This is a genomic window from Streptomyces dengpaensis (genome assembly GCF_002946835.1).
GTDB lineage: Bacteria > Actinomycetota > Actinomycetes > Streptomycetales > Streptomycetaceae > Streptomyces > Streptomyces dengpaensis.
Genome location: NZ_CP026652.1, coordinates 6,917,641 through 7,032,983, shown reverse-complemented (window position 1 = coordinate 7,032,983; position 115,343 = coordinate 6,917,641). Strand labels below are relative to the sequence as shown.

Genomic DNA, 115,343 nt, shown 5'->3' with positions numbered 1-115,343 from the left:
GATGCGCTCCGGCTCCAGCAGCTCCGCGATCTTGGCGCGGTCCTCCAGGTTGGGGCAGGCGCCGTAGCCGAGGGAGAAGCGGGCGCCGCGGTACTTGAGGTCGAACATGTCCTCGATGGCGGCCGGGTCCTCGCCGGCGAAGCCCAGCTCGGCACGCACGCGCGCGTGCCAGTACTCGGCCAGCGCCTCGGCCAACTGCACGGACAGGCCGTGCAGTTCGAGGTAGTCGCGGTAGGCGTTCGTCTCGAAGAGCTTGGCGGTCTCCTCGCCGATCCGGGAGCCGACGGTGACGACCTGGAGGCCGACGACGTCCGTCTCGCCGGACTCCTCGGAGCGGAAGTAGTCGGCCAGGCACAGCCGGCGGCCGCGGCGCTGGCGCGGGAAGGTGAAGCGGGTGCGCTCGTTGCCCTGCTCGTCCAGGAGGATCAGGTCGTCGTCCTTGGACACGCACGGGAAGTAGCCGTAGACCACGGCCGCCTCCAGCAGGTTCTCCGTCTGCAGCTTGTCCAGTAGTCCGCGCAGCCGGGGTCGCCCCTCGGTCTCGACCAGTTCCTCGTAACTGGGCCCGTCGCCGGTGCGGACCTGCTTCAGGCCCCACTGGCCCTTGAACAGGGCGCCCTCGTCCAGCCAGGAGGCATACTCCCTGAGCTGGATGCCCTTGATGACGCGGGTGCCCCAGAACGGCGGGGTGGGCACGAGGTTGTCGACGGCGGTATCGGAACGGACGTGGCCCTCCTCGGGGCGCTCCTCGACAGCCGTGGTGGCGGCGGAGGGGCGCACCCGGCGCTGCTTCAGCTCCGGCAGCGCCGCTCCCGGCACCCCGCGCTTGACCCCGATCAGCGCGTCCATCAGGCGCAGGCCCTCGAAGGCGTCCCGGGCGTAGCGGACTTCGCCCTGGTAGATCTCGTGCAGGTCCTGCTCGACGTACGCCCGGGTCAGGGCCGCACCGCCGAGGATGACGGGGTAGTCGGCCGACAGTCCGCGCTGGTTGAGCTCCTCCAGGTTCTCCTTCATGATCACCGTGGACTTGACCAGGAGCCCGGACATGCCGATGACGTCGGCCTTGTGTTCCTCGGCGGCTTCCAGGATCGCGGAGACCGGCTGCTTGATGCCGAGGTTGACGACGTTGTAGCCGTTGTTGGACAGGATGATGTCGACGAGGTTCTTGCCGATGTCGTGGACGTCGCCGCGCACGGTGGCGAGGACGATGGTGCCCTTGCCCTCGGCGTCCGACTTCTCCATGTGCGGTTCGAGGTAGGCGACGGCCGCCTTCATGACCTCGGCGGACTGGAGCACGAACGGCAGCTGCATCTGGCCGGAGCCGAAGAGCTCGCCGACGACCTTCATGCCGTCCAGCAGCGTCTCGTTGACGATGTCGAGGGCGGGGCGCTCGGCCAGGGCGTCGTCCAGGTCCTTTTCGAGCCCGTTCCGCTCGCCGTCGATGATCCGGCGCTTGAGCCGCTCGTCCAGCGGCAGGGCGGCCAGCTCCTCGGCCTTGCCCGCCCTGAGCGACTTGGTGGTGGCGCCCTCGAACAGGGCCATCAGCTTCTGGAGCGGGTCGTAGCCCTCGGAACGCCGGTCGTAGATCAGGTCGAGCGCGGTCTTGACCTGTTCCTCGTCGAAGCGGGCGATGGGCAGGATCTTGGAGGCGTGCACGATCGCCGAGTCCAGGCCCGCCTTGACGCACTCGTCGAGGAAGACCGAGTTGAGCAGGATGCGGGCGGCCGGGTTGAGGCCGAAGGAGATGTTCGACAGGCCCAGCGTGGTCTGTACGTCCGGGTGGCGGCGCTTGAGTTCGCGGATCGCCTCGATCGTCGCGATGCCGTCCCCCCGGGACTCCTCCTGACCGGTGCAGATGGTGAAGGTGAGGCAGTCGATGAGGATGTCCGCCTCGTGGATGCCCCAGTTCGTCGTCAGGTCCTCGATCAGCCGCTCGGCGATCGCGACCTTCGTCTCGACCGTGCGGGCCTGGCCCTCCTCGTCGATGGTCAGCGCGATCAGCGCGGCACCGTGCTCCCGTGCCAGCCGGGTGACCTTCGCGAAGCGGGACTCGGGGCCGTCCCCGTCCTCGTAGTTGACGGAGTTGATGACGGCGCGGCCGCCGAGCCTCTCAAGTCCTGCGCGGATGACGTCGACCTCGGTGGAGTCGAGGACGATCGGCAGGGTGGAGGCGGTGGCGAAGCGTCCGGCCAGCTCCTCCATGTCGGCGACGCCGTCGCGGCCCACGTAGTCGACGCACAGGTCGAGCATGTGCGCGCCCTCGCGGATCTGGTCGCGGGCCATCTCCACACAGTCGTCCCAGCGGCCGTCCAGCATGGCCTCACGGAACTTCTTCGACCCGTTGGCGTTCGTCCGCTCGCCGATCGCCATGTAGGCGGTGTCCTGGCGGAAGGGGACGGTCTGGTAGAGGGAGGCGGCGCCGGGCTCGGGGCGCGGGTCACGCGGCCGGGGCTCCAGCTTCCTGACGCGCTCCACGACCTGCCGCAGATGCTCGGGCGTGGTGCCGCAGCAGCCGCCGATCAGGGAGAGGCCGTACTCGCGTACGAAGGTCTCCTGGGCGTCGGCCAGCTCGGGCGCCGTGAGCGGGTAGTGGGCGCCGTCCTTGCCGAGGACCGGCAGGCCCGCGTTCGGCATGCAGGACAGCGAGATACGGGAGTGGCGGGCCAGATAGCGCAGGTGCTCGCTCATCTCGGCCGGACCCGTGGCGCAGTTCAGGCCGATCATGTCGATGCCGAGCGGCTCGAGGGCGGTGAGCGCGGCGCCGATCTCCGAGCCGAGCAGCATGGTGCCGGTGGTCTCGACGGTCACCGAGACGATCAGCGGGACGTTCAGTCCGAGGGCGTCCAGACCGCGGCGCGCGCCGAGGACGGCGGCCTTGGTCTGGAGCAGGTCCTGGGTGGTCTCGATGAGGAGCGCGTCGGCGCCGCCCGCGATCATGCCCTCGGCGTTGCGCTGGTAGGCGTCACGCAGCGTGGTGTACGGGGCGTGGCCGAGGGTCGGCAGCTTCGTACCGGGGCCCATGGAGCCCAGCACCCAGCGCTGCTGTCCGGTGTTCGCCGTGAACTCGTCGGCGACCTCGCGGGCGATCCGGGCGCCCGCCTCGGACAGCTCGTAGACGCGGTCGGGGATGTCGTACTCGCCGAGGGCGGAGTGGTTCGCCCCGAAGGTGTTCGTCTCGACGCAGTCGACGCCGACGGCGAAGTACGCCTCGTGGACGGAGCGGACGATGTCGGGGCGGGTGAGGTTCAGGATCTCGTTGCAGCCTTCGAGGTCCTCGAAGTCCTCGAGCGTCGGGTCCTGCGCCTGGAGCATCGTGCCCATCGCGCCGTCGGCCACCACGACACGGGTGGCGAGCGCTTCTCGAAGGGCGTCGGTTCGCCTGCGGCTCTCGGAGAGAGCGGACGAAAGGGACGGGTTCGGCGACGAGGCCATGAAGGTGCTCCCTGGAGTGCGACGGCTGTCGGCTTTGCGCTTCCCATGGAAGGCGCACGCCGTCAGGGTAGCCCGGAGCATCGGCGAAGGGTCAGGGGCGTCCACGGGGCGGACGGGTGAGGCGCGGGCGGCGGTCGCGCCGAGACGGACGAAACATGCGGCCACCACCCATTAGCGGGAGGTCGGCAACGAACGGTAGTGTTCGGCATTGCCGAACGGCGGCAGTGAATCGCACGCCGTCGGTCGAAGGGGACGGAGGCAGCACGGCGATGGCACGGAACATCCAGTCGCTCGAGCGGGCGGCGGCGATGCTGCGGCTGCTCGCGGGCGGCGAGCGGCAGCTCGGCCTGTCGGACATCGCCTCGTCGCTGGGCCTGGCCAAGGGTACCGCTCACGGCATATTGCGCACCCTTCAGCAGGAGGGGTTCGTCGAGCAGGACACCGCCTCCGGCCGCTATCAGCTGGGCGCCGAACTGCTGCGGCTCGGCACCACGTATCTGGATGTGCACGAACTGCGGGCGCGCGCCCTGGTGTGGACCGACGACCTGGCCCGTTCCAGCGGGGAGAGCGTCTATCTGGGCGTGCTGCACCAGCAGGGCGTGCTGATCGTGCACCACGTGTTCCGGCCGGACGACAGCCGCCAGGTCCTGGAGGTCGGGGCCATGCAGCCGCTGCACTCCACGGCGCTGGGCAAGGTCCTGTCGGCGTACGACCCGGTGGCGCACAGCGAGGTCCTGGAGACCGAGCGCAAGGTGTTCACGCCGCGCACGGTGAGCGAGCTGGACCGGTTCGAGGCCGTGCTGGACCTGACCCGCGCGCGCGGGTACGCGTCCGACGTCGAGGAGACCTGGACGGGTGTCGCCTCGGTGGCCGCGCCCATCCACAACCGGCGGCGGATGCCGGTCGGCGCGGTCGGCATCACCGGGGCCGTGGAGCGGGCCTGCACGGACGGCGACATCCGCCCGGAGCTGATCGCGGCGGTACGGGACTGCGCCCGCGCGGTGTCACGGGATCTGGGGGCCGGGCGGTTCTGAGCTACGGGGAAAGGGCCGGGAAGCCAGGCGCTTCCCGGCCCTTTCATGCCGTCTGTCATGCCGTGGCGGCCACGGGAAGTCGCCGGTCGCGCGCGGTGCGCTGCCGTCCCGGGACCGATAGTTCCCGGCGATCAATAACGATCGTGTTTTCGATAGCCGAGCCCTTGACGAGCTGGGAACGCGGGAGCAAGACTCCCGTCCATCGGTCGGCATTGCCGAACACCTACCGGCAATAAGCGCTAGGGTGTGGCAACGCCAAGGGCCGGCATCGCTCTCATCCCACGAGAGCACGGACCACCGGAGGGACCCGGGGTTCGGCTTCCCCTGGACGAAGGACAAAGGAGTCGCGGGTGTCCAGCTCCGACATCTTCATCGGCGAGACCATCGGTACCGCCGTACTCATCCTGCTGGGCGGTGGCGTCTGCGCCGCCGTCACGCTGAAGGCCTCCAAGGCGCGCAACGCCGGCTGGCTCGCCATCACCTTCGGGTGGGGCTTCGCGGTACTGACCGCGGTCTACATCTCGGCGCCCCTCTCCGGCGCGCACCTCAACCCGGCCGTCACGATCGCGCTCGCGATCAAGGACAACGACTTCAGCAACGTCGCCACCTACTGGGGCGGCCAGCTGCTCGGCGCCATGATCGGCGCGGCCCTGGTCTGGCTCGCGTACTACGGCCAGTTCCTCGCGCACCTCACCGACCGCGAGATCGTCGGCGGTCCGGGCGCGCAGGCCACCAAGACCAAGGCCGTCGAGGCGCAGGAGACCGGCGCGGGCCCCGTGCTCGGCATCTTCTCCACCGGCCCCGAGATCCGGAACGCGGTGCAGAACCTCACCACCGAGATCATCGGCACCGTCGTCCTCGTCCTCGCGGTCCTCACCCAGGGTCTGAACGACAGCGGCAAGGGCCTCGGCACCCTCGGCGCCCTGATCACCGCCCTCGTGGTGGTCAGCATCGGCCTCTCCCTCGGAGGCCCCACCGGCTACGCGATCAACCCGGCCCGTGACCTCGGTCCGCGCATCGTGCACGCCCTGCTCCCCCTGCCCAACAAGGGCGGTTCCGACTGGAGCTACGCCTGGATCCCGGTCGTCGGTCCGCTGATCGGCGGAGCGATCGCAGCGGGCATATACAACGTCGCCTTCGCTTAAGAGCACAGCTGACACCTGAGAGCACAGCCACTCCAGAGCACAGCTCGTCAATGCGCAGCTCGCCCAAGCACCGCGCTGTATATACAACAAGCCCCTCCCCCACGGAACTTACGGACTTTCAGGAGCACACCGTGACCGACGCACACACCGCCGGCATCGCCTCTCACGGCCATGGGCCGTTCATCGCCGCGATCGACCAGGGCACCACCTCGTCCCGCTGCATCGTCTTCGACCGCGACGGACGCATCGTCTCCGTCGACCAGAAGGAGCACGAGCAGATCTTCCCGAAGCCGGGCTGGGTCGAGCACGACGCCGCCGAGATCTGGACCAACGTCCAGGAGGTCGTCGCCGGAGCCATCGAGAAGGCGGGGATCACCCGCGACGACATCAAGGCCATCGGCATCACCAACCAGCGTGAGACCACGCTGCTGTGGGACAAGAACACCGGTGAGCCCGTCCACAACGCCATCGTGTGGCAGGACACCCGCACCGACGCGCTCTGCAAGGAGCTCGGCCGCAACGTCGGCCAGGACCGCTTCCGCCGCGAGACCGGTCTGCCGCTCGCCTCGTACTTCGCGGGGCCCAAGGCCCGCTGGCTGCTCGACAACGTCGAGGGCCTGCGCGAGCGCGCCGAGGCCGGGGACATCCTCTTCGGCACCATGGACACCTGGGTCATCTGGAACCTGACGGGCGGTGTGAACGGCGGTCACCACGTCACCGACGTCACCAACGCCTCCCGCACCATGCTGATGAACCTGCACTCCATGGAGTGGGACGAGCGGATCGCCGAGTCCATCGGGGTCCCGCTGGCGATGCTGCCGGAGATCCGCTCCTCCGCCGAGGTGTACGGCGAGGTCACCGGCGGCCCGCTCGGCGAGCTCCTCGGCGGCATCCCGGTCGCCTCCGCGCTCGGCGACCAGCAGGCGGCCCTGTTCGGCCAGACCTGTTTCGCCGAGGGCGAGGCCAAGTCCACGTACGGCACGGGCACGTTCATGCTGATGAACACCGGTGACAAGGTCATCAACTCGTACTCGGGCCTGCTGACCACGGTCGGCTACCGCATCGGCGACCAGGCTCCGGTCTACGCCCTCGAGGGTTCGATCGCCGTCACCGGTTCGCTCGTGCAGTGGATGCGCGACCAGATGGGCCTGATCAAGTCCGCCGCCGAGATCGAGACCCTCGCGTCGTCGGTCGAGGACAACGGCGGCGCCTACTTCGTGCCGGCCTTCTCCGGTCTGTTCGCCCCGTACTGGCGCTCCGACGCCCGCGGTGTGATCGCCGGTCTGACCCGGTACGTCACCAAGGCGCACATCGCGCGCGCCGTCCTGGAGGCCACGGCCTGGCAGACCCGTGAGATCACCGACGCCATGACGAAGGACTCCGGCGTCGAGCTCACGGCCCTCAAGGTCGACGGCGGCATGACCTCCAACAACCTGCTGATGCAGACCCTGGCCGACGTCCTGGACGCCCCCGTGGTGCGCCCGATGGTCGCCGAGACCACCTGCCTCGGCGCCGCCTACGCCGCCGGTCTCGCCGTCGGCTTCTGGTCCAACACCGAGGACCTGCGCGCCAACTGGCGCCGGGCCGCGGAGTGGACTCCGAACATGGACGCGGAGACCCGCGACCGTGAGTACAAGAGCTGGCTCAAGGCCGTCGAGCGGACCATGGGCTGGATCGAAGACGAAAACTGACGAGGAGTTAGACCCGCAATGACCAGCCAGCCCACCCTGCGGACCGTGGCTGCCCTCGGTACGCACCCGGCCTCCGGCTCCAACCCGAGCCGCTCCGAGACCCGGGAACAGCTCTCCAAGGCGACGTACGACCTTCTCGTGATCGGCGGCGGCATCCTGGGCATCTCCACCGCCTGGCACGCCGCGCAGTCCGGTCTGCGGGTGGCTCTGGTCGACGCCGGTGACTTCGCCGGCGCCACCTCCTCCGCCTCCTCCAAGCTGCTCCACGGCGGTCTGCGCTATCTGCAGACCGGCGCGGTGAAGCTGGTGGCGGAGAACCACTTCGAGCGCCGTGCGGTCTCCCGCCAGGTGGCTCCCCACCTGGCGAACCCGCTCACGTTCTACCTCCCCGTGTACAAGGGCGGGCCGCACGGCGCCGCGAAGCTCGGCGCGGGTGTCTTCGCGTACTCGGCCCTGTCGGCCTTCGGCGACGGCGTGGGCCACCTGCTCTCGCCGTCGAAGGCCGCTCAGGACGTGCCCGAGTTGCGCACCGCCAACCTGAAGGCCGTGGCCGTGTACGGCGACGACCAGATGAACGACTCCCGGATGGCTCTGATGACGGTCCGCGCGGCCGTCGAGTCCGGCGCCGTCGTCCTCAACCACGCCGAGGTCACCGGCCTGCGCTTCACCCGAGGCCGGGTGACCGGCGCGGAGCTGCGCGACCGTCTCGACGGCAGCGAGTTCGGTGTGTCCGCGCGGCTGGTGCTCAACGCGACCGGACCGTGGGTGGACCACGTGCGCCGGATGGAGGACCCGAACGCGGCGCCGTCCATCCGGCTGTCGAAGGGCGCGCACCTGGTCCTCAAGCGCACCTCCCCCTGGAAGGCCGCGCTCGCCACGCCGATCGACAAGTACCGCATCACCTTCGCCCTCCCGTGGGAGGACATGCTGCTGCTCGGCACGACCGACGAGGAGTACGAGGGCGACCCGGCCGACGTCGCGGTCAACGAGAAGGACATAGCCCAGATCCTGGACGAGGCCGCGTTCTCGATCCGGGACCAGCAGCTGTCCCGTGACCTGATCACCTACTCCTTCGCGGGTCTGCGGGTGCTGCCGGGCGGCCCCGGCGACACGTCGAAGGCCAAGCGCGAGACCGTCGTCACGGAGGGCCGTGGCGGCATGCTGTCCGTCGCGGGCGGCAAGTGGACCACCTTCCGGCACATCGGCCGTACGGTCATGAAGAAGCTGGAGTCGCTGCCGGGCCACCCGCTGGGCGAGGACTTCGAGCCGATCTCCCAGCTGCCGAAGAAGCTGCCGCTCCCCGGTGTCGCCAACCCGCGCGCCGTCGCCCACCGCCTGCTCGTCGACGGACCGGCGCCCGGCCCGCGCATGGCGGCCGACACCGCCAAGCACCTGGCCACGCACTACGGTTCGCTGGCCTTCGACATCGCCCGCCTGGCGAACGAGAACCCGGAGCTCGGCGAGCGCGTCCACCCCGACGCCCCGGAGATCTGGGCGCAGGTCGTCTACGCCCGGGACAACGAGTGGGCCCAGACGGCGGACGACGTACTGCGCCGCCGTACGACACTGACGATCCGCGGCCTGGCCACGGACGAGGTGCGGGGCAAGGTGCAGGACCTGCTCGACGAGAAGTAGGCGCCCGAACGCGCGGGAGGGGCAGCTTCCTGGGGGGAAGCTGCCCCTCCCGCGTCCCCTGCGAAGGGTGTTCACGCGCCCGCGGCGGGGCAGTGATCCGTTCACTCCCCCGTGCGAGGGGGCTGCGGAGGGCCCCTCGGCACGCCGTAAGGTTGGGACGTACGCGAGGGCACGTCGGAAGGAGGCGCTGGGTGATCGAGCTGGAGGGGGTTCCCGAGCTGATCGACCCAGTCATGGTGGCCGCGTTCGAGGGCTGGAACGACGCCGGCGACGCCGCCTCCACCGCGGTCGCGCACCTCGACAGGGAGTGGAAGGGCGAGGTGTTCGCGGCGCTCGACGCCGAGGACTACTACGACTTCCAGGTGAACCGCCCCACCGTGTGGCTGGACGGCGGCGTACGCAAGATCACCTGGCCGACCACGCGGCTGTCGGTGGTCCGGGTCGGCGGCGAGAAGCCGCGCGACCTGGTGCTGGTCCGGGGCATCGAGCCGTCGATGCGGTGGCGCTCGTTCTGCAACGAGCTCCTCGGCTTCGCGCACGAACTGGGCGTCGAGCTGGTGGTGATCCTGGGCGCGCTGCTCGGCGACACCCCGCACACACGTCCGGTGCCGGTCAGCGGGGTCACGTCCGATCCCGACCTGGCCCGCACGATGGACCTGGAGGAGACCAAGTACGAGGGCCCGACGGGCATCGTCGGCATCCTCCAGGAGGCGTGCACGCACGCGGGCGTACCGGCCGTGTCGCTGTGGGCGGCCGTACCGCACTACGTGTCGCAGCCGCCCAACCCGAAGGCGACGCTGGCCCTCCTGAACCGCCTGGAGGACCTGATCGACCTGCGCATTCCGCTGGGCGAGCTGCCCGAGGACGCGCGCGCCTGGCAGCTGGGCGTGGACCAGCTGGCCGCCGAGGACAGCGAGGTCGCCGAGTACGTGCAGACGCTGGAGGAGGCCCGCGACACCGCCGAGCTGCCGGAGGCGTCGGGCGAGGCGATCGCCCGCGAGTTCGAGCGCTATCTGCGCCGCAGGGACGGCGGCGGTCCGGCGGCACAGGCCGGAGGCCACGCGACGGAAAGCGGCGACTCCCCCTCGTACCTCCGCGACAGCCCCAGCGGCCGCGCCCGGCCGCCGAAGCCGCAGCGGCCTGAGACGGACGCCGGATCGGACACGGGAGCCGAGGCCGACGGCCGCCAGGACACCGGTTCCGGGGCCGACGGCCAGGACGCCGGACCCGAAGATTCCTCGGAGGACTGAACCGAACCGGCGGACTGAACCGGAGGACGATCCGAAGGACGATCCGAAGGAATGAACCGGAGGCCTGAACCAGCAGGGGCGGTGCGCACGACGCGCACCGCCCCTGAGTCGTCCCGGACCGGTCAGACCTGGTCCACGGCCACCACGTCGTACTCCGTGTCCGGCGCCGGCTCGACGTCGAAGCGGGCGTTCGGCAGATACAGCCGGCCGCCCCACGCCGCAACCGTCGTCGGGATCCGGAAGCGCGGGTCGGTGATCCGGGCGATCGCCGTGCCCTTGGTGCCGGAGGCGTTCAGGCGGAAGACGTCGATCAGATTCTGTGACTGCTGAACGGCGTACAGGGTGCGGCCGAGGAGCAACAGGCCGTCCCCGTTGGGGAGTCTGGACGGACCGAGGTCCACGGCGGTGGCCGCCCCGGTCTGCGGGTCGACCCGCATGAGTCCGCCGCCGCCCGCGACCGCGTTCACCACGAGCAGCGCGCGCCCGTCGGGCGTGCGCTCGATGCCGTTGGCGGTGAAGTCGGGGCCCTGCTCCCAGTCGCCGGTGAGCGGCACGGTCGTGACGGCTCCGGGCTCACCGCGGGTGCCGAGCGCGAGCCGGTAGAGCCGCGCCTGGAAGGAGTCGGTGAACCAGGCGGCGTCCGGCGTGAGGATCACGTCGTTCACGAAGGTGCCCCCGACGGCGTACACCTTCTCGATCTCGCCGCTGCGGGCGTCGACCGTCCGCAGCTCGCCGCTCACGCCGCCGGCGAGGAAGAGCCTGCCGTGGCGGTCGGTCTTCAGGCCCACGGTGGGGTGTTCGGCCCCGAGGCCCTTGCTGATCACACGGCCGCGCCCGGTGTGCAGGCTCGCGCGGTAGATGTCGCCGTTCGCGAGCGACCCGAAGTACGCGAACGGGGTGGGGCCGATGGTGATGCCTTCGGGCCGGAAGCCGTTGGGGAGCGGGAACCGGTCCGGCCGATGCCGTTCGGCCGCCTGGGCCGTGCCGCCCAGAAGTGCCGCTCCGCCCAGTGCGGCCGTCATCGTCAGAAGTCTTCGACGTGCGAAGGAACGGTCCATGTAACGTCCTTACGCGCGGGCCGGCCCGGGGCCGGCCGGGTGGTCAACAGACGCTGCCACCCCATCACATGACACGTACCCCCGCAGCCTTTGGCCGGATTGCTGCGTGACATCTGTTTCAGGACGGATTGCACAGGTTTCCCCATTCAACTTGTTTTCAAACCGAGTTGGCGAAAGCGGTCTGGACGAGTCGCCGTGGGAGTGCTTGGTTGTGCCCCGAGGCTCATCCGCAGTGACCGAAGGGAGCCGTTCGCGATGACCGACCAGGTACAGCCGGCGCAGGGCCCGGGAACGTCCGGGCCGGGGCCCGACGGAGCGGGATTCACCTACCGAGGAGCCGAGCAGGAGCTGATTGTCGTCGCACGCCCCGAGGCCCGGCTGCGCGCCCGGGCCGAGGGCGTTCGCTCGGCGGTGGGCGCCGATGTCTCCGCCCTCGACATGTTCCTCAGCGATGAACAGCTCGTCCTGGAACCGCTGTTCGGCAGCGAGGAGCGGCTGCAGCAGTCCGCGGTGGCGGCGGGCACCGAGAGCGGGCCCGACCTCGCGCTCTTCTACCGGGTGCGCGGCGGGGAGAGCCGCGCCCAGGAACTGCGATCACGGATCGCCGCCTTGCCGGAGATCGACACGGCGTACGTGAAGCCCGGCGCCGTTCCCGCCTCGCTGAGGTCGGCCGGGCGGACCGAGGAGAGCGCTGACGACACTCGGAGGGTGAAGGAAGGGGCGCCCGTCACCCCCGACTTCACCAGCCGTCAGGGCTATCTGCGTCCGGCGCCCGAGGGCATCGACGCGTACTGGGCCTGGCAGCGGCCGGGCGGTACGGGCCAGGGCGTGACGGTGATCGATGTGGAGGGGGCCTGGCAGCTCGGCCACGAGGACCTGGCCGCGAAGCTCGCGGGCGTCGTCGTCGGCACCCCGCTGACGGACCTCGCCTGGCGCAACCACGGCACCGCCGTCATCGGGGTGATCGGCGGCGACCGCAGCGAGCTCGGCATCACCGGCATCGTGCCGGACGCCGTGACCGCGGCCGCGTCCTTCCAGGGCATCGGCACGGCGGCCGCGATCCACGCGGCGGCCGACCGGCTGAGCCCCGGCGACATCCTTCTGATCGAACTGCACGCTCCAGGGCCGCGGTTCGACTTCGAACAGCGCGACGACCAGCGGGGCTACATCGCGATCGAGTGGTGGCCGGACAACTTCGCGGCCATCCGGTACGCGACCGCCAGGGGCATCCTCGTCGTGGCGGCCGCGGGCAACGGCGCCGAGTCGCTCGACGACGCGGTGTACGAGCGCCGCCCCGCCGAGTTCCCCGAGTGGTGGCGCAACCCCTTCAATCCGTCCAACCAGTCCTCCGGGGCGGTGCTGGTCGGCGCGGGCGCACCGCCGCCCGGCACGCACGGCCGCGACCACGGCCCGGACCGCTCGCGGCTCGCGTTCTCCAACTACGGGGCCCGCGTGGACGCGCAGGGCTGGGGACGCGAGGTCACGACCACCGGCGGCTTCTGGGACCGGCCCGGCGATCTGCAGGGCGGCGCCGAGGAGATCGGCTGGTACACGGACACGTTCTCCGGGACCTCCTCCGCCTCCCCGGTGGTGGTCGGCGCCCTGGCCGCACTGCAGGGCATGCTCAAGGCCGCGGGACAGGAACCGATGTCTCCGGAGCGTGCCCGCACGGTGCTGCGGGCCACGGGTTCCCCGCAGCAGGACGCGCCGGGCCGGCCCGCCTCGCAGCGGATCGGCAGCCGTCCGGACATCAAGGCGGCGGTCACCCATCTGCTGCCGGACGCGGTCGGCTCGGGGCAGGCGGAGCGGTACTGGGACGAGTTGCTGCCGTACCCGAGTGAACTCCCGCCCAGGCTACGGCTGTACGTCGCCGGCGCCTGGCGCAACCTCAACCATCCGTCCCCCGAGATCCGCCAGGCGGTGCACTCCGCCTTCGCGGGGGGACGGCCCGACGTACGTGTCTGGTTCTCGGACGACGAGATCGTCGGCCTGGTGGTCACGGGCTGACGGAACCCAGCGAACGCTCAGCCAAGAGCCCAACCAATGCTCAACCCATGAGGGAAGGTGGCACACGCATGAGCACCACCCCGCAGATGAGCCAACTGGGACAGCAGCAAGGACAGCACATGGGCCAGCAGGGCCCGAGCACGGCACCCCCGCAGCAGTTCGGGCCGCAGCAGCCGTACGGGCAGCAGATGCAGCAGCCGTACGGGCAACAGGGCATCGCCCAGCAGGGCTTGGGGCAGCAGGGCTTCGGGCAGCAGCAGATTCCGCAGCACCTGCAGCAGCAGCTCCAGCAGATCGGCCAGCAGCAGCCCTTCCAGCAGCTTCTCCAGCAGCTCGGTGGGCAGCAGCAACCGCAGATGGGCCAGCCGCTGGTCCTGCCGAGCGCCGTCGAGAGCCAGGCGCTGGTGAGCGGCATCGCCATGAAGTTCTGGGACGTCGTCACCCCGCTGCCGGGCCAGCCGTCGATCCTCTACCTGTTCGTCAACAACGCGTGGCGCTCCCTGGTGAACCCGAACCAGGTGACCCATGACGCGGTCCAGGAGGCCTTCGCCTTCGGGCAGCAGGTCATCGGGATCTACGACTCCGGCACCAACGCCGTCCAGGCCGTGATCGTGAACAAGCAGTAGCGGCGGACCGGACGGACCGGCACAGAGGGCGCCGGGCGGGTGAACACCCGTCCGGCGCCCGGTCGTTGCGACCTGGGTGCGGCTAGAGCGCCACTCCCAGGAGGGCGTCCACGGCGCGCGACACGACGCCGGGGGCGCCCTCGTCCGTACCGCCCTGTTCGTGCTGGAGCGCGGCCCAGCGGTCCACCGCGGCGAGTGCCGCCGGCGCGTCCAGGTCGTCGGCGAGAGCCTCGCGGATCTCGTCGACGAGCGTGTCGGCGGACGGGCCGTCGGGCCGTGACACCGCCGCCCGCCAGTTCTCCAGGCGCGCGAGGGCGTCGTCGAGGACGGAGTCCGTCCACTCCCAGTCGGCCCGGTAGTGGTGGGCGAGCAGCGCGAGCCGTATGGCGGCCGGGTCGACCCCGTCGCGCCGGAGCGCGGACACGAAGACGAGGTTGCCCTTGGACTTCGACATCTTCTCGCCGTCGAGAGCGACCATGCCGGCGTGGACGTACGCCTTGGCCATCGGGAACTCGCCGGTCAGCACCTGGGCGTGGGAGGCGCCCATCTCGTGGTGCGGGAAGGCGAGGTCGGAGCCGCCGCCCTGGACGTCGAAGCCCATGCCCAGGTGGTCGAGGGCGATGGCGACGCACTCGATGTGCCAGCCGGGCCGGCCGCGCCCGAGCGAGCCCCCGTCCCAGCGGGGCTCACCCTCTCTCGCGGCCATCCAGAGCATCGGGTCGAGCGGGTTCTTCTTGCCCGGACGGTCCGGGTCGCCACCGCGCTCGGCGGACAACAGGCGCATCGCGGCGGCGTCCAGGTTGGACACCTGCCCGAAGTGCGGGTCGGACTCGACCGAGAAGTACACGTCGCCTTCGAGCTCGTACGCCGCTCCCACGTCCCGCAGCCGTTCGACGAGGGGCACGATGCCGGGTATCGCCTCGACGGCGCCGATGTAGTGCTGCGGCGGCAGCATCCGCAGCGCCGTCATGTCCTCACGGAAGAGGGCGGTCTCCTTCTCGGCGAGTCCCACCCAGCCGATGCCGTCGCGCTCCGCCCGCTCCAGGAGCGGGTCGTCGACGTCGGTCACGTTCTGGACGTAGTGAACCTGCCGCTTGGTGTCGAGCCACACGCGCTGAACGAGGTCGAACGCGTTGTAGGTCGCCGCATGACCCATATGGGTCGCGTCGTACGGCGTAATGCCGCAGACGTAGATACGGGCGACGGGACCGGGGTCGAGACGTACGAGCCCACCGGTCGCGGTGTCGTGGATCCGGAGGTCGCGGCCCTCACCAGGCAGGGCGGGGACCTCAGAAGCGGGCCAGGCATGCATGTCATGAGCCTAACCGGACGGAACTTCCGTATACGAACCGGCCGGGAGCGGGTGGCCGGGAACACACTCTTGCGGGATGCCTGCGGTTGTGTATCTGTCCTAGCCGCGGGCCATCGTGCCTCACCCACTGCCTTAACGGCGTGGCGACCCCCAGGCGGCACCCGTCCCAACGCGAGCGGCAGCCGGCAGGCGCACCACCCCGACGGCAACCCCCACCCCCAGGCGGCACTCACACAGGCGGCCAGGGAATCGCAGGCCACTCCCCACTCGGCTCCGGATGCTTCCCGGCGGCGAGCATCGCCTCGACACGCGCACGCGTGGCATCCACCTCAGCCGGGGTGATCAGTTCGCCCAGCCGAGTGGCGAGCGGCGCCCCCGGCGCCAGCCCGTCCCGCAGGGAGGCGAGCACCGAGACCGCCTCCGGGGTCAGCGGCTCCCCCGCCCACCCCCACAGCAGCGTGCGCAGCTTGTTCTCGGCGCTGAAGGTCACCCCGTGGTCGATGCCGTACAGCCGACCCTCATCGGCGGGCAGCAGATGCCCGCCCTTGCGGTCGGCGTTGTTGATCACGGCGTCAAGGACGGCGAGCCGCCGCAGGCGCGGGTCGTCGGCGTGCACGAGCAGCGCCGTCTTCCCCTCGCCCACCTCGGCGAAGCCGATCGCCTTCCAGCCCTCCTCGGGCTCCTCACCGTCCACGAGGGCGAGCAGCTCGGCCTCGGGCGAGGCCTCGACCCACAGCTGGCACATGCCCTCGCCGTAGGGCCCGTCACGCAGCACGGTGGTCGGCACGAGCCCCCACCCGGTCGCCTCGGAGACCTCGTACGCCGCGACCTCGCGCTGCGCCAGCGTGCCGTCGGGAAAGTCCCACAGGGGCCGCTCCCCGGCTATGGGTTTGTAGACGCAGAACGCGTCCCGGTCCTCGTACGACACGGAGCAGTACAGCACCGCGTTCGAGGCCTCACGGATCCGTCCGCGCACCTTCAGCTCGCCCTTGGCGAGCAGCTCGGCGGTGGTCACGCTCCGCGGCGGTATCCGTTCTGGCGCGGACATACGTGTCCTTCCGGGTCGAGCGGGAGGCTGCACAGCGGACAGGGCGGCCGGCCCGCGTTGACGACGTCGAGTGCGCGCTTGGCGAAGGCCCGGGCCTGCGCGCCGGTGAGCCGGACCCGCAGCATCGGCGGGCCGTTCTCCTCGTCCTGGAGCAGCCTCTCCTCGGCCTCGGCGAGGTCCTCCTCGGAGTCCGCGTCGAGCTCCACGAGGGCCTGCGCCTCGACGATCATGCGCTGCTCCTCACCGTCCCAGGCCAGCGCCATGGTGCCGACCCGGAACTCCTCCTCGACGGGGGACTCGAGGGGCGCGGTGTCGGACACCTCGGCCGGTGCCATGGCCGGGACGGGGGCGCTGCCGCCGGTACGCCGTACGACCTCGTCGAGCAGTTCGTCCATGCGCTCGGCGAGAGCGGCGACCTGGGTCTTCTCCAGGGCCACGCTGGTCACCCGGGGTCCTGAGGAGGCCTGCAGGAAGAAGGTACGGCGCCCGGGCAACCCGACCGTACCGGCCACGAAGCGGTCCGGGGGGTCGTAGAGGAACACCTGACGGGACACGTCCTGTCTCCATTGAATCCGAATCGACATGTGGACCGGCTGACTGTGTCGGCCCGCATCGGCTGCTGACAGCCTGCTGACAACTGCTGCTGGAATCCTGCTGACAACTACTGTGCTGGTTCGACCGCTTCACCCTACTGCGGCCGACGATCACGGGGCGCCCGCACCGCCCCCGACCGGGGCGTCGCCGCCCGGGGGCTCCTCGCGCGGCGCCAGGGACGCGAAATCACCGGTGTCCCCGAGGCGCACGAGAAACGGCCTGATGCGTGTGTAGCGGATCGCGGTGATCGAACACGGTTCGACAGAGATCCTCTGGAAGAGGTCGAGGTGAAGTCCGAGTGCGTCCGCGACGAGGGATTTGATGATGTCACCGTGGGAGCACATGAGGTAAACGGCGTCGCCGCCGTGATCGCGCTCCACGCGCGCGTTCCACTCGCGCACCGCCTCGGCGGCCCGGGTCTGCATGGCCCGCATCGACTCGCCGCCGGGGAACGCGGCCGCGGACGGATGCGCCTGGACGACCTCCATCAGCGGCTCGTCCTTGAGCTCGGCGAGCTTGCGCCCCGACCAGTCGCCGTAGTGGGCCTCCCCGATGCGCTCGTCGATGTGCGCCCGCAGCTCGGGCCGGGCGTCGAGCAGCGGCTGAACGGTCTCCCGGCAGCGTTGCAGCGGGCTCGTGACGATTTCGGCGATCGGCAGGCCGGCGAGCCGCCCGGGCAGGGCCGCGGCCTGCTGGGCGCCGCGCTCGTCGAGGGCGACGCCGGGCGTCCAGCCGGCGAGCAGTCCCGCGGTGTTGGCGGTGGAGCGTCCGTGCCGGACGAGGATCAGGGTGGGCATGCCGCCCAGGGTAGGCGTACACCGGAGTGCGTCCCTGGGCGGGCGGCGGGAGAATACCCTCCGTGATCGTCGACTGCGCCATCTACCGTGAAAGGCTGCGGACGGAGGGTCCCGAGGACTTCTCCGACGCCCTGGCGCAGTGCCGCAGCCGAGGTGACGCATTCGTCTGGATCGGGCTGTACGAGCCCACGGAGAAGGAGTTCGAGCAGGTCACGGAGGAGTTCGCGCTGCACCCGCTGGCCGTCGAGGACGCCCTGAACGCGCATCAGCGGCCCAAGCTGGAGGTGTACGACGACTCGCTGTTCATGGTGCTCAAGCCCGTGGGGTACGACGCGCAGGCCGACGTCGTCTCCTCCGGCGAGATCATGACCTTCATCGGCGACTCGTTCGTGGTGACCGTGCGGCACGGCGAGGAGTCGCCCCTCGCGGCCGTGCGGCACCGGCTGGAGGCGGAACCCGAGATGCTGCGGCACGGTCCCACGGCGGTGCTGTACGCGATCGCCGACGCTGTGGTCGACCACTACGTGGACGTGGCGGCTGAACTGGCGACCGACCTGGAGGAACTGGAGTCGGAGGTGTTCTCGCCGGTCGGCGGGGGCTCGCGGTACGCGGCGTCGCGCGTCTACAACTTCAAGCGGCAGATCCTGGAGTTCCGCAGAGCCACCGGTCCGCTGGCGCAGCCGCTCACCCGGCTCGCGGGCGGCGGTCTCTTCGGCGTCCGGGTGCCCTTCGTCCACGAGAAGGCGCAGCCCTTCTTCCGGGACGTGAGCGACCACCTCACCCGTGTGAACGAGACGGTGGAGGGCCTGGACCGGCTGGTCTCCGACATCCTCTCGGCGCATCTGGCGCAGATGAGCGTGCGCCAGAACGACGACATGCGGAAGATCTCCGCGTGGGCGGCGATGGCCGCGATCCCCACGATGATCGCGGGGATCTACGGGATGAACTTCGACCACATGCCTGAGTTGCACTGGCTGTGGTCGTATCCGGTGCTGGTGCTGGTGCTGATCACGCTGGAGATCCTGCTGTACCGCCTGTTCAAGCGGCGGGGGTGGCTGTGACCGGGAAACGGCGGAGGTCACGGTGATCGGGAAACGGCGGGCGTGACAGTGATCGGGAAACGGCGGGGGTGACGGTGATCGGGAAACGGCGGGGGTGATCGGGCTGCACGCGCGCGTGGCGCGGGTTTACGCGAACTCGGGAGCCGTGGTCGAGGGGCCGCCGAGCGCGTCGCGGCGCTCGGGCATCTTCAGGGACACCATCCGGCGCCAGCCGAAGACGCGCTCGTACGCGTACACGGCGTGGATGCCCGCGGCGAGCACCGCCGCCTTGGCCCTGGACCAGCCGAGGATGCGCCCCATGTGGGCCATCACGGCGAGGCTGACGTCCCGGTAGATGCGGATCTCGGCCAGGGCGCATTCGCGCAGCGTCCGCTGGATGGCGCGACCATGTCCGGCGGTCGCGAAACGCAGCAGCTCCTCGTGGCAGTAGGCGAGGTGGTTGTCCTCGTCATTGGAGATCATCTTCACGGCGCGGCCGATGTCGGGGTGATCCGTGAAGTGCTCGCGCAGCAGCTCCATCTCCTCGGAGGCACGCTGCTCGGTGACCCGGCTGTGCGAGAGATAGACGACGATGTCCTGCACGGTGAGCGGCTGGTCGCCCTTGAGCTTCTCGTGCGCGAGGCCGATGCCGTGCCGCTCCAGGAGCATGGTGTAGTCGGTGTCGGGCGGGACCTCGACGGGTTCGAGGCCGCGCTTCTTCATGAGGGCGTTGAAGATCCGCCCGTGTTTGTCCTCGTCGGCGCCGTGCCGGGTGATCTTGGGCGCGAGGGCGCGCTCGCTCTGCGGGACGAGCGCGGCGATCCGGGCGTTCTCCCAGCCCCCTTGCGACTCCCCACTGGCGGCGATGGAGCAGAAGAGCCGGAAGGACTCGTCGTTGTCGAGGATCTCCTGAAACAGACTCTTGGCCGAAAGCATCACTGACACCTTTCTGCAGGGTTGCGCAGAAAACGAGTCAAATGGGATGTCAGGAGCGCGGCAAGAGATGTGTCGGACAAATCCGCCGAACGATGGATGACGAGAGGGCCCGAGACGCGTAACCAAGGGGGCGCCGAGGCGTTGATCCCCGTGACGGCCGTGGCGGGGAAGACCTCCGAGCCCCCACCACGGCCGCAGAAACCCTCCTCCGGCCCGCTGCTTCGTGTGTTAGGCGAGCCCGGCCCGCTCCAGGGCTTCGGAACCGGCCCGGAGCGAGGCGATGCGGTCGTCGAGGGTGAAGCCCGCGGGGGCCAGGGTCAGCGTGGTGACCCCGGCCTCGGCGTACGCCTTCATACGGTCGGCGATGCGGTCGACGGAGCCGAGCAGGGTCGTCTGGTCGATCAGTGCGTGAGGGACGGCGGCGGCCGCGCCCTCCTTGTCGCCGGACAGGTACTTGTCCTGGATCTCGGCGGCTTCCTTCTCGTAGCCCATGCGCTGGGCGAGCTGGTTGTAGAAGTTCTGCTTACGGCTGCCCATGCCGCCGACGTACAGCGCGGTGTAGGGCCGGAACATGTCGGCCAGCGCGGTCACGTCCTTGTCCTCGCCGAGCGCCAGCGGCAGCGTCGGGCAGACGTCGAAGCCCTCCATGGTCGTGCCGGCCTTCTCGCGGCCCGCGCGCAGATGCTTGATCGCGGTGTCCTCGAGGTGCTCGGCCGAGGGGAAGATGAGCAGCGCGCCGTCGGCGATCTCGCCGGTCTGCTCCAGGTTATTGGGGCCGATCGCGGCGATGTACAGCGGGATGTGCTCGCGCTCGGGGTGCACGGTGAGCTTGAGCGGCTTGCCCGGGCCGCCCGGCAGGGGCAGCGTCCAGTGCTCGCCCTCGTACGAGAGCCGCTCCCGCGTCATCGCCTTCCGTACGATCTCCACGTACTCGCGGGTGCGCGCCAGCGGCTTGTCGAACTTGACGCCGTACCAGCCCTCGGAGACCTGCGGCCCCGAGACGCCGAGGCCGAGACGGAACCGGCCGCCCGACAGGGAGTCCAGGGTCGCGGCGGTCATCGCGGTCATCGCGGGCTGACGGGCCGGGATCTGGAAGATGGCCGAGCCGACATCAATGCGCTCGGTCTGGGCGGCGACCCAGCTGAGCACGGTCGCCGCGTCCGAGCCGTAGGCCTCGGCGGCCCAGCAGACGGCGTATCCGAGCCGGTCGGCCTCCTGGGCGACGGCGAGATTGTCCGCGTCCATTCCGGCGCCCCAGTAACCGAGGTTGATCCCGAGCTGCATGGCCCATTCCCCTTACCGAGCAGTAACGTCCCTTGTGCGGAGACCTTAGCGCGGGGGTGCCGGATGCGGCAGGCCGTTCCCGGCGCGGCTGCGAGCAGGCGCTGCCCGCCATCGACGGGCAGGAAATCGGTTGTCCACAGGCAACCCACGGCACCAGCTCTGGCCAGTAATCTCGGCGTCCATGGAGCAGAGGCATCTCGGCCGTACCGGCCTGCGTGTGTCCCGGATCGGACTCGGCACCCTGACGTGGGGGCGGGACACCGACGAGCATGACGCCGCGGACCTCTTGAAGGTGTTCTGGGAGGCGGGCGGAAGCCTCGTCGACACCGCGGACGTGTACGGGGACGGGGAGGCCGAATATCTGCTGGGACGCCTCACAGAAGGGCTCGTGCCGCGCCGGGACCTGGTCATCTCGACGAAGGCGGGGAGCGTGCCCGACCCGGACCGCCGCTTCGACGGCTCGCGCGGCCATCTGCTGTCCGCCCTCGACGCCTCTCTCGCGCGCCTCGGCACGGACTACGTGGACCTGTGGCACGTCCACGCGTACGACCCCGACACGCCCCTCGACGAGACCCTCCAGGCGCTCGACCTGGCGGTCAGCAGCGGTCGCGCGCGCTACGCGGGCGTGTCCAACTTCTGCGGCTGGCAGCTCGCCAAGGCGGCCACCTGGCAGCTCGCGGTGCCGGGGATACGGGCGCGTCTGGCCAGTACGCAGATGGAGTACTCGCTGCTGCAGCGCGGCGTCGAACGGGAAGTGCTGCCCGCCGCCCTCGACCTGGGCGTGGGCCTGCTCCCCTCCTCGCCGCTCGGGCGGGGCGTGCTCACGGGCAAGTACCGCAACGGGACACCGTCCGACTCCCGGGGCGGCTCGGAGCACCTCGCGCCCTTCGTCGCGCCGTACCTCGACGACACGGCGAGCAGCATCGTGGACGCCGTGGCGACCGCGGCGGACGGCCTCGCGGTGACCCCGCTCCAGGTGGCTCTCGCCTGGGTCCGCGACCGGCCCGGCGTCACCGCCCCCATCGTCGGCGCGCGCACCGCGCAGCAGCTCACGGCCGCGTTGTCAGTGGAGGCGCTTAGTCTTCCTGACGAGATCTGCCGGGCGCTCGACGATGTGTCGGCACCGGTGCACCACTATCCCGATCACGACTGGAGCACGCTGTGAGCACGGAGTCCGAGACCACGGACGACGCGGAGCCGGGGGCGCCGGGCGCGGACACGACCGCCCAGGCCCCCGAGGCCGAGGGCGCCGACGCGGAAGCCGCCGAAGGGACCCAAGCGTCCGAAGGCGCCGCCCAGTTGTCCGAGGCCGAGGCCGAGCTGGCGGCCCAGCGGCTTGAGCGGGAGCGGATCGAGCAGCGGAAGGCGGAGAAGCAGGGGCCGATCGAGGCCGGTGCCAAGCTGAGCGGGAAGGCCGCGGACCTGCTGGCGGCGGTGCGGGTCGTGGAGAGCGGCGCGAAGCCCGTGGCCACGGCGTACCGCGAGCCCGAGCCCGCGCCGCGCAGGGTCGAGCAGGAGCCCGTGCGGCGGCCGCAGCCCGTGGTCGCCCCGGCCGCCGCGCCTTCGGTGCCGGCGTCGACCGTCGCGCCGGAGACCGTCGAGGCCGTACACGCCGTGCTGACCGAGGGCGGCGCCCCCGACGCACTCGCGCCGCAGGTCCTCGTGGCCCTGGGCGAGGGCGCCGACGGGCAACTGCGCGAAGACCCTTGGCAGTTGCTGCGGGTCGCCGGGGTGCGGCCGGAGCAGGCGGACGGCTTCGCGCGGGCGCTGCTCGGCGCGGCGTGCGGCCCGGACGACGAGCGGCGCGGCCGGGCACTCACCGTCTGGCTCCTGGAGCAGGCGGCCCTGGCCGGGCACACCGCCCTCGACGCCCCGGCGCTCACCGCCGCACTCGCCCAGCGCTCGGTGCCGGACCCGGACGCGGCCGTCCAGAGCACCCTCGCGGAGGGCGAGGCCCTGGTCTTCCAGGACGCGCTCGACACGGCCGCCCCCGCGCGCGAGGAGGGAGCCGAGGAGTCCGAGGAGCGCCCGGTCCGCGTCCTCATCGGTCTGGAGCGGTACGCGCTGGCCGAGGAGAGCCTCGCCGACGGACTGGCCCGCGTGATGAACTCCGTGCCGAAGGAGGAAGGTTCGGCCGCCGGCTGGGAGCAGGCCGCCTCTTCGGCCACCCGCTCCGCCGCGGAGCTGATCCGCGCGGTCGCGGGTGCCGGCCTGGTCCTGCACACCGGCGGCGAGGCGTCCCGCGCGGAACCGGCGGCGCTGGTCGCGACGGCCACGCGCCTGGGCCTGCGCGCCTACGCGGCCACCCATACGCCGGACGGCCGCCACCGCTTCGCCGCGCTGCTCGCCGCGGCGGACGGCACGGTGGACGGCGCTGCGGACGGCCCTTCGGTTGCGCGGGCGGACGGCTCGGGCGACGACCTGGCTCCGGGTGCCTCTCCGGTCACCGGCGTCCACGGGGGCGACGGGCACGGCCGGGCCGTGGTCACCGTCGCCGGTCTGCTCTCCGGCACCGAAGGGCCCGGCCGGGACGCGGACGGTGCCCTGGACCTCGACCTCCTCGTCCTCCTCGACGCGCCGCAGCTCGACGTCGAGACGGCGGCCGTGCTCGCCGAGTCGCTGCCGGACGGCGCGCGGCTGGTGCTGAGCGGCGACCTGGGGCTGCTGTGGTCGGCGGGCCCGGGGCGGGTCTTCGCGGACCTGCTCGCGGCCCGCGTGTGCCCGCAGGTGGCCTCGCGGACCCCGGACCCCGGGCCGGTCGGGGAGCTGGTCTCCGGGATCGGGATCGGCGAGTTGAACCAGGTCGAGGCGCCCGGCAAGGAAGTCGTTGTCGTCCCGGTGCGCGACGCCGGCGAGGCGGTGCACCGCACTGTGCAGCTGGTCGCGGACTCGGTGCCGCGCGCGATCGGCATCCCGGCCGAGCAGACGCAGGTGATCACGCCGGGGCACGGCGGCGCGGCCGGCACGCGCGCGCTGAACGCCGTGCTCAAGGAGCGGCTGAACCCCGGCCCCGGTCGCTTCGGCGGCTTCGACCCGGGCGACCGGATCGCGTACTCCGCCGCGCCCGGCCGTTCGGTGCCGGGGCACGTGGTGAAGGCCGACGCCGATGGGCTGCACCTGGAGTGCGCGGGTCTCCCCGTCGTCGTACCGAAGGAGCGGGTGGAGCAGTCCGTGCGGCACGGCTGGGCGCTCACGGCGCACCAGGCGGTGGGCACGCACTGGCCCGCCGCGGTCGTGGTGCTCCCCGGCGATGCCGCGCAGACCCTGACCAGACCCTGGGTGTACACCGCCTTCAGCCGGGCCGAGCGTCACCTCTCCGTGGTCCACGGGGTGGAGCAGGCCCTGCCGCGGGCGGTGGCGGAGGTCCCGCAGAAGCCGCGCACCACTCGCCTGCCGGCCCTGCTCAAGGCGCAGGTACCGGCCGCGGGCTGACCCCTGTCCCGTACGCCGCGTCGCGAACACCCCGTCCCGTAGACGCGGAGGTGGCGGCCACCGATCCCCCGGTGACCGCCACCTCGTACGCCCTCAGTGACCCACCGTACTCAGCGGTGCACTCGCTGTCCTCAGCGATCCGCGTCCAGCGGCTCCAGATCGCCGTCGGGATCGAGGTCGTCCTCCAGGTCCTCGTCGACGTCGTCCTCCGACTCCTCGTCGAAGACGGCGCTGACGTCGAAGCGGCAGACCACGCGCTGCGGGTCGACCGACTCGAACGGTGTCTCCAGCCAGTCACCTGGCTCGGCGGGTTCGTCCGCGGCGGTCACCCAGAGTGTGGAGTCGCCCTCCTCCAGGCCGAACTCCTTGTGCCGGGAGGCGATCTCGTCCGGTTCGAACTCGCCGAACAGGACTCCGAGGGCCCCGTGGACGGTGCCGGACGCCGCGTCGAAGCCCTCCGTGGCGGTGGCCCCGTCCTCGTCCACGGCCTCCACCCGCTGCGCCTGCGCCAGCAGCCGCTGCGGCTCCACCACCGCGTAGTCCCGGCGGATCAGCACGCTCAGCGCATGGGGCTCCTCGGGGCCCGTGTACGGCGGCAGCGTGTCTTCGACACCGGGGATGTCGAAGGGCGTGACCTCGTCGTAGCGGTCGAAGAGGAGCTCGTCGTACTCCTCGGCCGCGGCGGCCAGCTCGTTGAACGCCTCGTAGACGTCCGGGTCGTCTTCACCCGTCCTGCGCTCGACCGCGGCCAGGTGGCGGTCGAGCGCGGTCTTGACCGCCTCGGCGGCGGCACGTACCTCGGCAGCGGTGGGCTGCGCAGCATCAGACATAGTGCAGACGCTATCCGTACAGGGCACCAGCCCGCACAATAGATGCGATGCCGGAATACGAATTTGTCGACGTGTACGTACCGCGCGGGGTCTCCCGCAAGGACGCCACACGCCTGCTGACGGACCATGCCGAGTACGGACACTGGGAGTTGGACCGCCTGAGCCTGCTCCGCGACGGCAGCCGCCGGGTGCGGCTGCGGCGGCGGATCATCCGCCAGGTGCGCGCCACGTGGTGACGAAGGGTGACTGAAACGTAGCGGGCCCTGCACTGGCGGGGCCCGCTCCCGTACGCCACCGGGGAAGGGTGTGGCGTCGCTCTCCTGTTTCGTGCCGTTTCCCTTACGCCGCCGATCGCGCCCTGCGGTAGAGGACGGCGCCGGCCAGCAGCGCGCCCGCGCCCGCGGGGACGATCATCCCGAGCGGCAGGTCACCGCCGGTGTCGGCGAGCTGTGCGCTGCCGTCGGGCTGGGTCACGGACTGCGCCCCCGGGTGGTTGGGGTACGAGGAGTCGACCGGTGGCGTCTCGTCTCCCGGAGCGGGCGGCTGGCCGGGGTGACCCGGTTCACCTGGTTCACCTGGCTGACCCGGTTCACCCGGCTGACCTGGTTCACCCGGCTCGCCCGGCTGACCTGGTTCACCCGGCTCGCCCGGCTGACCTGGTTCACCCGGCTGACCCGGCTGACCTGGTTCACCCGGCTCGCCCGGCTGACCTGGTTCACCCGGCTGACCCGGTTCACCCGGCTCGCTTGGCTCGCTCGGCTCGCTCGGCTCGCTCGGCTCACCCGGCTCACCCGGTTCACCTGGCTCGCCCGGCTGTCCGGGTCCGCCCGGAGGCGGCGTCTCGTGACCGCCGCCGGGCGGAGTGGTGGAGTGACCGCCACCCGTCCCGTTCACGCAGTCGTTGCCCGCCGCCGCGTTGCCGATACCGATCACGTTGACGCTGTTGCCGCAGACGTTGACCGGCGCGTCGACCGGCACCTGGACGTGGTTGCCGGAGCCGACGCCCGGCGAGCCACTGGCGTGGCCACCGGCCTGCGAGCCGCCGGAGTGCGAGCCGCCGTCGTGGTTGACGCACGTGTTGCCCATCGCCGGATTGAGCACCCCGACGACGTTCACGGTGTTGCCGCAGACGTTCACCGGCGCGTGCACCGGCGCCTGCACCGTGTTGCCCGACAGCACGCCGGGCGAGTCCGAACTGAAGCCGTTCGCACCCGAGTCGGCGTGTGCGTAGCCGCCGGTCGCGGCGAGTACGCCTGTCGCGGCCGCCACGGTCATCAGGCCCTTGCGGGTGACCTGTCGCATTGCTGTATCCCTGCCTTAGCCCTTGGGACGTGGACCATCCGGAATGCACACGCACCCGACGGACGCGTGCGCGGAAAGCCGGTCGGCCCCGGAGCGCATGGCGCGCGCACCGAGGCCGACGGGCTCAGACCCTCACGGGGCTCAGCCCTCCGTGGGGCTCAGACCCTCACGGGGGTGAGGCACAACGTCAGTCGTTGATGCAGGTGTTGCCGAAGGCGGGGTTCAGCAGCCCGATCACCGAGATCGTGTTGCCGCAGACGTTCACCGGGACGTGAACGGGCACCTGGACGACGTTGCCGGAGAGGACGCCCGGGGAGTGCACCGCGGCACCCTGGGCACCACTGTCGGCGACGGCCAGGCCCGCACCCGCGAGAACCAGACCACCCGTGGCAGCCACAGCGGCGACGACCTTCTTGATCATTATTCCTCCTTGTTGGCAAAAGCGATCCCCAGCAGCGGACCGCATCACCTGTAACGAGGAGGGAGTAATGGAGCTACGAGCTTATGGTCGCATTCACTCTTCTCAGTCAGCCCAGCACACTCGGTCGAATACTGGAGTTTCGTTTCACTGGAGCAATTCAGGACGCTTCTTCAGGACGCTTCGATGAAACGGTCGAGGACGCGTACGCCGAACTTCAGCGCATCCACCGGCACGCGCTCGTCGACGCCGTGGAACATCCCCGCGAAGTCCAGCTCCGGCGGCAGCTTCAGCGGGGCGAAGCCGAAGCAGCGGATGCCGAGGTCGGCGAAGGACTTGGCGTCGGTGCCGGCCGAGAGCATGTAGGGCACGGCGCGGGCGATCGGGTCCTCGGCGGACAGCGCGGTCTGCATGGCGTCGACCAGGGCGCCGTCGAAGCTGGTCTCCAGCGCCTTGTCCGCGTGGACGTCCTCACGCTTCACGCGCGGGCCGAGAATCCGGTCCAGGTCGGCGAGGAATTCCTCCTCGTACCCCGGCAGATAGCGCCCGTCGACATGCGCGGTGGCCTGCCCCGGAATCACGTTGACCTTGTAACCGGCGCCCAGCTGGGTCGGATTGGCGGTGTTCTGCAGGGAGGCGCCGATGAGCTTGGCGATGCCGCCGAGTCTGGCGAGCGTCTCGTCCATGTTCTCCGGGTCGAGCTCGGTGCCGAGCGCGTCGCCGAGTTCGTCGAGGAAGTGCCGCAGCGTCTTGGTGACGCGCACCGGGAACTTGTGCCGGCCGAGCCGTCCGACGGCCTCGGACAGCTCGGTGATCGCGTTGTCCTTGTGGATCATCGAACCGTGACCGGCGGTGCCGTCCACGGTCAGCTTCATCCAGTGCATGCCCTTCTGGGCGGTCTCGACGAGATACAGCCGCAGCTTCTCGTTGACCGTGAAGGAGAACCCGCCGACCTCGCCGATCGCCTCGGTCACGCCCTCGAAGAGATCGGGGTGCCGGTCGACCAGGTGCCGCGCCCCCCACGTACCGCCGGCCTCCTCGTCGGCGAGGAACGCGAGGACGATGTCGCGCGGCGGCTTGCGCCCGCTGCGCAGCCGGTCGCGTACGACCGCCAGCGTCATGGCGTCCATGTCCTTCATGTCGACCGCGCCGCGCCCCCAGACGCATCCGTCCGCGATCTCGCCGGAGAACGGGTGGTGGGTCCAGTCCTGGGCATTGGCCGGTACGACGTCGGTGTGGCCGTGGATGAGCAGCGCGGGCCGCGAGGGGTCCTCGCCCTGGATGCGGGCCACGGTGGAGGCGCGGCCCCGGTGGGACTCGAAGATCTGCGGCTCGAGCCCGACCTCGGCGAGCTTCTCGGCCACGTACTCCGCGGCCTTGCGCTCGCCGGGCCCGGAGTGGTCCCCGTAGTTGCTGGTGTCGATCTGGATCAGCTCGCGACAGAGGTCGACGACCTCGTCCTCGCCAGAGACGCCCCTGGCCGTGTTCGACTCGCTCACGCTGCTTCCTCCCACTGTCGCTGCTGGTGGTCTCCCTCATCCTCTCTCCGACCCCCGCCGCGCCCCAAGACCGGACCCGGCCCGTCACAGGCCGTTCACGCGGCGACGGGGTGTGATCAGAGGCCCTCGAAAGCCTGGTAATGTTTTCTCTGTCGCCGCGAGGGAAACCCCGCACGACAGACACCTTGTCCGGGTGGCGGAATGGCAGACGCGCTAGCTTGAGGTGCTAGTGCCCTTTATCGGGCGTGGGGGTTCAAGTCCCCCCTCGGACACTGACTGGTAGCCCACGGGTTGTCGCAGAGTGCTGGTTGAGATCCATCTCGGCCAGCACTTTCTGTTTCCCGGAGTCGTAGGTGAGGCCGAGCCCGAGCTGGCGGTAGATCACTGCCTTGTCCGCGGCTTCCGTTTGGCGGACGACGGCGGCCAGTTCGCTGATGGAGCGTACGAGCCGATCGATCTCGTCACGGGGCATCTGTGAGCCGGGGCCTTGGGTCGTGGTGCGCAGTTCGGCTACGGCGCGGGCTTTGCGGGCCTGCGTCTCGGCGATCCATCGGGTGACGAGGGCGGGGCCGGCGCCGGCTTCCAGCGCTGCGCGGTGGGTGGTGAGCTTGGTGTCGCAGTCGGCGATCACTGTCCGGGCGGCTTCAGCGGTGCCTTTCTCATCGCTGGCGGGGGGTGCGGCACCGGCCATCAGGTGGATGGTGTCGTCGAGGCGGTGCGGCAGGAACACCGACTACGTCCTGCTCATGAACGAGGCCCACGCCCGGCAAGTCCTCGCCGACTTCGAACGGCACTACAACGGGCATCGACCTCACCGGGCCCGAGATCAACGACCCCCTCACGCCTCCGGGCAGCCCGCCACCGTCCACGACCTCGAGAGCCACAGACTCCTGCGTACCCGCATCCTCGGCGGCGCCATCAACGAGTACCGGTACGCCGCTTGACCTCGGGCGATGACTTTTCGAGCCCCACAGGAGCCTGGCCCACACCCCCAACAGGTTGACAATGCCCTTCAGACTCCCCGAAACCGGGGTCAGCTCACCGCCGCCACGCCTTGAACTCGGCGGTGTGACAACGTAGTTGGATTGGCTTCGAAGATGGTGCGGTACGGTGCGGCTGACCACCTGTCATGGTCCGGTTTCCGAAGGAGATTAAGGCGTGGTCGTCACTTTCGATTCCACCGGCCTCCAGCGCGTCGACGAGACGACCTGGCTGCACTCCGCCTACGGGGACCGAGTCGCTCTGACAGTCAACAACTCGCCGCTGACCGAGACCGCCTGGCTGGAGGACATCCCTGCCATGCGGCGTAACCTCACCGCCGCGTACGCGCAGATGGGATGTCTCATCGAGGCCGAGCCAGTGGTGCTTGGCGGTGTTCGCGGGGTGTGTCAGGTGGTAAAGGTACCGATACCGAACGCCCCGAGTGGGCAGGTGTTCATGGCGATGATCTTCCTGGCGAAGGCCAGTTGCCATGCCATGTTCAGCTGCTTCGCCGACGAGGGCGGGATCACCGGAGTGAGGGAGGCGGCGATCCTGGCCAAACTGGGTCTCGCACGCAGAGAGGACTGGGTCCTGCCGCATCCCTACGCACCCCAGATCCAGAGCGCCCTGCCGTACCACCGCGGTGACGACCCGACGTGGGACGCACAGTTCCCCGACCACCCGCTGTCACGGGTGCGGGCGTGGGTGCGATCGGTCGTGGCCACAGCGACGGTTGATCCCACGTTCGCCGCTCTGCCCGACTTCGTACCCAGCCGCCGGGCACCAGGCACCGACTTCAACCGTGAACATGGAAACTTCGACGGTCGGAAGGTCAGGGAGGGAAGCCCCGCCGTGTTGTTGCAGAAGGGCGCCAACATACCGGTGCCGACTAACAGGGTCCGGGTGGAGTTGGGTTGGCAAGGAGGGCCGGGGACACCTGATGTGGACGCGTCAGCGTTGTTGCTGACGACGGCCGGCAAGGTGCGGTCGGATGACGACTTCGTGTTCTACAACCAGCCTGTACATCCCAGTGGTGCGGTGCGTCTCGAGGGCAAGCGCCAGGACGGCACGGGCGCGCTCGAAACGATCGAGGTGGAGCTGTCCGCGGTGGAGCAGGCGATCGGGACCGTGGTAGTCGCGGCTTCCACCGACGGCACGTTCGGTCAGGTACCCGGCCTGTTCGTGCGCGTCCTGGACGCGGAGAGCGGCGTCGAGACGGCGCGGTTCGACGCCACGGGTGCCACTTCGGAGACGGCGTTCGTGCTCGGGGAGCTGTATCGGCGGAACGAGGCGTGGAAGTTCCGGGCAGTGGGCCAGGGATACTCCTCCGGCCTGGCAGGGCTCGCCACCGACTTCGGTATCACTGTCGACGAGCCCGCCTCGCCCCCGTCGGGGCAGCAGGCCGCGCCTCCGCCTCCTGCACCACCGACACAGCAGGCCGCGCCACCGCCGCCTGCGCCTGCGCAGCCGGTACAGCTGTCGAAGATCACGTTGACGAAAGCAGCGCCTGCGGTGTCGCTGACCAAGCAGGGCGCCACCTCGGGAGCCATGCGGGGCAATCTCTCGTGGAGCGCTCGCAAGCCATCGCGTGGCTGGTTGAAGAAGGGAAAGGACGCCGTCCCACTGGAGGACGTCGACTTGGACCTCTCCTGTCTGTGGGAGCTGCAGAACGGAATGAAGGGGATCGTCCACCCCATCGACAACCAGTTCGGCTCGTTCGACCAGCCGCCCTACATCCAGCTGGACCAGGACGACCGGACCGGCTCCAGTGCGGCCGGTGAGAACCTTGTAATCAATCTTGATCACGCGGCCGAGATCAAGCGCATTCTGGTGTTTGTGGTCATCCATGCCGGGGCGTCGAGCTTCGCGGGCTTGGACGGGGTCGCCACGCTGTATCCGCCGGCCGGTCCACCGATCGAGGTGCGCCTTGACGAGTGCACCGTTCCTTCGACGGCCGCTTCGATCGCACTGATCGAGAACGTGGACGGGGAACTGATCGTCCGGCGGGAGGCGAAGTACATCCTGGTGCCCCCCGGCGTCTTCAAGCAGCAGGCCGTGGATATCGAGTACGGCTGGGGAATGACCTGGCACGCGGCCAGTAAGGACTGACCCACCACGACCGCTCGACGCAGTGGCGGCTCCTGTACGTGCCGAAAATTACGTCCGCGCAGGCCAGCAGCCCTTTGGCTTACCGCTGAGCGGATGGAATCTGAACGGGTTCAACACGTGACGGCTGCGCACTCGAACGCGTTCAATTGGCCCCGATGTAGCGCCCGGTTGAACTGTCCGTCAGGGCGCTGACCTGTGCGGATGATGTATCGGCACCCGCAACTGCTCGCAGAGCGCGGTGAAGGCCAGAAGCGCAAGATCTATCCTCCCGAAGAGACGCAGCCTGCCGAATGGCAGCGGTCAACAAACTCGCACCGCGACACCAAGGAAGGGCATCGTGAGCACAGGGCCCTGTCGCGCGAGCCGGAAAGTCTCACAAGTCACCAGCTCACCGCGACTGACCAGCGACCTCCCCAGTTCCCATGTTCTGGGTCCCCGCCGGGGATTCGCACCTGCGCGGCCGCACGACCAACGCTTCCCCTCGCCCAGACTCCGGGCAGCTACGGCAGAGCCAGCTCCAATTCGGCGCTACGTGGCGCGATCCGTGGGCTCCCGGTACAAATCCCCCCTCGGACACCACGCGATGTAGCGATCAGGCCCTGGCCGGGAGCATTCCCGACCGGGGCCTGCTGTTGTGTTCGTGCCAGGCCGCGCGGTGGGCCCGTGCCTCGGTCCCGGCCCTGCGCAGGGCCGGGGCGGGCACCGGCAGGCGGCACAGAGCGTCGAGGGTGTCCAGCATCCGCCCGGCGAACCGCTGCCCGAGCGGGGTGAGCCGGCCGGAGTCCAGGAGGACGAGGACCGCCTCGCGGGTCGCCGAGCGCCAGCGGGCGAACCGTACGTGCGCCGCGGCGCGCAGGGCGGGGTCCGGCTCGGTCTCGCGGCGCCGGTTCCAGAACTGCGCCACCCCCAGATGCGCGTACGTCCCGTGGAAGAGGCCGAGCAGCGGGCGCGGGTCGGTGCGCCAGGGGGCGTAGTACAGCTCCTGGCCGCCCGGCTCGAACAGGTCGAAGAGGTGCAGCAGGGCCGCGAACTTGTTGTGCTGCATCTCGTGCGCCATCGTCACCGCGAACAGGGTCCCGGTCGGGGGCAGCGACAGGGCGACACAGCCGAAGGTCTCCGCGCTGCTGCCGCTGACGCTTCCGCGGGCGGTACCGGTCAGCGGGACCAGGAGCCGCGGGCCGGCGGCCAGTTCCGCGTAGGCCTCCGGGTGATCGGCGCGCAGCAGTCGGCAGGCGTCCCGCGCGACCGCCGTCCAACGGTGCACCTCGTCGGCGCCGAGGGCTCCGGGGCGCCCCACGGCGTACGGATAGCAGGTCGGGTCCAGGGGGTCGAGGAGCAGCGGGGAGCCGGTGTCGAGGGTGGCCAGCAGGCGCGGGCCGCGCCAGCGTCCCTTGGCCCGGTATGGATTCGTCGGCACCGTGACCGGGTCGGCGGCCAGGGCTGATCCGGGTACGGCGATCCTCGTGCGGCCGTCGTCGTCCACGCGTACCTCGACGATGTCGCCGGGGCGGGCGCCCGGGAAGTGGGCCCGGCCGAGCGAGGGCAGCGTCACCCAGGGACCCGCCATCGGCCACCGCACGCTCCCGGACAGCCCGGCGCGGACCGCCGCCGCGGCGGCGAGCGCGGTGAACCGGTGCACCGGTGGCTGTTCGCGCCCCTGGGGCAGGTGGGCGAGCAGGCCGAACAGCGCGGGACCGGCCGACGGATGGGTCAGGACGGCGGCCGCGGCGCCGGGCGCCGCGTTCCGGGCGGCGGCTAGCCGCTCCCACGCCCGTTCGGCCTCCTGGGCCACGCTGCCGCCGGTCTCGCGGGCGGCGGCCGTCACCGCGTACACGCAGGCGAGGCGTCGGCTGTGCTCGGCGCGGGCGAGGAGCCGCAGGGCCGCGGCGCCGCCGCATCCCGCGGCGACCTCGTCGAACAGCACGCCCGGCATGCGATGCGGCAACGGCGTCATGCCACCTCCGACGGCAACGAGGGCGCCGGCCGCGGGGGCGGCGGCCCCGCGGGCGGCGGGGGCGTCCACCCCATCGGGGGTGATGGGGTCCACGCCCTGGGCGGCGGGGTCGCCCTGCCGGTCGGCGGCGAAGTCGACCACCCAGCCGGAGTCGAAGGCGGCCCTGCGATTGTTTCGCCCCCTCCGCCCTTACCCGTCCCGTACCTGGGGCTCCGCCCCAGACCCCGCTCCTCAAACGCCGGAGGGGCTGAAATGTCGCCGGCCGGGGCTGATGGCGAAATGTCCTCCGCCAGTCGTCCTCGCACCCGCCCGATCAGCGCCGCCAGGTCCGCGCAGTACACGCTCGGGTTGGCGAATCCCGTGTCGTGGCGGTAGCGGTTGGCGTAGTGGCCGCCGCCGCACACCGGGTGGAGCGGGCAGGCGCGGCACGGGGCGGACAGTCCGTCGGCTCCCCATTGGCGGGCGGCGACGCCGGGGTGGCGCAGCAGGGCGTCGAAGGAGTGGCGCCAGATGTCGAGGCCGGTGCGTGCGGCGCCGTCGTAGGCGGTGCGCAGGCTGTCGTCCTGGGCCAGGGAGCCGTCGGTCTCCACCACCGCGTAGCGCACCGGGGCGAGTCCGAGGGCCTCCGTCCGCGGGGCGGCGCCGAGCAGGAGGGCCATGAGGTCGTCGAGGAGGCGTACGCGGGTCTCGCGCACGGCGGCCCCGTACCAGCGCTCGAAGACGGCCCCGAGCCAGTCCGCGTACGGGGTGCGCCGACCGGCGGGGTCGAGGCCGGGCGGTGGAGTGTGCCAATTGCCCAGCGGGAGAAGGAAGTCGACGGTGGGCGGGCGGTAGGAGAGCAACTGCTCGTAGGTGCGCACGGGGTCGTTGCGCAGGTCGATCGTGCACAGCAGGGCGGCGAACAGCGGCCGGTACGACTCGCTCGCCAGCGACCGCAGGGCCGCCTCGACCCGGGCGTGACTGCCGCGTCCGTCGGCGCCGCGGCGGTGCCGGTCGTGGGCGGCGCGTCCGCCGTCGATGCTCACCCCGATCCGGATGCCGAGTTCGCCGCAGAGATCGAGCCGCCGCTCGGTGAGGCGTACCCCGTTGGTCTGCAGGGACAGATGCAGCCGTACGCCGTCGCCGACGGCCGCGCGCAGCGTCCGGACCGTGCGGGCGAGCGCGGCGTCGCCGGCGAGCAGGGGTTCGCCCCCGTGCAGGACGACGCCCGCCTCGTCCAGCCCGTGTGCGGACAGATGCTCGGCGATCCGGTGGGCCGTGCGCTCGACGGTGGCCGGGGCCATGGCGCGCGGCTGCTTGCGCCAACTCTGGTCGTGCGAGCGGTACATGTAGCAGTAGTCGCAGGCCAGGTCGCAGCGGCTGTGCACCTTGAGGACGAAGGAGTGGAGGGGGTACGGAACCCAGCCGGCCGTCTCCCGTGCCATCACGTCGGCAGTCCTCGGCCAGGGCGGCTCCGCATGGCGCAGTGGCGGTCGACTCATCCGCTTCCCCCCGAAGACGTGCGCCGCCACCCTGTCGTACAGCGGAACGGGCGCACCCTGTTCGACCAGTATTCGTTCGGGGTGTGTCGAGCGTCAACATCACGAATGAGCCAACAGGTGCCGTGCCGCAGGCAGTTGAGCAAGCCGGGGGTTCACGAGAACTGCCGCGCGGACAGTGGAGGGCGTTACGCTGAAGTGGACACCGGTCACCCGTCCGCGCACTCGCGGGGCGGGCCGCGGCCGCACAGCGGTTCCACGAACACCATGGAGTGGACACCATGGCAGTTGCCGAGGGCGCGACGCCTGCCGAGCCGTGTCCGGGCGAGGGCGGAGGTCAGGCGCCCGAGGCCCGGCCCGTCGTCGTGGACACCCCCCTGCCCGTCGCCCTGGACGACCACCGGTCCGTCGCCCTGGACGACCCTCAGCCCGTCGTCGTGGACGACCTTCAGTCCGTCGTCGTGGACGACCCTCAGTCCGTCGTCCTGGATATCGCCGGACTGGCGCTCGAAGACGTCGCCGCCCTGCCGGACTCCGTGCTCGGCGCGCTGCTGCGCCGGGTGCACGACAGCTGCGCGGCGGGGGACCCCTTTGTCACCGGTCACACCGAGAGCGCGTGAGCGAAGTGGGCGGGATGCGGGCGAGCCGCGGTCCGGCCGGGCGCCGGGCGCGCACAGCCGGGCTCGAGTCGGCGACTGACCTTATACTGACACCCCCGCATGTCTGTTATGCCCGTTATCCACGGTTTCCCTTGTATGTCCACCTTCCCTTGCTGTGCCGCGCCGAGCGGAGAGGTCATGCCAGACGCCAACCCCCTTGACCGCGCTGGTTCGTTCGCCGTCTTCTTCACCACGTCGGAGAATCTCGGGCTGAGCACCACCCTGCGCAACGCGGCGGACATCCTCGCCGAGGGCAACCGCAGTGTGCTGCTCGTGGACGGCCGCTCCGGCGACCGCGCGGGCGGCACGGACCCGGGCGACGGCACGGACCCGGCCGTCGGCAGGTCCGTACCCGCCGTACCCGAGCCGGTGCCCGGGCAGGTCGCCGCCGTGGCGCTCACCGCCCCGGACGCGCTGCTCGGGCTCGCGGACGACCCCGTGGTGGCCCGCTACGACCACATCCTGGTCGAGGCGCCGGTGCCGGACGCCCCCGGTGCCGTGGAACCGGCCCGGCTGGTGGGGTTCGCCGACTCGGTCGTCGTCTGCTTCGCGCTGACCGCCTGGTCCATCGACGGTGCCGCCGCGCTCGCCGAGGACCTGTCCGGCGGGCCGGACGACCGGGCCGTTCGGCTGCTCACCCTCGGGCTCAAGAGCGACGTCGGCGTCCACGACCGGCTGCGCGACGCACGGGAGCGGGTGCGCCGCAAGTTCGGCCCGCTCGCCCAGGCCCACGACGACGGCGAGTTCCCGTTTCTGGAGATCCCGTACAACCCCCTCTACCTCGACAGCCGCAGCCTCGCCGTCGAGGCCGAGGGCGTCGGCACCGTCATGGGGCTGCGTCCGTACTACGAGCGGCTGGCCGACTGGCTGCGTGTGCGCCGTCCGGCCCGGTTCACCCAGGTCACCGTCGTCCACTCCGCGCGGCACGCCCTCTGGGCGGCCTGGCTGCAGGACCGGCTCGGCGACCGGGGCGTCCGGACCGAGCTGCGCAGGGACGACACCTACGCAGGTGAGCGCCCCGAGCACGGTACGGCCCTGCTCTTCCTCTCGCCGGGTGACGCGGACGACACCCTGCTCGCCCAGATCGGCGCCCTCTCCCACACCGACGTGCGGATCGTCCTGGTCGACGAGCCGTTCCCGCACACCGAGGCGGCCCACCACGAGCGGATCGACCTGCGCGACACCACCGAGGACGAGGCGCTGCGGCTGCTGTACACCGGCCTCGGCCTCGGTCCGGCCCAGCCCCGCGAGGGGGGCGCGCGGGGCGCCCGCTTCCCGCGGCTGCCCGAGACCACCAACATCGCGCCGCGCAACGGCGGTTTCATCGACCGCGACGCCCTGCTCGCGCGACTCGACGAGCAGCTGCGCGATGCCGGCCGCGACGGCAGCTGCGTGGTGCTGTACGGCCCCAGCGGGTGGGGCAAGAGCGAGACCGCGCGGGAGCTGTGCCACCGCTACGGCGCCCGGTACGACGTGGTGTGGTGGGTACGCGCCTGGGAGACGCAGCGGGCACGGCGCGGCCTGGCCCGGCTCGCCGGCCGGCTCGGCACCGCGGAGGACCAGCTCGGCGTCGTCGCCCCCGACGGGGGCGTCTCCCGGCTACTGACCCGCCTGTCGCGCCCCGACTCCGACTCGGGGAACTGGCTGATCGTCTACGACGGGGTGGTGGACCCCGCCGAACTGCACGGCCTGCTCCCCGTTCCCCATGAGCGGGGTCATGTGCTGATCACCAGCCGCGTCGCGCCGCAGGAGCAGCCGGACGCCCGCCCGCCTCACCTGGCGGGATGCGCCATCGGCCCGATGCGGCCCGCCGAGTGCCGCGCCCTGCTGGGCGAACGGCTGCCGGAGATCACCGACGATCAGGCCCAACAGGTGGGCAGCGTCGTGGACTTCGTCCCGCTCGCCTTGCACCTGGCCGCCCACTGCCTCGCCGAGCGGGCCGGCGCTCACCGGCGCGACGATCACATGGCGCCGGAGGCGGCGGCCCGCGCGGCCGTCGCGGACCTCATCGCCGAGCACCGCACCTGCAAGACCGATCTCCTCGGTGAGGCCGACGCCGTACCGCCCGTCGCCGTCATGGTGCGGGTGGCCCAGCACGTCGCGGGGACCACCCTGGGCTCCGCCGCGTGGCGCGCCGAGAGCCCCGCGCACGACGCCCTGGGCTGGCTGCTGGGCGCCGCCTCCCTGCTCACCGGGCGGGGTACCGGCCTGGACCTGCTGCGCTCGCGCCGCATCCTGTCCGAGCTGGCCCGCGACGACGCGGCCGAACCGCAGGAAGCCGCGGGCACCGTCCGCCCACGGCACCCCGACGACGTACAGCTGCCCGACGAGCACATGGTGAGCGTCGCCCTGTGGGCCCTGGCCCAAGTAGGCCTGCTCGACGTCGACTTCGACCGCAAGGAGCAGCCCCTCGTGCAGCACCACGCGCTGCGCGACCTGATCCGCGACGGCATGGATCCCGCCGAGCGGCAGCACGTCGAGTCGGTGCTGCGCAGCGTCCTCGCCGAGTACGTGCCGCACGAGGACCAGGACCTGCCCGCCGACTGGGCGCGCGAGGTGTACTCGCTGCGGCTGTGGGAGGACTCCCGGCCCCGGGTGCGCCGTTCGCTGCTGCGCCACCTCAACGCGCTCAGCCAGCGCGGCGAGAGCGCCGACCTCTCCCGCCTCCTCGACATCGCCGGCCGGGCCCGCGAGGTCTGGCGGGCCGACGGCGACGAGCAGACGCCCGAGTATCTGCGCCTGCTCAACCACACCGCCCGCGCCCACCGCCTGGGCGGCGAGTACGAACGCTCCCGCGAGCTTTCCCAGGAGGCCCTGCGCGGTCACCGCAGGCTGCTCGGCCTGATGCATCCCCGCACGCTGCTGTCGGCCGACTCACACGCCGCGACGCTGCGGGCGCTGGGCCGGTTCGAGGACGCCCTCATCCAGATCAGACCGGCCATGGACGGGCTGACCCTGCTGCTCGGCTGGAAGCATCCCGCCACGGTCCAGGTCGAGCACAACCTCGCGCTCACCGAGGCGCTCACGGGGCGTGTCACCGTCGCCCTGGGCCGGCTTCAGGAGCGCTTCCGCTACCGGCAGGCCGTCGGCGGCAAGGAGGACGCGATCGCCTGGCGCGCGGCCGATCTGCTCGCGTACCTGTACCGGATGGCGGGGCGCGACGGCGAGGCGCGGGATCTGCTGCGCCAGCGGCTGCGCCGGTACGGCGACACCTGGGACGGGGCGCGGCTGTGGACGGAGGTCGGTCTGGCCATCAGTGAGCGCCGGCTCGCCGACGGATTCCCCGCCGTCAAGGACCCCCGGTACGGCTTCGAGATGGCCCACGAGCGTGACCTGCGGGCCTTGCAGGAGTACGTCAGCCGCTTCGGCGCCGACCGCTTCGACACGCTGCGCTGCCAGTTCAGCTACGCCGCCGACCTGCACGCCCTCGGCAAGGTGGAGGAGGCCGAACAGCAGGCACGGCAGTGCGCGGAGGCGCTGGCGGCCCGGTTCGGCGTGGGGCACCCGTACACGGGGCTCAGCCAGGTCCGGCACGCGGTGTATCTGCGGTCGATGGGCGAGGTGCAGCGCGCGGAGGACGAGGGCCGCGCCGCGGTGAACCTGCTGGCCCACAAGGTCGGCCCGTCCCACCCGTGGGTCGCCGTCGCGGAGAACTCCCTCGCCGCCACGCTGGCCGCCGCCCACCGCACGGAGGACGCGGCCCAGCTCGCCCACAGTGCCCTGAACCGGCTGCGCGACCTCGGTATCGCCCACCGTCCCGACGGGCGCCGGGTGCGGGCCCACCACGCGCGGCTGACCGGTTCCGACACCTCGCGTCCGATGCCGCCGTCGGGCTACGACATCGACCTGGAGCTGCCCGAGCTGTAAGAAGAGGACGGACACACGAGGAAGGCACCGGCACGGGACGCCGGACCGCACGGGCGTCCCCGCAGTCCCCACCCGAAAGGCGAGCGCACGTGGCAGCCCCCGCACCGCACCGCACCGAGACCCTGACGGAGTACCACTGGTCCGCCGAACGCCACGGCCGGATAACGGAGTTGTGCGAGGATGCGGCTGAAGAGGCCCCCGAGATCCGGTCGTTGTCCCACTACAGCAACGGCATCCTCGACTTCGTGGTCTGCCACGCCGACCGGGCGCCCCTGAGCAGTCTGGTCACCGAGGCCGACGACGACCTGCACGACGAGTCGCTGCCGGGCAGCCGGCTGCTGCTGTGCGCCCAGGATCTCGGCGCTGTCCTGCGTCCGCTGGGCACCGGTGAGCTGATGCGCACCGTCGTCGCCAACGAGCGCGGCGGTCTGTGGGGCGGGCGGGTCAAGCCCGGCGAGTACCTGGCGGCGCTGACCGACGGCCCCAACTGCGTCCCTGCCATGGACGCGACCATGAACGCCCTGGTCACCCGGATCCGTACCGAAGTGCACCGGCTGCCCGACGAGTTGCCCGGTGGCACCCCGGACGCGAAGCCCCGGCTCGCCTCGACGGACGCCGGGGACGCGCCGCTGCGCGTCGACTTCGGCACGGCCGCCGCGCCCGTTCCCGCCTACGAGCAGCGGCTGCGCTCCCTGTGGCACAAGCATGTGAACATCACCGACCTCCAGTACGCGGGCTACTACCGCGACTGGACGCTGGTGTGCGTCGGCGACGTCTTCGACGCGCCCGACCTGGCTCCGCGTTTCCTGGACGTGAGCGTGCGCAGTCGGCGCACCGCCTATCGCGACCTCTCGCGGGGTCTGCGCGGCCACTTGGTCCGCCTCACCGACGCGCTGCATCTCGTGGCGCCCCCGGCGGAGGGCCTCGCGCCCGTCCAGCGGCTCGTCCTCGATGTGCAGGAGGGCGCGGTGTACGTCACCTGGCTCTCGCCCCGCGAGTTCGTCGTCGGCGTCACCCTCGACCAGCCACAGGTCGGCCACGCCGAGGCCCGGTTGCGCCGGCTCGCGCACGACCTGGGCGAGATCAGGGCACAGTAGCCGCGCTGAGCGTGCCCCACACCTCCTCCGCGAGGACCTCCACCGTACGGGCCGCCGTCAAGGGGTGCGGATGACCGGCGCTGCCCAGCAGGTGCACCGGCAACACCTCGACCGCGCTCTCGTACTCCCGGCAGATCCGGCGCAGTTCGGTCAGCTGGGCCTCGGTCGGCACACCGCGCAGCGCGGTGCGGTGCCAGGCCGCGACGGATCCCCGGAAGTCCTCGGTCAGCGCCCGTACCAGCGTGGCGCAGCCCAGTGCGCCGAGTTCCACCGGCGTCGCGGTGGTGCGGTGCGTCATGGTCCGCCCGGCCACGCGCCGGGTGACCGCGTCCAGGACCGCCAGCGCCTCACGGAACCGGCGACGCACCGGTCCCGGCAGTTCGGGGGCCGACGGCTCGGTCGCGGGCGGGTGCGCCGGCCCGGTGAGCGGCGGCACGGAGCGCTCCTCACGCGGCAGCGCCGCAGGGGGCCGTGCTTCCAGCGCAAACGCGGCCATCGCCTGGCGTAACGCGTCGAGCTGGGCCCTCTGCTGCTCCAGGTCGCGGTGCATCCGCTCGCTCAGCCGGCCGAGGTCCTCCTCCCGGCGCCCTTCCTCGAGCCGCCTGCCGAGCTGCCGCAGTGCCTCGTCGGCGCTCTGCGGGAACGCCCCCTGCCGGTACACCAGCGGCCGCGAGCCGATCGAGCGGGCGAGGCGGTCCTGCATGGGCTGCGACACATGGCCGTTGACCACGAGCAGCACCTCGAACCGTGCCGGATGCACCGCGCTGCGCAGGCCGTGCACATGGGCGGCGACCCGTTCCGCGTCGTCGGCGAGGAGGACGGAGCGGGTGAGGATCACCGCGAGATACGTGTTGGGGGCGGGAGCGAGCCAGTACAGCACTTCCTCCTGGCCGCCCGGCGGTGCGGACATCCGGGCGGGGACCGGGTCGCGGGAGGCGATGCGCCACTGCCCCAGGTCCAGGGCCTTGTGCACGTCCGCGGTGACCTCGCGCCGCGAGACCTTCTCGTGCAGGGAGCGCACGGCCGCCAGTACGGCCGCGGCGGTCACCTCCCGTACCGCACCGTGCTCGTTCTCGCTGAACTGCCAGGCCTGGCGGCAGGTCCTGAGCACCTCGCGGGGCACGCCCTCGGTCAGGTCGTACAGCAGTCGCAGCGCCTCCGGGCCGAACGGGCCGGAGGACCGGCGCGCCCGCGGGCCTGCCCGGTCGGGGCCCGCCTCGACGTAGGCCGCGACCAGCTCTCCGGTGAGCTCCTCGTCGAAGCCGGTCGGCCACAGTTGCACGACCCGTTCGTGCACGCTCGGCCGCAGTGCCTGCAGTCCGTCCGGAGAGACGCAGAACACCAGGAGACCGCCCCGGCTCGCATAGATGTTGACGAGTCGTTCGAAGGCGTCCACGAAGGTGCGCCGGTTCTCCTCGGGCCAGTCGAGGACCTTCTCCAGGGAGTCCATCAGCAGCACATACGGGCTGCCGACCCGGCCGTGCACGAATCCCTGGACCGCCAGCGCGTCGAAGACCCGGTCGATGCCGGCCGCGGTGTCCTGCTGTCCGCCGGGCCCGCCGGACGGCCCGATGGCCTCGGTGATGCCGCGCTCGCGCAGGGCCTCGGCGGGCTCTTCGCCGTTCAGCCACCTCCACACCATCCTGGTGAACGGCGGGTCCTGGAGCAGGGCCAGCGCGGCGGCGAACCGGCGGTGCTCGGTGACCTCGCCGAGCGTGCCGCGCAGATCCGCGTGGATCACCTCCGGGTCGTAGCGCAGCGCCGAGACCACCTTGTCCGGGTCGAGGCTGCGGTCGCGCAGCCCAGCGGCTATCTCGTCGAGCGTCCCGAGGCGTGGATCGCTGCCCTGTGCGCCGACGCGATTGGCGGTCACGTACGCGTAGTAGTCCCGGACGAGTTCCTCGAACGCGCGCCGTCCCCGGGTGGTGTCGCCGGGGCCGCGCAGCCGGTCCCGGTACATCCGCCCCATGTCCTGCGAGGGCTCGTCCACGATCCACATCGGGGGCCCGTCGGGGCGCGCGCCGAGCGTGGCGTACACCTCGCGCAGCGCGTGGCTCTTGCCGAGGCCGAACTCGCCCACCAGGGCGATGGTCCTGCCGCGCCGGCCGCCGGCGGGGCTCTCGGCGAGGTAGTCGTCGACCAGTTGGGAGAGCTCCTTGAGGGTCGGCGTGCCGACGGTCGCGTTTCCGGAGTCCGCCGCTTCGACCGGCGCGGCCCCGAGGTCGGCCGAGGGGCCGAGGCGCACAACGGGGATCAGCGGGAAGGGGTTGCTGTGCCAGATGTCTCCACTGCCTGAGGCCACGATGGCACTCCTCGTGTTTCCGATGACGTCGATGCGAGCGGCGGGCGGGTGCGGGGATACGGAGGTTGAGGGGTACGGGGCTGTGTCAGGAGCCCGGGGACGGGCCGGGTTGGCGGGGTGGCGCCGTGGGGCCGGGCGGCTCGCGCCGCAGGGTGGCCAGGTCCGGACCCGGCCGTCCCGCCGTGTGCTGTCTCAGCTCGGCGGCGGTGATCCGCACGGATCTGCCCGTGTGGCGTTGCCGCTCGGCCACCGCGTGGAAGACCTGCCGCAACTCCCGTACGTCGGCGGGCTGCCACTGCTCGTGTGCCCGCAGCAGCTCGTCCCTGTCGGTCTGCGGGACCCGGGTCGGCGCGCTGTCCGGGTCGGGATGCCCCGAGCGGGTGCTCTGGCTGAACTTCACGGTGTCCTCCGGCCCGAGGCCGCCGAGCGCGAGGTGGGTGACCACGGCGCTGGGCAGCAGTTCCTCGACCACCTTCCTCGCCGTCTCGGTCGTTCCGTGGCTGACTTCGACGAGGAGTACGACCCGGGTCTGCGCATGACTCAAGCAGGTCTTGAGGAATTTGGTCCGCACTATCTCGTCCTTCCAGTCGATGTGGGGAACGACGACGAACAGCAGTGCGTCCTGCTGGGCCAGCAGGGTGCTGATCGCGCTGAACGCCTTCACCGGGGAGTCCTGGGACATCACCTGATCGAGCATCGCGCCGGTGAAATGCGTGCGCAGCGTGGCGACGACCTTGTCGCGGATGGTGGCGTTGATGGCCGGGGTCGAGGCGAAGTCGCCGTGCTCGTCGATGCTGATGGCGCGGCCGTCGTTGCCGTATCCGGCGGTCATCGCCACGATGTGGCGCGGGGGGCGGCGGGTGCCCGGCGGCGCGGTGCGGGCCAGGTCGTTCAGCCGCGCGATGAACTGCCCGGCGCGGTAGATGCAGTGATGGATGAGGGTGGTCTTGCCCATGCCGGCCGGCCCGGTCACCACCACCAGACGCCCTTGGTCCACACCGGGTTCGACCAGGTCCGGGAGCCGGTCCAGGCAGTGCTTCTGGAAGTGGTCCAGCTGCTCGCGCGCGTGGTCGACGTCCACCCACTGGCCCGCGTGGCTCTCGTCCTCCCACGGCACCAGCGGGTGGTCGTCCCTCGGCGGGACGGCGAGGCCCGGCAGGCTCTGCCTGCTGCCCGGTACGTACACGCCGTACGGGTTGTCCGGGATCGGCATGGTCATGCGGCCGCTCCCGGGGTGACGGGGGCGGGACGCCGCTCGCGAAAGGTACGCCATCTCCAGTACAGCGCTCGGCCGTTGAGGTCCGCCACGGTGCGCAGCCGCAGCTCCACGGTCTGCCGCACGCCCTGCGCTTCCCGGGCGCGGTCGTCCGGGCCGAGGAACGCGCCGCCGCGGGCGGCGGGGAGCGGCCCGGCCAGCGGCAGTTCGTCGGCCAGCCGCCGGGCCGCCGCGCGGCGCGCGCCGGGCCCGGCCACCTGGGCCAGCGCGGCGGTCAGCGCGTCGCGTGCGGTGAGCACCGCCGTGTGGTCCGACTGGGGGTCGCTCTCGTACGCCGCCAGATACTCCCGTACCGCTGTCCGGAACGCGGCCTCGCCGGAGCCCAACTGCTGTTTGAGCAGCCGCCGTTCGGACGACACGCGTTCCGAGAACTGCCCGCCGAGGGTGAGCAGGGCGCCGGCCGCCAGCAGGGGCAGCGACTTCAGGAACGCCACGAACCAGCCGTCCTCGGCGGTGTCCTTGGCCGCCGTGCCCGGGGAGTCGGAATCGACCGCCATCAGCGCGGAGCACGCCCGTCCGAAGTCGTCCTCGCGGTCCTCGGCCCACTTCTCCAGCGTCATGGGCCCACCGGCAGCGGTGGGTCTGACCGTGCCCGCGGCCGTCGCGTCGGCCTTGAGGAGGTTGAGGCGTACGGCGGCCGCGACGAGGTCGCCGCGGTGCTCGGCGTCGAGGCAGAACACGAGTTGGGCATCGCGCTCGTCGGACGCGAGGGCCGCGGCGGGCGCGGCGGGCGCCGCAGGCACGGCAGGCGCCGCAGGCACGGCAGGCGCCGCAGGCACGGCAGGCGCCGCAGGCACGGCAGGCACGGCAGGCACGGCGAATGCGGGGGCGGCGGTGGCGCCGAGGAACACGAGCGCCGCGACGGCCGCCCAGCGCGCGGTCCGGGGGGCTGCGCACCCGGTGCAGGCAGCACACGCAGCGCGCCCAGCGCGAGGCGCACGCTCCGCGGCCGTGTCCGCACGATGCCGGCCGCCGTGCGGTGATGCCGGCAGGCCACCGTACGGCGATGGCGGTACACCATGCGGTGATGCCAGTGCACCTCGCCGTGATGCCAGTGCACCTCGCCGTGATGCCAGTGCACCTCGCCGTGATGCCGGTTCAGCTGGCCGTGATGCCGGTACGCCGTGCGGCGACGCCAGTGAGCCGTGCCCCAGTCCCTGCCCCATGCGCGCTCTCCCCGTCCGGCCACTGGCGTGCGCCGGTTCCCTCGTCCTGCTCCCCCGCATCCCCCGCGTTCCGGTACCGGGGCCCGCGCGTGCGCCGGTCCGGACCGCGGTCATGCCGGGGATCGCCCGTTCGCCAACGGCTCCCGCGTCAACGGCTCCTGCGCCAACCGCTTTTCGCAAGGGGAGGGACGCTCGTCAGCCACGTGGAGTTCCCTGTGACCAGGCAGCCACCGCAGACGCGGTGGATGCGCTAGCAGCACCCGCGACGTGCCGTACAGGATGTTGACGGTGACCACGGCGGGGCCGACGGTCGCGACCGTGCCGGGGAAGTCCCGCTCCAGGGTGAGCGCGATGAGGACGGCCGTGATGCCGTTCTGCTGACTGAGCCCGAGGGCGATCCAGTCCCGCCGTTCGAGGCCCCGTACGAACAGGGGCATGACGCACAGCGCCACCACCGCCTGCGCGCCGAACGCGGCCACGCCCAGCACCAGCCCCGGCAGCAGCGCCACGCCCTGCGCGAGGAACAGCCCGAGCGCGAGGAACGCGGCCAGGAAGGCGCCGCCGACGGCACGGTCGAGCACCCTGTCGAACGCCGCCTTGCGCACCACGAGGCCGGCCACCGCCACCGCGAGCATCAGCATGTTCCCGGCGGCGAGCATCAGCATCGCCACCACCAGCAGTCCCGCCAGAGCCGTTCCGGCGCGTCGGGCGCGCGGCGAGGCGGACACCCTGGCCGCCGCTCTCCGCCCGGCCCACCACAGCAGCAGCACTCCGGCGAGCAGCGCGGCGTTCAGGGCGAGTCCGGCCGCGTAGCCGCGCGCGCCCCCGCCCGCGACCGCCGGTGTGCCCTCGTACCCTGCCCTCGTATAGGCGTAGCTCGCGACATACAGCGTCAGCAGTACCGTCATCGGATCGTCGAACGACGCCCATGCCGTCAGCAGCGAGCGGGCGCGCGGTGACATGCGTCCGCTTCTGGAGAGGGCGGCCACGGACAGCGGGTCGATCTGGGCCACCGCGATACCGAGCACGAGGTACTCGGGCCGCCGGAACGACAGCACCATGACAGCGGTGATCAGGCCTGCCTTGAGGAGGACGCCGAGCGTGACGGCCGCCACCACGCCGGGCACGTCGGAGCGCACGGCCTTGAGGTCGATCGAGTACGTGCTCCCGTACAGGCCGACGGCGAGCAGGAGGCCCGCGCAGAAGACATAACCCGTGGTGCCGACCAGTGCGGACGGATCCACCGCCACACCGACGACCAGGCCGAGGCCCAGCAGGCCCACCCCGCCGATCACGATGCCGGGAACCGACGCCGACGGCATCCAGCCGCGCGCGCGTTCGGATGTCGCCACTGCCACTCCCCCCTTCCCCCTGCGGCGCGTGGTTGCGGTTGTCCCCCCGTGAACTCGGAACTGCCCGTGCTGTCCGGCCCGTTCGGGTGCCGCCTGTCGGCACGCGAAGTCCCCCCGCGGCCGGACGCTGCCGCGGGGCAGGTGAATCGTAGGGGTCCCCAGTGCCGTGCGAAAGCCGAACATCGGCCTGTTGTACGGCAGTTGACGGACAGGCCCCTGTGGATGTGTGACGTGGAGCGCCGAGGCCGCGTCGTACGGCCCTGCCTTGACGATGCCCGTTCCCGCGCGCCGTCGAACACGAGGCCCGCGGGGTGTCTCATGCCGTGTTCCCTGCTCGTGCCGTGTCGCGTTGCCTGCTCGTGCCGTGCCGCCCGCATGTGTGGGGCATGTCTCGTCAGCATGACATGGCCCCATGTCAGAGCACCGGAACCAGTGCTTCTGGTGCCCCGTCGGACCTCCTCGCATGGCCGATGACCAGGTGCGCGGTTAGCGTCGTACTAAAATTCCAGGCTTGTTTGGAGCTGGACCGGAATATCCCCAGGCATACCTGCGGGCCACCAGCGCCCCGGACGTTCCGGGAGAACACGTGAGGACCCGATGCCAGCCCTACGGGAAGGCCCCGCACTCGTGCTGTCCGACGACGAGGTGCGTGCGGAGTTCGGTGGCCAGGCGCGCTTCTCCGCCTCCTCCGCCGCCGCGCCGCGCACGCTCGTCGACATCCTCGACGCCTCGGTGCGGGCGTACCCCGACGAGCCCGCCCTCGACGACGGGCACCGCTGCCTCACCTACCGTGCCCTGGCCGTCGAGGTCGAGGCGCTGCGGCGGCGGCTCGCGGACGCCGGGGTCGGGCCCGGCGACCGGGTCGGCGTGCGGGTCCCCTCGGGCACCAATGAGCTGTACGTCGCCATCCTCGCCGTCCTGGCCGCCGGTGCCGCCTATGTGCCGGTGGACGCCGAGGACCCGGACGAGCGGGCCGAGCTGGTGTTCGGCGAGGCGGAGGTGCGGGCGGTCGTCGGGGCCGGGCACCGGCTGACCGTCACGGACAGGTCCGACGCTGCCGCGGAGCGACCCGGCGGGACGGCCCACGACCCCGGGGAGCGACCCGGCGGTACGGCCACCGCCCGCGCCCCGCGCCCAGGCGTCGACCACGACGCCTGGATCATCTTCACCTCCGGGTCCACCGGCAAGCCCAAGGGCGTGGCCGTGAGCCACCGCAGCGCGGCCGCGTTCGTGGACGCCGAGGCCGCGCTGTTCCTGACCGACGACCCGATCGGTCCGGGTGACAGGGTCATGGCTGGTCTCTCCGTCGCCTTCGACGCCTCCTGCGAGGAGATGTGGCTGGCCTGGCGGTACGGCGCCTGTCTGGTGCCCGTGCCGCGTGCGCAGGTCCGCAGCGGTGCGGACCTCGGGCCCTGGCTGGTCGAGCAGGAGATCACCGTCGTCTCCACCGTGCCCACGCTGGCCGCCCTGTGGGAGCCCGAGACCCTCAACGAGGTCCGGCTGCTGATCTTCGGCGGTGAGGCCTGCCCGCCCGAACTGGCCGGCCGGCTCGTGACGGACGGGCGTGAGGTCTGGAACACGTACGGGCCGACCGAGGCGACCGTCGTGGCCTGTGCCTCCCTCATGACCGGCGACGAGCCCATCCGGATCGGGCTGCCGCTGAACGGCTGGGAGCTCGCCGTCGTCGACCAGGCCGGGGAGCTCGTGCCGATGGGCGGCAGCGGGCAGCTCGTGATCGGCGGGGTCGGACTCGCCCGCTACCTCGACGCCGAGAAGGACGCGGAGAAGTACGCGCCCCTGGAGTCGCTCGGCTGGGAGCGGGCGTATCGCAGCGGTGACCTCGTCAAGGCGGAGCCCGAGGGGCTGATCTTCCTCGGTCGGGCCGACGAGCAGATCAAGCTCGGCGGACGCCGGATCGAGCTCGGTGAGGTGGACGCGGCGCTCCAGGCACTCCCGGGTGTCGCGGGAGCGGCGGCCGCCGTGCGCACCGCGCGCAGCGGCAACCAGCTCCTCGTCGGCTATGTCGTCACCCAGGACGGCTGGGACCACGCCACCGCCGTCGAGAAGCTGCGGGCCGAGCTGCCCGCCGCCCTGGTCCCGCTGCTCGCCCCGGTCGACGACCTGCCGACCCGCACGTCCGGCAAGGTCGACCGCAATGCCCTGCCCTGGCCGCTCGAGGGTGTGGAAGCCCCCAAGGCTCAGCTCTACGGCACCGAGGCCTGGCTCGCCGAGCAGTGGAGCGACGTCCTCGGCATCGCCGTGGGCAGCGCGTCCGACGACTTCTTCGCGATCGGCGGCGGCAGCCTGGCCGCCGCCCAGCTCACGACGAGGCTGCGCACCCGCTATCCGAGCGCGGCCGTCCTGGACATCTACCAGCAGCCCGTCCTGCGCAAGCTGGCCCGGCACCTGGAGAAGTCCGCGCAGGACGACGGCTCCGAGCGGATCGTCGCGCCCGTTCCGGTGCGGGCCAAGGTGGCCCAAGTGCTCCTGCTGATTCCGCTGTTCACGCTGCTCGGGCTGCGCTGGACCGTGGCGCTGGCCGCGCTCGGGAACGTACTGCGCTGGTTCGGCCCGTATCCCTGGGCCCCGGGTGCCTCGTGGTGGCTCGTGGCCGCCGGGGCGGTCGTCTTCTTCAGCCCGCCGGGGCGGCTCGCGATCGCCGCGGCCGGGGCGCGGCTGCTGCTGCGGGGGGTCAAGCCCGGCCGCTACCCGCGCGGGGGAAGCGTCCATCTGCGGCTGTGGACGGCCGAGCGGCTCGCCGAGTTCAGCGGCGCGACCTCGCTGACCGGTTCCTGGCTGGAGCGGTACGCCCGTGCCCTGGGCGCCAAGGTCGGCCCGGACGTGGATCTGCACTCGCTGCCGCCGGTCACCGGCATGCTCAAGCTCGGCCGGGGTGCCGCCGTGGAGTCCGAGGTGGACCTGTCGGGGCACTGGCTGGACGGTGACCGGCTGGAGATCGGCCCGGTGAAGGTGGGCGCCGGCGCGGTGGTCGGCACGCGCAGCATGCTCTTCCCGGGCGCCCGGGTGGGCAAGCGGGCCGAGGTGGCCCCCGGTTCCGCCGTGGCCGGACAGATTCCGACCGGGCAGCGCTGGGCCGGAGCGCCCGCGGTCAAGCTCGGCAAGGCGAAGCGCGCCTGGCCCAAGGAGCGGCCGCAGCGCGGCACCTACTGGCGGGCGATGTACGGGGCGACCGGGTTCGCGCTGACCGCGCTGCCGGTCCTCGCCGGTGTCGCCGCGCTGGCGGTGGCCCGCGTGTTCGTCAGCGCGGACGCCGGGCTCGGCGCGGCCCTGCGGGGTGCCGCGCTCGCCCTGGTACCGGCGACGCTCGCCTTCGGTCTCGCCTACGCGCTGCTGCTCCTGATCGCCGTACGGGTGCTGAGCCTGGGGCTGCGTGAGGGCACGCACCCGACCCACAGCCGGACCGGCTGGCAGGCCTGGACGGTCACCCAGCTGATGGACCGCTCACGGGAGACGCTGTTCCCGCTGTACGCCGGGCTGATCACGCCCGTCTGGCTGCGGCTGCTCGGCATGAAGATCGGGCGGGGCGCCGAGGTCTCCACCGTGCTCGCGCTGCCCAGCCTCACCACCGTGGGCGACGGCGCCTTCCTCGCCGACGACACGCTGACCGCGCCGTACGAGCTGGGTGGCGGCTGGATGCGGATCGGGCGGGCCGAGATCGGGCGCCGGGCGTTCCTCGGCAACTCCGGGATGACCGCGCCGGGCCGCAGCGTGCCGGACGGCGGTCTGGTCGGGGTGCTGTCGGCGACGCCGAAGAAGGCGAAGAAGGGCAGCTCGTATCTGGGGCTGCCGCCGGTCAAACTGCCGCGTGCGACCCGGGACGGCGACCAGAGCCGTACGTACGAACCGCCCGCGCGGCTGCTGTGGGCGCGGGGGCTGGTGGAGCTGTGCCGGATCGTGCCGGTGTTCTGCTCGGCGGCCCTCGCCGTGCTGACCGTGGCGGCGCTCAGCGCGCTGGGTGCCTGGGCGGCGCTGTTCGGCGGGCTTGTGCTGCTCGGCGTGGGCGGGCTCGCCTGCGTGACGTCCATCGTGGCGAAGTGGCTGCTGGTGGGCCGGCACCGGACCGGTGAGCACCCGCTGTGGAGCGGATTCGTGTGGCGCAACGAGCTCGCCGACACGTTCGTCGAGGTCGTGGCCGTGCCGTGGCTGGCCGGATCCGTGCCCGGTACGCCACTGATGACCGCGTGGCTGCGCGGCCTCGGCGCCCGGATCGGCAGGGGCACGTGGGTGGAGAGCTACTGGCTGCCGGAGACGGATCTGGTGACCCTGGAGGACGCGGCGACGGTGAACCGGGGCTGCGTCCTGCAGACTCACCTCTTCCACGACCGGATCTTGCGGACGGATACTGTTGTTCTCCGTGAGGGCGCCACCCTGGGCCCGGGCGGAATCGTCCTGCCCGGCAGCACCGTCGGCGCCCGGTCCACCCTGGGTCCCGCGTCGCTGGTGATGGCGGCGGAGTCCGTTCCCGACGACACCCGCTGGCTGGGCAACCCGATCGAGGCATGGCGTTCGTAGCGGACATGACCGGATCGGATACGAAGGGCGGTACAGCGGCACGTCGTACGAGCACAGGGCAGGGAGCAGTCGCAGCAGTGAGCGTTCAGCAGACAGCGGGACCGGACCCGTACTTCCCGGCCAACGGTGATCCCCGCTACCGGGTGCACCGGTACGAGCTCGCGCTGGACTACCGCCCCGGCCCGAACCGGCTCTCCGGCACCGCGCGGCTCAACGCCATAGCGGGCCGTTCCCCGCTCACCGAGTTCCAGCTGAACCTGGCCGACTTCCGGATAGGCCGGGTCCGCGTCGACGGCAAGGCACCGCACTACACGCACCGCGGCGGCAGACTGCGCATCCGCCCGGCGAAGCCTGTCCGCGCCGGTGCCGCCTTCACCGTGGAGGTGCACTGGTCGGGCAACCCCAAGCCGGTCAACAGCCCCTGGGGCGGGCTCGGTTGGGAGGAGCTGGAGGACGGGGCGCTGGTGGCGAGCCAGCCGGTCGGGGCGCCCTCCTGGTACCCGTGCAACGACCGGCCCGCCGACAAGGCCTCCTACCAGATCTCGGTCACGACGCCGTCCGCGTACTCGGTGGTGGCGGGCGGACGACTGCTCACCCGTACGACGAAGGCGTCGACGACTACCTGGGTGTACGAGCAGGCCGCGCCGACCTCCAGCTATCTGGTCGGGCTGTCGATCGGCAAGTACCAGACGGTGCTGCTCGGCGACCCGGGCCTCGGCGGCGTACCGCAGACCGGGCATCTGCCCGCGCATCTGCTCCTGGAATTCTCCCGGGACTTCGCCCGGCAGCCCGCGATGATGGAGCTGTTCGAGGACCTCTTCGGGCCGTATCCGTTCGGCGAGTACGCGGTGGTCGTGACGGAGGAGGAGCTCGATGTCCCCGTCGAGGCACAGGGGTTGTCGCTGTTCGGCGCCAACCACGTGGACGGGGCGCGGGGTTCGGAGCGGCTGATCGCGCACGAGCTGGCGCACCAGTGGTTCGGCAACAGCGTGTCCATCACGGACTGGCGGCACATCTGGCTCAACGAGGGCTTCGCGAAGTACGCCGAGTGGCTGTGGTCGGAGCGCTCCGGCGGCCGTACGGCGCAGCAACTGGCCGCCCTCGCGCACCGGAAGCTGTCCGCGCAGCCGCAGGACCTGGTCCTGTCCGACCCGGGCCGCAAGCTGATGTTCGACGACCGGCTCTACGAGCGCGGCGGCCTCGTCCTGCACGCCCTGCGCCACGCGATGGGCGACGACGCCTTCTTCCGCATGCTGCGCGGCTGGGCCACCCTGCACCGGGGCGGAGCGGTGAACACCGCCGTCTTCACCTCGCACGTCGCGCGCTACGCGGCCGAACCCCTGGACGACCTGTTCACGGCGTGGCTGCACGAGCCGGCCCTGCCGCCGCTGCCGACACTCGACGCACGGGTTCCGGCCCGGCCCACCTATCCGCCGACGAACGCCGACTCGGCCTAGACCAGGGGAGAATGGCGTCATGACCAGTCGTTCCTGCCCCTGCGGGCTGCCCGAGCCGTACGCGCAGTGCTGCGGGCGGTTCCATCGCGGTGAGGCCGCCGCTCCGACCGCCGAGGCGCTGATGCGGTCGCGGTACAGCGCCTTCGTGAAGGAGGACGAGGGGAGTCTGCTGCGCACCTGGCACCCGCGGACGCGGCCGCCGCGGGTGGAGTTCGACCCCGGGATGCGGTGGACCGGCCTGGAGATCCTCGAAACGGGTCAGGGGTCGGCGTTCCACTCCACGGGCACCGTCACCTTCCGGGCCTCGTACCGGGGCGGCTCGCTGCACGAGCGCAGCCGCTTCGAACGGGTCGACGGGGCGTGGGTGTACGTGGACGGGGACTTCCTCGAGTAACGGAGGCTTCCTCGAGCAGTCGCCCTTACGGCGCCAGGATGTCCAGCTCCTGCAGCGCGCCGACGGTGATCTCGCGGGTGAGTTCCTCGGCGCGGGCCGCGTCGCGCTCGCGGACGGCCTCGGCGACCTGGACGTGCAGGGTCACGGCGGCGGGGTCGGGGTCCTCGAACATGACTTCGTGGTGGGTACGGCCCGCCAGGACCTCCGCGACGACATCGCCGAGACGGGCGAACATCTCGTTGCCCGACGCGTTGAGGATCACCCGGTGGAAGGCGATGTCGTGGACGAGATACCCCTCCAGCTGCTGACCGCGTGACGTGGCGACCATGCCGAGCGCGCACTCCGTGAGCTCGGCGCACTGTTCCGCCGTGGCATGCCTGGCCGCCAGGCCCGCGGCGACGGGTTCGACGGCGGAGCGCAGCACGGTGAGCGAACGCAGCTGGTGGGGGCGGTCTGCGCCGGCCAGCCGCCAGCGGATGACCTGGGGGTCGTACACATTCCACTCGGCCTTGGGGCGTACCGTGACGCCGACCCGGCGGCGGGATTCGACGAGGTACATGGATTCGAGCACCCGGACGGCCTCGCGCATCACGGAGCGTGACACCTCGAACCGCTGCGCGAGCTCGTCCGTGCGCAGCACGCTGCCCGGCGGATACTCGCCCGCCGTGATAGCCGGCCCGAGGGTTTCCAGTACTTGTCCGTGCAGCCCTCGGCCCCGTGTGGTCATGGGCTCAGGGTACGAGGCCGCGGCCGGGAACAAAAGATCAGACTTATATGTCACAGGCTCTTGAATTTGTCGTACCTAATAGGTTTCAGTGTCGTCGACATCAAATGTCGATGAAGACAGCGAGAGCACGATGCAGCTGACGAACACCCCCCATGTCGTCGTGATCATGGGCGTAGCAGGAACCGGCAAGACCACGGTCGGTCCCCTGCTCGCGGCCCGGCTCGGCGTCCCGTACGCCGAGGGCGACGACTTTCACCCCCAGGCCAACATCGACAAGATGACGGCCGGGACACCGCTGACCGACGAGGACCGTGGGCCGTGGCTCGACGCGATCGGCGCCTGGGCCCACGACCGGGCCGGACTCGGCGGTGTGGTCAGCAGCTCGGCGCTGAAGCGCAGTTACCGGGACCGGCTGCGGGCGGCGGCGCCCGGAGTCGTCTTCGTGCACCTCACCGGTGACCGCGCGCTCATCGAGGACCGGATGTCGCACCGCGAGGGCCACTTCATGCCGACGGCGCTCCTGGACTCCCAGTTCGCCACCCTGCAGCCGCTGGAGGCGGACGAGGCGGGAGTCGCCGTGGACGTGTCGGGCGGCCCCGAGGAGATCACCGATCGGGCCGTGGTCGCGCTCCAGGCGCTCTCCGGCCAGCCCTCGCAGTAACAACTCCGCCCAACCCCCGCAGTACCCCGTACCACCCCCGTCCCCTCGTACGTTTCTCAAGCAAGGGATCAACGTGACCAGACTCAGCGCCGAGATGCTGGCAGCGGACGCCGTCGAGCCGATCACCTCGGCGGGCCATGCTCAGCTGGGCATCGCCGTGCTGGCGGGCATCGCCGTCATCGTCCTGCTCATCACCAAGTACAAGATGCACGCCTTCCTGGCGCTGACCATCGGCTCACTCGCCCTCGGCGCGTTCGCCGGGGCGCCGCTCGACAAGGCCATAACCGCCTTCACCACCGGGCTCGGCACCACCGTCGCCGGCGTGGGCGTCCTGATCGCCCTCGGTGCGATCCTGGGCAAGCTGCTCGCCGACTCCGGCGGCGCCGACCAGATCGTCGACACGATCCTCGCCAAGGCGAGCGGGCGTGCCATGCCGTGGGCGATGGTGCTGATCGCCTCGGTCATCGGTCTGCCGCTCTTCTTCGAAGTCGGCATCGTGCTGCTGATTCCCGTGGTGCTGATGGTCGCCAAGCGCGGCAACTACTCTCTGATGCGCATCGGCATCCCGGCGCTGGCCGGTCTGTCCGTGATGCACGGCCTGATCCCGCCGCACCCCGGTCCGCTGGTCGCGATCGACGCGGTCAAGGCCAACCTCGGCCTCACGCTCGCCCTCGGTGTCCTGGTCGCCATCCCGACGGTGATCGTCGCCGGTCCGCTGTTCTCTCGGTATGCGGCCCGCTGGGTGGACGTTCCGGCCCCTGAGCGCATGATCCCGCAGCGCGCCTCCGAGGACCTGGAGAAGCGTCCCGGCTTCGGCGTCACCCTCGCCACCGTGCTGCTGCCGGTCGTGCTGATGCTGGCCAAGGCGCTCGTGGACATCGTCGTGGACGACCCCGAGAACATGGTGCAGCGCGTCTTCGACGTCATCGGCTCGCCGCTGATCGCACTGCTCGCGGCCGTGATCGTCGGTATGTTCACGCTGGGCCGCGCGGCCGGGTTCACCAAGGACCGGCTGGCGACGACCGTCGAGAAGTCCCTCGCCCCCATCGCGGGCATCCTGCTGATCGTCGGCGCGGGCGGTGGCTTCAAGCAGACGCTGATCGAGTCCGGTGTGGGCCAGATGATCCTGGAGATCTCCAAGGACTGGTCGATACCCGCGCTGCTGCTCGCCTGGCTGATCGCGGTGGCCATCCGGCTTGCGACCGGTTCGGCGACCGTGGCCACCATCTCGGCGGCCGGTCTGGTCGCGCCCCTCGCGGCCGACATGTCGACCGTCCACGTCTCGCTCCTCGTCCTGGCGATCGGCGCGGGCTCGCTCTTCTTCAGCCACGTCAACGACGCCGGCTTCTGGCTGGTCAAGGAGTACTTCGGCCTGAACGTCGGGCAGACCATCAAGACGTGGTCCGTCATGGAGACGATCATCTCGGTGGTGGCCGGTGGGCTGGTTCTGCTGTTGTCCCTTGTGATCTAGCGAGTCTGAACTAGCGACCGAAACGTATGTACGGCGATGGCCCACCCGCTCTTCTCGGAGCGGGTGGGCCATCCGCCTGTGGGTGGGTGGGTCGGGGCCGTGCCGTGCCGGTACATCCGCCCGTCGCCGCTGGATCAGACGTTGGATTATGGGGATTCGTTTCCAGATCCGGACGTAAGCGACGGGCATGTGATGTACCGGCACGGCACGGCCCCTTCCGTGCGTTGGCGACTGCGGGTGCACCATCCAGTCCGTCCGGCGTTTGAGGACGAGGCCGTTCAGGCCGAAAGCGGGGGTCTGGGGGGCGGCAGCCCCTGGGACGATGGGGTCCCCCCGCTCGAGCAAAGCCGAGAGTGGGGGAGGGTAGGGGCGGAGGGGACGAAAAACATCCCCGCCCGCGGCGGGCATGCGGTCCCATCCGTGGGGCCCCGGATGGGTCAGGGGCGCCACAGCGGGTGCTCGCGGTCCGCCCACTCGCGGCTGACCGCGCCCGTGCGGAGACCCCGGCGGGCCTCCGGATCGGCCAGGGCCATGCCGATATGGCCCGCGAGGACGATACCGATCGTCAGCGCCAGCCAGTCATGGACGAACGTCGCGCTGGTGCGCCACATCAGGGGGGTGAGGTGGGTGAACCACATCAGCAGACCGGTGCCCAGCATCACCAGGGACGCACCGGCGATCCAGGCCGCGTAGATCTTCTGCCCGGCGTTGAACTTGCCCGCCGGGCGGGACCCCTTGTCGCGGCGCAGGGCCGCACGCAGCCAGACCCTGTCGTGCGGGCCGAAGCGGTTCAGGAAGCCCAGGTCGGTGCGGAAGGCGCGCGAGGCCAGGCCCGCCAGGGCCGGCACCGGCAGCATCAGGCCCGCCCACTCGTGGATCCGTACGACGAGCTCGCGGCGGCCGACGAGTTCGGCGAACTCGGGGATGTACAGGCAGGCCGCCGTCACCACGCATACGCCCATCAGCGCGGCCGTCACACGGTGCACCCAGCGCTCGGCGCGGCCGAAGCGCCGTACGCGGGAGGAGTTCACGGACGCGGCCGGGGACTGGTCAAGTTGTGGGTTCATCGTCGCGTCCGTTCGAGCGGCCGACCCACGCGTCCACGTCGTAGCCCCGGTTCTCCCAGTACCCGGGACGGACGTCCTCGGTGACGGTGATGCCGGAGAGCCACTTGGCGGACTTGTAGAAGTACATGGGTGCCACATAGAGGCGGACGGGGCCGCCGTGGTTGTGGCCGAGGGGCTTGTCCTGCATGCGCAGGGCCACCAGGACGTCTGCGCGCCGGGCCTGCTCAAGGGTGAGGCTCTCCATGTACACCCCGTCGAAGCAGGTGAAGCGGATCGCTCCGGCCGAGGAGCGCACCCCCGCGGCATCGAGGAGGTGGGACAGGCGTACGCCCTCGAAGGGCGTGCCCGGCACCCGCCAGCCGGTGACGCACTGGACGTCGCGCACGATGCGGGTCTGCGGCAGGGCCCGCAGGTCGGCCAAGGTGTAGGTCCCGGGGCGGTCGACCAGGCCGTCGATCGTGAGGCGGTAGTTCGTCTCGTCCTTGTGCGGGACGGACGACGCCACCGAGTAGTAGCGGAAGCCGCCACCGTTGGGCAGCAGGCCGGTCAGGCCCGTGGGGTCCTTCTCGGACGCACCGGCGAGGAAGGATTCGAGGCCGCGCTGGAGCGGGGGTGCGGCGAGCACGCCGAGCGCGCCGAGTCCGAGCGTGCCGAGCACGACCCGGCGCCCGACGGGTGCGCCACGTTCCTCGGGCCGCTCGGGGCCCGACTCCTCGGGCTGGTCAGGGTTCACATGCTGATTCGAGCACCCGCTGCCCCCAAAGGCCAGCGGCTGCGGGTGCTCGTCAGCGTTCCGTAATCGGTTCCTACGAACTGGACGCGGATTCGGCCGCCTTCTCCAGCTGGAACGCCTCGTTGCCCAGCCCGATCCGGGCGTGCGCCTCGGGTGTGCGGGAGCGCAGTACCAAGCCCTGGATCAGGCCGACCACCAGGGCCGCTCCGATGACGGCGGGCAGCAGCCAGCTCAGCGAGGAGTCCGGGCCCGCTCCGACCAGGACGTCGAAGTCCTTGACCGTGTAGACCGCGATGACGAGCAGGGCGGTGCCCGCGACCGCGGACGTGGCCAGGCGCCAGGCGTGGGCGCGGGCGGCGCCGCGGCGGGCGAAGAAGACGATGACGGAGAGCGAGGCGGCCGCCATCAGCACGATCACGCCGAGCGCGCCGATGTTGCCGCCCCAGGTGAACAGGTGCAGCACGGGCGCGGTCGGGTCCCCGGTCGGCTTGTCGTCGGCGGCCGCGAAGGCGATCACGATCACCAGGGCGACGGCGGTCTGCAGGAGCGAGCCGGTGCCGGGGGCGCCGCTCGTGCCGGTGGTACGCCCGAACGCCCGGGGCAGCAGTCCCTCGCGGCCCATGGCGAAGGCGTACCGCGCGACGACGTTGTGGAAGCTGAGCATCGCCGCGAACATGCCGGTCACGAACAGCACGTGCAGCACGTCCGTGAAGGTGCCGCCGAGCCGCGACTCGGTGAGGAAGAAGAGCAGGCCCGCATTCTGCTTGTGGGCGGCGTCCACGATCCCGGAGGGGCCGGTGGCCACCGTCAGCGCCCAGCTGCTGAGCGCGAAGAACACGGCGACACCGGCGACGGCGAGGAACATCACGCGCGGTACGAGGATGTGCGGTCGGCTGGTCTCCTCCGCGTACACCGGGGCCTGTTCGAAGCCGAGGAAGGCCGCGATGCAGAAGCACAGCGCGGTGCCGACACCGGCGCCGGAGAGTGTGTCCGGGTTGAAGGCGTGCAGCGACAGGCCCTCCTTCGCCGGGTCGGCGACCGCGGCGATGTCGAAGATGACGACGAGGGCCACCTCGATGACCAGCAGGACACCCAGCACGATCGCGTTGACGTCGATCTTCAGCCAGCCGAGCGCCCCGACGAGCAGCACGCCCGCCAACGACGGTATCCACCAGGCCACTTCGAGGTCGAGGTAGGTGGACAGCAGCCCGGACACCTCGAAGCCGAAGAGGCCGTAGATGCCCACCTGGAGGGCGTTGTACGCGACGAGCGCGACCAGCGCCGCACCCGCGCCCGCGGTGCCGCCGAGGCCGCGCGAGATGTACGCGTAGAAGGCGCCCGCGTTGTGGACGTGGCGGCTCATCTCGGCGTACCCGATGCTGAAGAGCACCAGAATGACGCCGAGGATGACGAAGATCAGCGGCTGCCCGACGATGCCCATCACCGCGTATGTGGTGGGCATGACACCCGCGACCACCATGAGCGGGGCGGTCGCCGCGAGGACGGACAGCAGCAGGCCGCCCGTGCCCAGCCGGTCGGCGCGCAGGGCGCGCTGCTCGCCCTTGAAGGTGCTGATGCCGCCGCCGTCCTCAGGGGCGGCCGCTCTACTGGAAGTGCTCGAACTGCCCGTCGTCATCGCGGGGTTGTCCTTTCGGATGTCCGGTTCGGGGGTGGTGTTCGTCCGGTGCGTTCACACCATGCCGAGCGCGCTGTGGCGTGCGGCATGGAAGGCTTTGTACGGGTCACGGTCCGGGTACGACCACGGCGCCGGGGTGGCGTGTTCTCCGATGCGGTGGAACAGGGCCGCGGCCTCGGCTCCCCGGCCCTCGCAGATCTTGGCGTGGGCAAGGAAGTTGAGGTCGACGAGGCGGCGCGGATGGTCGTCGCGCTCCCACTCCAGCCACCAGTCGAAGGCGGCCTTCATCACCTGACGGGCCCGGCGTCCGACCCAGTGCCCCGAGGCGACGGGGTCGGCGGGTTCGCTGCCCGCGGCGGCGAGCACGCGGTAGCGCTCGGCGTGCGCGACGACCGGGAGGATCGCGAGCGGTGAGTCGGCGGGGGCTTGTTCGGCCGCCCAGTTGGCGAAGTCGTAGACCTCGTGCAGCGGGTCCTGGCCCGCCTCGGCGCGGCGTTCGGCGAGCCGGGCGATCATCAGGTGGTGGGCGTGGTGGTGATCCGGGTAGCGGTGGCGCACCTCGTCGAAGAGCCGGACCACGTCGTCCTCGGTGCCGAGAACGCGTTCCAGGATGAGCAGGCCGAGCCAGGGAGTGGGGTCGGCGGGCGCGAGGGCCGCGGCGGCGTGGCAGGCCTCGCGGGCGTTGTCCGGGCGCTCCTTGCCCTTCAGGGCGCGCTGCACGGCGGCGCAGCCGAGGAGTACGGCGGCGTCGGCGGACTCGGGTTCGGCGAGCAGCCAGTCGCGGGCCCAGGGGTGCGCTGCGGACTCCTGCGCGAGCACGGTGACCCGGTGGCCGCGGCGGTCCCAGTCGTCGCCGGTCGCCGCGAGCAGCGCACGGACCGCGGTCCACCGTCCCTGGTTCAACGAGGCGCGCGCCGTGACGAGTTCGGTGTCGTCGAGCGCGGGGTCGAAGGCCTGAGCCGCGCGCTTGCGACCGCGGCCGAGGGGAGGCGGGGGTGGTGACACCGCGGGTCGTCCTCACAGGCGCGGTTCGTCAGGATTCGATCACGCACAGCCAACCCTCAGCCATGGGTTCAAGTCAAGGGCGATCAGGCCGCTACACGTGTCAATCACCCGTGGGCAGAGGGGGTGTTGAGAGACCTCCGCGCGAGCCGGGTGGGCACCTTCGCGCGGAGGCCTCCCAAGGCTCAGCCCACCGCCTGGGCCGCCGCCCGGCCCGCCGTACGTCCGGAGAACAGGCAGCCGCCGAGGAACGTGCCCTCGAGCGACCGGTATCCGTGGACTCCGCCGCCGCCGAACCCGGCGGCCTCACCGGCGGCGTACACGCCCTCCAGCGGGTCGCCGCCCTCGGTCAGCACGCGCGAGGAGAGGTCGGTCTCCAGACCGCCGAGGGTCTTGCGGGTGAGGATGTTGAGGCGGACGGCGATCAGCGGGCCTGCCTTGGGGTCGAGGATGCGGTGCGGGGTCGCCGTGCGGATCAGTTTGTCGCCCAGGTAGGCGCGGGCACCGCGAATCGCCATGACCTGGAGGTCCTTGGTGAAGGGGTTCGCGATCTCCCGGTCGCGGGCCACGATCTCGCGGCGCAGCGCGGTCTCGTCGATCAGCGCCTCCTTGGTGAGCGCGTTCATGCCGCGCACAAGCGCGCCGAGGTCCTTCTCGACGACGAAGTCGGCGCCGTTGTCCATGAAGGCCTTCACCGGGCCGGGGACGTCCGCGCGCGCCCGGCCGATGACGTCCCTGATGGACTTGCCGGTCAGGTCGGGGTTCTGCTCGGAGCCCGAGAGCGCGAACTCCTTGCCGATGATCTTCTGGTCGAGCACGAACCACGTGTAGTCGTACCCGGTCTTCATGATGTGTTCGAGCGTGCCGAGCGTGTCGAAGCCGGGGAAGAGCGGCACGGGCAGCCGGTTGCCGCGCGCGTCGAGCCAGAGGGAGGTCGGGCCCGGCAGGATGCGGATGCCGTGGTTCTGCCAGATGGGGTTCCAGTTCTGGATGCCCTCGGTGTAGTGCCACATGCGGTCGCGGTTGATGAGGTGGGCGCCGGCCCCCTCCGCTATCGCGAGCATTCTGCCGTCGACGTGCGCGGGCACGCCGGAGATCATCCGCTCGGGCGGAGTACCGAGGCGCTCCGGCCAGTTGGCGCGTACGAGGTCGTGGTCGCCCCCGATGCCGCCCGAGGTGACGATCACCGCCTGGGCCCTGAGCTCGAAGGCGCCGGTGACCGTACGGCTGCTGGCCTGGCCGCGCTCGATGCCGGACGGCTCCAGGATCTCGCCGGTGACCGTGTCGACGGAACCCGCGCTGCGGGACAGGCCGGTGACACGGTGGCGGAACTTCAGCTGTACGAGGCCGCGGGCGACGCCGGCCCGCACCCGCCGCTCGAAGGGCGCGACCAGGCCGGGCCCCGTCCCCCAGGTGATGTGGAAACGCGGCACCGAATTCCCGTGCCCGTTGGCGTCGTAGCCTCCGCGCTCGGCCCAGCCCACCACCGGGAAGAAGCGCACACCTTGCTGGTGCAGCCAGGAACGCTTCTCGCCGGCCGCGAAGTCGACGTACGCCTGTGCCCATTGACGCGGCCAGTGGTCCTCGGGCCGGTCGAAGGCGGCCGTGCCCATCCAGTCCTGGAGGGCGAGCGCGTGGCTGTCCTTGATCCGCAGGCGGCGCTGCTCGGGCGAGTCGACGAAGAAGAGCCCGCCGAAGGACCAGTGCGCCTGGCCGCCGATCGACTGCTCCGGCTCCTGGTCGACGAGAATCACCGTGCGGCCCGCGTCGACGAGCTCCGCGGTCGCCGCGAGCCCCGCGAGGCCCGCTCCGATGACGATCACATCTGCGTCGTAGGCCATGGGCCCGTCCTCTCGGCATTCCGACTGGTCGGATCGGCGTCGTGACGAGGGTGCTCATGAAGTTCGGCGTCGGAGGCGTCAGATCCCCATGAGGCGTTTGTCACGAAGCGATCGGAATCGTCGCTGGTTGATGAGACATTGGTGCTGATTGACCCCGGAGGTCGACCACCCCGCGGTGTCGACCGACCCCTGTTACCGATCGGTCAGATCCTTCGGCAAGAAGAGTGACCGAGTCAACTGCCTGGTTCCGGAAGCCCCGGGGGCAGGCGTTGGCCCATGACACTAAAGTCGGCGGATACGTACCCGTGGCCCGCACTGACTCCTGACGTATCGAGGTACCCAGCGTGTCGGTTCTCGTTCTCATCCTTGCCGTGAGCGCGGCGTGCTGTCTGGGCTTCGGCTTCGTGCTCCAGCAGAACGCGGCCTCGAATGCACCGCTGAGCGACTTCCTCTCCCCGCGTCTGCTGGTCGACCTGGTCCGGGTCCCCCGGTGGCTGGGCGGCCTCGGGCTCATGGTGTGCGGCATGGTCCTCGGCGCGATCGCCCTGGGCAACGGCGAGATCTCCCTGGTGGAACCCCTCCTCGCGACCAACCTGCTCTTCGCGATGGCGCTCTCCCGCTACCAGACCAAGCAGTCCCTGGGATGGCAGGGCTGGGGCGGGCTCGTGCTGCTCGCGGGCGGGGTCTCGGCGTTCATCGTGGCCGGGCAGCCGCAGGGCGGCGAAGCCGTCATCAATCCGCTGCGGCAGTGGCTGATCATCGGGATCATGGTCGGCCTGGCGCTGCTCCTCACCGCCTATGCGAAGCGGTCCCGGATGTACGCCGCGCCCGCGCTGCTCTCGGTGGCCGCCGGACTGCTGTACGGCGTCCAGGACGCCCTCACCCGGGTCACCGGGCAGCGCTTCGGCGAGGGCGGCTGGAGCGAACTGCTCACCGGCTGGCAGCCGTACGCGGTGCTGGTGATCGGTCTGACGGGCCTGGTCCTGGTCCAGAGCGCCTTCGAGACCGCGCCGCTGCGGATGTCGCTGCCGCCACTCACCGCGGCGCAGCCGCTGGCCGGGATCGTCTGCGGAGTGGGCTTCCTCGGGGACCAGCTGCGGACGGACGCGGGGGCGCTCGCCGGGCAGGCGGCGGGGCTCGCCGCCGTCGTGGCGGGGATCGTGCTCCTGGGGATGCATCCGGCGATGCCGGCCGGGACCAGGGTGACGGAGCGGTCCCTCCAGCCGCACTGAGGCCGGCGGCAGGCCGGGTTGTGGGTCCCGCCCTTCTCGCTGGGCTCGCGGCTGCTTGGATGAGGTCATGAGTGCCGCTGACGAAATCCTCGACATCGTCGACGAGAACGACCAGGTCATCGGGCAGGCCCCGCGCGGGGAGACGTATACGCGCGGACTGCGGCATCGGTGCGCGTTCATCGAGGCGCGGGACGCCGAGGGCCGCGTCTTCGTCCATCGGCGGACGGCCACCAAACTGGTGTTCCCCTCCCACTACGACATGTTCGTCGGAGGCGTCGTCGGTGCGGGCGAGGCCTACGACGACGCCGCGCTCCGCGAGGCCGAGGAGGAACTCGGCGTCTCCGGGCTGCCCCGGCCGGTCTTCCTCTTCAAGTTCCTGTACGACGACGGGGCCGGGCGGAGCTGGTGGTCGGCTGTGTACGAGGTCCGCTGCGAGGTTCCTGTGAACCCTCAGGTCGAGGAGGTCGCCTGGCACGACTTCCTCACCGAGGGGGAGTTGGAAGCTCGCCTGGGTGACTGGACCTGGGTGCCGGACGGGCTGGCCGCGTACGCACGGCTGAAGGACTACCGCGCGCAGAGCTGACCGCGTCATTTGTTCGCCCCCTCCCCGCGCCGGCCCGGTAGGGTCTGGGCGTGAACGAGCTGTTGCGGAATGTCCGGTTGTGGTTCGCACCCCAGGCGATCCGGGGGGAGGGCACCACACCCGACTATCGTTTCTCGCTGGCGAACGAGCGCACCTTCCTGGCCTGGCTCCGCACAGCCCTCGCCCTGATCGGCGGCGGCTTCGCCGTGGACCAGTTCCTCCCGGACCTCCGCTGGGGCTGGCGCGTCGGCCTCGCCCTGGCCCTGCTCGCGGCAGGCGTGCTCTGCTCCCTGCGCGCCGTCAACCACTGGATCCGCTGCGAGCGGGCGATGCGCCGGGGCGGAGACCTGCCGGTGTCCCGCTTCCCGGCCCTGCTGAGCATCGCCGTCGCGATCGTCGCCATCGCGATGGTCGTCGTCGTACTCGCCGACTGGGCACGGTGACCGCCCCCGCCGGGGACCGGGACCCGGGCCTCCAGCCGGAACGCACGCGGCTCGCGTGGCGCCGTACGACCCTCTCCAGCACCGTGGCCGCCGTACTCGCCGCGAAGACGGCGCTGAGCGGCGGCCGTTCGGTGGCCGGAGTCCTGGCCTGCGCCGCGTGCTGTGCGCTCTGGCTGGGTTTCCTGGCCCTCGCCCACCGCCGTATCCGCGTCCTCTCCACGTCGGGGACGGACGGCCCGCCGGCCCTCACGCCCCTGCATGCGACGGCGGCGACGCTCTGCACGGTGGCGCTGGCGGTGTGCGCGGTGGCGCTGGTGTTCTGAGGACTCACGGAGCCCGCACAGCCCTCACAGCGCTGAGAGCCGTCAGGGCTCGCGGGTTCAGTCCGTCCAGTCCACCGTCACCGCGATCTTGCCCCGCGTACGTCCCTCCGCGCTCAGCCGATGCGCCTCCGCCGCCTGCTCCAGCGGAAACGTCTGGGAGACATGGACCGAGACGACGCCCTGCGCGGCGAGGTCGGACAGCCGCTGGAGGTCGTCCGGGTCCGGGCGTACGAAGTAGTAGCGGCCGCCGAAGCCGACCACGTCCGGGTCGGCGATGGAGGCCAGCCGGCCCTCGGGGGCGAGCAGGTCGGCGGACATCCTCATCGTGTCGCCGCCGATCGTGTCGAAGACCGCGTCGACACCGTCGGGCGCGAGGGCTCGTACGCGCCCGACGAGACCCTCGCCGTAACTGACGGGTTCGCCGCCCAGGGACCGTACGAAATCGTGGTTGGACTCGCTCGCCGTGCCGATCACTCGCGCCCCCAGGTGATGGCCGAGCTGGACCGCGATCGAGCCGACGCCGCCCGCGGCCGCGTGGACGAGGACGGTGTCGCCCTCCCGCACGGCGAGGACCTTGGTGAGCATCTGATACGCGGTGAGCCCCGCGAGCGGCAGGCCCGCCGCCTCTTCGAAGGAGAGGTTCAGGGGTTTGCGGGCGAGGGTGCGGAGAGGGGCCGCGACGTACTCGGCGAACGTGCCGCGCGAGAGGAAGTCCTCCCGGGCGTACGCGATGACCTCGTCGCCGACCGCGAACTCCGTCACGGACGATCCGGGTTGGACGACCACTCCGGAGACGTCCCAGCCGGGGATCACCGGGAAGAAGGGGTCCAGGATCCCGTCGAGGTACCCCTCGCGGCACTTCCAGTCGACCGGGTTGACGGACGCCGCGCGCACCTTCACCAGGACGGCGTCGGGCCCGACCTTGGGGTCACGGACGTCTCCGTACTCCAGGACGTCGGGCCCGCCGTACCGGCTGTAGCTGATCGCCTTCATGCCCTCGACCCTCCGGCGTAGTCGCACGGCACGCAAGCCGGAATTGCCGGAATTACTGCACATTGTCGCGCTAGCCTGAGTCGTCATTTCCTCGCCGCCACGACTCTTCCGAAGGTGAGCATCTTGACCACTCTCCATGTGGAGCACCCCACCCACGAGCACACCCACGGCCCGGACTGCGGCCACACCCAGGTACGGCACGGGGACCACGTCGACTACGCGCACGACGGCCATCTGCACCGCGAGCACTCAGGACACTGGGACGAGTGCGAGCCGAGCGGCCACACCGCGCACGACGGGCACGGCCACCAGCACGGCGAGGGCTGCGGACACTCCGCCGTCCAGCACGGCGACCATCTCGACTACCTGCACGACGGGCACCGGCACGCCGAGCACGAGGGTCACTGGGACGACCACTGAGCCCCCCGTGACGAACAGTCACCCGTCCGCGGCCTCACCACTCCGGTGCGGCCGCGGATTTTTCTCGCCCCCTACGGGCGCAGCGCGCGCAGCAGCAGGTCCGCCAGGTGGTCGGCGACCTCCTGGGGCGTTAGGGGGCCGTCGGGGCGGTACCACGTGGACAGGTGGTGCACGGAGCCGAAGTGGTAGTCGACGACCAGGTCGGCGGGGGTCTCGGTGGAGAAGACGCCCTTCTTCTGGCCCTCTTCGACAAGGGCGCGGAAGCGCTCGTGGTAACGGCGCCGCTCGGCGCGTACCTGCTTCAGCTTCTCGGGGCTGAGGTGGTGCATGGAGCGGAAGAAGATCGACGCGTCGTCGAGATTGTCGATCGTCGTGACGACCACGTCGGCCGCGGCACCACGCAACCGCTCCTCGACAGGGGCGTCGGCGTCGGCGAAGGCGTCCAGTCGCTCCTGCTGGATACGCAGCACGCGCGCGTACACCTCATGCAGCAGATCGTCCTTGGAGCCGAAGTAGTGATAGAGCGCCCCCTTGGTGACGCCCGCCGCCTCGACGATCTCCTGCACGGAGGTGCGGTCGTAGCCCTGCTCGGCGAAGAGCCGGGTGGCGGCGGCCAAGAGCCGCTGCGGGACGGGCGTACCGTCACCGTCCGTCGTCCTGGGCACTGCCGCCACCTGCCTTCCTAGCGTTGTCCGTCACAAGCTGTTGTCTAGTGAGACTCCTGGGACCGGGAACGCAGTTCCCGCCGGAGGATCTTCCCACTTGCCGTCTTCGGCAATTCGGGCAGGATCTCCACCTGGCGCGGATATTTGTAGGCGGCCAGTCTCTCCCTGCAGTACGCGGCGAGCGCGTCGGGGTCCTCCTGCGCGCCCGGACGCAGGCTGATGTACGCCTTGACGGTCTCGCCGCGGTAGCCGTCGGGTATCCCGACCACGGCGGCCTCACGGACCGCGGGGTGGGTGTAGAGGACGTCCTCGACCTCGCGGGGCCACACCTTGAAGCCGGACGCGTTGATCATGTCCTTCTTGCGGTCGACCACGTACAGCCAGCCGTCGGAGTCCATGAACCCGATGTCGCCGGTGCGCAGCTCACCGTCCGGGAAGGTCTCGGCGGTGGCGTCGGGGCGGCGCCAGTAGCCGGGTACGACCTGGGGGCCGCGTACGAGGATCTCGCCCTGCTCCCCGAGCGGGACCTCCTGCCCCTGGTCGTCGACGATGCGGACGACCGTGTCGGGGCCCGGCACGCCCACGGCCAGCGTCCCCGAGACCGGGTCGACGGGCGCCTCCAGGCCCGGGGGCACGGAGGCGCAGGGCGCGGTGCACTCGGTGAGCCCGTAGCCGTTGCGGATGTACGGCCCGAACCCGGCCCGGAACTTCTCCACCAGCGCGGGCGGCAGCGGGGCGCCGCCGGAGGAGATGTTCACGAAGGAGGAGAAGTGGTCCCGCGTGACCGCCGGGTGTGCGGCCAGCGCCATGAAGGCGGTCGACGGGCCCACCGTGAACACGGGCCGGTGTTCGGCGAACGCGTCGAGGACGACCCCTGCCTCGAAGCGGTAGGCGAGGACCAGCGTGCCCGCGCTGTTGAGGCAGGTCACGAGCTGGCAGACCATCCCGGTGATGTGGAACAGCGGCGCCAGCGCGAAGTACACCGGCCCATCGGGCAGCTCCAGGCCCGTCCGCTGCCGCTCGGCGTTGTACATGATGTTGCCGTGCGTGTTGGTGGCCCCCTTGGGGGTGCCACTCGTGCCCGAGGTGTAGCTGATCAGCGCGGTGTCGGCGGAGTCGAGGCCGCGGCCTTCTGGAGCCTTGTGGCCCTGTCGGGCGACGGCCACGAGGTCGTCGGTGCCTTCCGCGACCGGCAGCCGCTCGAAGCCCAGCACGCGCGTGTCGTTGCGGGTCTGGAGATCCAGCTCACAGGCCGTCAGCGCGATGCGTACGGGCGAGTCGGCGGCCGTCTCGCGCAGATACGAGTCCCACGCGCGGTCCGAGCACACCAGGGCGCTCACTTCCGCGTCGTGGAGTACGTGCCGGACCTCGCCCGACTTGTACATCGGGTTGACGGGTACGACGGTCGCGCCCGCCTTCCAGGCGCCGAGCAGGGCGAGCACGAAGTGCGGGGAGTTCTGCAGCAGGATCGCCACCCGGTCGCCGCGCTCCAGGCCACGGGCGGCGAGGTGCCCGGCGACGGAGTCGCTGAGCTCGTCCACCTCGCGGTAGCTCAGCCGCCCGTCGAAGTAGGCGAGGGCGGTGCGGTCCGGGGTGTGCGCCACGGCGTCGCGCAGGGCGTGCACCAGCGTGGCGGCGGGGCTGACGGGGGCGCGCTGGGCGTCGTTGAGCAGGGCCAGCCAGGGCTGGGCGGTGTAGGGGGACGCCGTCACCGGCCCGCCTCCCACTTCTGCTGGATGTGGTTCATGGTGGTCAGCCAGCGATCGGGCTCCGCGGCCCGCACCTGGTAGTACCCGGCGACCTCGGGGTGCGGCAGGATCAGGAAGCGGTCCTCCTCGATGCCCGCGAAGAGCGCGTCCGCGACGTCCTCGGGCTCGATGGCGGTCGGCTGGAGCACCAGGTCGCCGGCGCTGCCGGTGGCGGCGAGCATGTCGGTGCGCACGCCCTGCGGACAGATCGCGTGGACCTTGAGGCCACGGTGGCGGTATGTCAGCGAGAGCCACTCGGCGAAGGCGTACGCGCCGTGCTTGGTGACGCTGTAAGGCGCGGCGCCGATCATGGTGAGCAGTCCGGCGGCCGACACGGTGGAGACGAAGCGGCCGCTGCCGCGCTCCAGCCAGGCCGGGAGCAGCTCCTGGGCGGCGCGGACGTGCGCCATCACGTTGACGTCCCAGGCGAGCTCCCAGACCTTGTCGTCGGCCGCCTCGGTGCCGCCGGAGCCGACGCCCGCGTTGGCGCAGTAGACGTCGACGGTGCCGCCGAGGGCGTCGCGGGCCTCGGCCACGATCGCGGACGCGTCGCCCGGGACCGCGATACCGCCGATCTCGTCGGCCACGGCCTTGGCCTTGGCGGCATCCAGGTCGTTGACGACGACCCTGGCCCCTTCGGCGGCGAAACGACGGGCCAGGGCGGCCCCGATCCCGCCTCCTGCTCCGGTGACGACCACTCCGGCATCCTGCACGGCTCCCACCATCGGTCTCCTTCGGCGCGACGCGAATCGGCTTTGCTGCAGCGTTACACTAACCAGTCGGTATGTAGCTAGGGAAGGGCGATTTCGTCCCGTACCGGAGCGCCCCGCAGGGGCGCGGGGGTGTGACATTCCGCGGCTCCGCCGCTGGGCCCGACAAGCCACGGACGTCTGGCAGGTACAAACTTCCTGCAGGAGCGCTTACCGTGCCCATGGCAACCTTCCGCGATCACGGAGGTCACTATGCTCCCCCACATTCTCGGCTCCGCTCGAAGCGCGGGGACCCCCATGTCCAGACGGGCCCTGCTCGCCGCCGGCACCGCCGCGGCGGCGCTGACGCCGGTGCCGGCCATGGCGGGAGAAGCCGGCGGCCGCAGGCTGCGTACCGGCTTCGAGCGACTGGCCGAGGGCGGCTACGCCCAGCTCCGCGGCCAGCGGACCGGCATCGTCACGAACCCCACCGGCGTCACCCGCGACGTACGCCACATCGTCGATGTCATGCACGCCGACGACCACGTGGACCTGATCGCCGTCTTCGGCCCCGAACACGGCTTCCGCGGCACCGCGCAGGCGGGCGGCTCCGAGGGCCGCTACGACGACCCGGCGACCGGACTGCCTGTCTACGACACGTACTTGAAGAGCGGTCAGCCACTCGCCGACATCTTCACCGCCTCCGGCGTGGACACCGTCGTCTTCGACATCCAGGACGTGGGCGCGCGCTTCTACACGTACATCTGGACGCTCTACGACTGCATGGAGGCCGCACAGCTCGCCGGAAAGCGCTTCGTGGTGCTCGACCGGCCGAACCCGGTGACCGGGCGCGCGGCCCAAGGACCCGTCCTGCACAAGGAGTTCGCGACGTTCGTCGGACGGCAGCCCATCGCGCAGGCGCACGGGATGACCGTGACGGAGCTGGCGCGGCTGTTCAACGGGGAGTTCCTCGCGAAGCCGGTGGAGCTGGAGACCGTATTGATGTCCGGCTGGAAGCGTTCGGAGTTCTACGACGCCTCCGGCCTCCCCTGGGTGCCGCCGAGCCCGAACATGCCGACTCCCGACACCGCCCTGGTGTACTCGGGGACGTGTCTCTTCGAAGCGACGAACCTGTCGGAGGGGCGGGGCACGACCCGCCCGTTCGAGCTGCTGGGCGCGGAGGGCGTCGACGGCCGGTGGGCTCGCGAGGCCGGCCGACTGGGGCTTCCCGGCGTGCACTTCAGAGAGGCGTACTTCGCTCCCACCTTCTCCAAGTTCCAGGGCAAGACCATCGGGGGCGTACAGATCCATGTGCACGACCGGGCGGCGTACGACCCCGTACGCACCGGAATCGGCCTCCTGGTGACCGCCAAGAAGGTCTGGAGCGGCTTCACTTGGCGCTCCGACAACTGGATCGACAAGCTGACGGGCTCCACGCGCGTACGCTCGATGATCGACGCGGGAGCGACGACCGACGAGGTCGTGGCGGCTTGGCAGGACGAACTGAGCGCGTTCCGGCAGGTGCGGAAGGAATACCTCCTCTACTGACGCATCTGATGCGTCTGACGCGTACCGACGCGGCTGATCCGTCTGATGCGCCAGACCCCTCAGACGCGTCACACCCTCGGATGAGTTTCGTTCACGGGCTAGGTACGGATGGGTCGTGGCCTATGGCCAACCCTGGCCGCCAGTAGGACGATGCGCGTAGATCGCACCGCCCACGGGGGACGAGGGGGCTTGTCATGGCGGATCCGGAAGTGAGTGTCTCTCCCTACTGGGAGCTCACCTTCGACGCGGAGGGGGACGTGGACGGCCGCCAGCGGGACCGGCTGCTCAAGGAGGTGGCGCAGCGCAAGGTCCGTGACCTGGTCGTCTTCGCGCACGGCTGGAACAACGACCGCTCGGTCGCCACCCGGCTGTACAGCCGCTTCTTCGAACCATTCCCGGGGCTCGCGCCGAGCGCGCGCCTCGGATACGTGGGAGTGGTGTGGCCCTCGATGCGGTTCTCGGACGAGCCGATCCCCGACCTTCCCGCGTCGGTGGCCGCCGACGTCTCCGGGGGCGGGGCCGGGCAGCCAGTGCTCGACGAGAACACCCGGCACGCGCTCCTGGAGGTGTTCCCGGGCCGCGCGACGGTGGTCGAGCAGATCGCCCGACTGCTGGAGCAACAACCGGACGAGGGCGCCTCGTTGGAGGAGTTCGGACGTCTCGTACGGCTGCTCGTCGAGATCCGGCCGCAAGGACCGCAGGCCTCCTTCGCCGCGGACACGCTGGCGGAGGGGGTGCCGGAGAGCGACCCCGAGATGCTGTTCGGGGACATGGCGACGGTCTGCGGCGAGTTCGCCCAGGCGCTGGCCGAGGCCGGGACGCCCGGTGCCGCAGCGGACCAGGAGGTGCCGCACACTTCGTTCGCGCTGCCACGGCTGTGGGACGGCGCGCAGGAACTGCTGCGTCAGGCCACGTACTACGCCATGAAACGGCGCGCGGGCACGGTCGGCGAGCGCGGGCTCGGGCGCGCGATCGGGCAACTCGCCAAGGCGGCACCGGATGTACGCGTGCACCTCGTCGGGCACAGCTTCGGCGGGCGCCTGGTCTCCTTCGCGCTGCGCGGACTGCCCGAGGGCGTGCGCTCGGTGAAGTCGGTGACCCTGCTCCAAGGGGCCTTCTCGCACTACGCGTTCGCGGCGCGCCTGCCGCACGACCCGCGGGCGAGCGGCGTACTCGACGGCCAGCAGAACCGCATCGACGGTCCCCTGGTCTGCTGCTACTCCCACTTCGACTCGGCGCTCGGCACGATCTATCCGCTGGCCTCGCGGATCGCGGGCGACTCCCGGACGGCCACGGCGGACTTCGGCATCGGCCGCGCCCTGGGCGCCAAGTGGGGTGCGATGGGCCACGACGGGGTGCAGGCGGTGGCGGGCACGAAGCGGTTCACACTCGCCGATGCCCTGCGCACGCGGCTGCCCACCTCGGGCTGCGTGAACATCGACTCCGCCGCGGTGGTCAAGCGCGGCGGTCCCCCGTCCGGGGCCCACAGCGACATCTGCCACCACGAGCTGGCAGAGGTGGTGCTGGCCGCGGGGCGGGTTCGCTGACGCTGCGGCCAACGGGCGTTGGCCAACGGGGGGTGGCCTACCGGCGTTGGCCAACAGGAGCGGGCCAACGGACGTAGGCCAACCACCGTTGACCAACCAACGTTGACCAACCAACGTTGACCAACAGCCGGACGCCACCAGCGTTGGCCAACAGGCACAGGCCAACCACCGTTGGCCAACGGGCGCAGGCCACCAGCCGTAGTCACCGGTCACCGATGTGACGTGAACTCCACCACCTGCTGATACGTCGGCCGGTTCTGCCAGCTGATGTTGTAGTGCTTGATGCCGCCGAGCGCGCGGTGGCTGATCGAGTCGGCGCACCACTGGTCGCCTGCCGAGCACACGTCATCGCCGGGGTAGACCTGGGACGCCGTCTTGCCGGCCGCCTCCTTGAGCGTGCTGATCAGGATCTCCCGGCAGGCGCCGAGGCTGCCGCCGCCGCAGTACTTCTGCGGCAGACCGCCCGGCACCGACTCCCCCAGCACCGCCCGGATGTCCTTGTCGACATAGCTCCACCAGCCGTACTGGAAGGAGCTTCCGGCGTGCGAGCCGGTCGGGCCGTGTGCGGCCGACGGCGACTCGTCGACGGGGAGGTTGCTGGTGATCGCGGTGTACAGGTCGCTGCCGAGACCCGGCTCGAACTCCGCCTTCACCAGAAGCGACCACCAGGCGTCCAGGATGCGGATGGCGTCGGCATTGGCGTACGTCTTCGAGCCGGCCGACGTCTCCGTGCGCCTGGCGCCCGCCGTCACCCACGCGGACAGCTTGCTGACGGCCGCCGCGGCCGTGGGGTCCGTGACCGTCGAGCTGTTGATCACCTTCAGCAGGTCCGGCAGCACGTCCTCGGCCCGCAGGTCGGCGAGCCCCGCGTCGGCCATGGCCTTCACCAGCGCGGACCGTGTCACACCGCCCGCCGCGACCAGCTTCTTCACCCGGTCCTCCAGCAGGTTGCCACGGTGTACCGAGCCGACGCCCCAGGAGGCCGCCGCGTAGTCCTTGGCCTGCTTGTTGTTCCAGGAGATGTAGTAGTCCTGATCGATGGAGTTGGGGTGCTCGGACGCGGGGGTGTAGTCGGCCGTGTTGGTCGCCGGGTCATAGTTCTTCCACTCGTACGCGGCCTGCGCCCGCACCGGGAAGTCGGCGTCGACGCCGGTGGCGCGCACCGGGTTGTCGCCGCTGTTGTAGTACGCGGTGTGCGTCGAGTCGGCATAGAACCAGTTGAAGGTGTAGTTGATGTGCTGCACCGCCTTCTGGAAGGTCTCCGGGCTCTTCACGTAGTCCGGGTCGTTGAGCATCTGGAAGCCGATGATCGAGTCGGTCTCGTGCATGAAGGAGGAGCGCAGTGTGGTGTACGCGACCTTCTTGCCGTCGACCGTCGCGCGGTACGCCACGGGGCCGTACTTGGTGCGGTAGACCTGCATCCGGTACGAGCCCGCCGCGGTGCCGTCGGCGACCGTCGGCTTCCAGGAGTTGGTCTGCTCGACCTTCTCCATGGCCGTGCAGGTGCCGTGGTACAGGTAGTGGTAGTCGTCCCGGCACAGCTCGACGGCGTACGTGTCGATGACGTCCTGGCCGGAGGTCGTCGCGCTCCAGGAGTAGTCCTGGCCCCGGCCGAGTTCGACGTACATGCTCAGACCCGCGAAGGAGGCGCCGCGGGCGCTCAGGCCCGGGCCCTGGATCTCCTGGAGCATGAGCAGCTGTGGCGCGAAATAGCCGGTTTGCGGGCCGAAGACGGCGATCGGGTGGCCGCTTGCGGTGTGCTTGCCGCTCACCACGAGGGCGTTGGACATGCCGCGTTTGGCCGAAGTGAGGGAAGCCTTGGCCGCCGAGGTCGAGGCCTTGGTGGCGGTGGAGGTGGCCGCGCTGCCGGTGCGGTCGTAGACGAGCTGCTCCTGGGTCACCGAACCGGCGTCGGGCAGCGCCGCGCCCTGCGGGCTGTCCGGCTTGGTCGCGTACGGGAAGCTCTCGCCGTTGTGGGCGGTGAGCACCGCTTCCGGGTCGTTGCGCTCGCGGAAGGACTCCCAGACCTCGGTGCCCTCGGTCACGCCGTACTTGGACTGGGCGGCGAGGAGCGAGATGGCGTTGCTGACCTCGCCGCCGCCTCCGGAGCCGAAGAGCGCGCCGATGACGGAGGCCAGCGCCACCAGGTCGGTAACCTTGAAGTGCTCGATGGTGCCGGCGTTGGTGATCGAGTCCTTGTGGCCGGTCAGGACGTACTCGCCGGGGAAGTAGCGGCCGCTGTCGGAGGCGTCGATGTAGGCGTTGATGCCGTCGATGTAGGCGTTGACGTCGGCGAGGGCCTGCTGCCCGCGGGCGCCGCCCTTCGCCACGGCGCTGTCGATCTGGGCCTGCAGGTCGGCCTCGGTATAGGGCGCGTTGCGCCAGAACTCCTGCTCCAGGCCCTGGTTGGAGGGGGCGCCGCCCGCGAAGGGGGTCAGCCGGCCGCGTCCGACGTGCCGGAAGACGTCCATCAGCCACAGCCGGTCCTGGGCGGCGGCGTACCCGGCCCCGTACTCGGTGCCGTAGCGGGTGGTGCCGGTGATGTGCGGTACGCCGGTCTTCTTGTCGCGGACGATCGTCACATCGTTGCGGCCGCCGGGCTTCGTGGTCGAGGCGACCTGGTCCGAAGGAACCCCGAAGGAGGCGTCGTTGAAGAAGTCGTTGATCTTGGCTTCGGTGAGCGTGGGATGGCCGGTGGCGAGGTTGGCGTAGGGGGCGAGTTGGTCCTCGGCGTGGGCCGGCTGCGTACCGAAGGCCTGGTTGAGGAGGATCTCGACGAGGGTCGCGTTGCCGTTCTGGCCGGGCGGCAGGATGTCCGAACACTGGCCGCCGCAGTGGTCGTTCGCCGCCGCGCTCGCCGAGGTGCCGGCGGCGGCTGTGCCGGCCTCGGCCGAGGTGCCGGCCGCGGCCGCCTGGGAAAGCGGCGACAAAAGACCGGCAATGAGCGCGCATAGGGATGCGGCCGTGAGGAACTTGGGGAATCTGCGGGGAGTTCTCAGTCTGTCAAGCGTGGTGCGTGGGGTACGCCGAGGCATGGCAGCTCCTACCGACGGGGGTGTGCCGGACGTTACCGCCGGTATCCCCGAGATTGAAGATGAACATGCGTCAGTTTTTGGGAGATTAACCGGAGTCGGGCGGCGCCGCCCAAGGCGGCTGACAGCAGCGGGAGGCAGGCCGGGAGCGGCTCGGCGGGTGGCTTATGGCGGTCATCGAAAAATGGATGGAGCCGAATCGCTTGTCGATACGTCTATTCGGCAACGTCCCTACGACGACGCCGAAGTGACCGAAGTTCAGATACAGGTGTGACGGAGGTGCAGGGCGATGGCCGGTTTCCGGAGTCTGGCGAGACAGGTGCGAGATCCGATGTGCGACCTGGCGCTGCGACGCTATTCACTGCGCAAGTGCCTTGAGAGGTTCGCCCCTTATGGGCATCGGGCGACCTGGGACCATCTGTGCTCCCGGGCCGGGTTCGGTCCCGAGGACCGTTCCCCCGATCCAGCGCGGCTCGTGGCCGCACTGGACGAGTTGGAGGAGGCCCGCTCCGTCTGGCTCGCCTACGAGGTCGGGTTCGCGCAGCGTCGCAAGAAGGAGAAGCACGACGGGCTGCGCAGGCCGGGCAGTGTCGACGACTGGCACCGGCTGACCTGGGGCGGCTTCGGGGTCGCATGGTGCGACGACCCGCGGATCCACCCCCATGAACCACTGGCCGAGGTGCTGCGCCGGCTGATCGCCGCGCTGGAGCGCGAGCCGGGCGCGGTCTGCCCGGTATGCGCCGGGGAGCGCCTCACGTGGAAGTACGACCTGGCGCACGAACCGTCGTCGGGTCCGGTCTGCACGGACTGCGGAATCGTGGTGCCGCGGCCCGTTCTCACGCCCGAAGCCCTGGCGGAGGCCAGGCGCGGACGGCTGCTGGTGTCAGCTTGAGCGCTCCGCCGGGTTGAGCGGTCGGTGTCAGTGGCGCCTGGCACCATCGAGGGCATGGTGCAGATCTGTCTGAACGGAGCGCGCGGGGCGGCGGACGGCGCCGTCGTGCCCATGTCGCCCGGCGCGATGGCCCAGTCCGCGGCCGAGGCCGTCGCGGCCGGCGCCTCGGACATTCATGTCCATCCCAAGACCCCCTGCGGACAGGACACTTTGTCACCGAAGGCGGTCGCGGCGACGCTCGAAGCGATACGGGCACGGGTGGCCGTCCCGGTCGGAGTGACCACCGGCGCGTGGGCCGAGCCGGACTCCGCGGCCCGTGTGGAGTACGTCCGCTCCTGGACCGTCCTGCCCGACCACGCCTCGGTCAACTGGCATGAGCCGGGCGCCGAGGAGGTGGCGGCGGCGCTCCTCGACCGCGGAATCGGTGTGGAGGCGGGCATCTGGTCGGGGACGGACGGCGCCACCCGGTTCGCCGCGTCGCCACTCGCGCCGCGGGTGCTGCGGGTCCTGGCCGAGGTCATGGACACCTCCCCCGACACGGCGGAGGAGTCGAGCCGAGCACTCCTCGCCGACCTCGGCACCGCGCACGGTCGCCCCGTCCTGCTGCACGGCATGGAGGGCGGCGCCTGGCCCGTGCTGCGCCTCGCCGGTCGGCTGGGGCTCATGACCCGGATCGGCCTGGAGGACACGCTGGCCCTGCCCGACGGGGAACGGGCGATATCCAACGGCCAGTTGGCGGCGGAGGGGTTGGCTCAGTACAGGGCGGCGGCGCAGCGCCTGTCGTAGGAGAGGGGAGGCCGAGAACTTCGACGCGGGCCGTGAACTCGTGCTCGGCTCACCGAATGGAGCCCGAGGCCTGTTCAGCGGCAGTCCTCGGGCTGCCGCTGCCGCTCCTGCTCACGGCGTTCCCGCGGCCGGGCGGCGGGATCCATCATGAGGCTGGAGCCGGTCCCGCGCTCGCCGAAGACGTCGTCCGGGTTGGAGAGCACGCAGTTCTCCAGGGACAGACAGCCGCAGCCGATGCAGTCCGTGAGGTGGTCTCGCAGCCGGCTCAGCTGCTTGATGCGCTCATCGAGTTCGGAGCGCCAGGCCTCCGAGAGCCGGGCCCAGTCCTCCCTCGTCGGGGTGCGCTCCTCGGGGAGTTCGGCGAGGGCCTCGCGGATGGTGGCGAGCGGGATGCCGACGCGTTGCGCAGCCCGTACGAAGGCGACGCGGCGCAGCGCGTCGCGCTGGTAGCGGCGCTGGTTTCCCGTGGTGCGGCGGCTGCTGATCAGACCCTTGGACTCGTAGAAGTGCAGGGCGGAGACGGCGGCGCCGCTGCGGGCCGACAGCTGGCCGACCGTGAGTTCGTGGATCTTCTCGGGAATCTGGGGCACTCCTCGAACTTTACCTACCCCGTCACACCTGCGGAGCGTTGACAGGAGCCCTCGGCCCGACCATGCTAAGCAGTTGCTTAGACATAGCGACGCGGGAGGCCAGGGACATGGCAGAGCCGAGGATCTTCACGTCCGCCGACGAGCTGAAGGCTGCGGTGGGCGAACAGTTGGGTCACAGTGACTGGCTGGAGATCGACCAGAAGCGGATCGACCTGTTCGCGGACGCCACGGGCGACCACCAGTGGATCCACGTGGACCCGGAGAAGGCGGCAGCGGGCCCCTTCGGCACGACGATCGCGCACGGCTATCTCACCCTGTCGCTGCTGCCCGCCCTGGTGCCGCAGGTGATGCGTGTCGAGGGCATGAAGATGGGCGTCAACTACGGCTCGAACAAGGTGCGCTTCCCCGCCCCGGTGCCGGTGGGTTCCCGGGTGCGCGCCACCGCGGTCCTCAAGGAGGTCGCCGAGGCCGGGGGCGGAGTCCAGGTCACGGCCGCGGTGTCCGTGGAACGCGAGGGCGGGGACAAGCCGGTGTGCGTGGCCGAGTCGGTGTCTCGCTACTACTTCTAAGACCGCCCGCACATCCGGCGCCCCGACGATCCCGGGCCCATGATCCGGCGCCCGGCGCCCCGGAGCGGGCTACTTCTTGGCCCCCACCATCCGCAGCACGAGGTCGGCGTAGAGCGCGCCGACCTCGTCCGGTGTCCGCGGGCCGTTGACGTTGAACCAGCGCGCCACGTCGACGCACAGCGACAGCACCGCGATGGTGGTGCCAGGTACGTCGGGCACGTCGAAGTCGCCCGCCGCCACGCCGTCCTCGATGATGCCGCGCACCTCGGCATCGCACTGGTGGCGCAGGGCGACGATCTCGGCGCGGGCGTCCGGGCCGAGCGAGTCCAGTTCGTACTGGACGACCCGCGCGGTGGTGCGCCCCCCGGCGTGCCAGCCGACGAAGGAGCTCACGGCGTCGGCGAGCCGCTCGGTCGCGCTGCCTTCGCCCTGGGCCGCCGTCCGCAGGATGTCGAGAGCCTTTTCGTGGCCGATCCGGCTGATCCGGTGAAGCAGCTCTTCCTTGGTCTTGTAGTGGATGTACAGCGCGGCCGGGCTCATGCCCGCGCGGCCCGCGATGTCCCGGGTCGTCGTCGCGTGGTACCCACGCTCGGCGAAAGCCTCCACGGCGGCGATGAGCAGCCTCCGGGCAGCGTCAGGGGTGACCTCGGCCCACGGCTGCATGTCCGCGCCGGCCGTATCCTCCGCCGTACTCATCGCTCGTTCGCCCCTCTCGCCACCAGAAACCACCACCATACCGCTGACGGTGAGCGGGCGCTTAGCGTGGCCGCTCAGAGCTTTTCGAAGGGGTGGTACGTGCGGGCCTGCGCCTCCTGCCTGTCGCGGATCACTTTGGCCAGGGTGAAGGCGGAGGTGACCAGGTACAGGACGGCGATGCCCAGGAAGCCCCGCACCCAGGCGTCGGCGTTCAGTTTGAAGATACCGATCGCCGTGGCGGCCATGGCGACGGCGAAGGAGGCGACGGCCTGGCCGTGGAAGGCGGCCGTGTTCTGCTGCTTGCCCGGTGAGTCACTCATGGGGACAAGCGTCGGCGGTAGAGGGGCCGGCCACATCCGCCGACGTACTCAGTCCGGTACTCAGACAGCCGAAACCCCGGCCGGCACTCTGAGAACCGAAACCGCACCGGTCCGTACTCAGAAGGCCGAAACCCCGGTCAGAGCACGGCCGATGACCAGCTTCTGGATCTGGCTCGTGCCCTCGTAGAGGGTCATCACGCGGGCGTCGCGCAGCAGCTTCCCCGCCGGGTATTCGTCGATGTAGCCGTAGCCGCCGAAGACCTGGAGCGCGTTGTTCGCGGCGCGCACGGCGGCCTCGGAGGCGAAGAGCTTGGCTTTCGAGGACTCGGTGGCGAACGGCAGCCCGCGGTCGATGAGATCGGCGACCCGCCAGGTCAGCAGCCGGGCCGCGTCCACGTCGACGGCCATGTCGCTGATCAGCTCCTGTACGAGCTGGTGGTGGGCGATGGTCCTGCCGAACTGCTCGCGCTCGGTCGCGTACGTCACGGCCGCGTCCAGCGCCGCCTGGGCGATGCCGACGCAGCCCGCCGCCACGGACATCCGCCCCTTGGCGAGCGCGGACATGGCGACGGCGAACCCCTTGCCCTCGGGCGCCATCATGACGGTCGCGGGCACGCGCACATCCTCGAAGACCAGCTCGGCAGTGGCCTGTCCGCGCAGCCCGAGCTTGCCGTGGATGGTGCGGCGGGACAGGCCGGGGGTGTCCGTCGGCACGAGGAAGGCGGAGATGCCTCTGTGCCCCGGGGCGTCGGTCGACCGGGCGAAGAGGAGAACGACATCGGCCCAAGTGCCGTTCGTGATGAACATCTTGGTGCCGTTGATGACGTAGTCGTCGCCGTCGCGTACGGCCTTCGTCGACAGATGGCCCGCGTCCGAGCCGGCGCCGGGCTCGGTGAGTCCGAAGCAGCCGACGTACGCGCCGGAGGTCAGCCCCGGCAGCCACTGGCGCTGCTGCTCCTCGCTCCCCCAGGACGCGATCGACTTGGCGACCAGGCCCAGCGAGACGGAGACGATCCCGCGTACGGAGGAGTCACCGCGCCCGAGTTCCTCCGTGACGAGGCAGTACGCGAGGTGGTCGCCGCCGCTTCCGCCGTACTCCTCGTCGAGGGTGAGCCCGAGGAAGCCGACCTCACCGAGCTTCTTCACGATGGACCGGTCCACTTCCTCGGCACGGTCCCACTCGATGACATGCGGGGCGACCTCGCGGTCCACGAAGTCCTTGGCGAGCCGGCGGGCGGCGGTCTGCTCCTCGCTGAGCTCCAGGTTCATACCGAGTCACCCCACAGATAGCGGACAGATGGCGGACACCGAACGGGCAGGGAAAGTCACAGAAGCCGCACATTTAAATTAGCACTGCTAGTTTCTGGTCGCAGCCCTACTATGTGCGCCATGGCCCGACCGCGCAAGCCCCTCCTCAGCACCGACCGCATCGTCGAGACGGCACGGGCCCTGGTGGACGCCGAGGGCCTGGCGGCCGTCTCGACGCGCCGGCTCGCGGCCGAACTGGGGGTGAGCGGGCCGTCGCTCTACAACCACTTCCGCACCAAGGACCAGATCCTGGAGGCGGTCGCGGACTCGGTGAGCGCGCAGGTCGATCTGTCGATGTTCGAGGACGGTCGTGATTGGCGTACCGCGCTGCACGACTGGGCCGTCTCGTACCGCGCGGCCCTGCGGGACCACCCGAACATCGTTCCGGTCCTCGCGCGCGGGCCCGGACGCAGGCCCGCCGGGCTCCGGCTCGCCGACGCGGTGTTCGGTGCGATGGTCGACGCGGGGTGGCCGGCGGCTCAGGCCACGTCGATCGGGGCGCTGATGCGGTACTTCGTCATGGGGTCCGCGCTCGGCTCCTTCGCCGGGGGGTTCGTCGATGACGCCACCACCTACGATCCTGCCGACTATCCCCATCTCGGACAGGCGCATCTGCTTGCGGAGCGCCAGGAGAAAGTCGATGAGCGGGCCTTTGAGACGGGGCTCGCCGCGTTGCTGGATGGGCTGGCGCTGCAGTATGAGCGGCTGGTTCAGGGGGTTGAGGGACGCCCGAGGGGCTGATGCCTGGCACGTTTCGGTGAACGCCGAAGCGTTCGTGTCGCATGCTTGCGGGCATGACCAGGGCGAAGGATCCGGTGGGACCGGGGCTCGCGGCGTTGGCCGGGCTGATGGCGGACGAGACGCGGGCCGGTTTTCTGGTGGCGTTGCTCGACGGGCGGGCGTGGACCGCCGGGGAGCTGGCCCGGCACGCCGGAGTCGCGCCGTCGACCGCCAGCGAGCACCTCGGGAAACTCGTGTCGGGCGGCCTGCTCGCCGAGGAGCGCCAGGGCCGGCACCGGTACGTGCGGCTCGCCGACGCCCGCGTGGCCCAGCTCGTCGAGGACCTCGCCGCGCACGTCCGGCCGGCCGTCGCCGGGCGCCCGCGCTCCCTCCGGGAGTCCAGCGCGGGATCGGCCATGGCACGCGGCCGTACCTGTTACGACCACCTCGCCGGACGGCTCGGCATCGCCCTCACCGACGCCCTGACCGGCCGCGGGCTGCTCCGCACAGCGGGTGAGCCGGAGACCGGAGCGGCCCGGAGGCGAACCCGTGAAGGAAAAGGGCTCACCGGGTTCGCGCTCACGGACGCCGGACTGCGATGGTTCGACGCCGCGGGCATCAGCCTCGAGCGCACCGGCCGCCGCCCTTTGGCCCGCGCCTGCCTCGACTGGACCGAACGGCGTCCCCACCTCGCGGGCACCGCCGGCGCGGCACTGTGCCGACACGCCCTGGACGCGCGCTGGTGCGTACGCATCGGCTCGGAACGGGCGGTCAAGGTCACCCCCGAGGGCACCCACGCCTTCGCCGAACTCCTCGGCATCGAGGCGACGGCGCTCAGCTGACCGGACGGAGCGCGCCGCGGTTCCGGGGTGCGCTCCGGAACCGCGGCCCGAAGGCGTCAGTTCTCGTGCGTCGCCCTGTCCGCCAGGATCTTGATCGACACGAGCGCGATCACCGCGAGCCCGATGATGTACGCGGACACGGCCATCGACGTGCCCGTCGCCTCGAGGAGCAGCACCATCAGGAAGGGGGCGAGCCCGCCGCCGAACACGGCCGCGATCTGGTAGCCCAGCGAGGCGCCCGTGTACCGCATCTCGGGCGTGAACAGCTCCGCGAACAGGGCGGCTTGGGGCCCGTACATGATGCTGAGGAAGCAGCTCGCGACGAACGTGCCGACGGCCAGCCACAGCAGCGAGCCGGTGTCGATCAGCAGGAACATCGGTACGGCCCACAACGCGATGCCGGCTGCGCCGAACGCGTAGATCCTGATGCGCCCGACGCGGTCGGAGAGCGCGGCCGACGCCGGTATCAGGATCAGCTGGGTGAGGCTGACACAGAGCGAGATGGTGAGCACCGCGCTGCGCTTCATGTCGAGTTCACGGGTGGTGTAGTCGAGGATGCCCGTGATGAGGATGTAGAAGGTCGCGGTGTTCACGGCGAAGGAACCGCCCGCGAGGAACACCGTGCCGAGGTGCCCGCGCAGGATCGTGCGCAGCGGGGAGCTCTTGGTTCCCTTCTCCTCCTCCGCCAACGCCGCTTCCGCCGCCCGGAATTCGGGGGTCTCCTCGACGCGGGTGTGGATGTACCAGGCGAGCCCGAGCACGAACAGGCCGACCAGGAAGGGCACGCGCCAGCCCCAGGCGGCGAACGCGCTCTCACTGGTGGTCGCCCCGGCGATGAGGAAGACGCTGTTGGCGGTCACCACCCCGATGGGGACGCCGAGTTGGACGAAGCTGCCGTACACCCCGCGCTTGCCCTCGGGGGCGTACTCGGTGGCGAGCAGCATGGCGCCGCCCCACTGCGCGCCGACGGCGATGCCCTGGACGACGCGCAGGGCGACGAGCAGGATCGGGGCGGCGACGCCGATGGTGTCGTAGGTGGGGAGCAGGCCGATGCCCGTGGTGGCCACGCCCATCAGGGTCAGGGCGAGTACCAGCATGGGCTTGCGGCCGCGCTTGTCGCCGAGGTGCCCCGCAACGACTCCGCCGAGCGGGCGGGCCAGGAAGCCCACGGCGAAGGTCGCGAAGGCGGCGAGGACCCCGGCGGACGAACTGCCCGCCGGGAAGTAGAGATCGCCGAGCACCAGGGCGGCGGCGATGCCGAAGACGAAGTAGTCGTACCACTCGACGGCCGAGGCGAGCGCGGCCGCGGTGGCCACCTTGCGTCGGTTGCGTGCAGCGGGAGGAGTGGCGGACCGAGGGCGAGCGGATGGTGCGGATGGTGCCGTGTCCATGCGTGCACACTCCGGTGGGTGCGGGAACGGAACGGGGGGGACGGGACGAGGGGGGTGGCCGCGATTCCCGGGAACATACTGACCGGACGGTACGGCGGTCAACGGTTTGTGCGGCAGCGGTTTGACTGCACATGGCAACCAGGTGGGGACTCTGCGCGCACCAAGGACGCGGACTGGGCCCGCGCCAGGACGTGACCGCCCGAGCGCCGTATGCGGAGCGTGCGCAGGCCGAGGATCCCGGCCGCGCCTCGGCGGCCGGGATGCGCGGGATAAAGCCCGGCTAGAACACGATCAGCGCGCGCCCGCCCTTGCCCGCGATCATGTTGTCGAACGCCGCCGGGATGCCGTCCAGGGCGATCCGGTCGGTGACCAGGCCGCCGAGGTCGAGGCAGCCCGCCCGGATGTGTTCCGCCAGCACCGGCAGATCGCGCGCCGGGTCGGAGTTGCCGTACACGCAGCCGGAGAGCGTCCGCCCCCAGTGGAAGATCTCCAGCGCGTGGAAGGTGACCTGCTGGTCCTTGCCGCCGATGCCGACAACCGTGGTGCGGCCGCCGCGCCGGGTGGAGTCCCAGGCGGTGCGGATGGTCACGGCGCGGCCCACACACTCGATGGCGACGTCGACGCCCTGCTTGCCGGTGAGGCCGCGGATCTCGCGCGCGGTGGTGTCCGAGGCGACGACGTAGTCGGTCGCGCCGGCCTCGCGTGCGAGCGGCTCCTTCTCGGGCGAGACGTCGATGGCGACGATCTTCGACGCGCCCGCGATCCGGGCCGCCTGGAGGGCCGCGAGCCCGACCCCGCCGACGCCGAACACCGCGACGGTCTCGCCGGGCCGGACCTTGGCGGAGTGGTGGACCGCGCCGTATCCGGTGAGGACGGCGCAGCCGAGGAGGGCGGCGTCGGTGAGCGGTACGCCGTCCGGTACGGGCAGGACGCACCCGGCGGCCACGACGGTCTCCTCGGCGAACGCGGCGACGTTCAGGCCGGGGTGGAGGTCGCTCCCGTCGGAGGCACGTCGCGCGTACACGTCCGCGGCGCCCGTCAGCGCGTTGGCGCACAGCCACACCTCGCCGAGCGAGCAGGCATGACAACCGCCGCAGGACGGCGCCCAGTTGAGGACCACTCCGTCGCCGGGCGCGATGTGTGTGACGCCCTCGCCGACGGAGACGACGGTGCCGGCGCCCTCGTGGCCGAGGACGGCGGGGGCGGGCACCCGCATGGTGCCGTTGGACAGGGAGAGGTCGGAGTGGCAGACCCCGGCCGCGGCGAGCCGGACACGGACCTGGCCGGGACCGGGGTCCGGCAGGTCGATCTCGGCGATCTCCAATGGAGCGCCCACGGCGGGAAGGACAGCGGCGCGTACCACGTGCGGGCTCCTCAGAACTGGAGGGACTTGGTCTGGATGTATTCGGACAGCCCGTGTGAACCGAGTTCACGACCGACGCCCGACTGCTTGTAACCACCGAACGGGGCAAGGGGGTTGAACCGCCCGCCGTTGATGTCGACCTGCCCGGTGTCGAGCCGGCGCGCGAAGGCGACCGCCTCGGACTCGTCACCCGCCCACACCGCGCCCGCGAGCCCGTACACCGTGCCGTTCGCGATCCGGACGGCGTCCGCCTCGTCCTCGTACCGGATGATCGACAGCACCGGCCCGAAGATCTCCTCCTGAGCGATCGTCATCTCCGGTGTCACCTCGGCGAAGACGGTCGGGCTGACGAAGTAACCCTGCCGGCGCGGTGATTCGGGGCCGCCCGCGACGAGCCGCGCGCCCTCGGCGACACCCCTCTCGATGTAACCGCGCACCCTGTCCCGCTGTTTGGCGTTGACGACCGGGCCGATGCGGTCGACGTACTTCGCCGCGGCGGCCGCCGCCAGCTCGACCGCCTCCTCGTACTGCGAGGTGTGCACCAGCATGCGGGTCCAGGCGCTGCACGTCTGGCCGGAGTTGGACATCACGTTGGCGACGCCGACGCCCACCGCCTTGGCGAGGTCGGCGCTCGGCAGGATGACGTTGGCGGACTTGCCGCCGAGTTCGAGGGCGACCCGCTTGACCGCGGCACCGGCCGTGGCGCCGATCCGCTTGCCGACCGCCGTGGAACCGGTGAAGGAAACCACGTCGACGTCCGGGTGCTCGGCCAGCGCCTGGCCCGCGACCGGGCCGAGGCCGGTGACGAGGTTGAAGACACCGGCCGGGACGCCCGCCTCGGCCACGGCCTCGGCGAAGAGCTGGGCGGTGAGCGGGGTGTCTTCGGCGGGCTTCAGCACGACGGTGCAGCCCGCCGCGAGCGCCGGAGCGACCTTGGCGACGATCTGGTGCAGCGGGTAGTTCCATGGCGTGATCGCGCCGACGACACCGACGGGCTCCTGGTAGACGGTCGAGTTCCCGACCTTCTCCTCGAAGGCGTACGTCGCCGTCAGTTCGGCGTACGAGCCCGCGACGAGGATCGGCACACCGGCGTGCACCGCCTGCGAGAACGGCAGCGGTGAGCCGAGCTCGGCCGTGACGGTCTCGGCGATCTCGTCCTTGCGCGCGAGGAGGACGTCACGCAGGGCCGCCAGACGGGAGGCCCGTTCGACGGGCGGGGTCGCGGCCCAGCCCGGGAGGGCGGTACGTGCGGCCCGTACGGCGGCGTCGACGTCCTCGGCGGTGCCCGCCGGGACGTGGGCGATCACCTGCTCGTCGACCGGGTTCACGACCTCGATCGTGTCCGTGCCGACGGCGGGGCGCCAGGCCCCGTCGATGTACATGCCGTCGTGTGCCTTCATCGTGTTCCTCCCGGGCGGGCAGCGTCGTCCGGAGCCTAAACTAGCGATGATAGTTTTCGGGCGCCAGAGGTCACCGGGTCTGGCTCCGGCTCCGGCTCCGGCTCCGGCTCCGGCTCCGGCTCCGGCTCCGGCTCCGGCTCCCAGGGCATCGTCGGGGTGCGGGACTCAGAAGTCGACCCTCGTCGGGTCGTCCACCCTGGCCACGGTGTTGAAGGTCATGCCCGTCTGCCTAGCGGAAGTCACTTGTCCAGGTCCGGCCGCCGCGCCGGTGCCGGGCGGACGCGTTCAACGCCGAGCCTAGAGGTCGCTCTTGCGGCGTACGGGCGTGTGCGTCCGCCGAGGTTCGCTGGGGTTCCGGGGCGGCTTCGCCGATGCCGATGAGCGCAGGGCGATGCCCGACGACAGGAGTAGCAGCGCGCCGAGCATCACGAACGGCGCGGCCACGCCCGCGACTCCGGCGACCAGGCCGGCCGCGGCGGGGGCGGCGACCTGCCCGAGGCGGTTGCCGGTCAGCCGCAGGGCGAGGGCGGTGGAGCGTGCGCCGTCGGGGGCGGCCTGCACGACCGTCGTCATGGACAGGGGCTGGCCGACGCCGAGGCAGAAGCCGAGGGCGGCGAGGATCAGGGCAAGGATCCACACCGGCACCGGCAGCGCGATGCCCGCGCACAGCAGGGCCGCGAGCAGACACGTCACGGTGAGCAGCAGGGTCCGGCCGAGCATCCGCAGCAGGGGCGTGAGGACCAGGCGGCAGGCGATGGTGGCCGCCGCGCGGAGGCTGAGCAGGACGCCGATGACCGACGGCGCGATGCCCCGGTGCTCGCCGACCACCGGCAGGTACGCGGTGAGTATGTCGGTCGCGGACAGCACGGAGAGGCTGATGAGGATGCCCGCGGGCACGCCGCGGGCGCGCAGGATGCGCTGCACGGGGACACGTCCGCCTTGCGCGGTACGGGACTTGGGCGTCGTACGACGGTCCTCTATGCGCCACAGCGACGTGAACGCGACGGCCGCGCCGACGCCCGCGACCAGCAGCGCGAGCGCACTCGTACCGGCCATGTCGGGGCCGCCGATCAGGGCGCCCGCCGCGATGGGGCCGACCAGCTGGCCGAGCGAGGCGCCGATCGTGAAGTGGCCGAAGTTGCGGTCCTGTTCGTGCGGGGCGGACTGGCGGGCCACGAGCGACTGGGCGCCGATCACGAAGCACAAGTGGCCCAGGCCCATCACTCCGCTCCAGATCGCCATCGCCCACAGGGAGTCGGCGAGGCCGCTCAGCACGCAGCCGCCGGATATGAGGACGACGCCGACGGGCAACAGAGGTGCGCAGCGGCCGTGGTCGGTACGGCGGCCGAGGGGGACGGCGGCGAACAGCGGAAGCAGGGCGTACACGCCCGCGATCACACCGACCGCGCGCTCGTCCGCACCCAGCGCGAGGGCACGGTAGGAGACGGCGGGCCGGGCCATCGACACCGCGCCCTGCGCGAAGCTGAAGGCGATGACGAGGCGGAGTAGCCAGCCGCGGTTCTCTCCTGGCACTAGAGGGAGGTCCTCCATCCGATGACGGACGACGGACGACGGACGACGGACGACGGATGACAGACGACGGATGACAGACGACGGACAACGGATGACAGATGCCAGACTTTGAAATCTGTCATCTGATATCCGTCATCCGCTATCCGCTATCCGTTATCTGTTACCTGTCATCCGTTATTTGCTATCTGTTATCCGGCTGTTGATCAGACGATCCCGAACAAAGTCCCCGCCCCAAGCACCACCAGACACGTGAGCGCGGCCCACTTCACCACGAACCGCGTGTGGTCTCCGAACTCCACCTTGGCCATGCCGACCAGGACGTATACGGCCGGGACGAGCGGGCTCGACATGTGCAGGGGCTGGCCGACCAGCGAGGCGCGGGCGATCTCCAAGGGGGAGACGCCGTGGGCCTGGCCGGCCTCGGCGAGGACCGGGAGGACGCCGAAGTAGAAGCCGTCGTTCGACATGAAGTACGTGAGCGGGATGCTCAGGACTCCGGTGACCAGGGCCATGTGCGGGCCCATGCCGTCGGGGACGATGGAGACCAGCCACTTGGCCATGTCGTCGACCATGCCGGTGCCCTGCAGGACGCCGGTGAAGACGGCGGCGGCGAAGACCATGCCGGAGACGTTGAGGACGTTCTCGGCGTGGGCGCCGAGGCGGGCCTTCTGGTCGGGCATGTGCGGGAAGTTGACGGTCAGAGCCAGTGCCGCACCGAGGAGGAACAGCACCGGGATCGGCAGCCACTCCATGATCATGGCGGTGAGCAGCGCGACCGTGAGCAGCGCGTTGAACCAGTAGAGCTTCGGACGCAGGGTGGGCCGGGCCGGGTCGAGGACCTGAAGCATCCGGTCGTCCTGGCCCTCGTCCGGCGCGTCGGCGTCCGTGCCGGAGCCCGAACCGCCCGCCGCCACGGCCTTGTTGCCCATGGCCTTGCCGCCCGCACCCTCGCTACCCGAAGCCTTGTTGCCCGCGCCCACCAGCACGGTCTCCGTCTCCGGCTCCTCCACGAGCACCTTGTCCAGCGTGAGCGTGCCGAGCCGCTTGCGCTCGCGCAGGCCGAGGACGTACGAGAGGAGGAAGACGCCGAGGAGGCCGACGGCGAGGGCCGGGATCATCGGGACGAAGATGTCGCTGGCGTCCAGCTTCAGGGCGGTCGCGGCGCGGGCCGTCGGGCCGCCCCACGGCAGGGTGTTCATCACGCCGTTGGCCATCGCGGCGACGCCGGTCATGACGACCAGGCTCATCTTGAGGCGCTTGTACAGCGGGTACATCGCCGAGACCGTGATCATGAAGGTGGTCGAGCCGTCGCCGTCGAGCGAGACGATGGCGGCGAGTACGGCGGTGCCGACGACGATGCGCATCGGGTCGGCCTTGCAGAACTTGAGGATCCCCCGGACGATCGGGTCGAAGAGACCGACGTCGATCATCACGCCGAAGTAGACGATCGCGAACATCAGCATCGCCGCGGTCGGGGCGAGGCTGGTGACGCCGTCGATGGTGTAGTCACCGAGTTTGGCGCCCTTGCCGACGAAGACACAGAAGAGTGCCGGAATCAGTACGAGCGCCGCGATCGGCGACAACTTCTTCAGCATGATCAGGACCAGGAAGGTCGCGATCATGGTGAAGCCGAGGATGGTCAGCATGAGTGGATACCTAACGTTCGCCCTTGAACTCCCACCAGAGCCGGCGGTGCGACGACGTTAGGGCGCCTCCGAACGCGTTAACAAGATCTTGACACGCGAGCAATAAGCGCAAAACTCCAGGTCATTGGCCTGTCGCGGCGAACTCCTCGGTGAGCGCGGTGGCGGGCGTGAGCTCGACGGGCACGCCGTTGAGCACCGCGGTGCCCGACAGCGGGTCGAGCAGCGAACCGTCGAGGAGCTGGTTGACGTTGACGCCCGGGTCCAGGGCGGCGTGGCTCATCCGCGTGCCGGGGCGGTCGTGGCCCCAGCCGTGCGGCAGGCTCACCACCCCGCGCCGTACGGCGTCGGTGACCTCCGCGGGCGCCGTCACCTCTCCCCCGGCGCCCTTGACGCGTACGGCGGCCCCGTCGGCGAGGCCGAGGCGTGCGGCGTCGTCGGGGTGGATGTGCAGGGTGCAACGGTTGGAACCGCCGGTGAGCGCGGGCACGTTGTGCATCCAGCTGTTGTTGGAGCGCAGATGGCGGCGGCCGACGAGCACAAGCCCGGCCGGGCGCTCGCGCAGCGCATCCCGCAGGCGCGGCAGATCGTCGACGATCGGTCCGGGCAGCAGCTCGATCTTCCCGCTGGGCGTCTTCAGCCGCTGCGGCAGTCGAGGCTGGAGCGGTCCGAGATCGATGCCGTGCGGATGGGCGAGCAGCTTCTCGAGGCTCAGCCCGTCGGGCCGGGCGCCGAATCCGTCGCCGTACGGGCCGAGGCGCAGCATCATGTCGAGCCGTCGTTCGGCGCCGTTCTCGCCGGTGAGCAGGCCGGCGAGTTCCTTCGGGTCGCGGCCGTGCACCGGTGAGTGTGCTTCGGTGACGGACTTGCCGAGAGTGGTGTCGATGACCATCGCGTCGACGGCGGACGGGTCGGCGCCGTGCATGCCGGTCGCGGCGAGGACGAGCCGCGCGAGGATCTCGGTCTCCGCCAGGCGGCCCGGTTCCAGGGGGACGGCGGGGCGGGTGTAGCGGACCTGGTTGCGCACGGCGAGGGTATTGAAGGCGAAGTCGTGGTGCGCGCTCTGCGCGGGCGGAGGCGGCGGCAGGACGACATGCGCGTGGCGTGAGGTCTCGTTCAGGTACGGGTCGACGCTGACCATGAAGTCCAGTGCGTCGAGCGCCTTGTCGAGGCGGTCGCCGTCGGGTGCGGACAGGACGGGGTTGGCGGCGACGACGATGACCGCGCGGATCGGGCTGCCCTCGTCCGTCGCGGTGTCGATCTCCTCGGCGAGGGCGGCCAGCGGCAATTCACCCTTGGCTTCGGGGTGGCGGCTGACCCTGCTGCGCCAGCGGCCGAGCGCGAAGCCGCGTCCGGGGCCCGCGGGGCGGGGCGTCTTGTCGGTCGCCGCCTGCGGGAAGAGGGCGCCGCCGGGCCGGTCGAGGTTGCCGGTGAGGATGTTGAGGACGTCGACGAGCCAGCTGGCCAGGGTGCCGTGCGGGACGGTGCAGCTGCCGATGCGGCCGTAGACGGCGGCGGTGGGCGCGGCGGCGAGCTCGCGCGCCAGGGCCCGGATGGTGCCGGCGTCCACGTCGCAGGCCTCGCTCACGGCCTCGGGGGTGAAGTCCCGTACAGCGTCGGCGAGTTCGTCGGCATCCTGGACGTGCGGGGCGAGGTCGCCGAGGTCGACGAGCTTCTCCTCGAAGACGACGTACGTCATCGCCGCGAGGAGCAACGCGTCGGTGCCGGGGCGGATCGCCACATGGCGGTCGGCGAGTTGGGCCGTACGGGTGCGGCGCGGGTCGATGACGGTGAGGGTGCCGCCGCGTTTGCGCAGCGCCTTGAGCTTGCCGGGGAAGTCGGGGGCGGTGCACAGACTCCCGTTGGATTCCAGCGGGTTGGCGCCGATGAGCAGCAGGTGGTCGGTGTGGTCGAGGTCCGGCACCGGGATGGCGTTCGCGTCGCCGTACAGCAGTCCGCTCGACACGTGCTTGGGCATCTGGTCGACGGTGGAGGCGGTGAAAACGCTGTGGGTGCGCAACGCGGTGAGCAGGACGGGCGGGTAGAGGGCACCGGCCATGGTGTGCACGTTCGGGTTGCCGAGGACGACGCCGACTGCGTGCGGCCCATCCCGCTCGACGACCGGCCGCAGCCCCGCGGCCACCGCGTCGAAGGCCTCCTCCCAAGTGGCTTCGCGCAGTTCGCCGTTCTTGCGGACGAGGGGGGTGCGCAGCCGGTCCGGGTCCCCGTCGACCGCCCCGAAGGAGGCGCCCTTGGGGCAGATGAACCCCTTGCTGAACACATCGTCGTGGTCGCCCCGGGCGCTGGTCACGCGGGTGCCCTCGATCGTGAGCGTCAGCCCGCACGTGGCCTCGCACAGGGGGCAGATACGCAGGGCGGTGCGCGAGTCGGGGGTGGTGCCGGAGGTGCGGGACACGGGTCCTCCCGGAGGGCGGTGACGACGATGGCACACGGACTGGGGCCGAGCATACCGAGCGGTATGCCCGGTGGGGAGGGGCCGCTGGGGGTGAGGTCGGAAATTCGCGAACGGTTCACGCGGCGCGCGTGGCTGCCGTCACCCGAGGGTTCGCACCCGCCCCCGGCAGTTCACCCTCGCCGTCAGTCGAGCACTTTGCCCAGATACGCCCGCAGCAGCTCCCGCGCCTCCTCGATGATCCTCTCGTCCCCCTCCGGGGCGACCCGGAAGGCCAGCTGGACGAGGGTGTCGGCGGTCTCCACCGCGATCAGGAAGGTACGGCGGAGATCCTCGTCGGGGGCGCGGTCGAGGTAGCCGGAGAGCAGGTCGGTAAGGCGGTCGGCGACTCGGGTGTTGGGCTCGGTGTCACGGTTGCCGACCGGGATCTGGTTGCCGAAGTCGACGAGGGAGAAGCCGGGCGCCGTGCGCTTCATGGCGAGGTATTCGTCGAGCACGGCATCCATGGCCGCGCGCCAGCCTCCGCCGTCCGCCTCCCGGAGGCGCTCGGTGACGCGCTCGGTATAGCGCTCCAGGTTGCGCTGGGCGAGCGCGTCGGCCATCGCGCGCTTGTTGCCGAAGAAGCGGTAGACGGAGCCGATGGGAACCCCGGCCCGCTGGGCCACGGCCCGGGTACTCAGGGCGTCGTAGCCGACCTCGTCGAGGAGATCGGCGCAGGCGTCGAGGATTCTGGTCAGTCGTTCGGCGCTGCGCCGTTGTATGGGCGCTCTGCGCAGCGAGGTCGTATGGGGCACAGGCTTCATGATGCCTTTCCGCCGTGATCCGGTGAACCTCCGGTCTCAGTGATCCGGTGAAGCCCCGGGCGGTACGCCCGGTGGAGATGTCCGCCCGTCATATCCGCCCGTCATATCCGCCCGTCCCGTACGCCGACCATGGCTGATCGCGTACGGCACCCGGAGCCAGCCCCTTGCGCGCGGAAAACCTGAATCCTACGGTGACGCATAGGAATCAGGCGCAAGGGAGCGATCATGAGCGGGCACGCGGCGGTCACGAGCGGCGATGACGCGAGGAAGACGGCCGAAGGGCTGGTCTACCTCTCCGGTTTCGGTAACGAGCACAGCTCGGAGGCGGTCCCGGGGGCACTGCCGCACGGGCGCAACGCACCGCAGCGCGCACCGCTCGGGCTGTACGCGGAGCAGCTGAGCGGTACGGCCTTCACCGAGCCGCGGGCGCACAATCGGCGTTCATGGCTGTACCGGATCCGCCCGTCGGCCGCGCACCCGGCGTTCACCCGGGTGGACAACGGCGCGCTCCGCACGGCTCCCTTCACGGAGACGGTGCCCGACCCGAACCGGCTGCGCTGGAACCCGCTGCCCGAGCCGCCCGCGGGGACGGACTTCCTCGCGGGCCTGTGGACCCTGGGCGGCAACGGCGACGTGACGCAGCGCACCGGCATGGCGGTGCACCTGTATCACGCCAACTCCTCGATGGACCGCGTCTTCAGCGACGCCGACGGCGAACTGCTGATCGTGCCCGAGCGCGGCGGGCTGCTGCTGCGTACCGAGTTCGGTCTGCTGCATGTGGAGCCCGGCCAGGTCGCGCTCATCCCCCGTGGTGTGCGCTTCCGTGTGGAGCTGCTGGACGCCGTGTCCGATCGCGGGCAGAGCCCGAGCGCTCGCGGTTATGTGTGCGAGAACTACGGGGCGCCGTTCCGGCTGCCCGATCTCGGCCCGATCGGCGCCAATGGCCTCGCGAACGCCCGTGACTTCCTCGCGCCCGTCGCCGCGTACGAGGACGCCGAGGGCCCGGTCGAGGTGGTGAACAAGTTCTGCGGCAACCTCTGGCGGGCGACGTACGACCACTCGCCGCTGGATGTGGTCGCCTGGCACGGCAACCATGTGCCATACATCTATGACCTGCGCCGTTTCAATGTGATCGGCACCATCAGCTACGACCACCCGGACCCGTCGATCTTCACGGTGCTGACGTCCCCGTCGGACACCCCCGGTCTGGCCGGCGTCGACTTCGTCGTCTTCGCGCCGCGCTGGCTGGTGGGCGAGGACACGTTCCGGCCGCCGTACTTCCACCGGAATGTGATGAGCGAGTACATGGGGCTCATCGAGGGCGCGTACGACGCGAAGGCGGAAGGCTTTGTTCCGGGCGGTGGTTCGCTGCACAACATGATGTCGGCGCACGGGCCGGACCGGGAGACCTTCGACCGGGCCAGCGCCGCCGAACTGCGCCCGCAGAAGATCGACGACGGGCTGGCCTTCATGTTCGAGACGCGCTGGCCGGTGACCGCGACGGCGCAGGCGGCAGGGGCGGAGCATCTGCAACAGGGGTACGACGACGTGTGGCAGGGCCTCCAGCGGCACTTCCGTCCCGTCGACTGAGATTCACCGCCCGTTGCATTCAAGGCCCGCGACCGCTACGGATACCCTCGTGACCTCCTTCGCTCCGGACTCGATCGTCCTGAACCGCAAGCTGCCGCTCTGGTATCAGGTGTCGCAGTCCCTGCGTGCCTCGATACTCGGCCGCTCGCCCCAGGACCCGCTGCGCCTGCCCACCGAGGAGCAGTTGGCGGGGCACTACGGGGTGAGCGTGCTGACCATGCGGCAGGCGCTCAAGGAGCTGGAGGACGAGGGGCTCATCACCCGCCATCGCCGGCGGGGCACGTTCATCGAGCCGAGCGCGCAGCGGGGTGCGCCCGTGCGGCTGCTCGGCTCGGTGGACGCGATCGTGGCCCAGCAGTCGGGCATGACGACGAAGCTGCTGGACCACGGCACCGTGCCGGTCCCCGCCGAACTCGCCGAGTCCTTCCCGGATCTGGCCGAGGTGGGGACGTACCACCGGCTGCGCAGCGACGAGAAGACCGGCGAGCCGACGAACCACGCGCGCAACTACGTCCGGCCCGAACTGGCGGCGCTGATCGACCCCGAGGATCTGGTGCGCGGGCCCATGACCAAGGTGCTGCGGGATGTGGTGGGCGTGCGCATCAGCCGGATCACCGACACCGTGGAGGCACGGCTCGCGGACCCGGAGACGGCGCGGCTGCTCCACGTCCCGCTGCTCAGCCCGATCCTGCACTACACGGGCATCGTGTACGGCGAGGACGGCCGCGCCCTGGACGTGGCCCGCATCCACTACCGCGGTGACCGCTTCTCCTTCACGGTCACCCTCGACGCGCACTGAACCACGGTCGCCCTCGACGTGCACTGGATCTCAGTCGCCGTCGACGCCCGCTGAACCACGGGCAGCCTCGACCCACGGGCAGCCTCGACGAGGGGCTCTTGAGGCCGACCGTCCACGTCGTACGATGCCCAGCGTGACGCACGACGACGCTCCGCTGCTCGCGGACCTCATGCCGTGGTCCGTCGCCCCGCCGCGGCTGGGCCGGTGGTGGCCGACGGCCCCCGACGCCGGTTCCCTGAAGGCGCGCTGGGACGCCCTGATGAAGGCCGAAGGGCCGGACCGCGAGGCGCTGTTCGGGCCGACGCGCTCGCGCACGACGCACTCGGCGGTGGCGCAGCTGCCAGGGCAGTCAACCGGGACGGGCCGCCTGGCACGCGAGTCGGGTCCCTGTCCGGAGCCCGTACGTGTCCTGCACGGCCCCTTCGACGAGCAGTGGCTGATTCCCGACCACCGGCTGATCGACGCGGCGCGTCCCGAGTTGTGGCGGGTGAAAGATCGGCGGCAAGTGTTCACGGTCGAGCAGTCGGTGGTGCCGGACGCGTCCGGGCCGGTGCTGCTCGCCGCCTCCTCGCTGCCCCTGAGCGCCGGCCGCGGGGGCCGCGTCCGCCCCCTCTACCGGCGCCCCGGCGGCCTCGAACCGAACCTGGCGCCCGGCCTGTTGGACCACCTCGGCACCCGCCTCGGCCACTCCCCTGACCCCGTCGACCTCCTCGCCTGGACGGTCGCGGCCGCCCGGGCCGGCCGGAACGGATGCGCCGTCCCGATCACCGCCGCCCCCGACGTATGGACGTACGGCGTCGAGTTGGGCCGCCGGATGCTGTGGCTGATGTGCCGCGACGGCGAGCGCCCCAAGCTCCCCGGCGGCCGCCGCCCGTACGTCCGCGCCCCGCTCCCCGCGCGCCCCCTCGACCTGCGCTACGACCGCGCCGAGGAGGCCCTCCACGTCGACGAGGGCCGGATCTCACCCGTACCGCCGGAGGCCTGGGACTTCGAGGTGGGCGGCGTGCGCGTACTGGAGCAGTGGTTCGCGTCCAGGACCGAGCCGCCCGAGCCGGGCACCCTTGAGGCGATCCGGCCCGCCACCTGGCCGCAGGCCTGGACGTCCGAACTCCTCGAACTCATCACGGTGCTCGCGCTGCTCGCGGAACTGCGGACCCAGCAGGCCGGGTTGACCGTGGAAAAGCCGATCACCGCGGAGGAACTGCGCACGGCGGGCGTCCTTCCCGTACCGGACTCCGCACGCCGTCCCGCGTCCGTCCTCGACCATCACGAAGAGGGCCCCGAAGGGCAGTTCGCGCTGATCTAACCTTTCGGTTCGAACGCGTACAGCACCCGCGCGAGGGCCCGCTCGAAGACCGCCTCCAGGTCGATGGGTCCGGCGTCCTCCATAAAAGCAGCGGCCATGCGCGGATACGCACCGGTCGCCACCTGACGGCCCAGATAGGCGATCCGCATCGCGTTCTCCTCGTCCTCCGACCAGGGCAGGGAGCGGGTGCGCTCGGCGGTGGCCGTACGCCGGTACGCGCACGGGCAGCGGTGAGCTCCTGACGCGGACGTTGCGGAAGGGCCGGGGGGTGAGGTGGTCCGCTCAGCTCGGGAGGTCCGCTCGGGGTGGGGCATGCCGAGCGGGGCTTGGTGGAGTGTGGTGGTGCCTGCCGGGCGCGGCTTCGGTGGAGGGTGGTGACCCGCGCCCCGGCAGGGTGATCCGCCGGGCGCCGCTGCCTGCCGCGGGGGTGACGGACGCGGGTGTGCAGCGCTGCGCCCGGCCGGTGGGGCGGCCGGAGCGCGGGTCGGGGAATGCCGGTGCCGACGCCTGCTCAGCGGCCGCCGAACAGCGAACGGCGCAGTCGCTTCAGCGGGGCGAAGAGCGAGACACGCCTCACGCGCGCGCCCCTGTCGCTGCTTTCGTGCGCGCTGTCACGCGCGGTGAGCTCACGCATCAGCGAGGTCGCCTCGACCGTTTCGCGCTGCGGGATGGCGGGGCCGCCCAGCACCGCGAGATGGCGGTCGAGGCGCGAACTGGTCGCGCTGCTCCCGCAGGTGATCGCAGGGACACGTGCCCTGCTGCGCGCTGTTATCTGTTCCATGTCACTCCCCACCCGTACGAGTCCACCCGGCCCGGGCAGGCTAACCCTATCGCTCCCTCGTGGCACTCGTGTATCGCGGGCGCAGGATTCACCTTCTCTGTAAGGGTGTTGACGATTACTCTCCGAATCCAACCGAATTCAGGGCGAGTTGGACAACCGGTGCGGTGGTGGGCTGCGCTGAGCCTCCGTGAGGCTCGACGGTCACAGCGAGTGACGTGGCGTTCGAATTCAGTCCGTCGGCCACCAAGGGCGTGTCGCCGTCGAAGAGGCCGAGGGAACGCGGATTCTCGCTGGGGCGCATGAGCCACAACTGGTGCACGCGCCCCCCGGAGGGAGTGCCGAGCCCGCTCACCGTCACGACGGCGCGTCGCTCCGATGCGGAGGCGACAACTCCGATTCCACGGCCCTGTGCGTCCCGCTCACTGGTGGCCCGTGCGTCGGGTGCCGCGAGAACGTGGGCGATCTCACGTGCCTGGGCGCGTTCCTGGTCGAGCTGGTCCTGCGTGCGCGTCGCCTGCACCGCGAAGAGCGAGGCGACGACGAGGGCCGCGGCGGCCGTGGTCGTGGCGAGCGGGGCGAGGAGGGGGCGCAGACGGGGGGCACGCGCGCGGGGGGCCTGCCGATCTCCACGCGCGCGTGCGGGCTGTTGGCCCCCGCGCGCATCCCGGGAGTCCCGGGAGTCCCATGATTCCCGGAAGTCCCGGAAGTCCCGGAAGTCCCGCGAGTCCCGCGAGTCCCGCGAGTCCCGGGAAGGCGCCTCCTGGGGAGTCGTACGGACGGCACTCAGAACCCGGTCGCGCAGCGCGGCCGGAGCAGGTGCCGCCGTCGACCACGCGAGGCGCACCGCGTCCTCGGCGAGGGCACGCACCTCGGCGGTGCAGCGCGCACAGTGCCGCAGATGCCCCTCGAAACGGCGACGTTCATCGGGCTCGAGGGCGTCGAGCGCGTACGGTGCGGCGAGGGAGTGCAGATCGCGCCGCAACAGGCGGTCGAGCCTGCTCATGCGACACCTCCCAGGCACTCGCGCAGCCGCGTCAGGCCGTCGCGCATGCGGGTCTTGACGGTGCCGAGGGGGAGGGAGAGGCGTTCGGCGACTTCGCGGTAGGTGTAGCCGTCGTAGTAGGCGAGGGTGACGGACTGGCGTTGCAGGGCGGTGAGGCGGTCGAGGCAGCGGCGCACCCACTCGCGTTCGAGTCCGGCCTCGACCTCCTCGGCGACCTGGTCGAAGGCGGGGTGGTGAGCCCGCAGCCCCTCGCGCTGCTCGCGCTCGGTGGCCGCGCGGGCGCTGCGGACCCGGTCGACGGCTCGGCGGTGCGCGAGCGTGAGGATCCAGGACAGGGCGCTGCCGCGCCCGGGATCGAACCGCGCGGCGGAGCGCCAGAGTTCGAGCAGTACCTCCTGGGCCACCTCCTCCGTCTGGGCAGGGTCCCGGACCACGCGGCGCACAAGTCCGAACACCGGCCCGGACACCAGTCCGTACAGCTCCTCGAATGCCTTCTGGTCACCTCCGGCCACGAGCACCAGAAGTTCGTCCGCGTCCACCCGTCCCCCTCTCCGTTCGTCAGCCTCCACCCGTCCCCCTCTCCGACCGCGCACGACCCGTCCCTTTCCCCTACGTGTTCGCAGCGAGTGTGTCTACGGATGGGGTTACGGATCAACGAACCGAAAACGCGGGTCCACCACCGAAGAATCCGGTCCGCCGGTGAAACAAGCCGGGGAAGCCGCCGTAAGACCGTTTGGGATTCGACCAATCCACCCCGGCGGGCGCTCCGAATGGCGTTGCGTCAGGCAATCGGGACGTGAGGACGGACGGCATGACACCTATCTCCAGGAGTGGCGCGGGACGCAGGAGTCTCGCGGCCCTCGTCTGTGGTGCGCTGGCCGCCGGGGGGCTCGCAGCCACCGGCGTGACCGCGCTGGAACCGGGGGCGGCCGCCGCCTCCAGCCACCGGGAGGCCCCGCTGATCTCGGGGCAGCCCCAGTACGACAACACGGACGTGTACGCGTTCGTCAGCCCCGACAAGCCCGATACGACGACGATCGTGGCGAACTGGATCCCCTTCGAGGAACCCGCCGGCGGACCGAACTTCTACACGTTCGCCGACGACGCCCAGTACGACATCCACATCGACAACAACGGTGACGCGCAGGGCGAGCTGGTCTACCGCTACACCTTCAAGACGCATCGCAAGAACGGCGACACCTTCCTCTACAACACGGGTCCGGTCACCAGCCTCGACGACCCCGACCTGAACATCACGCAGACGTACGACATCGACCTGCTCCGGCTGAAGAACCAGCACCTGGTGTCGCGGACCAAGGTCGCCGACGACGTTCCGGTGGCGCCGTCGAACGTCGGCAAAGCGTCGATGCCGGACTACGGCGCGCTGCGCGACCAGGCCGTGCACAAGCTCGCGGGCGGCTCGACGACGTTCGCCGGTCAGGCGGACGACCCGTTCTTCCTGGACTTGCGCGTCTTCGACCTGCTGTACGGCGGGAACCTGACCGAGGTCGGGAACGACACCCTCAAGGGCTACAACGTCAACTCGATAGCCCTGCAGGTGCCGAACGACATGATCCGTGAGTCGGCCGGGCAGCCCATCGTCGGCATCTGGTCCACCACCCAGCGCAAGGACGCGCGCGGCCACTGGACGCAGGTCTCCCGGCTCGGGATGCCGCTGGTCAACGAGGTCGTCAACCCGCAGAAGGACAAGGACAAGTTCAACGCGTCCGCGCCGTGGAACGACGGTCAGTTCCTGAAGAACGTGACCAACCCCGAGCTGCCGAAGCTCATCGAGGCGATCTACAAGATCAAGGCCCCGGCGGAGCCCAGGAACGACCTGGTCGACGTGTTCCTGAAGGGCGTGAAGGGCCTCAACCAGCCGCCCAAGGTCCGCCCGGCGGAGGAGCTGCGGCTCAACACCTCGATCAAGCCCACCGCGCAGCCCAAGCGGCTCGGTGTGCTCGACGGAGACAACGCGGGCTTCCCGAACGGGCGCCGGCTCACCGACGACGTGATCGACGCCTCGCTCCAGGTCGTCGAGGGTGAACTGGTCGGCTCCAAGAATGACTTGGGCGACGCGGTCGACAAGAACGACAAGACGTTCGAGAACGCCTTCCCGTACGTCGCCGAGCCGACCTCGGGTTCGCGCGGCCCGCTCGCCAAGGGCACGGCCGGCGGAAACGACGTGCGCAACCAGCTGGGTGACGCGCTGAAGCCCGCCGGGTCCTCCGACGGCGGCGGCACCGACGCCACGCTGATCGCGGCGTCCGCGGCGGCGGGCGCGGCCGGGTTCCTGCTGATCGCCACCGGCCTGCTGTGGTGGCGCCGGCGGATGCACAACCGGGCCTACTGACCCGGGTCACCGACTGGCGCGGCCCGCACGTACTCATCCCCCACGGCGCGGGCCGCGCCGCCCCCACCCCCGCAACGACCGTTCCCATACAGGACTTTGAGGAGAGGGCATGTCGCCGCGTAGGAACGACAGCGCGACGCCGGACACCGCCGAGGGAGCCGCCGTGACCGAGGCAGGCGCGACCGAGGCAGGCGCGACGGACTCGACGTCCGGGACAGCCTCCACGTCCGCGCCCGACGACGAGCGGGTCGCCGCCGTCCGGCGGCTGTCCGCCTCCGGGCGCCGCCGGCGGGCCGCCCACCTCGCGTTCTGCGCGACCGCGTTGGCCGTCGCCCTCACCGCCGGAGCCGTGGTGCTCGGGGCCGTCCGGGACGGCGACGGCGGGACATCCACCGTCGCGTCCGCGTCCGGCGGCCTTGCGCCGCAGTCGCTCGCCCGTGGGGATCTGGACGCGAGTGTCACGTCGCTGCAGGCTCATCTCAAGGCCCAGCCGAGGGACTTCAGCGGCTGGGCGACGCTCGGGCTCGCGTATGTGGAGCAGGCCCGTACGCAGGGCGACCCTTCCCGCTATCCGCAGGCGGAGCAGGCGCTCGACCGGTCGCTCGAACTGCGGCCCGGCAACGATCCCGCGCTCGCGGGGCGTGCTGCCCTCGCCGCGGCGCGGCACGACTTCACGGGCGCCCTGAAGTACGCGGACCAGGCCCTGAAGCGGAACCCCTACAGCGAGCGCGCCCTCTCCTCCCGTGTCGACGCCCTCGTCGAACTCGGCCGCTACGACGACGCGTCGAAGGCCGCCGACATCGCCGACTCGCGCCGCCCAGGCGTACCCGTCTTCACGCGGTACGCCTATGTGCGGGAGCTGCGCGGTGACGTGAAGACCGCCCGCCGGGTCCTTCAGCAGGCGCTCAGCACGGCGACGAGCCGAGGCGACGTCGCATACGTGGCGACCGCGCTCGGCCAACTCTCGTGGAACCAGGGCGAGTACGACACCGCCCTCACGTATTACGCGCGCGCCCTCGGCGCCGACGACACCTGTCTCCCCGCGCTCGAGGGGCGCGCACGGGCCCAGGCGGCGCAGGGCGACCGCGATGCGGCGATCCGCGGCATGGAGCAGATCGTGGACCGCTACCCGCTGCCCCAATCCCTCGTCGAACTGGGCGAGTTGTACGAGGCACGCGGCAGGAAGGGCGACGCCCAGAAGGCCCGCGACCAGTACTCCCTGGTGGACGCCTGGGTCGCGCTCGCCCGCGCCAACGGCGTCAACGCCGACCTCGACACAGCCCTCGCAGCCGCCGACCACGGCGACCGCGAGGCCGCGCTGAAGGCGGCCCGCGCCGAATGGGCCCGCCGCCACACCGTGCACACCGCGGACGCCCTCGCCTGGGCCCTGCACGTCAACGGCCGTGACAAGGAAGCGCTGCCGTACGCCCGACAGGCCACCGCCACCGGCTACCGCAACGCGTCCTTCCTCTACCACCGCGGCATGATCGAGCGCGCCACCGGCCACGAGAAGCAGGCCCGCGCCTCGCTGACGTCGGCCCTCGACCTGAACCCGGGCTTCTCGCCGCTGGGCGCCCGCGAGGCCCGTAAGGCGCTGGAGGCCACCCAGTGACCCATAGGCCCTGTCGACTGCTCGCCTCCTGCGCGGCCGTCTTCACCGCTGTCTGCGCCCTCGTGCTCGTCCCCTCCGGGCACGCGAGCGCGCATCCGCTCGGGAACTTCACCGTCAACCGGTACGACGGACTCGTCGCCGCCCCCGGGCAACTGCGCGTCGACCACGTGGAGGACCTCGCGGAGATCCCGGCCACGCACGCCAAGCCGCGGATCAAGAAGCTCGGCATGACGGACTGGGCCCGCGAGCGGTGCGTGGCGGCCGCGCGCGACAGCGAGGTCTCCGTCGACGGGCGGGCGGTTCCGCTCACCGTCGGCGAGAGCCACGCGCGCGTGCGGCCCGGGCAGGCGGGGCTCGACACCCTGCGCGTGGAGTGCCGGCTGACGGCGCTGCTCCCCCAGGGGGACACGGTGTCCCTCGGCTTCCGCGGCGCCGGGGCCGACCGCGGACCCGGCTGGCGCGAGGTCACGGCGCGCGGCGACCGGATGACGCTCACCGCGTCGGACGTACCGAAGAAGTCGGTGTCCCAGGAGCTGGCCAACTACCCCAAGGCGCTGCTCTCTTCACCGGCAGACACCGCGACCGCGTCCCTGCGGATCCGCCCCGGCGGCCCCGCCCTCGTCCAGGAGCGGCGGGACGCGCCGGCAGCCTCCGTACTGCCCCGCGGCGCCGACCGCTGGACCCGTGCGCTGGACGGCCTGGTGGCCCGCCACGACCTCACCGTCGGCTTCGCCGCGCTGGCCCTGGTCATCGCGGTGGGCCTGGGCGCGATGCACGCCCTCGCGCCGGGCCACGGCAAGACGCTGATGGCCGCGACAGCGGCGGCGCGAGGCGGCCGGGCGCGCCTGCGCGATGTCCTCCCGCTGGCCGCGTCGGTGACGGTCACGCACACCCTGGGCGTGGTCGCCCTCGGCCTCCTGGTCACGGCCGGTTCGGCCGCCGCGCCCTCCGTGATCGCCTGGCTGGGCGTGGCGAGCGGCGTCCTGGTGACCCTCGCGGGCGCGACCCTCGTACGACGGGCCTGGCGAAACCGCGCACATGGGCACGGACACCCCCACGGACGCCCCCACGGCGCCGGGCACACGCACGACCACCCGCACAGCCACCCCCACGAGAACGGGCACGCGCACGACCATGGCCGCGGGCACGGCCACTCCCCCAGCCATGACCATGGGCACAGCCCCACCCATGACCATGACCACGAACACGCGGACCGCCCCCACTCCCCCACCCTCGAGCACACCCACGGCGGCTTCACCCACACACACTCCACCGCCCCCACCCTCCGCGGCACGATCCTCCTCGGCTTCGCCGGAGGGCTCGTGCCGAGTCCCTCCGCCGTCGTCGTGCTCGTCGGCGCCGCGGCCCTGGGACAGGCGTGGTTCGGCCTCCTCCTTGTCCTCGCGTACGGCATCGGTCTCGCCCTGACGCTCACGGCGGCCGGGTTCGCCGTCGTCAGGCTGGGCGGCGGGATGACCCGGGCCCTGGCCGGGCGCCCACGGTGGGCGCAGGGGCGCGCCGCGGCCCTGATGCGCAGGGCCGCACCCCTGGGATCGGCGTTCGTCGTCGTAGCTCTTGGGGCTGGATTGGTGTTCAGGGGGGCGGCATCCGCACTCGGCTGAGCTACGTTTGGGGAGGAATCGCGCGGATGCGAATGGGGGACGCACGTGTCCGAAGATCCGGGCAGTGAACGTGTGATCGCGGGGCGCTACCGCCTGCTGTCGCCCTTGGGCGAGGGCGGCATGGGTACGGTGTGGCGCGCCCGCGACGAGGTGCTGCAGCGCGAGGTCGCGGTGAAGGAGGTCCGCGCCCCGGCGGGGCTTCCCGCGCACGAGGTCGAGCGGATGTACGCGCGCCTGGAACGCGAGGCGTGGGCGGCCGCCCGCATCTCGAACCGCAACGTGGTGACGGTGTACGACGTGGCCGCCGAGGACGGCCGGCCCTGGATCGTGATGGAGCTGATCCGCGGTATCGCCCTCTCCGATCTGCTGGACGCCGAGGGCCCGTTGCCCCCGCGGCGTGCCGCGCACATCGGCGCCGAGGTGCTCGCCGCGCTGCGGGCCGCGCACGAGGCGGGCGTCCTGCACCGCGATGTGAAGCCGGGCAACGTCCTGATGGCGAACGACGGGCGGATCGTCCTCACGGACTTCGGTATCGCGATGGTCGAGGGCAGTTCAGCGCTGACCATGACCGGAGAGGTCATCGGATCGCCCGAATTCCTCGCCCCGGAGCGGGCGTTGGGCCGCACGCCCGGCCCCGAGTCGGACCTGTGGTCGCTCGGGGTGCTCCTGTACGCGGCGGTCGAGGGCAACTCGCCCTTCCGGCAGAACACTCCGCTGAGCACGCTGCGGGCCATCGTCGACGAGCCGCTGCCGCCGCCCCGGCGCGCGGGCGCCCTGGGACCCGTCATCGAGGGGCTGCTGGTCAAGGACCCGGCCGAGCGGATGACCGCCGAACAGGCGGAGCGTGACCTGCGGATCGTCGCCGCGGGCGGCACGATGGCCACCACACCCCTGGGTTCGGGGCCCCCGAGCCCGGACGCGGAGACGCTCGCCGCGGTCGGCGCGCCCCCGCTGGGACCACCGGGACCGCCGGTCCAGCCCGCGCCGTGGGCGGGGTCGCCGCCCGCCCGCAACCGCCGTGCCGCCTTCGCCCTGATCGCGGGCCTGGTCGCGCTCGCGCTCGCCCTCGGCGGACTGACGTACGCCCTGCTGAACCGCGACAACGGAGGCGGCGGCGACAACGGCGGGGGGACCACCAGCAGCGGCGGCACCAACAACGCCTCCAGCGGCGGGAATTCGGGCTCCGGCGACAACAGTGGCGGGAGCGACAACACCGGCGGCGGGGGCGGCGGGGGTCCTTCCAGCACCGCGCCCGGCGGTGGTCAGACGACGACCAACCCGCCCGCCCAGTCCGTGGAGGTGACCGTCACGGGCCGGCGCACCGACTACAACGGCGCCTGCCCGCCACCCGGCACCGAGGCGCCCTCCTTCACGGCGACGTTCACGGTGGGCCGCGTTCCCGCGGAGGTCGAGTACCGCTGGGTGACGGAGAACGGGGATGTGACCGACCCCGACTGGAAGACCCTCTCGTTCCCCGCCGGCGGCGGCAAGACGCAGCAGAAGACGGTCGTGGCGACGACGTACGACGAGAGCGGGACCTTCGCGAACGAGATCAGTGTGGAGGTCCGCGATCCCGTCCATGTGACGTCCAACTCCGTGCCGTTCTCGATCACATGCGCGACGGAGACCCCGACGGACGGGGCCTCCGCCTCTGTAACCCCGTGAAACGTCAGGCCGCTCCGTTGAAGACCGGCAGATAGCCGCCGGACTGACCGGCCGCGGTCGGGTGGTACGACTCGCCGATGTTCAGCCAGTTGACGCTGTGCAGCCAGGAGTTGCCCGAGCAGATCTCGTGGCCGGTGAAGGTGCCGCGTACGTCGCCGAACGTGAAGCCGTGGTTGGCGGCACGCTTGGAGATCGCGCTGTTCAGATAGTCGGAGGCGTCATTGATCGCGGCCCGTTCGGTTTCCGAAAGGCCCGCCAGACAGCTGCCGTTGAGCTTGTAGAAGCGGGGGTAGCCGAGGACGACCACATGGGCGGCCGGGGCCCGCGAGCGGATCGCCGAGTAGGTGCTGTCGAGCCTGCCGGGGAGCGTCGAGTCGACGTAGGCCCTCGCCGTGGCGATCCGGGCGAGGCAGGAGCTCTCGGACTGGAGGACACACGTCGTCATGACGTCGGCGAAGCCGGCGTCGTTGCCGCCGATGCTGATGGAGACCAGGCCCGTGGCGGAGCTGAGCGGGCCGAGCTGGTTCGCCGTGACATCACTCGTACGGGCGCCCGAGCAGGCGGTGAAGTCGAACGACGAGGGTGAATGGGCGGCCGCCCAGAGGTAGGGGTACGCCTTCGTGCTGCGCTTGCAGTCGCCGCTGGAGCTGATGTAGCTGCCGGCGCCGACACCGGACGAGTAGGAGTCGCCGAGGGCCACATACCCGGTGGCCGCGGCGGCTTGGGACGCCTGCGCCGTCGCTGCCCCGGTAAGGGCGAGGCCGACGGCGAGGAGGAGCGAGGTCACGTATGCCGTAATTCGGGAACGTCTCATGGAACCTCCCTTTAGCAGGATCTCTGCCGTAACTTTCGTACCAGCTACGCGTGTTGACAGGAAGTGTCCATGCCAAAACTTTCAGGACGTACCGATGGCACCGCCATGTGTTCACCGCATATTTCATTGCGTGCTCATGACAGCCCCTTCCTGAAGGTCGTCCCGTAAGTCCCGCGAACCGACCACGGGGTCGGTCCCATCGCTCAACCAGCCGGATCTGCAAGGGAGTTACTCCGAGGCATTCGGCGCCTCCGGGGGCGCCTGTTCGCAGGGCGGCCGGTGTGACGGGCCCGGCGGCCGAGAACCGCCATGAAAGCCTTTTGCATCTTGACGACGCCGTGCCCGCTGCGCCACATTGAAGCCCGGCATCCGGCGCTTCGGGGGGCAAAGTCGCCTATGCAGACCATAGGTCTCAAGACACCTTCATCAGACAGCGCGCAACGCGCGCGGCAGGGGCCGGGGAGAGACCTGCTGCCGCTGCTCGCGGGCGCCGCGACCGTGGTCGGGGGGCTTGGCGCGATCCTCGCGCTCGCGGGCGTGGACTCACCGCTGCGCGGCCCGTTCACGTTGTTCTTCCTGCTCGCGGCACCGTCGGCGGCCATCGCCACCGCGCTGCGCGGGCTGGAACCCTTCGGCCGTGTGCTGGCGTCGGTCGCGGGCGCGGTCGCCGTCAACATGCTGGTGGCCCAGGGCATGCTGGCCATGCACCAGTGGTCGGTCGGCGGCGGGATCGTGGCCGTGACCGCGATCAGTTCCCTCATTCTCCTGCTGGTCCTGGTACGGCGATTACGCGGCCGTACGGTGAGAGGACAGGGCGCCTGACGTGGACATCGGCGTGTACCGTCCCGGCGAGCTGAGCGCCGCCGACCGGGCGGCGTGGACGGCTCTGCAGTCGAAGGCCCATCTGAACGGCTCGCCCGAGCTGGCGAACCCGTTCCTGTCCCCCGAGTTCACGCTCGCAATGGGCCGCTGCCGCCGCGGCGTACGGATCGCGGTCGTCCGCGAGGACGGCGAGCCCGCGGCGTTCTTTCCATACCAGAGAACGGCCACCGGCGTCGGCCGGGCCGTCGGCCTCGGGGTCTCCGACGCCCAGGGGCTCGTGCACCGCCCCGGCTTCCACTGGGACGCCCAGGACCTGCTGCGGGCCTGCGGGCTCGCCGTGTGGGAGTTCGACCACCTGGTGGAGGGCCAGGCGCCGTTCGAGGCGGGGGCCTCCGGCACCTTCGCGTCCCCGGTCATGGACGTCGACCAGGGCTACGAAACCTATCTGGGCGACCTGCGCGCCCGGTCGCCGAAGTTCACCCGGACCACGCTCGCCAAGGAGCGCAAGCTCGGCCGGGACGCCGGCGCCCTGCGCTACGTGCACGACGAGCGCGACCCGGCGGCGCTGCGCACGCTGATGGACTGGAAGTCCGCGCAGTACCGCAGGACCGGGCGCAGCGACCGCTTCGCGCACGCCTGGATCAGCCACCTGGTCCACCACCTCTTCCACACCCGCTCCGAAACGTTCGCCGGAATCATGTCGGTGCTGTACGCGGGCGGCAAGCCGGTCGCCGCCCACTTCGGGCTGCGCTCCGAGCGGGTCCTGGCGTGCTGGTTCCCGGCGTACGACCCGGCGTTCTCGAAATACTCCCCGGGCCTGATCCTGCATCTGCGCATGGCCGAGGCGGCCGCCGCCGACGGAATCGCTTATCTGGATCTTGGGCGGGGCCAGAAGGAATACAAGGACTCCCTCAAGACACGGGAACTTTCCGTGTCCGAGGGATGGGTGACTCGACGTCATCCCATCGCATTCGGGCACCGGGCGCGCCGCGCCCCGGTCCGGGCACTGCGCAATGCGGTGCTGTCCCGGCCGGAGTTGTTCGAACCGGCCGACAGGATCCTCAAACGGATGGGTAAAATCCGTTCGCGGAGTTAGGTAACGGCCATACCAACAAAAACGTGAGGCCTCGTTCCAGGTCTTGCCATAGCGACGCAATCGTCAATACCGTCATACATCTCACCCGCATCGGACCATCACGCTCATGCGATCAAGGGGAGGGCTCGAGATCGCGAAGACGGCCCGGCGCGGGGCGCGGTAGGGGGGTGCCGTGCTCGGTGACCAGACCTGTGCCGAGTCGTGCCGCGCGATCGGTTCCCATTTCCGGAGCCGGTCAGCTTTGCCAGCTCACCCGGCATGTACGGAGATCTCTTTCGGCATGCCGTAAGTGGGAACCCCCCTTTCGAACCGGACAAAGAGCCGGACCGCCCAGGGGCGGGCGGTCCACCGGACGAGAGGGACCAGACTCATGAGCTCAGTTCTGCGCCCGGCCATTCCGGGCCAAGATCCGTTACTGGCCAACAAGTACCGGCCGATCTCTTCTCACCTGGCCATTGCGCCTCCGGTGAGTGTCGTGATTCCCGCCATGAATGAGGCCGAGAATCTCCCGTACGTCTTCAAGACACTTCCCGACTGGATACACGAAGTGGTTCTTGTGGACGGCAATTCCACGGACAACACCGTCGAAGTGGCCCGCGAACTGTGGGAGGACGTCAAGGTCGTCGAGCAGCGCGGCAAGGGCAAGGGGGATGCCCTGATCACCGGTTTCGAGGCGTGCACCGGCGACATCATCGTGATGGTCGACGCGGACGGCTCGGCCGACGGCCACGAGATCGTGTCGTACGTCTCCGCGCTGGTGTCCGGGGCGGACTTCGCCAAGGGCTCGCGGTTCGCCAACGGCGGCGGCACGTCCGACATGACGCCGATCCGCAAGCTCGGCAACCGGGTGCTGTGCGCGGTCGTCAACGCCAAGTTCGGCGCCCGTTACACCGACCTCTGCTATGGATACAACGCGTTCTGGCGGCACTGCCTCGACAAGATCGACCTCGACTGCACCGGCTTCGAGGTGGAGACCCTGATGAACATCCGGGTGGTCAAGGCGGGCCTCAAAGTCCAGGAGATACCCAGCCACGAGTACCTCCGCATCCACGGCACGAGCAATCTGCGGGCCGTGCGGGACGGGTTCCGGGTGCTCAAGGTGATCCTCAAGGAGCGCTCCAACCGGCGCGCGCTGCGCCGCAGGCCGCACGCCGCCCAGCTCAACTCGGGCCAGGGAGAGGTGTCTTGAGCAAGCCGGACATCGCGCGCATCTCTGTGGTCGTCTGCGTCTACACCGAGGACCGCTGGGAGGACATCCTCGCGGCGGTCTCCTCGGTGCGGGCGCAGTCACTGCCCGCCCTGGAGACACTCCTGGTCGTGGACCACAACGCCACGCTCCTGGAGCGGCTGACCAGGGAGTACAAGGAGACCGAGGCGGTACGGGTGCTCGCCAACGCGGGCCCCCGCGGTCTGTCCGCGGGCCGCAACACCGGGATCGCGGCCTCGCGCGGCGAGATCATCGCCTTCCTCGACGACGACGCGGTCGCCGAACGCGACTGGCTGCGGCACTTCGCCGAGGGGTACGCGGACCCGCGGGTCATGGCCGTCGGCGGCCGTACGATGCCGATCTGGGCGTCGGGCCGCCGCCCGGCCTGGTTCCCCGAGGAGTTCGACTGGGTGGTGGGCTGCACGTACAAGGGGCTGCCACCGGGCCGCGTCCGGGTCCGCAACGTGCTCGGCGGCAACGCCTCGTTCCGGCGTACGGCGTTCGACGCGGCGGGCGGCTTCGCGACCGGCATCGGCCGCGACGGCGACAAGCGCCCGCTGGGCTGCGAGGAGACGGAGCTGTGCATCCGACTCACCCGCGCCCGGCCGGACGCCATCCTGCTGATCGACGACCGGGCGGTCATCCACCACCGGGTGCCCGAGGCGCGCGAGCACTTCGGGTACTTCCGCACGCGCGCGTACGCCGAGGGCCTCTCCAAGGCGCTCGTCGCCCGAAGTGTCGGCCCCGAGAAGGGACTTGAGTCGGAACGCCGTTACGCGACCCGCGTCCTGCCGGCCGGAGTGGCCCGAGGTCTGCGCGACGCACTGCTTGCCCGCCCCGGCGGCGCGGGCCGCGCGGGCGCCATCGTCGCCGGGGTTCTGACGGCGGCGGGCGGGTACCTACTCGGGAGCGTCCGGGCACGCAGGGGTGGCGACACGTTTTCCGTGGTGGAGATCGAGGGGGATCCCGGGCGCGAGGGGGCAAAAGCATGAGCGAACCTGTGCCGATACTGATGTACCACGCGATCGCGCACGCGCCGAACGACGCGACCCGGGCCCTGTCCGTCACGCCGGAGGCGTTCTCCGAGCAGATGGCGCTGCTGGACGACCAGGGGTTCACTCCGGTGAACACGGCCCAGCTGGCGGCGAGTTGGCGGAACGGGAGCGCGCTTCCCGCCCGGCCCGTCCTCATCACCTTCGACGACGGCTACGAGGGCGTGCACCGGCATGGACTGCCCGTGCTCGCCAAGTACGGATTCGCCTCCACGCTGTTCGTCTCGACGGGGTGGATCAAGGGCGCGTACGACACGGGGGGCGGCCTCGACACCATGCTGGACTGGGACCAGGTGCGCCGGCTCGCCGAGGAGCAGGTGGAGATCGGCGGGCACAGCCACACGCACCCGCAGATGGACCAGATCCCGGACGACGCGCTCCGGTTCGAGGTGCTGCACTGCAAGGAGATCATCGCCGGTGAACTGGGCGCTCGCCCGGTCTCGTTCGCGTACCCGTACGGCTACTCCAGTAGCCGGGTGCGCCGCATGGTGCGCGAGGCGGGGTTCGCCCAGTCGCTCGCCGTCGGCAACGCTCTCGCGCGCCGCCGCCAGGGCCCGTACGCCCTGCGGCGCGTCACCGTGCGCCGTACGACCGGTATCGAGGAGTTCTCGCGCCTTGTCGAAGGCCGCGCGATCGCCCTCAACTTCGCCAGGGACCGCGCCCTCACCAAGGGGTACGCCATGGTCCGAAGAGCACGACAGCTCCGCCGGAAGGCCATCCGTTCCCGTGTCTGACACGACGACCACAGCCCAGGCTTCCACGCCGACGACCGAGGCACCCGAGCAGCGGCCGGGGCGCCGCCTCCGCCTGCCCGGCAGGAAGGGCAAGGGTGCCGGAGGGGGCAACCAGCTGTTCCGCAACGCCTACGCCCTGATGCTCAACACCGGGATCTCGGCGGTGCTCGGGCTCGGCTACTGGCTGATCGCCGCCCGCTACTACTCCGAGTCCGCGGTCGGCCAGGGCTCCGCCGCCATCGCCGCGATGAAGCTCCTCGCGGGCCTCACGGCGGTGACGCTGACGGGCGCCCTGGCCCGCTTCATCCCCGTCGCGGGACGCGGCACCGGACGCCTCATCTTCCGTACGTACGCGGGCAGTTCGGTGGTCGTGGCACTGGCCGCCGTGCTCTTCCTGCTCACCCTGAACGTGTGGGGACCCTCGTACCGCTTCCTGCACGGACCGCTGAACGGCCTCGGCTTCATCCTCGCGGTCGTCGCCTGGTCGCTGCTGACGCTCCAGGACGGTGTGCTGACCGGGCTGCGCAGCGCGCTGTGGGTCCCGGTGGGCAACACCGTGTTCTCCGCGGTGAAGCTGGTGCTGCTCGTCGGCCTCGCCGCCGCGATCCCCACGACGGGCGTCTTCGTCTCCTGGGTCGCCGCCATCGCCCTGTCGGTCGTGCCGCTCGGGCTGCTGGTCTTCCGGCGCCTGGTCCCCCGGCATGTGAAGGCGACCGAGGAGCACGCGAGGCCGCCCTCGCTCAAGGAGATCGGACGCTTCCTCGCGGGCGACTACACGGGCTCGCTGTTCTCGCTCGCCGTGGTCTATCTCGTCCCCGTGATCGTCGCCTCGCAGGTCAGCTCCGCCGACAACGCGTACTTCTACATCACCACCACGATCGGCGGCACGGTCAATCTGCTCGCCATCAACATGGGCGCCTCGCTGACCGTCGAGGGCTCGCACGACCCGGCGCGGCTCGCCGCCAACACCCGGGCCGCGCTCAAGCGGATGGCACGGATCATGCTGCCGGTGGGCGCGCTGCTGTTCCTCGGCGCGCCGTACATCCTGCGGGTCTTCGGCGACGGATACGCGGACGCCGCGACGCCGCTGCTGCGCTGGTTCGCCGTCGGCGCGCTGCTGCGGGTCGTCATGGAGACGTACTTCGCGGTGCTGCGCGCCCAGAGCCGTACCTCCGGACTCGCCTATCTGCAAGGGCTGTTGTGCTTCCTGGTGCTCGGCCTGACGGTGATCCTTCTGCCGCGCATGGGCCTGACCGGCGCGGGTGTCGCGGAGATCTCCAGCCTCGCGGTGATCGTGGTGATCGCCGCGCCCAAGCTGTACAAGATCGTGCGCACCGCGCCGCCCGTGGAGGTCCCCGCGGAGGCGGCGCCGGACGGCGACCTCGCCGACCTGGGGGCGCGCGAGGTGCCCGCGCAGAAGCCCCGCGAGTCGCGGCGCGGCCCCGCGTGGGCGCTCGACTCGGACACCCTCGCGCTGGGTGTCCACGTCGACTTCGACCACCAGGAACGCAGGCCGGACGTACGCCCTGGCCCTGGGACCCCACCCACCGGAACACCCGCGGCGCGACCGGACCACCGCCCGACATGGGCGCTCAAGCCGTCGGTGGGGCTGCCGGTCGAGGCGCGCGAGCCGGGCTCGGAGGCGTCGCTTGGCCCGTCCGAGGCCCCGGAGGTCGACGCTCCCTTCGAAACGGAGGGGCGGGACAGCACAGGGGCGCGGGGCGTGACATCGAGCGGCTCCGCCGCGGCGGCGCGACCGGCCCCGGATGCCCCGCCACCGGCCGTCAGCCTGCGCGAGCGCCTGCGCCACCCGTCCAAACCGGGTGTCATCCTCGGCTGCCTGCTGATCTCCGCGCTGGTCCTGTACTGGATCCCCGCACTCGGCCTCGACGACAGCTCACTCGACGGCATGGGCGGCCTCGGCCTGATCTCCGTGCTGCCGCTGCCGACCCTGGCCGGAGCCGGCCTGCTGATCACGGTCTTCGCCTCGCTGCTGTGGACGGCCGGCGAGCACCGGGGTCTGCTGCTCGTCACCCTGCTCGCCACGGTGGTGTCAATGCACGCGCTCCCCGCGGTGATCGAGTCCGAGCCGCGGTTCGCGACGGCCTGGCAGCACCTCGGATTCCTGGACTACATCGACAGGACCGGGTCCGCCGTGCCGGACCTGGACGCCCGCTGGAGCTGGCCGGGCTTCTTCGCCGTGGCCGCGTTCGTCGCGAAGGCCTGCGGGGTGACCGACCTCACCGAGGTCATCCGCTGGTGGCCGCTGACCGTCCAACTCCTCTACCTGGCACCGATGTTCCTGCTCGTACGCTCGATGCGGGCGAGCTGGCGCGCCAAGTGGACCGGCATCTGGATCTTCACGCTGTGCGGCTGGGTCGGTCAGGACTACTTCTCGCCCCAGGGCTTCACCTATCTGCTCTACCTCGTCTTCGTGGCGATCCTGCTCGTATGGTTCCGGGCGCCGCGCGTGCTGTGGGCGAAGAGGCGGCCGGGCGAGGCGGAGGTCGAGCCGACGAACCGCCGCCAGCGGGCCGTGCTGTTGATGATCCTGATCGGGCTGTTCGCGGCCACCGTCCCCTCCCACCAGCTCACGCCGTTCGTGATGCTCGGCGTCCTCACGGTCCTCGTCCTGGTCGGCCGGTCCGAACTGCGCGGCCTGCCCATCCTGTTCGCGGTCCTGGTCGCGGTCTGGGTCGGTTTCATGGCCGAGCCGTACTGGTCGGGCCACTTCAGTGAACTCTTCGGCGGGGTCGGCGGCGTCGGCGGCAATGTGTCGTCGTCCGTCTCCGGCCGTATCCAGGGCGGCAGTTCCGCGCACAAGCTCGTGCTCTACGCGCGCGTGCTGCTCGCCGGCGGTGTGATGGTCCTGGCCTGCTGGGGCTGGTGGCGGCGGCGCGACCACAAGTACCGCGAGCGGTCGCTGCTCGTCCTCGCCTTCGTACCGTTCCTCGGCTTCGGCATGCAGTCGTACGGCGGCGAAATCGCCCTGCGTGTCTTCATGTTCGCCGTCCCGGGCGCGGCCCTGCTCGCCGGACTCGCCCTCTTCCCGCGCACCGGCGTCACCGCGAAGGAGCGCGAGAAGGACCGGGTGAGCCTCGCCCCGCTCGCGGCCCTCATGGCGGGGCTGATCCTCATGGGCGGTTTCCTGGTGGCCCGTTGGGGCAACGAGCCCTTCGAGCGGATCAGGCCGGGCGAGGTCGCGGCCATGAACTACGTGTATGAGCACGATGATCCGACCGTACGGCTGCTGTGGCTGAGCAACGACACGCTCGACAACGTCACGCCCGCGATGCCGTGGGGTGCGCGGGACATGGAGAAGGTGGAGTACGTGCCCACGCTGGCGCCCGCCGACCCGGTCCTGGTGTCCGGGCTCGTCAAGGCGCTCAGGGACGCGGGCCCGAACTCGTATCTGATGATCAACCGCAGTCAGGTGGTCTATCTCCAGCTGGACGTGGGCTATTCGGGGACCTGGGTATCGCGGCTGATCACCAACCTCGACGAGCGGCGGGAACTGAAGAAGGTCCTCGTCAACGACGACGTGACGATGTACACGCTGCGCAAGCAGCCCGCGGGCGAGGTCCCGAAAGCCGATCCGGGGCCGATCGGGCCCCGGGTGACGTGGACACCATGGTCGGTCGTCGGCGCCCTGGCGGCGCTCGCGCTCATCGCGCTGCTGACGGCACGGGAGGTCGTACGGGTCGCGGTGCGGCCCAGCGTGCGGCAGCTGCGGTGGCTGCAGAGCACTTTCTGGTTCTCACTGCCGCTGCTGGCGGTGCTGCTGGCTTCGCTGGTGCAGCGGTTCCTGACCATGAAGTAGGACGAGCGCGGGTGCTGAAGTGGCTCACCTGGCTTACCGGGTGAGCCACTTCACCTCGTACGCCCCCATCTCGAACCGTTTGCCGTCCACGCTGGCGCTGATGGAGCGGTCCAGGGTGTTCACCACGAGGACGGTCTTGTCGGTGGCGAGGACGCGGACGTCGGGCACGTCGTCGGCGGCGACCGCCACGGTCTTGTACGTCGTGCCTGGCGGGAACTCCTGGCCGAAGCGGGAGACCAGGTCGAACATGGGGAGTTTCTTCCCCCCGTCGGCGACGTCGGTCGGTGTCCACAGGCAGCCGTCGCAGTCGGAGCCCTTCTCGTCCTGCGGGTTCCAGTAGAAGCCTGAGGAGGCGCCGCCCTTGGCCATCGCGATCATTCCGGCCGCCTGGACGGCGACACGGTGGGTCTCGGACCAGCCCTTGCGCTCGTCGGCGGCGTCG

At 71.0% G+C, this 115,343-nt stretch carries 92 protein-coding genes, 1 tRNA gene and 1 pseudogene (2 of these 94 only partly in view); 47 read left to right on the top strand and 47 right to left on the bottom strand.

Annotation, left to right across the window (positions count from 1 at the left end; translation table 11 throughout):
• Positions 1 to 3,432 carry the 5' portion of a methionine synthase gene (metH, locus tag C4B68_RS32390; RefSeq protein ID WP_099500060.1) on the bottom strand. It extends 99 nt beyond the left edge of the window, so the window shows 3,432 of its 3,531 coding nt (coding positions 1–3,432); its start codon is at positions 3,430 to 3,432; its stop codon lies off the left edge, out of view.
• 269 nt (positions 3,433 to 3,701) lie between these two features.
• On the opposite strand from metH, the gene C4B68_RS32385 reads away from it, so the two are divergent.
• The 5 genes from C4B68_RS32385 (at position 3,702) to C4B68_RS32365 (ending at position 10,187) form a co-directional block, all read left to right on the top strand.
• Positions 3,702 to 4,466 (top strand): IclR family transcriptional regulator, encoded by a 765-nt coding sequence (locus C4B68_RS32385; protein ID WP_099500059.1) that lies wholly within the window; start codon positions 3,702 to 3,704, stop codon positions 4,464 to 4,466.
• Positions 4,467 to 4,816: 350 nt separating this feature from the next.
• Positions 4,817 to 5,611 (top strand): MIP/aquaporin family protein, encoded by a 795-nt coding sequence (locus tag C4B68_RS32380; protein WP_099500058.1) that lies wholly within the window; start codon positions 4,817 to 4,819, stop codon positions 5,609 to 5,611.
• Between the two features lie 131 nt (positions 5,612 to 5,742).
• On the top strand, positions 5,743 to 7,302 hold the full coding sequence (gene glpK, locus C4B68_RS32375; RefSeq protein WP_099500057.1) for a glycerol kinase GlpK: 1,560 nt from the start codon (positions 5,743 to 5,745) through the stop codon (positions 7,300 to 7,302).
• Between the two features lie 18 nt (positions 7,303 to 7,320).
• Positions 7,321 to 8,937 carry a glycerol-3-phosphate dehydrogenase/oxidase gene (locus tag C4B68_RS32370; RefSeq protein ID WP_099500056.1) on the top strand — a complete coding sequence of 539 codons (1,617 nt, stop codon included), beginning with the start codon at positions 7,321 to 7,323 and terminating at the stop codon, positions 8,935 to 8,937.
• Between the two features lie 191 nt (positions 8,938 to 9,128).
• Positions 9,129 to 10,187, top strand: coding sequence for a PAC2 family protein (locus C4B68_RS32365; protein WP_099500055.1), 1,059 nt, complete (start codon positions 9,129 to 9,131; stop codon positions 10,185 to 10,187).
• A gap of 122 nt (positions 10,188 to 10,309) precedes the next feature.
• Here C4B68_RS32365 and C4B68_RS32360 read toward each other — a convergent pair whose 3' ends face one another.
• Entirely contained in the window at positions 10,310 to 11,209 is a 900-nt protein-coding gene (locus C4B68_RS32360) for an NHL repeat-containing protein (RefSeq protein WP_240634549.1), read from the bottom strand.
• 291 nt (positions 11,210 to 11,500) lie between these two features.
• Here C4B68_RS32360 and C4B68_RS32355 point away from each other — a divergent pair, with 291 nt between their 5' ends.
• Both C4B68_RS32355 and C4B68_RS32350 read left to right on the top strand, forming a co-directional pair.
• Complete coding sequence (locus tag C4B68_RS32355) at positions 11,501 to 13,252, top strand: S8 family peptidase (protein WP_099500053.1); 1,752 nt, start codon at positions 11,501 to 11,503, stop codon at positions 13,250 to 13,252.
• A 68-nt stretch (positions 13,253 to 13,320) separates the two neighbouring features.
• Positions 13,321 to 13,878, top strand: a complete 558-nt coding sequence (locus C4B68_RS32350) for a hypothetical protein (RefSeq protein ID WP_240634548.1) — start codon at positions 13,321 to 13,323, stop codon at positions 13,876 to 13,878.
• Positions 13,879 to 13,960: 82 nt separating this feature from the next.
• Here the strand turns inward: C4B68_RS32350 and mshC are convergent, their stop codons facing one another.
• The 4 genes from mshC to C4B68_RS32330 form a co-directional block, all read right to left on the bottom strand.
• Positions 13,961 to 15,190: a cysteine--1-D-myo-inosityl 2-amino-2-deoxy-alpha-D-glucopyranoside ligase gene (mshC, locus tag C4B68_RS32345; RefSeq protein WP_099500051.1), complete on the bottom strand. Its 1,230-nt coding sequence runs from the start codon at positions 15,188 to 15,190 to the stop codon at positions 13,961 to 13,963.
• 229 nt (positions 15,191 to 15,419) lie between these two features.
• Positions 15,420 to 16,238, bottom strand: a complete 819-nt coding sequence (locus tag C4B68_RS32340; protein ID WP_099500050.1) for an SCO1664 family protein — start codon at positions 16,236 to 16,238, stop codon at positions 15,420 to 15,422.
• Complete coding sequence (locus C4B68_RS32335; RefSeq protein ID WP_099500049.1) at positions 16,202 to 16,792, bottom strand: DUF3090 domain-containing protein; 591 nt, start codon at positions 16,790 to 16,792, stop codon at positions 16,202 to 16,204. The genes C4B68_RS32340 and C4B68_RS32335 overlap by 37 nt, the downstream gene beginning before the upstream one ends.
• A 150-nt stretch (positions 16,793 to 16,942) precedes the next feature.
• The gene (locus C4B68_RS32330) at positions 16,943 to 17,629 is read right to left on the bottom strand and encodes a histidine phosphatase family protein (RefSeq protein WP_099500048.1); all 687 of its coding nucleotides are present in this window, start codon (positions 17,627 to 17,629) and stop codon (positions 16,943 to 16,945) included.
• Between the two features lie 62 nt (positions 17,630 to 17,691).
• Here C4B68_RS32330 and corA point away from each other — a divergent pair, with 62 nt between their 5' ends.
• Entirely contained in the window at positions 17,692 to 18,690 is a 999-nt protein-coding gene (gene corA / locus C4B68_RS32325) for a magnesium/cobalt transporter CorA (protein ID WP_099500047.1), read from the top strand.
• 126 nt (positions 18,691 to 18,816) lie between these two features.
• Here corA and C4B68_RS32320 read toward each other — a convergent pair whose 3' ends face one another.
• Both C4B68_RS32320 and C4B68_RS32315 read right to left on the bottom strand, forming a co-directional pair.
• Complete coding sequence (locus C4B68_RS32320) at positions 18,817 to 19,605, bottom strand: hypothetical protein (protein WP_099500046.1); 789 nt, start codon at positions 19,603 to 19,605, stop codon at positions 18,817 to 18,819.
• Between the two features lie 228 nt (positions 19,606 to 19,833).
• Positions 19,834 to 20,889: an LLM class F420-dependent oxidoreductase gene (locus C4B68_RS32315; RefSeq protein WP_104880025.1), complete on the bottom strand. Its 1,056-nt coding sequence runs from the start codon at positions 20,887 to 20,889 to the stop codon at positions 19,834 to 19,836.
• A gap of 181 nt (positions 20,890 to 21,070) precedes the next feature.
• Here C4B68_RS32315 and C4B68_RS32310 point away from each other — a divergent pair, with 181 nt between their 5' ends.
• Positions 21,071 to 22,054 carry an aldo/keto reductase gene (locus C4B68_RS32310; protein WP_099503156.1) on the top strand — a complete coding sequence of 328 codons (984 nt, stop codon included), beginning with the start codon at positions 21,071 to 21,073 and terminating at the stop codon, positions 22,052 to 22,054.
• Positions 22,051 to 24,321 carry a helix-hairpin-helix domain-containing protein gene (locus tag C4B68_RS32305; RefSeq protein ID WP_099503154.1) on the top strand — a complete coding sequence of 757 codons (2,271 nt, stop codon included), beginning with the start codon at positions 22,051 to 22,053 and terminating at the stop codon, positions 24,319 to 24,321. Before C4B68_RS32310 ends, C4B68_RS32305 begins: the two co-directional genes overlap by 4 nt.
• A gap of 131 nt (positions 24,322 to 24,452) precedes the next feature.
• On the opposite strand, the gene C4B68_RS32300 is transcribed toward C4B68_RS32305, so the two are convergent.
• Complete coding sequence (locus tag C4B68_RS32300; protein ID WP_099503152.1) at positions 24,453 to 25,151, bottom strand: hypothetical protein; 699 nt, start codon at positions 25,149 to 25,151, stop codon at positions 24,453 to 24,455.
• Positions 25,152 to 25,198: 47 nt separating this feature from the next.
• Between C4B68_RS32300 and C4B68_RS32295 the strand changes: the two genes are divergently transcribed.
• Positions 25,199 to 25,387: a DUF5703 family protein gene (locus C4B68_RS32295; protein WP_005485166.1), complete on the top strand. Its 189-nt coding sequence runs from the start codon at positions 25,199 to 25,201 to the stop codon at positions 25,385 to 25,387.
• A 103-nt stretch (positions 25,388 to 25,490) separates the two neighbouring features.
• Here C4B68_RS32295 and C4B68_RS32290 read toward each other — a convergent pair whose 3' ends face one another.
• The 3 genes from C4B68_RS32290 to C4B68_RS32280 form a co-directional block, all read right to left on the bottom strand.
• Entirely contained in the window at positions 25,491 to 26,453 is a 963-nt protein-coding gene (locus tag C4B68_RS32290) for a chaplin family protein (RefSeq protein ID WP_099503150.1), read from the bottom strand.
• Between the two features lie 187 nt (positions 26,454 to 26,640).
• Positions 26,641 to 26,874 carry a chaplin ChpH gene (gene chpH, locus C4B68_RS32285; RefSeq protein WP_099503148.1) on the bottom strand — a complete coding sequence of 78 codons (234 nt, stop codon included), beginning with the start codon at positions 26,872 to 26,874 and terminating at the stop codon, positions 26,641 to 26,643.
• A gap of 170 nt (positions 26,875 to 27,044) precedes the next feature.
• Positions 27,045 to 28,370, bottom strand: a complete 1,326-nt coding sequence (locus C4B68_RS32280; protein WP_099503146.1) for a M20/M25/M40 family metallo-hydrolase — start codon at positions 28,368 to 28,370, stop codon at positions 27,045 to 27,047.
• Between the two features lie 187 nt (positions 28,371 to 28,557).
• Between C4B68_RS32280 and C4B68_RS32275 the strand changes: the two genes are divergently transcribed.
• Positions 28,558 to 28,642: transfer RNA gene (locus tag C4B68_RS32275), tRNA-Leu, on the top strand.
• Here the strand turns inward: C4B68_RS32275 and C4B68_RS32270 are convergent.
• A complete protein-coding gene (locus C4B68_RS32270; RefSeq protein ID WP_143674366.1) occupies positions 28,624 to 29,100 on the bottom strand; it encodes a hypothetical protein in 477 nt (158 codons plus the stop codon). The two genes, C4B68_RS32275 and C4B68_RS32270, sit on opposite strands and share 19 nt — an antisense overlap.
• Positions 29,101 to 29,116: 16 nt before the next feature.
• Between C4B68_RS32270 and C4B68_RS32265 the strand changes: the two genes are divergently transcribed.
• On the top strand, positions 29,117 to 29,314 hold the full coding sequence (locus C4B68_RS32265; protein WP_180289304.1) for an integrase core domain-containing protein: 198 nt from the start codon (positions 29,117 to 29,119) through the stop codon (positions 29,312 to 29,314).
• Positions 29,315 to 29,528: 214 nt separating this feature from the next.
• Positions 29,529 to 31,460, top strand: a complete 1,932-nt coding sequence (locus C4B68_RS44470; RefSeq protein ID WP_306511394.1) for a TerD family protein — start codon at positions 29,529 to 29,531, stop codon at positions 31,458 to 31,460.
• 592 nt (positions 31,461 to 32,052) lie between these two features.
• Here C4B68_RS44470 and C4B68_RS32255 read toward each other — a convergent pair.
• Together C4B68_RS32255 and C4B68_RS32250 are read right to left on the bottom strand one after the other, a co-directional pair.
• Entirely contained in the window at positions 32,053 to 33,393 is a 1,341-nt protein-coding gene (locus C4B68_RS32255) for an aKG-HExxH-type peptide beta-hydroxylase (RefSeq protein WP_240634763.1), read from the bottom strand.
• A 17-nt stretch (positions 33,394 to 33,410) separates the two neighbouring features.
• Positions 33,411 to 34,838: an FxsB family cyclophane-forming radical SAM/SPASM peptide maturase gene (locus C4B68_RS32250; RefSeq protein WP_240634547.1), complete on the bottom strand. Its 1,428-nt coding sequence runs from the start codon at positions 34,836 to 34,838 to the stop codon at positions 33,411 to 33,413.
• A 335-nt stretch (positions 34,839 to 35,173) separates the two neighbouring features.
• On the opposite strand from C4B68_RS32250, the gene fxsA reads away from it, so the two are divergent.
• The 3 genes from fxsA to C4B68_RS32235 all read left to right on the top strand — a co-directional run bounded on the left by fxsA (position 35,174) and on the right by C4B68_RS32235 (position 40,515).
• A complete protein-coding gene (gene fxsA, locus C4B68_RS32245; protein ID WP_099503142.1) occupies positions 35,174 to 35,512 on the top strand; it encodes an FxSxx-COOH cyclophane-containing RiPP peptide in 339 nt (112 codons plus the stop codon).
• A 177-nt stretch (positions 35,513 to 35,689) separates the two neighbouring features.
• Positions 35,690 to 39,418 (top strand): FxSxx-COOH system tetratricopeptide repeat protein, encoded by a 3,729-nt coding sequence (gene fxsT / locus C4B68_RS32240; protein WP_099503140.1) that lies wholly within the window; start codon positions 35,690 to 35,692, stop codon positions 39,416 to 39,418.
• Positions 39,419 to 39,507: 89 nt separating this feature from the next.
• On the top strand, positions 39,508 to 40,515 hold the full coding sequence (locus C4B68_RS32235) for a hypothetical protein (RefSeq protein ID WP_099503138.1): 1,008 nt from the start codon (positions 39,508 to 39,510) through the stop codon (positions 40,513 to 40,515).
• Here C4B68_RS32235 and C4B68_RS32230 read toward each other — a convergent pair.
• The 4 genes from C4B68_RS32230 to C4B68_RS32215 form a co-directional block, all read right to left on the bottom strand.
• A complete protein-coding gene (locus tag C4B68_RS32230) occupies positions 40,502 to 42,817 on the bottom strand; it encodes a hypothetical protein (protein ID WP_099503136.1) in 2,316 nt (771 codons plus the stop codon). The two genes, C4B68_RS32235 and C4B68_RS32230, sit on opposite strands and share 14 nt — an antisense overlap.
• Positions 42,818 to 42,902: 85 nt before the next feature.
• Positions 42,903 to 44,036: a P-loop NTPase family protein gene (locus tag C4B68_RS32225; RefSeq protein WP_099503134.1), complete on the bottom strand. Its 1,134-nt coding sequence runs from the start codon at positions 44,034 to 44,036 to the stop codon at positions 42,903 to 42,905.
• Positions 44,033 to 44,836, bottom strand: a complete 804-nt coding sequence (locus C4B68_RS32220; RefSeq protein WP_167458950.1) for a hypothetical protein — start codon at positions 44,834 to 44,836, stop codon at positions 44,033 to 44,035. The genes C4B68_RS32225 and C4B68_RS32220 overlap by 4 nt, the downstream gene beginning before the upstream one ends.
• 533 nt (positions 44,837 to 45,369) lie before the next feature.
• Complete coding sequence (locus C4B68_RS32215) at positions 45,370 to 46,611, bottom strand: cation:proton antiporter family protein (RefSeq protein ID WP_099503130.1); 1,242 nt, start codon at positions 46,609 to 46,611, stop codon at positions 45,370 to 45,372.
• 597 nt (positions 46,612 to 47,208) lie between these two features.
• Here C4B68_RS32215 and C4B68_RS32210 point away from each other — a divergent pair.
• The 3 genes from C4B68_RS32210 to C4B68_RS32200 all read left to right on the top strand — a co-directional run bounded on the left by C4B68_RS32210 (position 47,209) and on the right by C4B68_RS32200 (position 52,995).
• The gene (locus C4B68_RS32210) at positions 47,209 to 51,144 is read left to right on the top strand and encodes a Pls/PosA family non-ribosomal peptide synthetase (protein WP_099503128.1); all 3,936 of its coding nucleotides are present in this window, start codon (positions 47,209 to 47,211) and stop codon (positions 51,142 to 51,144) included.
• A 77-nt stretch (positions 51,145 to 51,221) separates the two neighbouring features.
• On the top strand, positions 51,222 to 52,601 hold the full coding sequence (locus C4B68_RS32205; protein WP_240634546.1) for a M1 family metallopeptidase: 1,380 nt from the start codon (positions 51,222 to 51,224) through the stop codon (positions 52,599 to 52,601).
• Positions 52,602 to 52,620: 19 nt separating this feature from the next.
• Positions 52,621 to 52,995: a YchJ family protein gene (locus C4B68_RS32200; RefSeq protein ID WP_099503126.1), complete on the top strand. Its 375-nt coding sequence runs from the start codon at positions 52,621 to 52,623 to the stop codon at positions 52,993 to 52,995.
• A 25-nt stretch (positions 52,996 to 53,020) separates the two neighbouring features.
• Here the strand turns inward: C4B68_RS32200 and C4B68_RS32195 are convergent, their stop codons facing one another.
• Complete coding sequence (locus tag C4B68_RS32195) at positions 53,021 to 53,722, bottom strand: FadR/GntR family transcriptional regulator (RefSeq protein ID WP_099503124.1); 702 nt, start codon at positions 53,720 to 53,722, stop codon at positions 53,021 to 53,023.
• A gap of 130 nt (positions 53,723 to 53,852) precedes the next feature.
• Between C4B68_RS32195 and C4B68_RS32190 the strand changes: the two genes are divergently transcribed.
• A complete protein-coding gene (locus tag C4B68_RS32190; protein WP_099503122.1) occupies positions 53,853 to 54,383 on the top strand; it encodes a gluconokinase in 531 nt (176 codons plus the stop codon).
• A 73-nt stretch (positions 54,384 to 54,456) separates the two neighbouring features.
• Positions 54,457 to 55,854: a GntP family permease gene (locus C4B68_RS32185; protein ID WP_099503120.1), complete on the top strand. Its 1,398-nt coding sequence runs from the start codon at positions 54,457 to 54,459 to the stop codon at positions 55,852 to 55,854.
• Between the two features lie 437 nt (positions 55,855 to 56,291).
• On the opposite strand, the gene C4B68_RS32175 is transcribed toward C4B68_RS32185, so the two are convergent.
• The 5 genes from C4B68_RS32175 to C4B68_RS32155 all read right to left on the bottom strand — a co-directional run bounded on the left by C4B68_RS32175 (position 56,292) and on the right by C4B68_RS32155 (position 62,133).
• The gene (locus C4B68_RS32175) at positions 56,292 to 56,921 is read right to left on the bottom strand and encodes a cytochrome b/b6 domain-containing protein (protein WP_099503116.1); all 630 of its coding nucleotides are present in this window, start codon (positions 56,919 to 56,921) and stop codon (positions 56,292 to 56,294) included.
• Entirely contained in the window at positions 56,905 to 57,654 is a 750-nt protein-coding gene (locus C4B68_RS32170; RefSeq protein WP_099503114.1) for a molybdopterin-dependent oxidoreductase, read from the bottom strand. Before C4B68_RS32170 ends, C4B68_RS32175 begins: the two co-directional genes overlap by 17 nt.
• 73 nt (positions 57,655 to 57,727) lie before the next feature.
• Positions 57,728 to 59,290, bottom strand: a complete 1,563-nt coding sequence (locus C4B68_RS32165) for an APC family permease (RefSeq protein WP_099503112.1) — start codon at positions 59,288 to 59,290, stop codon at positions 57,728 to 57,730.
• Between the two features lie 54 nt (positions 59,291 to 59,344).
• Positions 59,345 to 60,295, bottom strand: coding sequence for a hypothetical protein (locus C4B68_RS32160; RefSeq protein WP_099503110.1), 951 nt, complete (start codon positions 60,293 to 60,295; stop codon positions 59,345 to 59,347).
• Between the two features lie 182 nt (positions 60,296 to 60,477).
• Entirely contained in the window at positions 60,478 to 62,133 is a 1,656-nt protein-coding gene (locus C4B68_RS32155; RefSeq protein WP_099503108.1) for an FAD-binding dehydrogenase, read from the bottom strand.
• A gap of 344 nt (positions 62,134 to 62,477) precedes the next feature.
• Between C4B68_RS32155 and C4B68_RS32150 the strand changes: the two genes are divergently transcribed.
• The 4 genes from C4B68_RS32150 to C4B68_RS32135 all read left to right on the top strand — a co-directional run bounded on the left by C4B68_RS32150 (position 62,478) and on the right by C4B68_RS32135 (position 64,714).
• Positions 62,478 to 63,365, top strand: a complete 888-nt coding sequence (locus C4B68_RS32150) for a DMT family transporter (RefSeq protein WP_099503106.1) — start codon at positions 62,478 to 62,480, stop codon at positions 63,363 to 63,365.
• A gap of 67 nt (positions 63,366 to 63,432) precedes the next feature.
• Positions 63,433 to 63,948, top strand: a complete 516-nt coding sequence (locus tag C4B68_RS32145; RefSeq protein ID WP_167459205.1) for an NUDIX hydrolase — start codon at positions 63,433 to 63,435, stop codon at positions 63,946 to 63,948.
• Between the two features lie 50 nt (positions 63,949 to 63,998).
• On the top strand, positions 63,999 to 64,391 hold the full coding sequence (locus C4B68_RS32140; protein WP_099503102.1) for a YidH family protein: 393 nt from the start codon (positions 63,999 to 64,001) through the stop codon (positions 64,389 to 64,391).
• Positions 64,388 to 64,714 (top strand): DUF202 domain-containing protein, encoded by a 327-nt coding sequence (locus C4B68_RS32135; protein ID WP_099503100.1) that lies wholly within the window; start codon positions 64,388 to 64,390, stop codon positions 64,712 to 64,714. Before C4B68_RS32140 ends, C4B68_RS32135 begins: the two co-directional genes overlap by 4 nt.
• Positions 64,715 to 64,771: 57 nt before the next feature.
• Here the strand turns inward: C4B68_RS32135 and C4B68_RS32130 are convergent, their stop codons facing one another.
• On the bottom strand, positions 64,772 to 65,707 hold the full coding sequence (locus C4B68_RS32130; protein ID WP_099503098.1) for an NADP-dependent oxidoreductase: 936 nt from the start codon (positions 65,705 to 65,707) through the stop codon (positions 64,772 to 64,774).
• Positions 65,708 to 65,830: 123 nt separating this feature from the next.
• On the opposite strand from C4B68_RS32130, the gene C4B68_RS32125 reads away from it, so the two are divergent.
• Positions 65,831 to 66,127, top strand: a complete 297-nt coding sequence (locus C4B68_RS32125; protein ID WP_099503096.1) for a hypothetical protein — start codon at positions 65,831 to 65,833, stop codon at positions 66,125 to 66,127.
• A 71-nt stretch (positions 66,128 to 66,198) separates the two neighbouring features.
• Here C4B68_RS32125 and C4B68_RS32120 read toward each other — a convergent pair whose 3' ends face one another.
• The 3 genes from C4B68_RS32120 to C4B68_RS32110 are packed head-to-tail and all read right to left on the bottom strand — an operon-like array spanning position 66,199 to position 69,265.
• Complete coding sequence (locus C4B68_RS32120) at positions 66,199 to 66,792, bottom strand: TetR/AcrR family transcriptional regulator (RefSeq protein ID WP_099503181.1); 594 nt, start codon at positions 66,790 to 66,792, stop codon at positions 66,199 to 66,201.
• Between the two features lie 44 nt (positions 66,793 to 66,836).
• Positions 66,837 to 68,504 (bottom strand): class I adenylate-forming enzyme family protein, encoded by a 1,668-nt coding sequence (locus C4B68_RS32115; protein ID WP_099503183.1) that lies wholly within the window; start codon positions 68,502 to 68,504, stop codon positions 66,837 to 66,839.
• Positions 68,501 to 69,265 carry an SDR family oxidoreductase gene (locus C4B68_RS32110; RefSeq protein ID WP_099503094.1) on the bottom strand — a complete coding sequence of 255 codons (765 nt, stop codon included), beginning with the start codon at positions 69,263 to 69,265 and terminating at the stop codon, positions 68,501 to 68,503. The genes C4B68_RS32115 and C4B68_RS32110 overlap by 4 nt, the downstream gene beginning before the upstream one ends.
• Positions 69,266 to 69,547: 282 nt before the next feature.
• Between C4B68_RS32110 and C4B68_RS32105 the strand changes: the two genes are divergently transcribed.
• Both C4B68_RS32105 and C4B68_RS32100 read left to right on the top strand, forming a co-directional pair.
• Positions 69,548 to 70,777, top strand: coding sequence for an exo-beta-N-acetylmuramidase NamZ family protein (locus C4B68_RS32105; RefSeq protein WP_099503092.1), 1,230 nt, complete (start codon positions 69,548 to 69,550; stop codon positions 70,775 to 70,777).
• A 194-nt stretch (positions 70,778 to 70,971) separates the two neighbouring features.
• On the top strand, positions 70,972 to 72,324 hold the full coding sequence (locus tag C4B68_RS32100; RefSeq protein ID WP_099503090.1) for a lipase family protein: 1,353 nt from the start codon (positions 70,972 to 70,974) through the stop codon (positions 72,322 to 72,324).
• A gap of 209 nt (positions 72,325 to 72,533) precedes the next feature.
• On the opposite strand, the gene C4B68_RS32095 is transcribed toward C4B68_RS32100, so the two are convergent.
• Positions 72,534 to 75,359, bottom strand: a complete 2,826-nt coding sequence (locus C4B68_RS32095; protein ID WP_099503088.1) for a penicillin acylase family protein — start codon at positions 75,357 to 75,359, stop codon at positions 72,534 to 72,536.
• 286 nt (positions 75,360 to 75,645) lie between these two features.
• Between C4B68_RS32095 and C4B68_RS32085 the strand changes: the two genes are divergently transcribed.
• Together C4B68_RS32085 and C4B68_RS32080 are read left to right on the top strand one after the other, a co-directional pair.
• Positions 75,646 to 76,248 carry a hypothetical protein gene (locus C4B68_RS32085; RefSeq protein ID WP_099503084.1) on the top strand — a complete coding sequence of 201 codons (603 nt, stop codon included), beginning with the start codon at positions 75,646 to 75,648 and terminating at the stop codon, positions 76,246 to 76,248.
• 54 nt (positions 76,249 to 76,302) lie between these two features.
• Positions 76,303 to 77,034 carry a 3-keto-5-aminohexanoate cleavage protein gene (locus C4B68_RS32080; protein WP_167459204.1) on the top strand — a complete coding sequence of 244 codons (732 nt, stop codon included), beginning with the start codon at positions 76,303 to 76,305 and terminating at the stop codon, positions 77,032 to 77,034.
• Positions 77,035 to 77,108: 74 nt separating this feature from the next.
• Here the strand turns inward: C4B68_RS32080 and soxR are convergent, their stop codons facing one another.
• On the bottom strand, positions 77,109 to 77,624 hold the full coding sequence (soxR, locus tag C4B68_RS32075; protein WP_099503082.1) for a redox-sensitive transcriptional activator SoxR: 516 nt from the start codon (positions 77,622 to 77,624) through the stop codon (positions 77,109 to 77,111).
• A 107-nt stretch (positions 77,625 to 77,731) separates the two neighbouring features.
• Here soxR and C4B68_RS32070 point away from each other — a divergent pair, with 107 nt between their 5' ends.
• Positions 77,732 to 78,193, top strand: coding sequence for a MaoC family dehydratase (locus tag C4B68_RS32070; RefSeq protein ID WP_099503080.1), 462 nt, complete (start codon positions 77,732 to 77,734; stop codon positions 78,191 to 78,193).
• A 69-nt stretch (positions 78,194 to 78,262) separates the two neighbouring features.
• Here C4B68_RS32070 and C4B68_RS32065 read toward each other — a convergent pair whose 3' ends face one another.
• The 3 genes from C4B68_RS32065 to C4B68_RS32055 all read right to left on the bottom strand — a co-directional run bounded on the left by C4B68_RS32065 (position 78,263) and on the right by C4B68_RS32055 (position 80,478).
• A complete protein-coding gene (locus C4B68_RS32065; RefSeq protein WP_099503078.1) occupies positions 78,263 to 78,889 on the bottom strand; it encodes a TetR/AcrR family transcriptional regulator in 627 nt (208 codons plus the stop codon).
• A gap of 74 nt (positions 78,890 to 78,963) precedes the next feature.
• Positions 78,964 to 79,209 (bottom strand): YiaA/YiaB family inner membrane protein, encoded by a 246-nt coding sequence (locus C4B68_RS32060; RefSeq protein ID WP_099503076.1) that lies wholly within the window; start codon positions 79,207 to 79,209, stop codon positions 78,964 to 78,966.
• A 117-nt stretch (positions 79,210 to 79,326) separates the two neighbouring features.
• Entirely contained in the window at positions 79,327 to 80,478 is a 1,152-nt protein-coding gene (locus C4B68_RS32055) for an acyl-CoA dehydrogenase family protein (RefSeq protein WP_099503074.1), read from the bottom strand.
• 120 nt (positions 80,479 to 80,598) lie between these two features.
• Between C4B68_RS32055 and C4B68_RS32050 the strand changes: the two genes are divergently transcribed.
• Positions 80,599 to 81,258 carry a TetR/AcrR family transcriptional regulator gene (locus C4B68_RS32050; RefSeq protein WP_099503072.1) on the top strand — a complete coding sequence of 220 codons (660 nt, stop codon included), beginning with the start codon at positions 80,599 to 80,601 and terminating at the stop codon, positions 81,256 to 81,258.
• A gap of 41 nt (positions 81,259 to 81,299) precedes the next feature.
• Positions 81,300 to 82,079, top strand: a complete 780-nt coding sequence (locus tag C4B68_RS32045; RefSeq protein WP_099503070.1) for an ArsR/SmtB family transcription factor — start codon at positions 81,300 to 81,302, stop codon at positions 82,077 to 82,079.
• A gap of 56 nt (positions 82,080 to 82,135) precedes the next feature.
• Here the strand turns inward: C4B68_RS32045 and C4B68_RS32040 are convergent, their stop codons facing one another.
• The 7 genes from C4B68_RS32040 to C4B68_RS32005 form a co-directional block, all read right to left on the bottom strand.
• Positions 82,136 to 83,470 carry an MFS transporter gene (locus tag C4B68_RS32040; RefSeq protein ID WP_099503068.1) on the bottom strand — a complete coding sequence of 445 codons (1,335 nt, stop codon included), beginning with the start codon at positions 83,468 to 83,470 and terminating at the stop codon, positions 82,136 to 82,138.
• 280 nt (positions 83,471 to 83,750) lie between these two features.
• Positions 83,751 to 84,833, bottom strand: coding sequence for a Zn-dependent alcohol dehydrogenase (locus tag C4B68_RS32035; RefSeq protein WP_099503066.1), 1,083 nt, complete (start codon positions 84,831 to 84,833; stop codon positions 83,751 to 83,753).
• 11 nt (positions 84,834 to 84,844) lie between these two features.
• The gene (locus tag C4B68_RS32030; RefSeq protein ID WP_099503064.1) at positions 84,845 to 86,233 is read right to left on the bottom strand and encodes an aldehyde dehydrogenase family protein; all 1,389 of its coding nucleotides are present in this window, start codon (positions 86,231 to 86,233) and stop codon (positions 84,845 to 84,847) included.
• A 297-nt stretch (positions 86,234 to 86,530) separates the two neighbouring features.
• Positions 86,531 to 87,784 carry an MFS transporter gene (locus C4B68_RS32020; RefSeq protein WP_240634543.1) on the bottom strand — a complete coding sequence of 418 codons (1,254 nt, stop codon included), beginning with the start codon at positions 87,782 to 87,784 and terminating at the stop codon, positions 86,531 to 86,533.
• Positions 87,785 to 87,969: 185 nt separating this feature from the next.
• Positions 87,970 to 89,412: a CitMHS family transporter gene (locus C4B68_RS32015; RefSeq protein ID WP_099503062.1), complete on the bottom strand. Its 1,443-nt coding sequence runs from the start codon at positions 89,410 to 89,412 to the stop codon at positions 87,970 to 87,972.
• A gap of 121 nt (positions 89,413 to 89,533) precedes the next feature.
• Positions 89,534 to 91,825, bottom strand: coding sequence for a molybdopterin oxidoreductase family protein (locus C4B68_RS32010; protein WP_099503060.1), 2,292 nt, complete (start codon positions 91,823 to 91,825; stop codon positions 89,534 to 89,536).
• A gap of 182 nt (positions 91,826 to 92,007) precedes the next feature.
• Complete coding sequence (locus C4B68_RS32005) at positions 92,008 to 92,625, bottom strand: TetR/AcrR family transcriptional regulator (protein WP_099503058.1); 618 nt, start codon at positions 92,623 to 92,625, stop codon at positions 92,008 to 92,010.
• A gap of 225 nt (positions 92,626 to 92,850) precedes the next feature.
• Between C4B68_RS32005 and hmgA the strand changes: the two genes are divergently transcribed.
• From hmgA to C4B68_RS31990, 3 genes are all read left to right on the top strand, one after another.
• The gene (gene hmgA, locus C4B68_RS32000) at positions 92,851 to 94,215 is read left to right on the top strand and encodes a homogentisate 1,2-dioxygenase (protein WP_099503056.1); all 1,365 of its coding nucleotides are present in this window, start codon (positions 92,851 to 92,853) and stop codon (positions 94,213 to 94,215) included.
• Positions 94,216 to 94,264: 49 nt separating this feature from the next.
• The gene (locus C4B68_RS31995) at positions 94,265 to 95,014 is read left to right on the top strand and encodes a GntR family transcriptional regulator (RefSeq protein ID WP_099503054.1); all 750 of its coding nucleotides are present in this window, start codon (positions 94,265 to 94,267) and stop codon (positions 95,012 to 95,014) included.
• A gap of 124 nt (positions 95,015 to 95,138) precedes the next feature.
• Positions 95,139 to 96,320 carry a type ISP restriction/modification enzyme gene (locus C4B68_RS31990; RefSeq protein WP_099503052.1) on the top strand — a complete coding sequence of 394 codons (1,182 nt, stop codon included), beginning with the start codon at positions 95,139 to 95,141 and terminating at the stop codon, positions 96,318 to 96,320.
• Here the strand turns inward: C4B68_RS31990 and C4B68_RS31985 are convergent.
• The 4 genes and pseudogenes from C4B68_RS31985 to C4B68_RS31970 all read right to left on the bottom strand — a co-directional run.
• Positions 96,317 to 96,523: pseudogene (locus C4B68_RS31985) on the bottom strand (TetR/AcrR family transcriptional regulator); the annotation flags it as partial. The gene C4B68_RS31990 and the pseudogene C4B68_RS31985 sit on opposite strands and share 4 nt — an antisense overlap.
• 308 nt (positions 96,524 to 96,831) lie before the next feature.
• A complete protein-coding gene (locus C4B68_RS31980; protein ID WP_099503050.1) occupies positions 96,832 to 97,101 on the bottom strand; it encodes a hypothetical protein in 270 nt (89 codons plus the stop codon).
• 115 nt (positions 97,102 to 97,216) lie between these two features.
• Positions 97,217 to 98,104, bottom strand: coding sequence for an anti-sigma factor (locus tag C4B68_RS31975; protein WP_099503048.1), 888 nt, complete (start codon positions 98,102 to 98,104; stop codon positions 97,217 to 97,219).
• Positions 98,101 to 98,643 carry a sigma-70 family RNA polymerase sigma factor gene (locus C4B68_RS31970; RefSeq protein ID WP_099503046.1) on the bottom strand — a complete coding sequence of 181 codons (543 nt, stop codon included), beginning with the start codon at positions 98,641 to 98,643 and terminating at the stop codon, positions 98,101 to 98,103. Before C4B68_RS31970 ends, C4B68_RS31975 begins: the two co-directional genes overlap by 4 nt.
• A 272-nt stretch (positions 98,644 to 98,915) precedes the next feature.
• Between C4B68_RS31970 and C4B68_RS31965 the strand changes: the two genes are divergently transcribed.
• From C4B68_RS31965 to C4B68_RS31950, 4 genes are all read left to right on the top strand, one after another.
• The gene (locus C4B68_RS31965) at positions 98,916 to 100,457 is read left to right on the top strand and encodes a DUF4331 domain-containing protein (RefSeq protein WP_099503044.1); all 1,542 of its coding nucleotides are present in this window, start codon (positions 98,916 to 98,918) and stop codon (positions 100,455 to 100,457) included.
• Positions 100,458 to 100,566: 109 nt separating this feature from the next.
• Entirely contained in the window at positions 100,567 to 102,069 is a 1,503-nt protein-coding gene (locus tag C4B68_RS31960) for a tetratricopeptide repeat protein (protein WP_099503042.1), read from the top strand.
• Entirely contained in the window at positions 102,066 to 103,691 is a 1,626-nt protein-coding gene (locus tag C4B68_RS31955; RefSeq protein WP_099503040.1) for a HoxN/HupN/NixA family nickel/cobalt transporter, read from the top strand. The genes C4B68_RS31960 and C4B68_RS31955 overlap by 4 nt, the downstream gene beginning before the upstream one ends.
• A 45-nt stretch (positions 103,692 to 103,736) precedes the next feature.
• Positions 103,737 to 105,356, top strand: a complete 1,620-nt coding sequence (locus tag C4B68_RS31950) for a serine/threonine-protein kinase (protein ID WP_099503038.1) — start codon at positions 103,737 to 103,739, stop codon at positions 105,354 to 105,356.
• Positions 105,357 to 105,360: 4 nt separating this feature from the next.
• Here the strand turns inward: C4B68_RS31950 and C4B68_RS31945 are convergent, their stop codons facing one another.
• Positions 105,361 to 106,170 (bottom strand): SGNH/GDSL hydrolase family protein, encoded by an 810-nt coding sequence (locus C4B68_RS31945; protein ID WP_099503036.1) that lies wholly within the window; start codon positions 106,168 to 106,170, stop codon positions 105,361 to 105,363.
• Between the two features lie 396 nt (positions 106,171 to 106,566).
• Here C4B68_RS31945 and C4B68_RS31940 point away from each other — a divergent pair, with 396 nt between their 5' ends.
• The 6 genes from C4B68_RS31940 to C4B68_RS31915 all read left to right on the top strand — a co-directional run bounded on the left by C4B68_RS31940 (position 106,567) and on the right by C4B68_RS31915 (position 114,901).
• The gene (locus C4B68_RS31940) at positions 106,567 to 106,992 is read left to right on the top strand and encodes a hypothetical protein (RefSeq protein WP_167459203.1); all 426 of its coding nucleotides are present in this window, start codon (positions 106,567 to 106,569) and stop codon (positions 106,990 to 106,992) included.
• A gap of 1 nt (position 106,993) precedes the next feature.
• Entirely contained in the window at positions 106,994 to 108,088 is a 1,095-nt protein-coding gene (locus C4B68_RS31935) for a GNAT family N-acetyltransferase (protein ID WP_099503034.1), read from the top strand.
• Positions 108,089 to 108,458: 370 nt separating this feature from the next.
• Entirely contained in the window at positions 108,459 to 109,277 is an 819-nt protein-coding gene (locus C4B68_RS31930) for a glycosyltransferase family 2 protein (protein ID WP_099503032.1), read from the top strand.
• The gene (locus C4B68_RS31925) at positions 109,274 to 110,287 is read left to right on the top strand and encodes a glycosyltransferase family 2 protein (RefSeq protein ID WP_099503030.1); all 1,014 of its coding nucleotides are present in this window, start codon (positions 109,274 to 109,276) and stop codon (positions 110,285 to 110,287) included. Before C4B68_RS31930 ends, C4B68_RS31925 begins: the two co-directional genes overlap by 4 nt.
• Complete coding sequence (locus tag C4B68_RS31920; RefSeq protein WP_099503028.1) at positions 110,284 to 111,081, top strand: polysaccharide deacetylase family protein; 798 nt, start codon at positions 110,284 to 110,286, stop codon at positions 111,079 to 111,081. The genes C4B68_RS31925 and C4B68_RS31920 overlap by 4 nt, the downstream gene beginning before the upstream one ends.
• Positions 111,074 to 114,901, top strand: a complete 3,828-nt coding sequence (locus C4B68_RS31915; RefSeq protein ID WP_099503026.1) for a lipopolysaccharide biosynthesis protein — start codon at positions 111,074 to 111,076, stop codon at positions 114,899 to 114,901. The genes C4B68_RS31920 and C4B68_RS31915 overlap by 8 nt, the downstream gene beginning before the upstream one ends.
• A 33-nt stretch (positions 114,902 to 114,934) precedes the next feature.
• On the opposite strand, the gene C4B68_RS31910 is transcribed toward C4B68_RS31915, so the two are convergent.
• Positions 114,935 to 115,343 carry the 3' end of a GH39 family glycosyl hydrolase gene (locus C4B68_RS31910; RefSeq protein WP_099503175.1) on the bottom strand. 1,013 nt of this gene lie beyond the right edge of the window, so 409 of the gene's 1,422 nt are visible here — the last part of the coding sequence; the start codon falls outside the window, past its right edge — the gene reads right to left on this strand; the stop codon is at positions 114,935 to 114,937.

Bases quoted from the DNA above. Each gene is read 5' to 3' on its own strand.
- C4B68_RS32385 (WP_099500059.1), top strand. From the start codon at position 3,702: ATGGCACGGAACATCCAGTCGCTCGAGCGGGCGGCGGCGATGCTGCGG.
- C4B68_RS32370 (WP_099500056.1), top strand. From the start codon at position 7,321: ATGACCAGCCAGCCCACCCTGCGGACCGTGGCTGCCCTCGGTACGCAC.
- C4B68_RS32360 (WP_240634549.1), bottom strand. From the start codon at position 11,209: ATGACGGCCGCACTGGGCGGAGCGGCACTTCTGGGCGGCACGGCCCAG.
- C4B68_RS32355 (WP_099500053.1), top strand. From the start codon at position 11,501: ATGACCGACCAGGTACAGCCGGCGCAGGGCCCGGGAACGTCCGGGCCG.
- C4B68_RS32350 (WP_240634548.1), top strand. From the start codon at position 13,321: ATGAGCACCACCCCGCAGATGAGCCAACTGGGACAGCAGCAAGGACAG.
- mshC (WP_099500051.1), bottom strand. From the start codon at position 15,190: ATGCATGCCTGGCCCGCTTCTGAGGTCCCCGCCCTGCCTGGTGAGGGC.
- C4B68_RS32340 (WP_099500050.1), bottom strand. From the start codon at position 16,238: ATGTCCGCGCCAGAACGGATACCGCCGCGGAGCGTGACCACCGCCGAG.
- C4B68_RS32330 (WP_099500048.1), bottom strand. From the start codon at position 17,629: ATGCCCACCCTGATCCTCGTCCGGCACGGACGCTCCACCGCCAACACC.
- C4B68_RS32320 (WP_099500046.1), bottom strand. From the start codon at position 19,605: ATGCTTTCGGCCAAGAGTCTGTTTCAGGAGATCCTCGACAACGACGAG.
- C4B68_RS32315 (WP_104880025.1), bottom strand. From the start codon at position 20,889: ATGCAGCTCGGGATCAACCTCGGTTACTGGGGCGCCGGAATGGACGCG.
- C4B68_RS32310 (WP_099503156.1), top strand. From the start codon at position 21,071: ATGGAGCAGAGGCATCTCGGCCGTACCGGCCTGCGTGTGTCCCGGATC.
- C4B68_RS32300 (WP_099503152.1), bottom strand. From the start codon at position 25,151: ATGTCTGATGCTGCGCAGCCCACCGCTGCCGAGGTACGTGCCGCCGCC.
- C4B68_RS32295 (WP_005485166.1), top strand. From the start codon at position 25,199: ATGCCGGAATACGAATTTGTCGACGTGTACGTACCGCGCGGGGTCTCC.
- C4B68_RS32290 (WP_099503150.1), bottom strand. From the start codon at position 26,453: ATGCGACAGGTCACCCGCAAGGGCCTGATGACCGTGGCGGCCGCGACA.
- chpH (WP_099503148.1), bottom strand. From the start codon at position 26,874: ATGATCAAGAAGGTCGTCGCCGCTGTGGCTGCCACGGGTGGTCTGGTT.
- C4B68_RS32265 (WP_180289304.1), top strand. From the start codon at position 29,117: ATGAACGAGGCCCACGCCCGGCAAGTCCTCGCCGACTTCGAACGGCAC.
- C4B68_RS32255 (WP_240634763.1), bottom strand. From the start codon at position 33,393: ATGCCGGGCGTGCTGTTCGACGAGGTCGCCGCGGGATGCGGCGGCGCC.
- C4B68_RS32250 (WP_240634547.1), bottom strand. From the start codon at position 34,838: ATGGCACGGGAGACGGCCGGCTGGGTTCCGTACCCCCTCCACTCCTTC.
- fxsA (WP_099503142.1), top strand. From the start codon at position 35,174: ATGGCAGTTGCCGAGGGCGCGACGCCTGCCGAGCCGTGTCCGGGCGAG.
- fxsT (WP_099503140.1), top strand. From the start codon at position 35,690: ATGCCAGACGCCAACCCCCTTGACCGCGCTGGTTCGTTCGCCGTCTTC.
- C4B68_RS32225 (WP_099503134.1), bottom strand. From the start codon at position 44,036: ATGACCATGCCGATCCCGGACAACCCGTACGGCGTGTACGTACCGGGC.
- C4B68_RS32210 (WP_099503128.1), top strand. From the start codon at position 47,209: ATGCCAGCCCTACGGGAAGGCCCCGCACTCGTGCTGTCCGACGACGAG.
- C4B68_RS32200 (WP_099503126.1), top strand. From the start codon at position 52,621: ATGACCAGTCGTTCCTGCCCCTGCGGGCTGCCCGAGCCGTACGCGCAG.
- C4B68_RS32195 (WP_099503124.1), bottom strand. From the start codon at position 53,722: ATGACCACACGGGGCCGAGGGCTGCACGGACAAGTACTGGAAACCCTC.
- C4B68_RS32190 (WP_099503122.1), top strand. From the start codon at position 53,853: ATGCAGCTGACGAACACCCCCCATGTCGTCGTGATCATGGGCGTAGCA.
- C4B68_RS32175 (WP_099503116.1), bottom strand. From the start codon at position 56,921: ATGAACCCACAACTTGACCAGTCCCCGGCCGCGTCCGTGAACTCCTCC.
- C4B68_RS32165 (WP_099503112.1), bottom strand. From the start codon at position 59,290: ATGACGACGGGCAGTTCGAGCACTTCCAGTAGAGCGGCCGCCCCTGAG.
- C4B68_RS32155 (WP_099503108.1), bottom strand. From the start codon at position 62,133: ATGGCCTACGACGCAGATGTGATCGTCATCGGAGCGGGCCTCGCGGGG.
- C4B68_RS32145 (WP_167459205.1), top strand. From the start codon at position 63,433: ATGAGTGCCGCTGACGAAATCCTCGACATCGTCGACGAGAACGACCAG.
- C4B68_RS32130 (WP_099503098.1), bottom strand. From the start codon at position 65,707: ATGAAGGCGATCAGCTACAGCCGGTACGGCGGGCCCGACGTCCTGGAG.
- C4B68_RS32110 (WP_099503094.1), bottom strand. From the start codon at position 69,265: ATGGTGGGAGCCGTGCAGGATGCCGGAGTGGTCGTCACCGGAGCAGGA.
- C4B68_RS32105 (WP_099503092.1), top strand. From the start codon at position 69,548: ATGTCCAGACGGGCCCTGCTCGCCGCCGGCACCGCCGCGGCGGCGCTG.
- C4B68_RS32100 (WP_099503090.1), top strand. From the start codon at position 70,972: ATGGCGGATCCGGAAGTGAGTGTCTCTCCCTACTGGGAGCTCACCTTC.
- C4B68_RS32095 (WP_099503088.1), bottom strand. From the start codon at position 75,359: ATGCCTCGGCGTACCCCACGCACCACGCTTGACAGACTGAGAACTCCC.
- C4B68_RS32085 (WP_099503084.1), top strand. From the start codon at position 75,646: ATGGCCGGTTTCCGGAGTCTGGCGAGACAGGTGCGAGATCCGATGTGC.
- C4B68_RS32080 (WP_167459204.1), top strand. From the start codon at position 76,303: ATGGTGCAGATCTGTCTGAACGGAGCGCGCGGGGCGGCGGACGGCGCC.
- C4B68_RS32070 (WP_099503080.1), top strand. From the start codon at position 77,732: ATGGCAGAGCCGAGGATCTTCACGTCCGCCGACGAGCTGAAGGCTGCG.
- C4B68_RS32065 (WP_099503078.1), bottom strand. From the start codon at position 78,889: ATGAGTACGGCGGAGGATACGGCCGGCGCGGACATGCAGCCGTGGGCC.
- C4B68_RS32060 (WP_099503076.1), bottom strand. From the start codon at position 79,209: ATGAGTGACTCACCGGGCAAGCAGCAGAACACGGCCGCCTTCCACGGC.
- C4B68_RS32055 (WP_099503074.1), bottom strand. From the start codon at position 80,478: ATGAACCTGGAGCTCAGCGAGGAGCAGACCGCCGCCCGCCGGCTCGCC.
- C4B68_RS32050 (WP_099503072.1), top strand. From the start codon at position 80,599: ATGGCCCGACCGCGCAAGCCCCTCCTCAGCACCGACCGCATCGTCGAG.
- C4B68_RS32045 (WP_099503070.1), top strand. From the start codon at position 81,300: ATGCTTGCGGGCATGACCAGGGCGAAGGATCCGGTGGGACCGGGGCTC.
- C4B68_RS32040 (WP_099503068.1), bottom strand. From the start codon at position 83,470: ATGGACACGGCACCATCCGCACCATCCGCTCGCCCTCGGTCCGCCACT.
- C4B68_RS32030 (WP_099503064.1), bottom strand. From the start codon at position 86,233: ATGAAGGCACACGACGGCATGTACATCGACGGGGCCTGGCGCCCCGCC.
- C4B68_RS32020 (WP_240634543.1), bottom strand. From the start codon at position 87,784: ATGGAGGACCTCCCTCTAGTGCCAGGAGAGAACCGCGGCTGGCTACTC.
- C4B68_RS32015 (WP_099503062.1), bottom strand. From the start codon at position 89,412: ATGCTGACCATCCTCGGCTTCACCATGATCGCGACCTTCCTGGTCCTG.
- C4B68_RS32005 (WP_099503058.1), bottom strand. From the start codon at position 92,625: ATGAAGCCTGTGCCCCATACGACCTCGCTGCGCAGAGCGCCCATACAA.
- hmgA (WP_099503056.1), top strand. From the start codon at position 92,851: ATGAGCGGGCACGCGGCGGTCACGAGCGGCGATGACGCGAGGAAGACG.
- C4B68_RS31990 (WP_099503052.1), top strand. From the start codon at position 95,139: ATGCCCAGCGTGACGCACGACGACGCTCCGCTGCTCGCGGACCTCATG.
- C4B68_RS31980 (WP_099503050.1), bottom strand. From the start codon at position 97,101: ATGGAACAGATAACAGCGCGCAGCAGGGCACGTGTCCCTGCGATCACC.
- C4B68_RS31975 (WP_099503048.1), bottom strand. From the start codon at position 98,104: ATGAGCAGGCTCGACCGCCTGTTGCGGCGCGATCTGCACTCCCTCGCC.
- C4B68_RS31965 (WP_099503044.1), top strand. From the start codon at position 98,916: ATGACACCTATCTCCAGGAGTGGCGCGGGACGCAGGAGTCTCGCGGCC.
- C4B68_RS31960 (WP_099503042.1), top strand. From the start codon at position 100,567: ATGTCGCCGCGTAGGAACGACAGCGCGACGCCGGACACCGCCGAGGGA.
- C4B68_RS31945 (WP_099503036.1), bottom strand. From the start codon at position 106,170: ATGAGACGTTCCCGAATTACGGCATACGTGACCTCGCTCCTCCTCGCC.
- C4B68_RS31940 (WP_167459203.1), top strand. From the start codon at position 106,567: ATGCAGACCATAGGTCTCAAGACACCTTCATCAGACAGCGCGCAACGC.
- C4B68_RS31930 (WP_099503032.1), top strand. From the start codon at position 108,459: ATGAGCTCAGTTCTGCGCCCGGCCATTCCGGGCCAAGATCCGTTACTG.
- C4B68_RS31920 (WP_099503028.1), top strand. From the start codon at position 110,284: ATGAGCGAACCTGTGCCGATACTGATGTACCACGCGATCGCGCACGCG.